The organism is Pseudomonas sp. BN606 (assembly GCF_029873115.1).
Classification (GTDB): domain Bacteria; phylum Pseudomonadota; class Gammaproteobacteria; order Pseudomonadales; family Pseudomonadaceae; genus Metapseudomonas.
On the sequence record NZ_SSOF01000080.1, the window covers coordinates 337,282 to 451,662 of the forward strand.

A 114,381-nucleotide genomic window follows, 5' to 3' on the forward strand; every position below is an offset into this window, starting at 1 on the left:
TTACCAGCACGTCTGCCGGCCTACCCCAGACATCACCATCCTCCAGCCAGCCCTCGGCGAACACGCTTTGGCGCTTCAGGCTGCCATCGGGGTGGAGTTCGACGCGTTTGATCCGATAGCCGATTTTTTCACTGCGGTTCCACGAACCGTGCTCGGCTATGAATAGGTTGTTGCGGTATTCCGCGGGGAATTGGTTGCCGGTGTAGAAACGCAGGCCAAGAGGCGCAACATGCGGCCCCAGCCTGGCGACAGGGGCGACGAATTCGCTGCAAGGGCGTTGGGAGAACTTCGGGTCAGTCACGTTGCCTGCGTGGCAATAAGGAAAACCGAAATGCTGGCCGGGTTTTTCCAGCCGATTCAGCTCGCAATCAGGCATGTCGTCGCCCATCAGGTCGCGACCGTTGTCGCTGAACCAGAGCTCGCCGGTCTGCGGATGCCAGTCGAAGCCCACCGTGTTGCGCACACCTTGCGCCACCAGTTCCATGTCGCTGCCATCGGCGTTCATGCGGTGAATGGCGGCATAGGTATCGGGGTCGTCATCGCACACGTTGCACGGTGCGCCCACCGGCACATACAACTTGCCGTCAGGGCCAAAGGCGATGAACTTCCAGCCGTGGTGGGTTTCCCGGGGCAGGTCCGAATTAACCACCTCGGCGTCGGGTGGCGAATCGAGGCGCGACTCTATGTCGCGCAGGCGCAGGATTCGGCTGACTGCCGAGACGTATAGGTCGCCTCCCTTGTAGGCCACCCCAACGGGTAGCTGTAGGCCGCTGGCGATGATGCGGACCTTTCCGCTGGCAGGTTCCAGTGCATAGACCTTCCCGGCCGCATTGCTACCGACGAACAGGGTGCCGCGCTCACCCCAGGTCATCTCCCGGGCGTTGGGCACCTGGTCGCTCACCAGCGTGATGCGAAAGCCCTCGGGCAGGCGAATGCGCTCCAGCGGCAGTGCGGCATTGGCGAACCCGGGCAACAGCAGCAGGAATGGCAGGAGCAGCCGACACATGGCGGTTTTCTCCGGATAGGCAACCTCATCCAGCCTAGTCGGTCGCCTTGAAAGGCCAAGGTGCTTTCCACTACCGTAACGCCCTTTCCGATAACCCAACGGAGCCGCCATGACCCTGGCAAGCCCGCGTTCGCTTTTCCTGCTCGCCTTCCTCGGTTGCGTCGCTGTAATGGGGGGAGCGCTATATCTTGAGCACGCCCTTGGCCTCGAACCATGCCCGCTGTGCATCGTCCAGCGCGTCTTCATCATCGCCTTCGGTATCGTCTGCCTGATCGCCGCGCTGCATGGCCCAGAGCGTACCGGGCGGCGTATCTACGCCGTGCTGGCTCTGCTGTTCTCGGCTGGTGGCGCTGCTTTCGCCGGTCGCCAGATCTGGTTGCAAAGCGTGCCTGCAGACCAACTGCCCGCATGCCTGCCGAGCTTCGACTACATGATGGAAGCCTGGCCGTTCCTGCAGATCATCAAGACCATGCTCCATGGTACGGCGGATTGTGCTGCGGTGACCTGGACCCTGTTCGGCATGAGCATTCCCGAATGGAGCCTGCTGGCCTTCGTCGGCTGCATCCTGTTCTCGCTTTACCAACTGCTGCGTCGCGCGTGATCGCTCTAGGCGCATGGCTTTGCCATGCGCCTTCCAGGCGTGCTTTTCCGTCCCTTTCCGCACTAATTCGCGCTGCGCCAATCCGCCGCGCCAGCCCCAGAGCTCCGGCCAGACAGGCCGCGGCCTGTCGATTAAACGCTCGTATGAATTTTTTCCCGCGCGCGCCTTGATGGCACTGCCCGGCGGGCATACTCTGGCCCGCACGCGCCGCCGGAATATTGCCGTTTTAGCGGCGTCTTCCCAGAATCTTGCACCGGTCGACAAAAAACCGTCTCGGAGCGGACGTATAACGGCATTACCGAATTAGGGAAGTGAGGTCGTCACCATGCTCGAAAGTTGCCAGAACGCTCAGGAACGTTGGGGTGGCGTGCACCAGCTGATCGACCGCTGGTTGCAGGAGCGCCATGAGCTAGTCCGTGTCTATAGCTCGCTGAGCGAAAAACCCCAGGCTCCCAGCGCCAATGCAGAAGCACTGCAAAGGTTTTGTGAGGTCCTGCTGGACTACGTGTCGGCAGGGCACTTCGAGGTCTACGAGCAATTGCTCAATGAGGCGAAAGCGTTTGGTGACCAACGCGGCCTCGACCTCGCCAAGCAAATCTATCCCCGTATCGAAGCCATCACCGAAGTTGCACTGGCCTTCAACGACCGCTGCGACAACGGTGACTGCCGTGACATCTGCCTGACTTCCGAACTGAAGAATCTCGGGCAACTGCTTCACGAACGCTTCGAGTTGGAAGACTGCCTGATCGAAGTGCTGCACAACGCCCATCAGGGTGAGGCCTCGCAACCGGCCTAATCGCTGTCCTGCCGGCACTGGAATCGGGGTGGCGGATTTTCGCTGAATGCCCCATTCCAGAGCCTTCCTGGCGTTGGTTAGCTGTTGCTGTTGGCAGGGGTCGCCGGCCTCGTGGTTCCAGGTCCGGACCGTACTTGCGAAACCCTGCACCGGCAATCCGTCGCAAGGCCCAGGCGGGCGATATGGCGCGGCCTCTGGCGACTCGCGAAACAGGCGACTAGTATGGGCCAAATAACGCCCGCCAGGAGGCATACCATGTCGGCCAAGAAGAAGCCTGTAAGCACCCCGCTGCACCTGCTGCACCAACTGTCCTTCAGTCTGCTCGAACACCTTGAGAAAGCCTGCGCCCAAGCTTCGGTCGATGCTGAGAAGCTCCTGACCAAATTGGAGAAACAACGCGGCAAGGCTCAAGAGAAACTGCACACCGCGCGCACCAAGCTGCAGGATGCTGCCAAAGCTGGCAAAGCCAAGGCTCAAGCCAAGGCCAAAGCCAATATCGGCGAACTCGAAGCTCTCCTGGACACGCTGAAGAATCGCCAGGCCGAAACCCGCACCTACATCGCCCAGCTCAAGCGTGACTCTCAGGAAAGCCTGAAGCTCGCGCAGGGCGTCGGCAAGGTCCGCGAGGCTGCAGGCAAGGCCTTGGCTACTCGCGAAGCCAAGCCCGCAGCTGTCAAGGCAGCAGCCAAGCCTGTCGCCAAACCGGCTGCCAAGCCCGCAGCAGCCAAGCCCGCCGCGAAGCCGGCCGCCAAGGTTGCCGCTGCTAAGCCCGCCGCCAAACCGGCTGCCAAGCCCGCAGCAGCCAAGCCAGCTGCGAAGCCGGCCGCCAAGGTTGCCGCTGCTAAACCCGCTGCCAAACCGGCTGCCAAGTCCGCAGCAGCCAAGCCTGCCGCGAAGCCGGGCGCCAAGGTTGCCGCTGCTAAACCGGCCGCCAAGCCTGCTGCCAAACCGGCCGCGAAGCCGGCAGTGAAGGCCGCCGCTAAACCAGCAGCCAAACCGACAGCCAAGCCTGCAGCGAAACCCGCCGCAGCCAAGCCGGCCGCTAAAGTCGCTGCTGCGAAACCTGCCGCCAAGCCGACTGCTAAACCCGCTGCCAAACCAGCTGCCAAGCCCGCTGCAGCCAAGTCCGCAGCGAAACCCGCCGCGACCGCTGCCAAGCCTGCTGCCGCTGCGAAGCCAGCTGCGAAACCCGCTGCCAAGCCTGCCGTGAAGAAAGTCGCTCCGGCCAAGCCAGCGGCAGCCAAGCCAGCTGCGAAACCCGCCGCTCCGGCCGCAGCCAAACCTGCAGCTGCTCCGGCCGCCCCGACCGCTCCGGCGGTGCCGGCCGCCGCGCCGGTTGCCAGCGTGGCGCCGACCAGCAGCAACGGCGCCGCTCCGACTTCGCCGTCGAACTAAAGCGCCAGGACCGCGACGCGCAGCTGTTCCAGTGCGTCGCGGTCCGCTCCCTTCCGCTTCGGGCAACAGCCCGAGAGCCAGTTTTCAATCTGTTCCATCTCCCCGGCTGCCCAACCAGCGGTGGCGCTTTCCAGGCGCGCCAGTAGCTCGCGTTCGGCTTCCAGTTCCAGCGACTTGATCTGCTCGCGCAACCCGGTCAGCGCCTGATCGTTCTGTGCCTGTGCACGCCAGTTCTGGCGTAGCGAACGCAGGGGCTTGATCACCTGTTCCTGCCAGGGATCGCAAACCTCGCACAGGGCATCCAGGCGAGTGATGTCGAAGGTGGTACCGCGTTGTCCCAGCCAGCAGGCCGTGAGCAGCAGGCAGACATCCACACCGTCTTCCTGAAGACGCAAGCAGGCTTGCTCGACACCGGGTTCGGTGTAGAGGCGCAGGGCGAAAGTCCACAGGTCTGAACGCATAGAGCTCCTCGGGCGGCACGGCGGCGAAGCTGATAAACTCCGCCGCCATCATGATCCGACTGCAAAATCTCACTCTACAGCGTGGTCCTCAGCGCCTGCTAGAAGGCGCCGAACTGACCCTGCACGCCGGCCAGAAGGTCGGCCTCATCGGCGCCAACGGTGCCGGCAAATCCAGCTTGTTCGCCCTGCTGCGTGGCGAGCTGGGGCCGGATGCGGGCGATTGCCTGCTGCCCGCCGATTGGCGCATCGCCCATATGCGCCAGGAAGTGGACAACCTCGAGCGCCTGGCCGTGGACTACGTCCTCGATGGCGACCAGCACCTGCGCCGGGTTCAGCGTGAACTCGCGGCCGCTGAGGCTGGCCATGACGGCACCGCCATCGCTCGCCTGCACATCGAGCTGGACAGCGCCGATGGTTATACGGCCGACGCCCGAGCACGCAAGCTGCTGGCCGGACTCGGCTTCACCGCGGAGCAGATGGACCGTCGCGTCGGCGACTTTTCCGGCGGCTGGCGGATGCGCCTGAACCTCGCTCAGGCGCTAATGTGCCCCTCCGAATTGCTGCTGCTCGACGAACCCACCAACCACCTCGACCTCGATGCCATCCTCTGGCTCGAAGAGTGGCTCAAGGGCTATCCGGGCACGCTGCTGCTGATTTCCCACGACCGCGATTTCCTCGATGCGGTCGTGGACAACGTTGCGCACCTCGAGCAGCAAAAGCTGACCCTCTATCGTGGTGGTTACTCCGCCTTCGAGCGCACCCGTGCCGAGCGCCTGGCGCAGCAGCAGCAGGCGTACGAGAAGCAGCAGGCCCAGCGTGCGCACATGGAGAAGTACATCGCCCGCTTCAAGGCGCAGGCGACCAAGGCCCGCCAGGCCCAGAGCCGGATCAAGGCCCTGGAGCGCCTGGAGGAACTGGCGCCGGCCCACGTGGATTCGCCGTTCGACTTCAGCTTCCGCGAGGCTGACAAGATTTCCAGCCCGCTGCTGGACCTTTCCGAAGGTCGTCTCGGCTACGGCGAGAAGGCCGTACTGCAGCAGGTGAAGTTGCAGTTGGCACCGGGCGCACGAATCGGCTTGCTGGGCCCCAACGGCGCCGGCAAGTCGACCCTGATCAAGACTCTTTCCGGCGACATCGAGCCGCTTGGTGGCCGCCTCGCCCGGGGTGAAAACCTCGCGATTGGCTATTTCGCCCAGCATCAACTCGATGCACTCGACCCCAAGGCCAGTCCGCTCCTGCATCTGCAGCGCCTTGCCCCGAGCGAACGCGAGCAAACCCTGCGCGACTTCCTCGGTGGTTTCGACTTCCGTGGAGATCGTTGCGACGAGGCGGTGACCAACTTCTCCGGTGGCGAAAAGGCGCGCTTGGCTCTGGCGCTGATCGCTTGGCAGAAGCCCAACCTGTTGCTTCTGGACGAACCGACCAACCACCTCGACCTGGAAATGCGCCTGGCACTGACAATGGCCCTGCAGGATTTCGCTGGCGCCGTACTGGTGGTGTCCCACGACCGTCACCTGCTCAAGAGCACCACCGACGAGTTTCTGCTGGTGGCTGATGGTCGTGTGCAGAGCTTCGATGGCGACCTCGACGACTACGCTCGTTGGCTGGTGGATTTCCGCGCGCGCCAGGCTCCCGCCACCAGCGCGCCGGTGAACCCGGACAAGACTGACAAGCGCGCCCAGCGCCAGGCCGCCGCCGCCTTGCGCCAGCAATTGGCTCCGCACAAGAAGGAAGCCGACAAGCTCGAGAAGGACCTGGGCAAGGTGCACGAGCAATTGGCCCGCGTCGAAGAGCGTCTTGGCGATTCCGCCCTCTACGAAGCGGCGCGAAAGGATGAACTACGCGACCTGCTGGCCGAGCAGGCGCGTCTGAAGGGCCGTGAGGCTGAACTTGAAGAGGCTTGGCTTCTGGCTCTGGAAACCCTGGAGGAGCTGCAGCGGCAACTGGAGGCAGCGGATTGATGGATGACCTGCAACTCCTGACGGCTTGGAGCGAGCCACTGATCCGCGCTGCTCAGGTATTGCTGATCGTACTGCTGGCCTGGCTGGTGCAACGCATCGTCACCCGCGGCATCACCCGTCTCGGACAACGTTATCCACAGCTACCTTCGGAGCTGATGCTGCCCCTGCGCGGGCTATTGCGCTGGATGATCCTCGGCAGCGCCTTCATGTTGGTGCTCGAGCGCTTCGGCGTCTCGGCCGAGGTGCTGTGGACTGCCCTGACCGGTTTTGCCGCTGTAGCTGCGGTCGCGTTCTTCGCGATCTGGAGCGTGCTCTCCAACATGTTCTGCGCGGTGTTGATCTTCTCCCTCGGGCCGTTCCGCATGGGCGACAAGGTCGAGGTGGTGGAAAGCGCGGACAAGCCCGGCGTGAAGGGTAGGGTGATCGCTATCAACCTCTTCTACACCACCCTCGAAGACCTCAGCGAAGAAAACCACGGCGCCCTGGTACAAGTGCCCAACAGCCTATTCTTCCAAAAGGCAGTACGCCGCTGGCGCTGACGGCACTGGGCAGCGGTGGGATGAAGGGGTAGGCTCTGCGGCCTGCCCCTTTTTCGTTTCCGAGGTATCTGCCATGGCGCTCCAGACCTGGCTCGCTTTCCTGGTTGCCTGCTGGGTGATCAGCCTCTCACCGGGTGCCGGTGCCATCGCTTCCATGTCCTCCGGGCTGCAATACGGTTTCCTCCGGGGCTACTGGAACGCGCTTGGCCTGCAGATCGGCCTGGCGCTGCAGATCGCCATCGTTGCTGCCGGCGTCGGCGCGATCCTTGCCACTTCCGCCTTGGCCTTCAGCCTGATCAAGTGGTTCGGTGTGGTTTACCTGGTCTATCTCGCGGTCAAGCAGTGGCGGGCCCTGCCCAGCGACATGTCCAACGATTCCGCGGAACGCCCCATCGGCCGTCCGCTCACCCTGGTGCTGCGTGGCTTCCTGGTGAACTTCAGCAATCCCAAGGCGATCGTCTTCATGCTCGCGGTATTGCCGCAGTTCATCGATCCGCATGCGCCGCTTGTGGAGCAGTACTTGGTGATGGGCGTGACCATGATCACCGTCGACCTGATCGTCATGGCCGGCTATACGGGGCTTGCCGCCCGCGTCCTCCGGCTGCTGCGCTCGCCGCGCCAGCAGCGCTTGATGAATCGCAGCTTCGCCGCCCTGTTCGTCGGCGCGGCAGCGTTGCTGGCGACCGTGCGCCGCGCGCCGGTCTGAAGGTTGCGAACTCCGGCGAGCGGGTGCTTGTCGGAATTCTTCCCGTCGGAATCCTTCCTTTCATCGAACTGCCCCGAGCAATTCCAATTGCATTGAAGGCCAGGAATGACGGGGCCTTCAGCAAATTTTCGCAATCTCTGAACGTGATCGGATGAGCGATTTGGGCTTGAGATCAATTGTTAGGAAGGTAACAATTCGTTTCCCCATTCTCATTTGAGATTGACTCATGTTCCCCATTCCGAGATTGCTCAGGTGGCTTCTCGTGCCGCTGATGGCACTCTGCAGTTTCAGCCTGATGGCCGACCAGGCCGACGGCGCCGCGCAGGCCTTGCACCTGCTCAGTTACATCGGGGCCGACTACCCCGCTACCGTAGTCGACGGCAAAGTCATCGACGCCGGCGAATACCGCGAACAGATTGAATTCCTCGGCGCACTGCAGGGCCTGATCGTTGCCCTGCCAGCCCGTGATGGCCAGAAGGAACTGGAGCAGGGCGTTGCCAATCTGTACCAGGCCGTACAGGACAGGCAGAGCGGTGCCGCGGTTGCCCGCCAGGCGCGCCAGTTGGCCACGCGGCTGGCGGCGACTTATGAGGTCAGCCAGGCCCCGCTCATCACACCTGACCCCGCCCGTGGTGCGCCGCTCTACGCGCAGCACTGCAGCGTCTGCCACGGCGATAACGGTGCCGGCGATGGCCCGGCCGGCATGGGCCTGGAGCCGCCGCCGGCCAACCTGCGCGATCAGGCGCGGATGGACCGGTTGAGTCTCTATGACCTCTTCAACACGCTCGGTCTGGGGGTTGAAGGTACCGACATGCCGGCTTTCGCTGACCAGCTGGACGACCGTCAGCGTTGGGATCTGGCGAGCTACATCGCCAGCTTCAGCGCCGACCCGTCGGTGAAGGGCGAGGCCATCTCCCTTGGCGAGCTGGCCGGCCGCACGCCGGAAGAAGTCGGCGCCAGTCAGGGTGCTGCCATCCAGGCGCTGTTCCGAGCCCAGCGCGCCCAGCCGCCGGTGCAACAGCGCGGGCCAAAGGAGCTGATCGGTCATACCCGTTCCACTCTGGAGCAGAGCCTCAAGGCTTACCGTGATGGTGATGCGGATCAGGCCTACGACCTCTCGGTAGCCGCCTACCTTGAAGGCTTCGAACTGGTGGAAAGCTCCCTCGACAACCTCGACACCGTTCAGCGCAAGACCACCGAACGCGCGCTGATGGCTTACCGCCAGGCGCTGCAGGACCGCCAGTCCATTGGGCAGGCCGCGCAACTGCTGGAAAAGGCCACGGCCGAACTGGACAAGTCCGCCGACCTCCTGGGCAGCGATGGCCTGAGCGGTTCGCTGAGTTTCATTTCCAGCTTGCTGATCCTGCTGCGCGAAGGCCTCGAGGCGATCCTGGTGCTGGCGGCGATCCTCGCGTTCCTGCGCAAGACCGACCAGGAGCATGCGATTCGCAGCGTTCATGTGGGCTGGGGCCTGGCCATCGTCGCCGGCTTCGCCACCTGGGCAGTAGCGGCTTTCCTGATCGATGTCGGCGGCGCCCAGCGCGAATTGATGGAAGGTTTCACGGCGCTGTTCGCCTGCGTGATGGTGCTCTGGCTCGGCGTGTGGATGCATGACCGCCGCCACGCCGCTGCGTGGCAGAGTTACATCAAGGAACACCTGTTGAGCAGCAGCGGCCGCTTCGGTTTTGCGACCCTGGCGTTCTTCTCGGTGTACCGCGAGCTGTTCGAAGTGATCCTCTTCTACGAAACCCTCTGGCTGCAGGCGGGACCTGCCGGCCATGGCATGGTCATCGCGGGTGCGGCGACTGCCCTGGTACTGCTGGTGGGTCTGGCCTGGGTCATCCTGCGCGGCTCGGCGAAGCTGCCGCTGGGGACCTTCTTCATGGCCAACGCCATCCTGCTCTGCGCCCTATCGGTGGTGTTCGCCGGTCATGGCGTGGCCGCCCTGCAGGAAGCCGGAGTCCTGGGTACGCGTCCGGTGCCCTTCTTCGAATTCGACTGGCTGGGCATTCATCCTGATGCCTACACGCTGTCGGCCCAAGGGCTGGCATTGCTGGCCATCGCGGCGCTTTACGGCCGCAGCTGGCTGCGCGAGCGCAGCGCGGCGCAGGCCTGACTGGAGGGCGGGGGGTGTAAACTTCTCGCCCTTTTCTTATCTGCGGAATTTTTCCCATGCGCGTCTGGATCGATGCCGATGCCTGCCCCAAGGCAGCCAAGGACCAGGTAATCAAGTTCGCCCTGAAGCGCAAGTTCGAGGTGGTGCTGGTGGCCGGGCAGAGCCAGGTGAAACCAGCCTTCGCCTGCGTGCGACTGGTGGTGGTCCCCAGCGGCCCGGATGCAGCTGACGACTACCTGGTTGACAACGCCTCCCCCGGTGAACTGGTGATCTGCAGCGACGTGCCACTGGCCGATCGCCTGGTGAAGAAGGGCGTTGCGGCGTTGGACCCGCGCGGTCGCGAGTTCGACGAACGCAACATGGGCGAGCGCCTCGCGGTGCGCAACCTGTTCACCGATCTGCGTGACCAGGGCCAGATGGGCGGGGGCCAGGCAGCCTACGGTGAGAAGGAGCGACAGGCCTTCGCCAATTCCCTGGACCGGCTGCTGACCCGCCTCAGCCGGGGCTGAAGCGAGTCGGACTCAATTCACTGCTTGAGGTTGGGTAGCCATCGCCAGGTTCCTGGGATTGGCCAGCCACAGCTTCAGGTTGTCCAGCGACAGCGGGCGGCTGAACAGATAGCCCTGGATCAGGTCGCAATGGTTCTCGCGCAGAAAACCCAGTTGTTGGGCGGTTTCCACACCTTCGGCGACCACCTTGAGTTGCAGCTTGTGGGCCATGGCGATGATCGCGGCGGTGATCGCCATGTCGTTCTCCTCGGCGGGTATGTCGCGCACGAAGGCGCGATCCACCTTGAGGGTGTCCACCGGTAGGCGGCGCAAGTAGGCCAGTGATGAGTAACCGCTGCCGAAGTCATCGATGGAGATGCTCACGCCCAGCGCGCGAATGGCTTCCAGGATTTCTACCGCGGAGTTGAGATTGCCCATCAGCGCATTCTCCGTGACCTCAAGAGCCAGCGCTCGCGGGTTCAGCCCTGAGCGTTGCAGCTCGATGCCGAGCACCAGCGGTAGGTTGAGGTTGGTGAGGTTAAGCGCTGAGCAATTCACCGCAACGCGCAAGTCCCTATGCCCGGCGTCGTGCAATTCCTTGAGATCGCGGCAGGCGCGGCGGGTCACCCAGGTATCCAGTTCGGCGATGAAACCGTGCTGCTCGGCGATGGTTACGAAGCGCTCAGGGCTGATCATGCCGTGCAGCGGATGGCGCCAGCGCGCCACGGCTTCCAGGCTGACCACGCGGCTGGCATCGCAGGCGACGATGGGCTGGTAGTGAACCTCCAGGGCGTCCTCGTTGAGGGCACGGCGCAAGTCCTGCTCCAGGGTCAGGTTCTCGTGGGCACGCAGTTCGAGATCAGCACTGAAGCGCTGCCAGCGATTGCGGCCATTCTCCTTGCAGTGACCCAGGGCGAGGCCGGCGTTGCGCAGCAGCTCTTCGTGGTTTTCACCGTCCTGTGGATACAGGCTGATACCCAGGCTGGCGGTAACGCGCAGCTGGCCGCTGGGCAGGCTGATGGGTGCACGTATATGGCCCAGCAGGCGGTCGGCCAGCTCACCTGCGCGAGCGCCATCCTGCAGGGGGCTGAGAATGCAGAACTCGTCGCCGGAGTAGCGTGCCAGCAGATCCTGGTCGTGCAAGGCCGTGCGCAGGCGTTGGGCGACCTGTTGCAGCACCTGGTCCCCGGCGCCGTGACCCAGGCTGTCATTGATACGCTTGAAACTATCCAGGCCAATGAACAGGACGGCGAGCGTGCCCTGGCCTGCGTGCTCCGCCAGCAAGCTGCTGGTCATCCGGGTGAAGGCGCGGCCGTTGAACAGGTTGGTTAGTGGGTCGTGGTGGGTGGCGGTATTGAGCTGATCGGCGGCCATGCGCAAACGGCGTCGTTGCTCCCGAAGGCGCTGCTCGGCCCAGACGGCGCCCAGGCCGGCGACTATCACCAGCAGCGCGATGACGCCAATGGCGATGCCGAGCAGGGTCTGGTTGGTATGGCCAGCGGAGTCCAGGGTCAGTTGGATATCGCGCGGGACTGTCAGGGTCAGCGCCGCCATGCCGGTGAAGTGCATGGAGACGATGGCGGCCCCCATCATCGCGCTCGCAGCCAGGCGCAGGCGCCCAAGGCCTTTGTCGTTTCGTTCGCGGAAGTAGAAGGCAAGCAGCAGAGCGGCCAGCGCCGCACCAATGGCTATGGCTAGCGACAGGGAGAAGAGCAGCGGGTCGTAGTAGAGCGATGCCGCGGAGCGGATCGCCGCCATGCCGCTGTAGTGCATGGTGGCAATGCCGATGCCTGCTGTGATCGCTGCCAGCAGGTACTGCCAGGGTCTCAGGCGCTCGCGTCCGATCACTCGCATCACCACATAGGACACCGCGATTGCGATCAGCAGCGAAAGCAGCGTGACACCCGGCGCATAGGAGATGACGAGGGGCGCGCGGAAGGCAAGCATGGCAATGAAGTGCATCGACCATATGCCGCCGCCCAGGGAGAGGGCGCCCACCCAGCGCCAGAGCTCGCGTCCAAACAGGGCACTGCTGTGGCTGACTCGGCGCGCCATGGCCAGGGCGGTGAACGCGGCGGCGCAAGCCACCAGATAGGAGAGCAGTACCAGTGGTGTGGAGTGGCTGCAGTCCAGCAGGGCGATCTGGTCTTCAGGGATGGCGCGGGCGTGGGTCAGGAAGAGCATCGGCGGCGGGGTCCTTCGGGTGCGGACCCGCCATGGGGTGGCACACTGGCATTTTGCCCGCAGTCTAGGCAGTTCCGGCAGCCAAGGCCATGGGCGATGCAGCCGGCCGTCGGACCTGGAGCGATGGTCGAGGGCTCAGCCGCAGAGGTAGGTGCCAGTGCCAACCGCAACCAAAGTGCCGTCGTCGGCGTGCAGTTCCGAACGCACCACGGCAACCTTGTTTCCCGAGCGGAGTAGCACGGCGGTGGCGGTGAAGTGCTGGCCACGACCAGGTCGCAGGTAATCGATGCGCAGGTCGATGGTGCCGAGCTTGGATAGCCGCCCCATGCGCTCCGCTGTGGATAAGTGCTGGTGCCGTTCGAAGGCACCGATCAGCGCCATGGCTCCGCCGACTACATCGAGCAGGCTGGAAATCACTCCACCGTGCAGGATGCCGTGGACGAAATTGCCGATCAGCTCGTCCTTCATCGGCAGGTGCATCACCACCTTCTCGGTGCTCATCTCTCCTAGCTGAATGCCGAGCACGCGGTTGAATGGAATGCGTTCGAAGAAGCCGGCGACGGCTTGCTGGAGTTCGGGGGTGAGGATGAAATCGGTCTGGCTCATGACGCCTCCTGGGAACATTGATTGGCTCGACGCTGCCTCAGGAGTGGTCGGGGTGCCAAGGGGGGCGGCGGGAGTGGCAGGTGGATTGGCCGGATCGACACGGAGCGGGTAGCCGAAGCCACCCGCCCGAGGTATCAGTGGGCCAGTTCCAGTACGCGGTCCACCAGCTTGTAGATACCGCCGGCGGCTTCGCTGATGGATTGGGCGAGCATGTAGGCTGGGGTGGTCACCAGCTTGCGTTTCTGGTCTTCGACGATTTCACCAACCACGCATTCCACATGCTGCGCGCCCATCTCGGCCAGGGCTGCCGCGGTGCCAGCGTCATTGCCGATGGTGCAGCTCACGCCTTCGCCGTAGATCTTCGCCGCCAGGGCTGGGGCGATGCAGATCAGGCCAACTGGCTTGCCGGCTTCGGCGAAACCGCGGGCGGCGGTCAGTACGTCGGGCTGCACGGTGCAGTTGGCGCCGCTGATGGCGAAGTCGGAGAGGTTCTTCGCCGCGCCGAAGCCGCCGGGAATGATCAGGGCGTCGAAGTCGTCGGCTTTCAGTTCGCGCACGTCGCTGATCTCGCCGCGGGCGATACGCGCCGATTCCACCAGCACGTTACGGCTTTCCGGCATCTCTTCGCCGGTAGTGTGGTTGATCACGTGGTGCTGGGCGATGTTCGGCGCGAAGCACTGGACCTTGGCACCGCGCTGGTCCAGGCGCAGCAGGGTGATCACACTCTCGTGGATCTCCGCACCATCGTAAACGCCACAGCCGGACAGGATCACGGCAACTTTCTTGGTCATGGACATCTCCAGGTCATTGGGGGGGTGGTCCCAGGTTCTCGCGCAGGAACGCCAGTGCGCGTCGCTGGGCATCCTGGGCCAGGCCGGGTTGGTAGGTATTCAGGTCGCTGCGCTGATCGAATACATGGTCGGCGTTGCCGTACTGCACCAGTTCCAGGCGCTCGCCATCGAGGCTATCGAGGGCCGAAAGGCATTGCTGGTGGTCGGTGATGTGGTCCTTCGCGCCGAGGAACATCAGCACAGGGGCGCTATGTCCGAGACCGTCGCGCAGGTGGGCGGGGAATCCGCAGTAGGGGTAGTAGGCGATCACGCCGCGCACACCGGCCAGTGCACCTCTGCCGGTGGCGGGGAAACCGTGGCCGGCGCTGCCGTCGTAGGAGAGCGCATCGAGGATGGTCCAGCCTCCGTGTGAGTATCCGAGCAGGGCCAGCTTGCTGCTGTCGATCGCCGGGTTCTGCCGCGCCAACGCCAGCGCAGCGTAGACATCGACGGCGCGTTCGTTGCCCCACAGACGCTTGCCGTCGCAGACCGGGCGCCAGTCCTTGATGCCGCGGGCAGCATGGCTGTCGACGAACATCACGGCGTAGCCGGCGGGGAGCAGCCAGGCTTTCACGTTGCGCATGAACAGCGGGCTCTGGCCGCTGCAGCCGTGAAACACCATTACGGTGGGGAAAGGGCCGTTGCCTTGCGGAGTGAACAGGCTGAGGTGCGGTGCCAGGCGCTGTTCCGCCGCCGACAGGTCGGCGGTCTGCGGCAGCAGGGCATCACGATAGGGATAGAGTCCGAGCAGGGCGGCGCAGGCCAGGAGAAGCAGGGCGATCAGGGCGGGTTTCAGAAGTTTTCGCATGCTGTCGTCATATGCCGCTTGGGTTGGCACGCCATGCCGGGAAGCCGGACGGGCTGTGGGAGTAGCATCCCGGGTACTGGATGAATGTCGTCATTTCGTGGCGGCATTTCGTACAGGCCCTGACGAGCAATCCTAGCAGGCTGGGGAATCGGGCCGCGAGCGCCGCGCCGCCCGCTTCACCGTCTGTGGGTCACCGGACAAGAACTACGATAAGGGTTGTCCCATGAATTACGTGCTTTATGCCGTGCCTTTCTTCTTCCTGCTGATCGGCATCGAACTGATGGTCGACCGTTGGCGTGGGATGCGCACTTACCGTACCGCCGATGCCCTGAACAGCCTGAGCGCTGGCGTGCTGTCCACCACCAGCGGCCTGCTGACCAAGGTTGTGGGGCTGCTGACCTACACCTTCGCCTGGCAACACATGGCCCTGTTCGAGCTGTCGGCGTCGAGCCTCTGGGTGTGGCTGCTGGCCTTCGTTTTCTATGATTTCTGTTACTACTGGAACCACCGACTGGGCCATGAGCGCAACGTCCTCTGGGCCGCCCACTCGGTGCACCACCAGAGTGAGGAGTACAACCTCTCCACCGCCCTGCGGCAGACCAGCACGGGCTTTCTTTTCGGTTGGATTTTCTACCTGCCGATGGCCGCTGCCGGTGTACCTCCGCTGGTGTTCCTCAGCGTCGGTGCGCTGAACCTGCTCTACCAGTTCTGGGTGCACACCCGGCATGTGCCCAAGCTGGGCTGGTTCGAATGGTTCTTCATCACACCGTCCAACCATCGGGTCCACCACGCGCAGAACCCGGTGTACATGGATCGCAATTACGGCGGCGTGTTCATCCTCTGGGATCGCCTGTTCGGTACCTTCCAGGAAGAGCTGGAAGAGGAGCCGGTAATCTTCGGCGTGACCACGCCGCTGGCCAGCTGGAACCCGCTCTGGGCCAACCTGCAGTTCTATGTGCAGCTCTGGCGAGATGCCGCGCGTGCTGAGTCCCGGTGGGACAAGCTGCGTATCTGGTTCATGCGTACCGGCTGGCGCCCGGCGGATGTCGCCGCGCGTTATCCACAGGCCAAGCCGGACCTGTCGCTCTTCGTCAAATTCGAGGTGCCGCTGGGGCTGCCTCAGAAGTGGTACGCCGGCCTTCAGTTCGCACTCTACGTAGTGGCCGGGACCTGGCTGCTGGGGACCGGCAGCGAGGTTTCAGTGGCCGGGCTGCTGCTGGCCTGGGCCTGGATGGCCTTCGGTCTCTACGTCATCGGTAGCTGGCTGGAGAACCGCCCGTGGGCGCGTTGGCTGGAAGTGACGCGATTGGCAGTGAACTGGCCGGTGTTCTCGGCCTTTACGGTGCTGGGATTGCTGCCGATGGGAGCGGCGGGGTGGGGCCTGCTCGCGCTCTACAGCCTGGTCAGTCTGGCCGCGCTGTTCGGCCTGCAGCGCCGCGCGGCGGCACTGGCGGTCTGATCAGCTGTTCTTGCCGTTGTTACGCAGGCGACGCCTCAGCCAGAGGAGGCCGCCGATGGCCACCAGAGCGCCGAGTACCATCAGCTCGTAGCGCTTGAGGTTGCCGAGCATTCCTTCCAGCACGGCGCCGAAGTGGAACGCGGCGAATCCCAGGGCCAGGGCCCAGATCAAGGCACCGATGCCGTTCAGGATCAGGTAACGCAGTGGCGGATAGCCGGACAGGCCGATGGCCACCGGCATCACGGTGCGCAACCCGTAGACGAAGCGGAAGCTCAGGACCCAGATATCCGGGTGACGGCGGATGTGCGCCAGAGCGCGGTCGCCCATGGCTTGCCAACGCGGCTTGCGGGCAAGGATCTGACGACCCTTGTGGCGGCCCAGGTAGTACCAGAGCTGGTCGCCGGCATAGCTGCCGAAGAACGCCGTGGCAACCACGGCGTTGATGTCCATGTAGCCCCGGAAGGCGAGGAAGCCGGCCAGGACCAGGATCGTCTCACCCTCGAAGAACGTGCCGAGGAAGAGGGCGAAATAACCGAAATCCTGGAGAAATTGTTGCAGCATGGTTGGGTTGCGCAGCGAAATGAACGCGCAGCCTAACCGGGATGACGCCCTGGGAAAAGCTCCGACCTCCGGTGAATGCCATCAGATTGACCACGGACAATCCCCGAATGCCGCCACAAGGCCCGTACGCCGGTCGACGTGACCACGGGTCACTGTGCCGCATTGTTACCATTCGGTCATAATCGGCCCTTATATTTGTCACACTGCGTCCGTTCCGGGCCCTGGAGTCTGCTGTGAGCTTTACCCCCGCCAACCGCCTGTTTCCCGCAACCCGCCTGCGCCGCAACCGTCGTGATGATTTTTCCCGCCGCCTGGTGCGCGAGAACGTCCTGACTATCGACGACCTGATCCTGCCGGTATTCGTGCTGGACGGTGAGAACCGCCGCGAAGCCGTGCCGTCGATGCCCGGCGTCGAGCGCCTGTCCATCGACCTGTTGCTCAAGGAAGCCGAGGCCTGGGTCGAGTTGGGGATTCCGGCGCTGGCGCTCTTCCCGGTGACTCCTCTGGAGAAGAAATCCCTCGATGGCGCCGAAGCGTGGAACCCGGGCGGCATTGCCCAGCGCGCCATCCGCGCCCTGCGTGACCGCTTCCCGGAATTGGGCGTGATCAGCGACGTCGCCCTGGACCCCTTCACCACCCACGGCCAGGACGGCATCCTCGACGAGAATGGCTATGTGCAGAACGACATCACTGTCGACGCACTGGTCAAGCAGGCGCTGTCCCACGCCGAGGCCGGCGCCCAGGTGGTGGCACCCTCGGACATGATGGATGGCCGTATCCAGGCAATTCGCGAAGCCCTGGAACTGGCTGATTTCCCCAACGTGCGCATCATGGCCTACTCGGCCAAGTACGCCAGCGCCTACTACGGTCCCTTCCGTGATGCGGTCGGCTCTGCAGCCAACCTTGGCAAGGGCAACAAGGCCAGCTACCAGATGGACCCGGCCAACACCGACGAGGCCCTGCATGAAGTGGCCGCGGACCTGGCCGAAGGCGCCGACATGGTGATGGTCAAGCCGGGCATGCCTTACCTCGACATCGTTCGTCGGGTGAAGGATGAATTCCGCGTGCCGACTTTTGTCTACCAGGTCAGCGGCGAGTACGCCATGCACATGGCAGCCATCCAGAACGGCTGGCTGAGCGAGGCGGTGATCCTCGAATCCCTGGTCGCCTTCAAACGCGCCGGCGCGGATGGCATCCTCACCTATTTCGCCGTACGCGCCGCAGAAATGCTCAAGACGGGAGCCTGATCTCCCCCCAGGAACTGCAGATGAACACCGAAGGACTCAACCCCAGCGCATTGCTCGAACCCCTGAAGGAAGCCACCGAAGTTCCGGTGGTCCCTCCGGCTCCCGAGGCCCCCGCCCCCGCGCCAGTCGCAGAAGCGGTGCCTGCCCCGGCCCCCGCGCCGGCGCCATTGGTGGTGCCGAGCCTGGATGACAGCAGCCTGTACATCCACCGTGAGCTGTCCCAGTTGCAGTTCAACATCCGCGTGCTGGAACAGGCGCTGGATGAGTCCTATCCGTTGCTCGAACGTCTGAAGTTCCTGCTGATTTTTTCCAGCAACCTCGATGAGTTCTTCGAGATTCGCGTCGCCGGCCTGAAGAAGCAGATCACCTTCGCCCGCGAGCAGGCTGGCGCCGACGGACTGCTGCCGCATCAGGCCATGGCGCGTATCAGCGAGCTGGTGCACGAACAGGTGACCCGCCAGTACAGCATCCTCAACGACATCTTGTTGCCGGAGCTGGCCAAGCACCAGGTCAACTTCATCCGTCGCCGTTACTGGACCGCCAAGTTGAAGGCCTGGGTGCGTCGCTACTTCCGTGACGAGATCGCGCCGATCATCACCCCCATCGGCCTGGACCCGACGCACCCCTTCCCGTTGCTGGTTAACAAGAGCCTGAACTTTATCGTCGAGCTGGAGGGGGTGGATGCCTTCGGCCGCGACTCAGGCCTGGCCATTATCCCTGCTCCGCGCTTGCTGCCGCGGGTCATCCGGGTGCCGGAAGACATCGGTGGGCCGGGGGACAACTTCGTATTCCTGTCTTCGATGATCCACGCCCATGCCGATGACCTTTTCCCCGGCATGAAGGTGAAAGGCTGCTACCAGTTCCGGCTGACCCGTAACGCCGACCTCTCGGTGGACACCGAGGACGTCGACGACCTGGCCCGCGCGCTGCGTGGCGAGCTCTTCTCGCGCCGCTACGGTGACGCGGTGCGCCTGGAAGTGGCGGACACCTGCCCGAAAAACCTCTCGGACTACCTGCTCAAGCAGTTCAACCTGGGCGAGAGCGAGCTGTACCAGGTCAATGGCCCGGTGAACCTGACCCGCCTGTTCAGCATCACCGGTCTGGAAAGCCACCCGGAGCTGCAGCACCCGACCTTCACGCCGGTCATCCCCAAGCTGCTGCAGAAGGCCGAGAACCTGTTCAGCGTGGTGGGTAAACAGGACATCCTGCTGTTGCACCCCTTCGAGTCCTTCACCCCGGTGGTGGACTTCCTGCGCCAGGCCGCCAAGGATCCCAACGTCCTGGCGATCAAGCAGACCCTGTACCGCGCCGGTGCCAACTCCGAGATCGTCGACTCCCTGGTGGAGGCGGCGCGCAACGGCAAGGAGGTCACTGTGGTGATCGAACTGCGGGCGCGCTTCGATGAGGAGTCCAACCTGCAACTGGCCAGCCGACTGCAGCAGGCCGGTGCCGTGGTGATCTACGGCGTGGTGGGTTTCAAGACTCACGCCAAGATGATGCTGATCCTGCGGCGCGAGAACGGCGAGCTGCGCCGCTACGCGCACCTGGGTACCGGTAACTACCACGCCGGCAACGCGCGCCTGTACACCGACTACAGCATGCTGACGGCCGATGACGCGCTCTGCGAGGACCTGCACAAGCTGTTCAACCAATTGATCGGCATGGGCAAGACGCTGCGCATGAAGAAGCTGCTGCACGCGCCCTTCACCTTGAAGAAGACCTTGCTCGACATGATCGCCCGCGAGGCGCTGCACGCCAGCGAGGGCAAGCCGGCGCACATCATGGTCAAGGTCAACGCGCTGACCGATCCCAAGGTCATTCGTGCGCTGTACAAGGCCAGCCAGAGCGGTGTGCGAATCGACCTCGTCGTTCGCGGCATGTGCTGCCTGCGCCCGGGAATCCCAGGTGTGTCGCACAACATCCAGGTTCGTTCGATCATCGGTCGCTTCCTTGAGCACAGCCGGATCTACTACTTCCTCAACGGTGGCGACGAGAAGATGTACCTCTCCAGCGCCGACTGGATGGAGCGCAACCTCGACATGCGCGTCGAGACCTGCTTCCCCGTGGAAGGCAAGAAGCTGCTCACCCGCGTGAAGAAAGAGCTCGAGGCCTACATCAGCGACAACACCCAGAGCTGGGTGCTGCAGCCGGATGGCCGCTACCTGCGCAACAGCCCGAGTGGCAACCAGAACTCGCGCAACGCCCAGGCCACCCTGCTGGACAAGCTGACCAACCCGCCAATCAGCGCACGCTGATCGCGCAAATGAAAACGGGGCCCGCGGGCCCCGTTCTCGTTTCTGCGATTCTCGGCTTCAGCTCACCTTGAGCACGAAGTCGATGCGTTTCAGCCACTCGGCTTCCTGCTCGAAGTCCGCCTGGGTCAATGGATTGGCCTCTAGCCAGTCCTTCGGGAACTGCACTTCGAAGTTGTTGCCGGAGGCCCGGAGCTGGACTCTGGGCATGGCCGAGGTGCCACGAATGTGGTGGAAGAGAATGGCAAAGCGCAGCAGCACGCAAAGGCGCAGCAGCTTCACACCTTCCTCGCCGAATTCGGCGAACCTGTCCTTCGGGATATTGCGGCGGTGGCCGCGCACCAGCAGGGCGAGCATCAACTGGTCCTGACGGGAAAAGCCGGGCAGGTCCGAGTGCTCGATCAGATAGGCGCCGTGCTTGTGGTACTGGTAGTGGGCGATGTCCATGCCTATTTCATGAACGCGCGCGCCCCACAGCAGCAAGTCACGATGCCAGTCATCGTCAAGGCCCCAGCTGTCGGCGACCTGCTCCAGGGATGCAAGGGCCTTGGCTTCGACCCGAGCGGCCTGCTCGAGGTCCACATGGCAGCGCTCCATCAGCGCGCTCAAGGTGCGCTCGCGCACGTCCTCGTGGTGGTGGCGGCCCAGCAGGTCGTAGAGCACGCCTTCGCGCAGTGCCCCTTCGGAGTGGTTCATGTGCTTGAGTTCGAGCGCCTCGAAGATGGCCTCGGTGATCGCCAGGCCGGCAGGGAAGATCGGTCTGCGGTCCGGCTTGATGCCGTCGATGTCGAGCTTCTCCACGTCGCCCAGCTTGAACAGCTTGCGCTTGAGCCAGGCCAACCCTTCCGGGTTGATCTCGCCATTACCGAGCCCAGCGGCCTGGATCGCCAGGCCTACTGCGCGGATGGTGCCGGAGGCGCCCACGGCTTCCTGCCAGCCGAGGCGGCGCAGACTGTACTCGATGCCCATCAACTCGAGGCGAGCGGCGGTGTAGGCCTGGGCATAGCGGGCCGGAGTGATCTTGCCGTCGCGGAAATAGCGCTGGGTGTAGCTCACGCAACCCATCTGAAGGCTTTCCCGCAGTTGCGATTCGAAGCGCTGGCCGATGATGAACTCGGTGCTGCCGCCGCCGATGTCAGCCACCAGTCGACGACCGGGGGTGTCCGGCAGGGTGTGGGAGACGCCCAGGTAGATGAGGCGCGCTTCCTCGCGGCCAGAGATGACTTCCACCGGGTGTCCGAGGACTTCTTCAGCGCGGCGGATGAACTCGGCACGGTTGTGCGCTTCGCGTAGGGCGTTGGTGCCGACGATGCGAACCGCGCCTTCCGGCAGCCCGGCGATCATCTGGGCGAAGCGGCGCAGGCAGTCGATGCCGCGCTGCATGGACTCTTCATTTAGGTTGCGGTCTTCGTCCAGGCCTGCCGCCAACTGCACCTTGTCGCCGAGCCGTTCCAGGATTCGGATCTCGCCATGGTCGACCTTCGCCACCACCATGTGGAAGCTGTTCGAGCCGAGGTCAATGGCGGCGATCAGGGACGGGATTTCGGCGGGCTTCTGCGGCATGGTTTCGGGTCTCGAGGCTGAACCGCGCAATCCTGCCACGGTTGTCCGGTCGCGCCAATGCGAATAGCGGTACGTTCGTGCCAGTATTACGCGGACCGCGAACAGTGGTTGGGATGCGGCTTTCTCTGGCGAATAGCTGGCTGTGCACACTATAGGTGGGATATGACAGTCGCGCGTCACCGCGGCCGACGGTCCGCCCGAGCGGCGCGTGGGTCGGATGCCGAATTGACGTTGGCGCCCCCATCCATCAGTTTTGCCCAGCATCGCCATAGCAAAGCTCAATCGCCCTTGGCTTTCGGTCCTGGGAAAGCCGGGATATGATGGCTCCACTTTTTTGCTTCCGAACCACGGAGATCATTCCATGAGCGAATTCATCACCAACGTCACCGATGCCAGCTTCGAGCAGGACGTGCTCAAAGCCGACGGCGCGGTGCTGGTCGACTACTGGGCCGAGTGGTGCGGTCCGTGCAAAATGATTGCTCCGGTCCTCGACGAAATCGCCAAGGACTACCAGGGCAAACTGAAAGTCTGCAAGCTGAACATCGACGAGAACCAGGACACTCCGCCGAAGTACGGCGTGCGTGGCATCCCGACCCTGATGCTGTTCAAGAACGGCAACGTCGAAGCGACCAAGGTTGGCGCCCTGTCCAAGTCCCAACTGGCTGCCTTCCTCGACGCCAACATCTGATGTTGCGCGGCCTTCAGCGCCGCCGGAACAGCTTCAGAAGCGTCCCGAAGAAGCCCCGCGAAATGCGGGGCTTTTTCATTGGAGTGCACTAGACTCCCCGTTGCGCCGGTGTTACATTCGGACCGCTGCTTTTTCTTGCAGCCCTCCACGCCGTCGCCGACGCACTCCTATTCGAATAAGCACAGCGATCCTGTCGCCTTCTCTGCGGCGCGGCCTAAAAAGCTCAAAGCTTTCCCTTCTCCATTCTATCTACGTCATTCCTATGAATCTGACCGAACTCAAGCAAAAGCCGATTGGCGAACTTCTGGAAATGTCCGACGCAATGGGCCTGGAGAACATGGCCCGTTCGCGCAAGCAGGACATCATCTTCGCCCTGCTGAAAAAGCACGCGAAGAGCGGCGAGGAGATCTCCGGTGATGGCGTGCTGGAGATTCTCCAGGACGGCTTCGGCTTCCTGCGCTCCGCCGACTCTTCCTACCTGGCCGGCCCTGACGATATCTACGTCTCGCCCAGCCAGATCCGTCGCTTCAACCTGCGCACGGGCGACACTATCGTCGGCAAGATTCGTCCGCCCAAGGAAGGCGAGCGTTACTTCGCGTTGCTCAAGGTCGACTCCATCAACTACGACCGCCCCGAGAACGCCAAGAACAAGATCCTGTTCGAGAACCTCACGCCCCTGTTCCCCAATGAGCGCCTGAAGATGGAGGCCGGCAACGGCTCCACCGAAGACCTCACCGGCCGTGTGATCGATCTCTGCGCACCGATCGGCAAGGGCCAGCGCGGCCTGATCGTGGCACCGCCGAAAGCAGGCAAGACGATCATGCTGCAGAACATCGCGGCCAACATCACCCGCAACAACCCCGAGTGCCACCTGATCGTCCTACTGATCGACGAGCGCCCGGAAGAAGTGACCGAGATGCAGCGCACCGTGCGCGGTGAAGTGGTCGCCTCCACCTTCGACGAGCCGCCGACCCGCCACGTGCAGGTTGCCGAGATGGTGATCGAGAAGGCCAAGCGCCTGGTCGAGCACAAGAAGGACGTGGTCATCCTGCTGGACTCCATTACCCGTCTGGCGCGTGCCTACAACACCGTGATCCCGAGCTCCGGCAAGGTGCTCACCGGTGGTGTCGACGCCCACGCCCTGGAGAAGCCCAAGCGCTTCTTCGGTGCCGCGCGCAACATCGAGGAAGGCGGCTCGCTGACCATCCTCGCCACCGCGCTGGTAGAAACCGGTTCGAAGATGGATGAAGTCATCTACGAAGAGTTCAAGGGCACCGGCAACATGGAACTGCCGCTGGACCGTCGCATTGCCGAGAAGCGCGTGTTCCCGGCCATCAACATCAACAAGTCCGGTACCCGCCGCGAAGAGCTGCTGACTGCCGAAGACGAGCTGCAGCGCATGTGGATCCTGCGCAAGCTGCTGCACCCGATGGATGAGATCGCCGCCATCGAGTTCCTGCTCGACAAGCTGAAAGACACCAAGACCAACGACGAATTCTTCCTCTCGATGAAGCGCAAGTAAGTCTTGGATGTGCCGCAAAAGCCGGGGAAACCCGGCTTTTGCATTTCTGCACTGGCCCTTTGTTCTTCTGAATAACCCAGTTCGGCGCTAAACTTTGCGCCCCGACCTGCACGCCCCAAGAGGCTCAAGCATGCAGTATCGCGATCTGCGCGACTTTATCAGCGGCCTGGAGCAGCGCGGCGAGCTCAAGCGCATCGCCACTCCAGTGTCACCGGTGCTGGAAATGACCGAAATCTGCGACCGCACCCTGCGCAAGCAGGGCCCGGCGCTGTTGTTCGAAAAGCCCACCGGCTTCGACATTCCGGTGCTCGGCAACCTCTTTGGCACTCCCGGCCGAGTGGCCTTGGGGATGGGCGCCGAGGACGTCGGCGAGCTGCGCGAGATCGGCAAGCTGCTGGCCTTCCTCAAGGAGCCCGAGCCGCCCAAGGGTCTCAAGGACGCCTGGTCCAAGCTGCCGATCTTCAAGAAGGTCATCGCCATGGCGCCCAAGGTGCTGAAGGATGGCCCATGCCAGGAAGTGGTGGAGGAGGGCGACGATGTCGACCTCACCAGGCTGCCGGTGCAAACCTGCTGGCCGGGCGACGTCGCCCCGCTGATTACCTGGGGCCTGACCGTCACCCGCGGCCCGAACAAGGAGCGCCAGAACCTCGGCATCTATCGCCAGCAGGTGATCGGCCGCAACAAGGTCATCATGCGCTGGCTAAGCCACCGCGGCGGCGCGCTGGATTATCGCGAGTGGTGCGCCAAACACCCTGGCCAGCCGTTCCCTGTCGCGGTAGCCCTCGGCGCGGATCCGGCGACCATCCTCGGCGCCGTGACGCCCGTGCCGGACTCCCTTTCCGAATATGCCTTCGCCGGCCTGCTGCGGGACAACCGTACCGAACTGGTGAAATGCCTTGGCAGTGACCTGCAGGTGCCGGCCAGCGCGGAGATTGTTCTTGAGGGGGTGATCCACCCTGGAGAGATGGCTGACGAAGGTCCCTATGGTGACCACACCGGCTACTACAACGAAGTGGATCGCTTCCCGGTGTTCACCGTGGAACGCATCACTCGCCGGCAGAAACCTATCTACCACAGCACCTACACCGGCCGGCCGCCGGATGAGCCGGCCATCCTCGGCGTGGCGCTGAACGAAGTCTTCGTGCCGATCCTGCAGAAACAGTTCCCCGAGATCGTCGATTTCTACCTGCCGCCGGAAGGTTGCTCCTACCGCATGGCGGTGGTGACCATGAAGAAGCAGTATCCCGGCCACGCCAAGCGCGTAATGCTGGGTGTCTGGTCGTTCCTGCGACAGTTCATGTACACCAAGTTCGTCATAGTCACCGATGACGACGTCAATGCGCGGGACTGGAACGACGTGATCTGGGCCATCACCACGCGCATGGACCCCAAGCGCGACACGGTGATGATCGACAACACGCCGATCGACTACCTGGACTTCGCCTCGCCCATCTCAGGCCTCGGCTCGAAGATGGGCCTGGACGCCACTCACAAGTGGCCGGGCGAGACCAACCGCGAATGGGGTCGGGTAATCGTCCAGGACGAAGCGGTCAAGCGCCGCGTCGACGAGCTGTGGTCCTCTCTGGGAATCGACTGATGCGTGTCACTCTGCAACCCTCCGGCGCAATCATCCAGACAGCTCCCAGCGAGCGCATCCTGGATGCGGCGCGTCGGCTCGGCTACGAGTGCCCGCAAAGCTGCCGCAACGGGAACTGTCATGTTTGCGCGGCCCTGCTGGTGGAAGGACGAGTACTCCAGAACGGCGCAGAACTGACGCAGGGCGAGCTGTTCACCTGCCTGGCCGAGCCCCTTGAAGACTGCGTCCTGCACTGGGATGGTGTGCTGGCGCCGGGTGAATTACCGGTGCGAAGCCTGAGTTGCCAGCTCACCGAGTGTTCGTCCGTGGGGGGCGATGTCTGGCGTGTGCGCCTGCGTGCCCCGGCAGGCAAGCCGCCGCGCTATCACGCTGGCCAGTACCTGTTGATCGAACGGGACGACGGCGAGTCCTCAGCCTTTTCCATGGCTTCGGCGCCCAGCGCCGGGCGGGATATCGAACTGCACATTCTCGGTCGTGAGAACAGCGCCAAGGCGCTGCTCGCGCAACTGCAGCGCACTCGTATGGCCAAGGTCCGCATGCCCTTCGGCGATACCCACCTGGCGGAGTTGCCGGAAGGTCCGCTGGTGCTGATTGCCGCAGGCACGGGGATGGGGCAGATACACAGTCTGATCGAACACTGCCGGGCCACCGGTTTCAAGCACCCGGTGCACCTCTACTGGGGCGTGCGCCAGCCGGAGGACTTCTACGAGTTGGTCCATTGGAGCGACTGGCAGGGTCTGGAAAACTTGATCCTGCACAAGGTGGTCAGCGACCCCTGTGATTGGCAGGGACGTCGCGGTCTGCTGCACGAAGTCGTGTGCGAGGACTTCCCTGACCTCAAGCAACTGCACGTCTACGCGAGCGGTTCCCCAGCGATGGTCTACGCCACCTTGGACGCCCTGGTTGCCGCAGGGATGGATGCCCATCAGATGCGCGCGGACGTGTTCGCCTACGCCCCGCGTTCCTGATTCCCGGACATCAAAAAAGACCGCCCTCGGGCGGTCTTTTTCATTCTTGTAGGGTGAAGTGTCAGCGTACCTCGACCACCACCTTGCCCACTGCCTGGCGCGTGGCCAGGGCATTGATGGCGTCGCTAGCGCGCTCCAGCGGGAACGTCTGGGACACCAGCGGCTTGAGTTTGCCTTCGGCATACCAGGCGAACAACTGCTGGAAGTTGGCCAGGTTGTCCTGGGGCTGACGCTGGGCGAACGAGCCCCAGAACACGCCAACCACCGAGGCGCCCTTGAGCAGGGCCAGGTTCACTGGAAGCTCGGGGATGCGGCCGCTGGCAAAACCCACCACCAGCAGGCGACCGTTCCAGTTGATCGAGCGCACGGCAGCATCGAACAGGTCGCCGCCGACCGGATCGTAGATCACGTCGGCGCCCTGGCCGCCTGTCAGCTCCTTGACGCGATCCTTGAGACTTTCTTCGCTGTAGTTGATCAGCGCATCGGCCCCGGCGGCCTTGGCCACTGCCAGTTTTTCCGCACTGCTGGCCGCAGCGATCACTCGTGCTCCCATCGCCTTGCCGATCTCCACCGCCGCCAGGCCTACACCGCCGGAGGCACCCAGCACCAGCAGGGTCTCGCCGGGTTGCAGGTTAGCGCGCTGCTTGAGCGCGTGCATCGACGTGCCGTAGGTCATGCCAAAAGCCGCGGCGGAATTGAAGTCGATACCCTTCGGAATCGGCATTACGTTGTAGGACGGCACGGCCACTTGCTCGGCGAAGCTGCCCCAGCCGGTCAGCGCCATCACGCGATCACCAGGCTTGAGGTGGCTGACCTTCTCACCCACCGCCGCGACCACGCCTGCCGCTTCACCACCCGGAGAGAACGGGAAGGGCGGCTTGAACTGGTACTTGCCTTCGATGATCAGCGTGTCGGGGAAGTTGACCGCCGCCGCATGGACGTCGATCAGGATCTCGTTCTTCTTGGGCTCGGGGCTGGCGACTTCCTCCAGCACCAGAGTATCGGCGGGACCGAAGGCTTTGCACAGGACGGCTTTCATCGCGGAGCTCCTTGGCTTGGGGCTCTGGCCCCGGGCATGTGGCCTTGCAGTGTAGGTTGGGGGGCAGGGCGGTCAATCAGCATGGCCGCGCCTGATAGGCCTGCATAAACGGAGGTCTTGGGGCTTGCCGCCGCTGTGGCTATGCTAGGCGGCATTCGTGCTGAGGATGACCCTGGTGAAAAGACTGACTGCATTGCTGCTGACACTGACCCTTCCCCTGCTGGCAGTGGCCAATGAGAAAGAAGAGCCCAAGGAAGGTGAGGCACCCAAGGTCGCCTATATCGATCTGGTGCCTTCCCTGGTCGGCAACTATGGCCCCGGCCCTCGCCTGAAGTACTACAAAGCCGATGTTTCCCTGCGCGTCTCCGGCCCCGAGGCGCAGGACAAGGTGACTCGTCATGAGCCGCTGATCCGCAATCAGTTGGTGATGCTGTTCTCCCAGCAGACCGACGAGAGCCTGGCCTCCTCCGACTCGAAGGAAAAGCTTCGCCAGGAAGCCCTCAAACAAGTGCAGCAGGTATTGCACAGCGAAGAAGGCGAGCCACTGGTGGACGACCTGCTGTTCAACAATCTGATCATTCAGCCCTGATCTTTCTCCCACAGGCAGGTGCGATTGCGCCCTTCGTGCTTGGCCCGGTAGAGCGCGGCGTCGCTGCGTGATACCAGGCTGTCGGGCTGCTCTTCGCGGGCCGGGTCAGAGACGGCGATGCCGATGCTCAACGTCAGCAGCCCCTCGGGACTGCCGGGGTGCTCGATCTGCAGTTCCGCCACATGTGCCATTACCCGTTCGGCAACATGTCGTGCGCCGTCTTCGGCGGTGTTGGCGAGGATGATGGCGAACTCCTCCCCGCCGTAACGGCAGGCCACGTCACCTTCACGTTGCAGGCTCTGCTGGAGCGCCTGGGCGACCTGGCGCAGCGCATCATCGCCCGCCTGGTGACCAAGTTGGTCGTTGAACGCCTTGAAGTGATCCACATCCAGCATCAGCAATGCCAGCGGCGCACCGAGGCGGCGCAGGCGGCGCCACTCACCGTTCAACTGTCGGTCGAAATAGCGCCGGTTGTATAGCCCGGTCAGGCCATCCAGCTGAGAAAGTCGCTGCAGGCGCGCCTCCAGTTCCAGTCGCTCGCGATTGTCGCGAGAGACGCCGATCAGGTAGTCGCGACCATTCTGACTCACCAGTTGCGCACTGATTTCCGCTGCCTGGAGGCTGTCATCGGCGCGGCGCATCTCGCGCTGGAAAATACCCGAGTTGCCATCCCGGCGAGCCTGGCGCACCAGCTCCAGCCAGGTGTGGAAGCCGGGCATGAGTTGCTCAGGATCTTCCTTGAGTAGCTGGCGAAAGGTTTCGGCGCTGTAGCCGAGGCTCGCGTAGGTGGCGGGGTTCATGTGCAGGATCTCGCGATTGGCGAGATCGAAGATGAACAGGCCGTCATGGCTGGAATCGGTCAGGTCGAGTACCAGTTGCAGGCGTTCGCGGCTGTCACGCAGATCCTGCTCGGCGTGTTCGCGCTGGCTGACTTCTTCGTTCAGGCGCCGATAGCCGATCTGTAGCGCGCTGGCGCGACGGGCATTCTCCAGCGCCAGGGCGAGGGCGGCGACCAGTAACAGGCTGGTGAGCAGGCCGGCGCCGAGGACGACTTGGGGCAGCGGCGAGCTGAGCTGTTCCACCAGTTTGGCGGTCGGGGAGAGCTGCAGGGCGAAGTTGCTGTTGTTGAGCAGGTGCAGCGGAACGCGCTGGCTGAGGCTGTTCAGGGTTTCCGGTCGCTGCTGGAGGTAGATGGCTTGACCGGACTCCAGCAACTGGACGCTGAAGTCGCGATTGTCGAGGCTGCCGAGCAGCGCATCCATCAGCGATTCGACGCGGAATACGCCCTGGAGGAAGCCATCGAAGGTGCGGCTGCCCTGCTCGTTGCTGATAAACAGCGGGGTGTAGAGGATGACGCCACGTCCGCCCTGAACCAGGGCAAAGCTGTTGGACATCTGCGGTTCACCGCTGGCCTTGGCCTGCATGGCGAGATTGAAGTTGGGATGAATGCGCGTCAGGCGGAAACCAATAGCCGCCTCGTTGCCTTTTTCCGGCATGACCCAGCGCATGCGTAGGTCTTCTCCCATCCACTGGATCGACTGGTAGCCAGGAAAGTGCTCCAGGGCAAAACGGACTTCCAACTCCCATTCGTCTCGCGGAAGCCGGCCCTGGTGGTTCCATAGGATGGCAATGCGCCGCAGACCCTCGACCTCGTCAATCAGGTTGTTTTCCAGTTCGGCGGCCAGGGCGCGCGCCTGATAACCGACGCGCTCACGAATGCGCTCCTGATGGGCATCTTCCAGCTTCTTCCAGAGCAGCAGGCTGGTACCGCACAGCGCCAGGAAGAGCAGGGCGAGTGTCGTTCGGACCAGCCAGGCGGGATGAGAATGCGGCATGGGGGTGCCCCAGTGGATTCCTCTCCGTCATAGCACAGGGCCATGCCCGACTCAACGAAGGGCGAGTACTCCAGCCCATTCTTCTTCTGTCACTGGCATCACCGACAGGCGACTGCCCTTCTGTACCAGGGCCATGCCGGACAGCACCGCCTGCTCGCGCAACAGGCCGAGGGGGATGACTCGAGTGAAGGCCTCGACGAACTCCACGTCCAGGGCGCTCCAAGGATTCTTCTCGGCGTTCGCTTTGGGGTCGTGGTAATGGCTTTGTGGGTCCAGGGCGGTGGGGTCCGGGTAGGTCTCCCCGGCGATTCGCGCGATGCCGGCGACGCCCGGTTCGGGGCAGCTGGAGTGATAGAAGAAGAACAGTTCGCCCGGACGCATCGCGCGCATGAAGTTGCGCGCCTGGTAGTTGCGCACGCCATCCCAGCGCGCCTTGCCCAGGCGCTGCAGGTCATGGATGGAAAGTTCGTCCGGTTCGGATTTCATCAGCCAGAAAGGCATGAACTTTGCTCCTGTACGTTCGTCCTTAATTGGGGCATCCAAGCTTGAAGACCGGCCGACGGCCGGTTGGCGTCATAAATTGCGTGTTCGCTCACGTTGCCGGAGAATGCCGCGCTTTAAGCTGCTGCTACCGTTCGGTCCAATCAAAACAACAACTCGCCATCGGTCATCGCGCGAAGTTTGCCTGCAAGGGGGAGGCAATCGATGAAACGCAAGCCAGACATCCTCTGGGTATTGGTCATTATTTTTGGTCTGGGTGTCGTTACCACTGGTTACACGCAAAGCCTGTGGGAACGTCAGAGCAACGCGCCCGTCAACCTGACCCAACAGCCCTGATTCTACTCGGCCGGCATCGCAAGGATCGCGATGCCGCTGCCAGTGCTCTTCAGTACCAGCCCTTGTCCGTTACGGTCGCCTGCAGGACGACGTCCCAGCTGGCGAGTTCCAGCCTGTCCACCTTCTGGCATTCGTGCGCCAGGCCCAGCAGGGTCGGTTTGCGCCATTGGTGACGGCGCGTCAGATAGGCCAGGCTACGGTCGTAGAAGCCGCCGCCCATCCCCAGGCGTCCACCTGATTGATCGAAGCCCACCAGCGGCATCAGGACCAGATCCAGTGCCCAGACCTTGCGCTGCTGCGCCGGATTGGCGCGAGGTTCGAGGATGCGGAAGCGGTTCTTCTTCAGGCGTTCACCCGGCAGCAGACGCTGGAAAACCATTTTCTCCCTGGGCCAGGCATTGAGTACCGGCAGGTAGGCTTGCTTGCCCCGGCGCTGTACTTCGCGCAGTAGCGGACGCGGATCGATCTCGCCATTGGTTGGCAGATAGAGGGCAATGTGCCGGGCGCGCCGGAACAGGGGGGCCTGTGCGAGTTGTCGGTACAGGGCCTTGGCGGCGTGCTTCTGCTGGAGGGGGGTAAGTGCGCGGCGGGCCTGGCGGAGCAGGCGGCGCAAGCTCTGGCGGGAATGGGAACCGGCGCAGATCATGAAGAAAATAGACTCCCCGGTCGTGCCGCTGTCGGGTTAGCCCTTGAACCCGAAAGTTCAAGGTGGAGGCTGCAGGAGGCGTTAAGGCTTTCCGTCAGGCGGACATGCACACCGGCCTCAACTTGCAACCCCCGTGGTTGCATTTATCGGCTCAGGGACATCACCGACTGGCCAACACACCAGGGAGCTGGCGGCGAGTATACCCCAAGAACCGTTCAGGAAACTGCTATGCGTCGGTCCGACAGCGTCAAAAAACGCCAGAAAGCGTCAGTTTGTCGCGGCCGGACGATGCTCAGGCCTGCTGCGCGTCGGGGTCGGCGGCCAGGGCGTGGTCAACGCGCTCAAGCAGGTCGCGGACCCGCTCACGAGTGGACGTGGCCTCCTGGTCCAGACGCTGCTGCTTGTGCAGCAGATCATGGGTGATGTTCAGCGCGGCCATTACGGCGATGCGGTCGGCACCGATGACTTTCCCGCTTGAACGTATCTCGCGCATCTTGCCGTCGAGATAGCGGGCAGCGCTTTCAAGGTTGGCGCGCTCGTCCGCAGGGCAAGCGATGCAGTATTCCTTATCGAGGATTTGGACGGTGACGGTGTTGGACTGGGTCATGAATCCTGCTCCAGGGCTTTCAGGCGCGAAATCATCGCTTCGACCTTGAGCCGGGCCATTTCGTTCTTTTCGATCAGATGAGCGCGTTCTTCGCGCCAGGCCTTCTCGCTGGCAAGCAGGAGCCGGTTCTGGGCCTTGAGCTGCTCTACACGCTGGATCAGCAGTTCCAGCTTGGCTGTCAGTGCATGCAGTTCGGCGTCTTCCATGGGCGTCTACTTGGTGAGGAGTGACCGGGACTATATAGGACTGACACGGGAAAGGGTCAAACCCGCAGGCGACGGTGCAAATTGTCGCATGCCCGTAGATAGGGCCCGGTGGACGGGCGGCCAATGCTGCCTTCGCCGCGCCAGGCTGCTAGGATACGAGGCCGTCATTCTAGTGATTGCGCCCTCTGGCGCCTAGCCACCCTTATGTCCAGTTCGAATTCTCCCTACAACGCTTTCGCCGCGCTCCTCGCCTCCGCTGGCCAGCCGGTTTCCCCCGCCGAATTGCACGGCATGCTCTTGGGGCGCAGTTGCGCCGGTGCCGGTTTCGAGCCGGAACCCTGGCTGGAGGATGCCGCCGAATTACTCGGTAGCGCCCCACAGGACAATCTGCGCCAGGCCCTGATCGGCCTGCAGGAAATGGTCAAGAGCGAACTGACCGGCACGGAGATGGCCGTGGTCCTGCTGCTGCCCAGCGACGATGCGCCGCTGGCCGAGCGGGCCGCTGCCCTCGGCCAGTGGTGCCAGGGCTTCCTGGGTGGGTTCGGCCTCACCGCCCGTGAAGGCGCACTGTCCGGCGAGGCCGTCGAAGTGCTTCAGGACCTCGCCTCGATCGCTCAGGTGCAGAGCGCCCTGGAAGAATCCGACGACGGCGAAAGCGACTATATGGAGGTGATGGAGTACCTGCGCGTCGCGCCCCTGCTGCTCTTCGCCGAATGCGCCAGGCCCGCTGCGCCGGCTGCCAAACCCTCGTTGCATTGACCCGAGTGGCGGGCATTCGCCCGCCCTGAAGGAGCGCGCATGACCCGTATCCCCAAGGCCGAATACGCCCGCCGCCGCAAGGCGCTGATGGCGCAGATGGAAGCCAACAGCATCGCCATCCTGCCCGCCGCGCCCGTGCATATCCGCAACCGCGACGTCGAGCACGTCTATCGCCAGGACAGCGACTTCCAGTACCTCAGCGGTTTTCCCGAGCCGGAAGCGGTGCTGGTGTTGATCCCTGGTCGCGAGCACGGCGAGTACGTGCTGTTCTGCCGCGAGCGCGATCCGGAGCGTGAACTCTGGGACGGCCTGCGTGCCGGTCAGGACGGTGCCACCCGCGATTTCGGCGCCGACGACGCGTTCCCCATCGGCGACATCGACGACATCCTTCCCGGTCTGATTGAAGGGCGCAGTCGCGTCTACTACTCCATCGGCACCAACACCGAGTTCGACCAGCACCTGATGGAGTGGGTCAACACCATCCGCTCCAAGGCCCGTCAGGGCGCTCAGCCGCCGAAGGAATTCGTCGCGCTGGATCATCTGCTGCACGACATGCGCCTGTACAAGTCGGCGGCTGAAGTGAAGGTCATGCGCGAGGCCGCCGAGGTTTCCGCCCGCGCCCACGTGCGCGCCATGCAGGCCTCCCGCGCCGGCCTGTACGAATACCACCTGGAAGCCGAGCTGGAATATGAATTCCGCAGGGGCGGCGCGAAGATGCCGGCCTACGGCTCCATCGTCGCCGCCGGCAAGAACGCCTGCATCCTGCACTACCGGGAGAACGACGCCCTGCTGAAGGACGGCGACCTGGTGCTGATCGACGCCGCCTGCGAGCTCGATTGCTATGCCAGCGACATCACCCGCACCTTCCCCGTCAGTGGCCGCTTCAGCCCTGAGCAGAAGGCCATCTACGAGCTGGTGCTGAAATCCCAGGAAGCCGCCTTCCTCGAAATCGCCCCCGGCAAGCATTGGAACGAAGCCCATGAAGCCACCGTACAGGTCATAACCTCCGGTCTGGTGGAGCTGGGCCTGCTCAAGGGCGACGTCGACGAGCTCATCGCCTCCGAAGCCTACAAGGCCTTTTACATGCACCGTGCCGGTCACTGGCTGGGCATGGACGTGCACGACGTCGGCGAATACAAGGTCGGTGGTGAGTGGCGCGTGCTGGAGCCCGGCATGGCGATGACTGTCGAGCCCGGCATCTACATCGGCGCCGACAACCAGGACGTACCGAAGAAGTGGCGCGGCATCGGCGTGCGCATCGAGGACGACGTCGTGGTGACGAAGACCGGCTGCGAGATTCTCACCGGCGGCGTACCCAAGACCGTGGACGAAATCGAGGCGCTGATGGCCGCTGCACGCAGCCAGGCCGCCTGACATGCATCACTGCCAAGTTGCGATCATTGGCGGCGGCCTGGTCGGCGCGAGCCTCGCCCTGGCGCTGCAGGATGGTGCTCGGGCGCGGGGTTGGAAGATCCTCCTGATCGAACCCTTCGCCCCTGGCAACAGCTTCCAGCCCAGCTACGACGCCCGTTCCTCTGCGCTGTCCTTCGGCAGCCGGCAGATCTACGAGCGCCTCGGACTCTGGCAGGCCATTGCGCAGCGCGCCGAGCCCATCCTGCAGATCCACGTTTCCGATCGCGGACGTTTTGGTGCCGCGCGCCTGGCTGCCCTTGAAGAAGGCGTACCGGCCCTGGGTTACGTCGTGGAGAACGCTTGGCTGGGCCAATGCCTCTGGCAGGCGCTGGACGAGGATGTGGTGACCTGGCATTGCCCGGCTGAAGTGGTCGGCATGAAGGCGCTGGAAGGTGGATACCGCCTGACCCTGAATGACGAAACCCAGATCGATTGCGACCTCGCGGTACTGGCCGATGGCGGTCGCTCCGGGCTGCGTGAGCAACTGGGCATCGGCGTGCGTCGCACTCCCTATCGACAGACTGCTCTGATTGCCAACGTCAGCCCGCTGGAAGCCCATCGTGGCCAGGCGTTCGAGCGTTTCACCGACGAGGGCCCCATGGCCCTGCTGCCGCTACCGGAAAATCGCTGCGCGCTGATCTGGAGCCGCCCGTGCGATGACGCCGAGCGCCTCGCCAGGCTGGATGAGCGGCGCTTCCTCGACGAATTGCAGGACGCCTTCGGCTACCGCCTGGGGGCCTTCCAGCAAGTCGGCGCGCGTCACCTCTATCCGCTGGAACTGATCGAAGCCGAGGAGCAGGTGCGCTCCAGCCTGGTGGTGCTGGGCAACGCTGCCCACAGCCTCCACCCCATCGCCGGCCAGGGTTACAACTTGTCCCTGCGAGACGCCCAGGCATTGGCCGAGGCATTGCTGGCCAGCGGCAAGCCCCTTGGCGATCTGGTCACTCTGAAGAACTACCTGCAGCGCCAGCGCCTGGATCAGAACCTCACGGTGGGTTTCTCCGACCAGGTGACCCGTCTCTTCTCCAACGCCGAACCGCTGCTGACTGCCGGACGCAACCTGGGCCTGCTCGGCCTCGACCTGCTGCCGCCGGCCAAACGCTGGTTTGCCCGCCAGGCCATGGGCCTGGGCACTCGCCCGGACTGACCGGGTGTGCCTTACTCGGATACACAGGGAGCCTCAAGGCCTGATATGGAATTGCGCGCGGATCTGATCATCGTGGGTGCCGGCATGGTCGGCAGTGCCCTGGCCCTGGCGCTGAAGGACAGCGGCCTGGACATCCTGCTGATCGATGGCAGCCCACTCAGCGTCAAACCCTTCGACCCGGCTGCCGCCTTCGAACCGCGCGTCAGCGCCCTGTCCGCCGCCAGCCAGCGCATCCTCCTGCGCCTGGGTGCCTGGCCCGGCGTCCTCTCGCGGCGCAGCAGCCCCTATTCCGAGATGCATGTCTGGGATGGTTCCGGTACCGGGCAGGTCCACTTCTCCGCCTCTAGCGTGCATGCCGAGGTGCTGGGCCACATCGTCGAAAACCGTGTGATTCAGGACGCCCTGATGGAGCCCCTGCACGACAGTGGCATTGGCCTGATGCCCGGCGCGCGCCTGGAACGCCTGCGCCGTTCCGGCGACGACTGGTTGCTGACGCTGGTGGATGGCCGCGAACTGCGCACTCCTCTGGTGGTGGCTGCGGATGGTGCCAATTCCGCAGTGCGCCGTCTCGCTGGCTGCGCGACCCGTGAATGGGATTACCTGCACCATGCGATCGTCACCAGCGTGCGCTGCGCCGAACCGCACCAGCGCACTGCCTGGCAGCGATTCACCGACGACGGCCCGCTGGCCTTCCTTCCCCTCGAGCGTGACGGCGAGCACTGGTGCTCCATCGTCTGGTCGGCGACCCCGGCCGAGGCCGAGCGCTTGATGGCCCTGGACGAGGCCGGCTTCTGCAGTGAACTTGGCCGGGCATTCGAATGGCGTCTGGGCGAGGTACTGGGTGCCGATCCGCGTCTTTGCATCCCGCTGCGCCAGCGCCACGCCAAGCGCTATGTGGAGGAAGGTCTGGCCCTGATCGGCGACGCCGCTCACACCATCCACCCGCTGGCGGGGCAGGGGGTCAATCTCGGCTTCCTCGACGCGGCAGTGCTGGCCGAAGTCCTTCAGCATGCTGCCGGCCGGGGCGAGCGCCTGGCCGACGAGCGCGTGCTGGGTCGTTTCGAGCGTCGGCGCATGCCCCACAACCTGGCCATGATGGCGGCGATGGAGGGCTTCGAGCGCCTATTCCAGGCCGATCCGTTGCCCCTGCGCTGGTTGCGCAACAGCGGCCTGAAATGGGTGGATGGCATGCCCGAAGCCAAGGCGCTCTTCGTACGTCAGGCCCTTGGCCTGTCCGGTGACCTGCCTGACCTGGCGCGCGCCTGAAACCTGTTCTTTTCCAGCTCGCAGAGTCGAGCAGGTTCTGGGGCTTCGTCTTTCGGAGCGCATGAATACATACGCCGACATATAAACCCTTAGAGTTCACAACTGAGGTTGACTATCATTCAGCCTTTGTCGTCATCACAAGAGGCTCCTGCAATGCGGGTAAGTAAGTCCCTTCTCGCGCTTCTCGCGCTGTTCGCCGCCGCTGCTTCGGCCCAGGCCGCCGATGAAGTGGTGGTCTATTCCTCGCGAATCGACGAGCTGATCAAGCCGGTGTTCGATGCCTACACCGCCAAGACCGGTGTGCAGATCAAGTTCATCACCGACAAGGAAGCTCCGCTGATGCAGCGGATCAAGGCCGAGGGTGACAACGGCGTAGCCGACCTGCTGCTCACCGTGGACGCCGGCAACCTCTGGCAGGCCGAGCAGATGGGCATCCTCCAGCCATTCACCTCGCCAACCATAGATGCCAACATTCCGCCCCAGTACCGATCCGGCAGCCATGCCTGGACCGGCCTGTCTCTGCGCGCGCGGACAATCGTCTACTCCACCGAGCGGGTGAAGCCGGAAGAACTATCCACCTACGAGGCGCTGGCCGACAAGAACTGGGAAGGCCGCCTCTGCCTGCGTACCGCGAAGAAGGTCTACAACCAGTCGCTGACCGCCACCCTGATCGAGACCCATGGCGCGGCCAAGACCGAGGAAATCCTCAAGGGTTGGGTGAACAACCTGGCCACCGACGTCTTCGCCGACGATAACGCCGTGATTCAGGCCGTGGATGCCGGCCAGTGCGACGTCGGCATCGTCAACACCTACTACTACGGCCGCCTGCACAAGGCCAACCCGGAACTGCGCGTGAAAATTTTCTGGCCGAACCAGGCTGACCGTGGCGTCCACGTCAACCTTTCCGGCGTCGGCGTGACCAGGCATGCGCCGCATCCGGAGGCCGCCAAGGCCCTGGTGGAATGGATGACCACCGATGAGGCGCAAGCCTTGTTCGCCGGCATCAATCAGGAGTTCCCGGCCAATCCGAAGGTCAAACCGTCCGAGGAAGTCGCCGCCTGGGGCAGCTTCAAGGCTGACACCATCCCGGTGGAAGTCGCCGGCAAGCGGCAGGCCGAGGCCATCAAGATGATGGACCGGGTCGGCTGGAACTGATCCACCGCTCTACCGCTATACTCGACGCCCCGGCCCGCCCGGGGCGTCCTGTTTCGATCCCCGAGAGGTTTGCGTGGCCCATCCCGCCCAGCGTCGCTGGTATCCCATCAGCTTTGCCGTCGCCGTCCTGGTTCTATTGCCCCTGAGCGTCCTGCTGCTGTCCTGGGGAGAGGTGGATGGGGAAATCTGGTCCCACCTGTGGGAAACCCAGATGCCACGTCTGCTGGGTAATACCTTGGTGCTGGTCACCGGCGTGTCGGTGGGCGTGACCGTGATCGGCGTCAGCCTGGCCTGGCTCACCAGCCTTTGCGAATTCCCGGGCCGGCGCTGGCTGGACTGGGCGCTGATGCTGCCCTTCGCCGTTCCGGCCTACGTGCTGGCCTTCGTCTTTATCGGCCTGTTCGACTTCTCCGGCCCGGTACAGACCCTGCTCCGCGAGTGGTTCGGCACTGGCCTGCGGCTACCCCGGGTGCGCTCCACCGGCGGTGTGATCCTGGTACTGGTGCTGGTCTTCTATCCGTACGTCTACCTGCTGGCCCGCGCCGCTTTCCTGGCCCAGGGCAAGGGTTTGATGGAAGCCGCCCGGGTTCTCGGGCAATCACCCTGGCAGGCCTTCTGGCGCGTCGCACTGCCCATGGCGCGACCGGCCATCGGTGCCGGCCTGGCCCTTGCCATCATGGAGACCCTGGCGGACTTCGGCGCCGTGGCCGTCTTCAATTTCGATACTTTCACCACCGCTATCTACAAGACCTGGTACGGCTTTTTCAGCCTTTCCAGTGCCGCCCAGTTGGCCAGCCTGCTGCTACTCGGGGTCTGCCTGGTGCTCTACGGCGAGCGTCGTGCCCGTGGCGCCAGCCGCCCGGCCAGCGAGCGACCGCGAGGCAAGGCGCTGTATCACCTGCACGGGGTAAAGGCCCTGGCGGCGACCTTCTGGTGCTCGCTGGTGTTCGCCTGCGCCTTCGTCATTCCCATGCTGCAGCTCCTGGTGTGGTTCTGGCAGCGTGGCCGCTTCGATCTCGACGAGCGTTATGCCGGGCTGATCCTGCACACCCTCTATCTCGGTGGCATGGCGGCCTTGCTGACCGTGTGCGTGGCGCTGTTGCTGGCTTTTGCCCGACGCCTGGCCCCGACGCGTCCGGTGCGCGCCGCGGTGGGCCTGGCCAACCTCGGCTACGCGCTGCCGGGCTCGGTGCTGGCGGTGTCCATCATGCTGGCCTTCAGTTACCTCGACAGCCACCTGGTAATTCCCCTCTCCGGCTGGCTTGGCGGTGCCGGCAAGCCGTTGCTGATGGGCAGCCTCGGCGCCTTGTTGCTGGCCTACCTGGTGCGCTTCATGGCGGTGGCTTATGGACCGCTGGAAAACGGCCTGGCGCGCATCCGTCCGTCGCTTCCGGAAGCCTCGCGCAGCCTCGGCGTTGGCGGTCCGGCCCTGTTCTTCCGGGTCTATCTGCCGTTGTTACTGCCCGGCACCCTGAGCGCCGCGCTGCTGGTGTTCGTCGACGTGCTCAAGGAAATGCCCGCTACCCTGCTGATGCGCCCCTTCGGCTGGGACACCCTGGCCGTGCGCATTTTCGAAATGACCAGCGAAGGCGAATGGTCCCGCGCCGCGCTGCCGGCCTTGACCCTGGTGCTGGTCGGCCTGATGCCGGTGATCGGCCTGATACGCCGTTCGGCACGACGCTTCGGCCACTGACGCCGGATTCGAAGGCGCGCCGAGGCCCGGGCGAGACAGCTCGCGATGCCAATTGGCCTGCTCGCGGGGCCGGTATCTGCTGACGGGCGGCTGGAGTGTCCACTGCCCCACCTTGCGGCTACAATGCGCGCCATTCGTTGCGGCCCACCCCCGCCGCGGCAGCGGATGAACCCGCTCCCAAGGCCGCCGCATCCTCGCCAAGCCCGGAAGGAGAAACCCATGGGACAGCGCACTCCATTGCACGACCAGCACGTCGCGCTGGGAGCCAAGATGGTCGATTTCGGTGGCTGGGACATGCCACTGCACTACGGCTCCCAGGTCGAGGAGCACCATCAGGTGCGCCGCGATTGCGGCGTATTCGACGTCTCCCACATGACGGTGGTGGATGTCGCCGGCAGCCAGTCCAAGGTCTGGCTCCAGTACCTGCTGGCCAACGATGTGGAGCGCCTGCAAGCCCACGGCAAGGCACTTTACAGCGCCATGCTCGACGAGCAGGGCGGGGTGATCGACGACCTGATCGTCTACGTAACCGACTTCGGCTACCGCCTGGTGGTCAATGCCGCTACCCGTGACAAGGACCTGGCCTGGATGCAGGCCCGCAGCCAGGGCTTCGACATCAACCTGACCGAGCGCGCCGACCTAGCCGTGCTCGCCATCCAGGGCCCCAGTGCTCGTGCCAAGGTGGCAGAGCTGCTGAGCACCGAACGCGCTGCGCTGATCCACGAACTCAAACCTTTCCAGGGCCTGCCCGATGGCGACTGGTTCATCGCCCGTACCGGTTACACCGGCGAAGACGGCCTGGAAATCCTCCTGCCCGCCGACCAGGCCGCTGGCTTCTTCAATGAACTGGTGGGTGCCGGCATCGCCCCCATTGGTCTCGGTGCCCGTGACACCCTGCGTTTGGAGGCTGGCATGAACCTTTATGGCCAGGACATGACCGAGGAGACCTCCCCGCTGGTTTCCAATATGGCCTGGACCATCGCCTGGGAACCCGAGTCCCGCAACTTCATCGGCCGTCAGGCCCTGGAGGCCGAACGCGCCGCCGGCGTGGCGAGCAAGCTGGTCGGACTGGTGCTGGAAGAGCGCGGCGTGCTGCGCGCCCATCAAGTGGTGCGTGTGGAAGGTGTCGGCGAGGGTGAAATCACCAGCGGCAGCTTCTCTCCGACCCTGAACAAGTCCATCGCCATGGCGCGCGTGCCGATGGCCACCGGCGACCGCGCCGAGGTGGAAATCCGCGGCAAGTGGTTCCCTGTTCGCGTCGTTCGACCGAACTTCGTGCGCAATGGCAAAGCCTTGATCTAAATTTTCAGGCGGGCCATCCGCCACAGACTCTGAGGAATTCGATATGAGCAACATCCCCGCTGAACTGCGTTACGCCCCCAGCCACGAGTGGGCCCGTCTGGAAGCCGATGGCACCGTTACCGTGGGCATCAGCGACCATGCCCAGGAAGCCCTGGGTGACGTGGTCTTCGTCGAACTGCCGGAAGTCGGCAAGACCCTGGCCGCTGGTCAGGAAGCGGGCGTGGTGGAGTCGGTGAAGGCCGCTTCCGATATCTACGCGCCGATCAGCGGCGAAGTGATCGCCGTGAACGAAGCCGTGAGCGACGCCCCCGAGAGCGTCAACAGCGATCCGTATGGTTCCTGGTTCTTCAAGCTCAAGCCCAACGACGCGGCCGATCTGGACAAGCTGCTCGACGCAGCCGCCTACAAGGCAGCTGCCGACGCCGATAGCTGATTCACCCGCTATCCTTCAAAAAGCCTCGCTAGTCGAGGCTTTTTGTTTTTTCGATGAGGCCAAACGAGGTTCTGCCCATGTCCCAGATGCCCTCGCTGTCGCAGCTCCAACAGCCCGATGCTTTTCTTCGCCGCCACCTGGGGCCGGACGATGCGGAGCAGCAGGCGATGCTGGAGGCCCTCGGCCTCACCAGCCGCGATGAGCTGATTGTGCAGACGGTGCCGCCGGCGATCCGCCTCAATCGGCCCCTGGAGCTGCCGCCGGCGCTGGACGAACAGCAGGCACTGGCCAGGTTGCGCGGCTATGCCGAGCAGAACCAGCTGTGGACCAACCTCATCGGCATGGGCTACTACGGCACTGTCACCCCCACGGTGATCCTGCGCAATGTGCTGGAAAGCCCCGGCTGGTACACGGCCTACACCCCTTATCAGCCGGAAATAGCCCAGGGCCGGCTGGAAGCGTTGCTGAACTTCCAGCAATTGACGATCGACCTCACCGGGCTCGATCTCGCCAGCGCTTCCCTGCTGGACGAGGCCACTGCCGCCGCCGAAGCCATGGCCCTGGCCAAGCGGGTGGCGAAGTCGAAGAGCAACCTGTTCTTCGTCGACGAAGACAGCCATCCGCAAACCATCTCCGTGGTGCAGACCCGCGCCGATGCCTTCGGCTTCGAGGTGGTGGTGGACCATGTGGATAACCTGGCTCGGCACCAGGTATTTGGCGCGCTGCTGCAATACCCGGACACCCATGGCGAAATCCGTGATCTGCGCCCGCTCATCGAGCACTTGCATGGCCAGCAGGCGCTGGCCTGCGTCGGTACCGACCTGCTCAGCCTGCTGCTGCTCACGCCACCCGGTGAACTGGGCGCCGACGTGGTGTTCGGTTCGGCCCAGCGTTTCGGCGTGCCCATGGGGTACGGCGGGCCGCATGCCGCGTTCTTCGCTACCCGCGACGACTTCAAGCGCGCTATGCCGGGCCGGATCATCGGCGTCTCCAAGGATGCGCGGGGCAACGTCGCCCTGCGCATGGCCCTGCAGACCCGCGAACAGCACATCCGCCGCGAGAAGGCCAATTCCAATATCTGCACGGCCCAGGTGCTGCTGGCCAACATCGCCAGCTGCTACGCCGTCTACCACGGTCCGGAAGGGCTGAAACGCATCGCCCAGCGTGTCCACCGGCTCACCGCGATCCTCGCCGAAGGCCTGGCGCGTCGGGGTATCAAACGTGACAACCAGTACTACTTCGACACCCTTACCCTGGATGTCGGCGGCAGCCAGACCGCCGTCATCGAATCCGCCAAGGCGGCGCGCATCAACCTGCGCATCCTCGGCCGCGGCAAGCTGGGGGTCAGCCTCGATGAAACCTGCACGGCGGAAACCGTGGAGCAGCTGTTCTGCATCTTCCTCGGGGCCGACCACGGCCTGTCCGTCGCCGAGCTGGACGAAGCTGTGCTGGTCCCTGGAATCCCGGCGGAGCTGTCCCGCAGCAGCGACTACCTCGCCCACCCGGTGTTCAACGCACATCACAGCGAAACCGAGATGCTGCGTTACCTGAAGCAGCTGGAGAACAAGGACCTGGCCCTGAACCAGGCGATGATCCCGCTGGGCTCCTGCACCATGAAGCTCAACGCCACCAGCGAGATGATCCCCATCACCTGGCCGGAATTCGCCAACCTGCACCCCTTCGCACCCCGCGAGCAGGCGCTTGGCTACAAGCTGATGATCGACGAGCTGGAGGCCTGGCTCTGCGCCATTACCGGTTTCGATGCCATCTGCATGCAGCCCAACTCGGGCGCCCAGGGCGAGTACGCCGGGCTGCTCGCGATTCGCCGTTACCACGAGAGCCGTGGCGAGGGGCATCGCAACATCTGCCTGATCCCGGCATCCGCCCACGGCACCAACCCCGCGTCGGCGCAGATGACGAGCATGCGGGTGGTGATCGTCGAGTGCGATCCGGAGGGCAACGTCGATCTGGAAGACCTCAAGCGCAAAGCTGGCGAGGCTGGTGGTCAACTGTCCTGCCTGATGGCCACCTATCCCTCGACTCACGGTGTGTACGAGGAGGGCATTCGCGAGATCTGCGAGGTTATCCACAGCCACGGTGGTCAGGTCTACATGGACGGCGCCAACCTCAACGCCCAGGTCGGTCTGGCACGGCCGGCGGACATCGGTGCCGACGTGTCGCACATGAATCTGCACAAGACTTTCTGCATTCCCCACGGCGGCGGTGGACCGGGCATGGGGCCGATCGGCGTCCGCGCACACCTGGCGCCCTTCGTCGCCAACCACCCGGTGATCGAGCTGAAAGGACCGAATCCCGAGAATGGTGCGGTCAGCGCGGCGCCCTGGGGCAGCGCGAGCATCCTGCCGATCAGCTGGATGTACATCGCCATGATGGGCCCGGAGCTGGCCGATGCCACCGAAGTGGCCATTCTCAGTGCCAACTACCTGGCGCGCCAGCTCGGCGATGCCTATCCGGTGCTCTACAGCGGCCGAAATGGCCGGGTGGCCCACGAGTGCATTCTCGACCTGCGTCCGATCAAGGCGGAAACCGGCATCACCGAAGAAGACGTGGCCAAGCGCCTGATGGACTACGGCTTCCACGCACCGACCATGAGCTTCCCGGTGCCCGGCACCCTGATGGTTGAACCCACCGAGAGCGAGAACAAGCACGAACTGGATCGTTTCATCGAGGCGATGCTGAGCATTCGTGCCGAGATCGCCAAGGTGCAGGCGGGAGACTGGCCGGCCGAGGACAATCCGCTCAAGCGCGCGCCGCACACCCTCGCCGACGTGACTGGCCACTGGGAGCGGCCCTACAGCATCGAAGAGGCCGTCACGCCAACCGCTCACACGCGGGCCCACAAGTACTGGCCAACGGTGAACCGGGTGGACAACGTCTTTGGCGACCGCAATCTGTTCTGCGCTTGCGTGCCGGTCGGGGATTATCGGGAGTAGCGGGGAATCGAGTTTTTTAGGAGCGAGCTCTGCTCGCCAAAGGCTTGGTGCAAGCTTCAGATCGCGAATGAATTCGCTCCCACAGGACTGAACCTTGTGGGAGCGAATTCATTCGCGAAACATTACTCCTCGGTAGCGAGGATCGCGTTGGCCAGTTCGCTGTCGCTGGCCTTGATATCCGGGTGTTCGCTGCGGATGCGCTGCAGCGCAGCTTCAAGGTACGGGCCGCGGATTTCGCCGCCACTGGCGACGAAGCTGCTGGCATCGTCGCGTGCTGCGACTATCAGCTTGTCGTCCTTGAAGGTCAGGTAAGTGGAAGCGGTGGTAGCTCCGGACGAGATGACATCGCGCCAGAAGTCACCGTCGGCCATGGCCGAACCAACTGGTAGGGCGACCAGGGCGAAGGCGGCTGCATACAGACGAGTGCGCATGGCGTGTTACTCCGTTCTGGGGTGGACCTGAAGATTCAGATTCGGCCGTCCACCCCGGAGTTCAAACTGTTCGCCAGTCGGTCATGGCTCCTTGCCAGCCTCGTCACTCCCGCCGCAACGCGGGGTCGTCAGGGTTCTGCTGCTCCAGCTCCGCCAGCAACGCCTGGACCTTCTGGATTTGCCCGGCTTCGCGCCAGTAGTTGATCAGCGCCAGACGCGCTTCGCGGTTGGCCGGGTCGCGCTCCAGCAGTTCCTCCAGGCGATGACACGCCACTTCGAGCTGGCCGCTGTCGTGCAGTGCGACGGCGTACACGTAGTCGTACTGGCTGTTCTTCGGCTCCAGCCGGACCGCTTCGGCAAAGGCCTTCAGGGCCGCCTGAAGATCGCCCTTGCGCACCAGCATCAGGCCATTGGCATAGTGCAGCAGCGCCGACTCGGGGTGTTCCTTCAGGCCTTGTTCGAGCAGGGCGCGACCTTCCTCCCAGCGGAAATTGCCATCCAGCCACTGCACCAGGGCGACCAACGCCGGCAGGAAGCTCGGGTCGCGCTGCAGCGCGGTGCGCAGATGCGGCTCCACGGCGCCGGAGCGGCCATTGGCCTGATACAGCATGGCCAGATTGAGATTCGCCTCGGCGCGTTCCTGCAGGCGCAGCTGCACGGCTTCGTACTCTTCAATGGCCTTGCTCCAGCTCGACTCGTAGTTGCCCAGCCCCGTGCTGTGCATGCCCAGCAGGGCGTAGGCGGCGGCGATGCGCACGGCGCGCACCGGGTCGCTCAGCAGCGGCGCCAGCACATTGCGGCGCTGCTCCGGCGGAACAAGGGCCGCCACGGCCTTGATTGCTGCCTCACGCACCTGCGGTGCGGGGTGGGTCAGGTCACGGGCTGCGGCCTTGAGGGCGCGCTCGCTGGGATAGGTGGGCAATTCGGCCAGCAGGGTGGCGCGGCGAATGGCCGGTAACCCCTGTGTTTCCAACTGCTGAAACAGCGCTCGCGAAGCCCCTGGCCTACCGTTGCGGATCAGCCACAGGCTCTCGTCGTAGCGCGGCGCGACGACCTTGCTCTCGCCATACCAGAGGCGGAACTGCTCGGCGACCTGGTCGCCCGGTTGCTCGCGGTGGCAGCCCAGGCAGGCATCCGTGGTGCCCAGGCGCAGGGCGCGGGCGGGGTTGGGCAGGGTGAAGCCGTGGTCATGACGATAGTCGTTGACCATGAAGAACTTGCCCGGCATGTGGCAATCCACGCACTGGGAGCCCGTCTGGCCGGGGTTGTGATGGTGGTGTTCGGGAGACTCGTAGTTCTTCGCCTTCAGGCCCTGGCCGTCGATGCCCTCGATGCCGGCCTTGCCGGAGGGGTTGTGGCACTGCAGGCAGACGCCATTGCCCGAGGCCTTGAGCGAGGTGCTGTGGGGGTTGTGGCAATTGCTGCAGCGCACACCCTTGGCGAACATCTTGCTCTGGGTGAAAGCACCGTACTCGAACACCTCCTCCTTGAACTTGCCGTCGATCTCGTAGAGCTCGCGGGTCAGTGCGCTGGGCAGGTAGTCGTCCATCAGCCTGCGTTCGCTGTGGTAACCATCGTCCAGCGGCGCGCGGCGGGCATGGCAGCGGGCGCAGGTCTCCACTTCCCTGATCTTGTCGCTCGTGGCGAGGTCGTAGGCGAAGCCGGCATTGGCGGCACGGTTCTTCTTAGCGACCCACTCCATGTGCTTCGAAGCAGGGCCATGGCAGGCCTGGCAGCCCACTCCGAGGCTGTTCCAGTGGCTGGTGAAGCGATCCGCGGCGGGGTCGAATGCGCGCTTGAAACCGGTGGTGTGGCACTCCACGCACATGAAGTTGGCGTTCTGCTGGGGATTGCTCCAGTGCAGCGGGTCCTTGAAGTCCACGCCCTGGCCCGGGTAGAGGTGGAACCAGGCGCGTTTTTCCACATCCCAGGCCACGCCCAGGGCCTGGAGGCGGCCACCAGGAACCTCGATCAGGTACTGCTGTAGCGGCGCGACGCCGAAGGCATAGGCGACGCGGAAATCGGCTGGCTTGCCATCGGCTCCGGGAACGTTGATCCAGAAGCCGCCGTCCTTGCGTAAGAAGCGGGTGGTTTCCTTTTCGTCCTTGAAGCTGGCGTCGTTGAAATCGCCAAGCACGCTGCTGTCGGTGGCGGCCTGCATCGCCAGTTGGTGATGGCTGCCTTGCCAGTCTCTGGCCTGCTGGGTGTGGCAGCCGGCACACTGGCCCTCGTCCACCAGGCTGGCGGGCTGGGTGCTGGCTGTGGGAGGCGGTTTCATGCCCGGCAGCCCGCCAGCGCCGCCCGCGATGTACAGCCAGGCTCCCAGGCTGATCAATAGCAGCAGACCCGCCAGGACGGGATAGACAGGGCGCCGTACCGGTTTGGGCGGCGCCTTCTTTTGGTGCTTCGTCATGCAGACATCCGCTGTGCTGGCGAGCGTGTTTCACGGTGGCGTGCAGGTTCCGTGAATGTCCCGGAGCCCGTCAAGGCTACATGTCGTTCCCGGCTCAGCGATAGCGAATGACAATGCCCTTCAGCTTGCGACCCTGGATGGTCTCCACATCCCGCGCCCAGAGCGGTCCGCTGACATAGGCCGCCACCGGCTGGATGCGGTCATAGACCACCACCACGGCCTCGCCGCCTATCTCCGCGGCCTCTTCGCGTAGTTTCTGTTCGATCTCCGTGACCGGGGGCGGCGGCTCGGTGCTGGCGTCGACCACGACTTCGCCGAGGCGGTCATGGGGGCGGGCAGGTTCACGGCGCAGTACTTCCACACCGGCTGGGTCGGTAGGTGCGGCATGGGGCGTGCCGACGTATTCGGTGGTCTGCGCATCGATGTTGGCGCAGGCGGCAAGCAACAGCAGGAAGCCCGCGGCGAGCAGCGGGCGCAGGTGCTGGGTAGATGACATGATGGAACTTCCTTCGCGATCGCCAGGAAGCCTAGCTGGTGATAGGCGGCCTGCCCGCACTGGGCAGGCCGGGAGCATCAGACCGGCTCCACCTTCAGCAGCACGCCGTCCTGGCCGACGACGCGGACCTGGCTGCCGGCGGGCAGGTCGGGGCCGGACACCAGCCAGACGGAATCGCCGGCGCGAATCTTGCCGCGACCGCCGCTGATGGCTTCATGCAAGGCAAATTCGCGGCCCACGAACTCGTAGCCGCGACGGTTCAGACCTGGCTGGTCTGAGACCTTGGCGGCGCTGCGCTGACGACGCCACCAGAACACCGCAGTGAGGATGGAGAGGACGCCGAACAGCAGGAACTGGATGGCCCAGTGCAGTTCCGGGGCGATGAAGGTGATCACTCCGACGCAGGCTGCGGCCACGCCTATCCACAGCAAGTAGCCGCCGGCGCCGAAGACTTCGAGTATCAGCAGCAGGGTGCCGAGGGCCAGCCAGTCCCAGTAGGTCAGGTGCTGGAGGTAATTCCACATCGGTTCAGCCCTTCTTGCCGTCGAAGGTGGCGCGGACGATTTCGCCGATGCCGCCCACGGCGCCGATCACCTGGCTAGCTTCCAGGGGCATCAGTACCACCTTGCTGTTGTTGGCGCTGGCCAGTTTGCCCAGTGCCTCGACGTATTTCTGCGCGACGAAGTAGTTCACCGCCTGCACGTTGCCGTGGGCGATTGCGTCCGATACCACGCGGGTCGCCTCCGCTTCGGCCTGGGCGGCGCGCTCGCGCGCCTCGGCTTCAAGGAAGGCGGCCGTACGCTCACCTTCAGCCTTGAGGATCTGGGCTTGCTTCTCGCCCTCGGCCGTGAGGATTTCCGCCTGGCGCCGGCCTTCGGCTTCCAGCACCTGCGCGCGTTTCAGACGCTCGGCCTTCATCTGGCTGGCCATGGCTTCCACCAGATCGGCCGGCGGGCTGATGTCCTTGATCTCGATACGGGTGACCTTGATGCCCCAGGGCGCCGTGGCCTCATCGACCGTGCGCAGCAGGCGCTCGTTGATCGCGTCACGCTGGCTGAGCATGGCGTCAAGTTCCATGGAGCCGAGCACGGTGCGGATGTTGGTCATCACCAGGTTGCGTATGGCGTGTTCCAGGTCGTTGACCTCGTAGGCCGCCTGGGCGGTGTTGATCACCTGGAAGAAGCACACGGCGTCGATGGTGACGATGGCGTTGTCGGCGCTGATGGCTTCTTGTGGGGGAATGTCCAGCACGCTTTCCATGACGTTGATCTTGCGACCGATGCGGTCCATCACCGGCACGATGATGTTCAGGCCGGGTTTGAGCGTGTTGGTGTAGCGGCCGAAGCGCTCCACGGTCCACTCGAAGCCTTGTGGTACGACCTTGAAGCCCATGAACACGATTGCGATCGCAAGGGCAACGAAGAGGATGACGACACTGCCGATTTCCATGGGAATTGCTCCGTTTGCTGGCTATATGTCCTGGCGGCTGAGGCCCCGCTAGCGCGATTGCGCCGGAGGGATTTCAGCAGCCGGATAGCATTTCATTTCTGCTCGCTTTGTGGCGTGACCCGCAGCACTTCTTCGATGGTCGTCAGGCCCGAGGCGACTTTCTGCGCCCCGGACAGGCGCAGGCTGCGCATGCCTTCCTTGAAAGCGGCTCGACGTAGGGCGATCAAGTCGGTGTCGGCGGTGATCAACGGTTTGACCGCATCGGACAGCAGCATGATCTCGTAGACCCCGGCCCGACCGCGGTAGCCGGTGTCGCGGCATTCCAGGCAACCGACGGCACGGTGCGCTCCCGTGGGCAACGGCGCGCTCCAGGGTTTGGTCAGGCTGCTCCAGTCTTCTTCGCGAAGCTCCATCGGTGCCTTGCAGTGCGGACAGAGGGTCCGTACCAGACGTTGGGCCATGACCCCGAGCAGGGTGGCACGCAGCAGGTAGTAGGGCACGCCCAGTTCCAGCAGGCGGGTAATGGCGCTGGGGGCGTCGTTGGTGTGCAGGGTGGAGAGCACGAGGTGGCCGGTCAATGCGGCCTGGATGGCCATTTCGGCGGTCTCCAGATCGCGGATCTCGCCGACCATGATGATGTCGGGGTCCTGCCGCATCAGCGCGCGCACGCCACTGGCGAAGGTCAGGTCGATGTTGTGCTGCACCTGCATCTGGTTGAAGGCGCCCTCGATCATCTCGATGGGGTCTTCGATGGTGCAGACGTTCACCTCGCTGGTGGCCAGCTGCTTGAGGGTGGTGTAGAGCGTGGTGGTCTTGCCCGAACCGGTGGGGCCGGTGACCAGGATGATGCCGTTGGGCTGGTTGGTCATGCTCTGCCAGCGGCGCAGGTCGTCCTGGGAGAAGCCGAGTTGGTCGAAGCTCTTCAGCAGCACCTCGGGGTCGAAGATCCGCATCACCATCTTCTCGCCGAAGGCCGTTGGCAGCGTGGAGAGGCGCAGCTCCACTTCGCCACCATCCGGGGTCTTGGTCTTGACCCTGCCGTCCTGGGGCTTGCGCTTTTCCGCCACGTTCATGCGTCCGAGGCTCTTGAGGCGGCTGACCACCGCCATGGTGACCTGGGGCGGGAACTGGTAGACGGTGTGCAGCACGCCGTCGATGCGGAAGCGCACACTGCCCTGTTCGCGACGTGGCTCGATGTGGATATCGCTGGCGCGTTGCTGATAGGCGTACTGGAACAGCCAGTCGACGATGTTGACGATGTGTGCATCGTTGGCGTCCGGCTCCTGCTCGCTGGAGCCGAGCTTGAGCAACTGCTCGAAGTTGCCGACACCGCTGATCTTCTGGTCCAGCGCGCTGGCGCCGCTGACCGACTTGGCCAGGCGATAAAACTCCAGGGTGAACTTCTGGATGTCGATCGGGTTGGCCACGACCCGTTTGATCGGGCGCTTGAGCACGTGGGCCAGGTTGCTTTCCCAGCTCTGTACGAAGGGCTGGGCGCTGGCGATTGTCACCGCTTCGCTGTCGGCGGCCACGGCGAGAATCTTGTGGCGCTGGGCGAAGGCGTAGGACATCAACGGGGTGATGGCGGCGACATCGATCTTCAGCGGGTCGATACGCAGGTAGGGCTGGCCGGCATGCTCGGCCAGCCAGTGGCTGAGGGTTTCCAGGTCGAGTTTCTTGCCTGGGCGCTTGAGGTCATCCACCTGCTGGCTGGCCAGGAACTCCAGCGGATGCTGCTGGTTGTTCACCGCGCTTCGGCGAATGGCCAGGCAATGCTCTGCCTGGTCCTGGCTCAGGCGGCCCTGGGATACCAGTTCGCGCATCAGGTCGTTGAGATCCAGCCAACGGTCCTGGGCGGGTGAGGCAAAGGCGGACATGCAAGCTCCTCGGTCACGCTGCTCAGTCTGGAAGAGTAGTCAAACGCTCTTCACGCGGGACGGCAAGCATGCCCGAATTGCCATCATTCGGCTAAGAGCCGCATCAAGTAATGGCGAACGGTTCCAACTCCACCGAGAAGACACTGACCAGCGAGCGCATTTTCTGCGCGATGACCTCGGCCCGGTGCGGGGTCAGTCCGGGCTGGCGCAGCTGGACCAGCAGGTTATCGCCGAGTCGGTTGACCTCCAGCCAGTGCGGTACCAGTTGCAGCTGGGCGAAGAAGGCAAGCAGCCGGCCGAGGATGTCCGCTTCCGCCTCGGCGAGGATGGCGAATTGCATTTCGCGGGCCTGGAGCTGGGCGGTGTGCGGGTGCCAGTGGTCTTCACGGGCGACGGGGGCGGACTGGAGGCTGAGCATGCTGGATTCCTCGGTGGGGACGCCGATAGTTTTCCAGCCTGAAGTGGGTTTTTTCTGCCTGAATCGTGCGGGCGGGCGTCATCTTTGGATAAACTTTCCGGGTAATCAGTTTAATCTGGAAATTTTATGTCCATCACCCTGGATGCCTACGACAAACGCATTCTCGACCTGCTGCAGGAAGATGCGAGCCTGTCCACCGCGGAGATTGCCGAACGGGTTGGGCTGTCCCAATCACCTTGCTGGAGACGCATCCAGCGCCTGAAGGATGAAGGCGTGATTCGCCGCCAGGTCACCCTGCTGGATCGGCGCAAGATCGGTCTCAACGCGCAGATCTTCGCCCAGGTAAAACTCAACGCCCACGGTCGCTCCAACCTCACCGAGTTCGCCGAGGCCATGCGTCAGTTTCCCGAGGTGCTGGAATGCCATGTGCTGATGGGCGCAGTGGACTTCATGCTGCGCATCGTCACCCGCGACATCGAGGCCTACGAGCGCTTCTTCTTCGAGAAGCTATCGCTGGTGCCGGGAATACAGGAGGTGAACTCGATCGTCGCGTTGTCGGAGATCAAATCCACCACCAGCTTGCCGGTGGGGCAGGGGTAAGAAAGCCTGTGGGGGCGATTTCAATCTTCAGGGGCAGCGCAGTCGGCCTATCAGGCTCACGACAATTGGCAGACCTTCGGCCCGCTTGGCGAATGAATTCGCCCCTACAAGGGCATTTTCAGGAGGCCTTGTCGCCGTCCGTAGGCACCGCCTGCTCCTTCGCCAGCTTCCCGGCTTGGTGCGGTGGGGTGAGTCCCATGGACAGATAGATGCTGGTCAGGCCTTCCACGCCCATTTCCGCAGGGCGGAGCCATTCCACCGGGACGTAGATCAGCCCGCCACCCACGGGAATGGGCGCGGTCGGGACCAGAATGGCGCAGTAGGAACGGCCATCCAGTTCGAAGGTTTCCGGGTTGGGGCAAAGGGCCAGGACGGCCGCGCCTTCACCGCCGAAGATGCACCAGACCGGACTCATGGCGGCGATGTCGGCGTTCTTGCTGCGATCGAGCAGGCCGACGAAGCGGTCCGCCAGGCCGTACAGGCTTCCGATCAGCGGTGCGCGGCGCAGCGTCATGTCCAGCAGCCAGGCTAGCGGGCGGCGCAGGCCGAGCTGCACCGCCAGGCCCAGCGGATAGAGACTGCCCAGTAGCACCAGTGTGCCCACCAAGTACGCCAGCACCGGGTTGCTGGCGAACGGTTGGCCAAGGGCGCCGAGGAGCTGGCCGATCACAGTGGATGGCCCAACCAGTCGATTCAGCAGGCTGAACAGCCAGGCCAGCAACGCCAGGGTCAGCACCAGCGGCAACAGGGCCAGCAGGCCGGTGAGCCAGGTGGTGACCACGGAGCGGAAGCTTTGCTTGAGCATGGCGGGTTCCCGGGCTCGCCTTACCTGGTCAGCGCTTTCCAGCCGCGCAGGCTGATCAGGGTCTGTGCCTGCTCGCTACGGGCGGCCAATACCTCGCCGTCCAGGGGCAGGGCGGCCAGTTCGGCGAACTTGGACAGTTCACCGTAGGCGCGGTCGGCTTCCGGCACTTCCAACACCTGGCGTGCCAGGCGCAGCCAGACCAGCAGGCGCTCGATGCGCGGCAGCTGCTCGGACAGGTCCTCGGGCTGGCGCTTGTAACGCTCCAGCTTGAGGGCTTCGGCTTCTTCGGCGAGCAGGCGCGGCAGCCAGTTGCCCAGCGACGCCTTGCCCTGGCGGTTGCCGCGCTCGTTGCGCTCGACGGTCCAGGCGCGAGCCAGCAGCCAGCGCGATGCGTTGAGGGAGAACAGGCCCCAGCGGGTGCCGGCGAGTTCTTCGGCGAACTGCTGCGGCGCAGCGTGACGTACGGCTTCATCCAGCTCACCGGCCTGGACGCGCGGGCGCCAGTCCTTGAGCAGGGCGTCCAGGGCTTCGCGCAGGTCGTGGCTGCTGGCGCGTGGGGCGGCCTGGCCGAGGCTGCCGATCAGGGCGCGCAGGTCGACCAGTTGCTGCAACCAGTCCACCAGCAGCTTCCAGTGGCCATTGAAACGGTACTGCTCGGCCAGACGCTGGCTGCTACCCAGCAGGTGCCAGGCCAGCGCGGCAAAGGCGTCGTCCAGCGACAGTTCGGCGCTAAGTTCCGGAATCGGCAGGCTGAGGTGGTAGCTGTTGGCATCGTGCAGACGGTAGCCGCGCTCGGCCTTGCTGATATCGCAAGGCATCAGTGGCAGGTCGGCGGCCAGTTCGGCGGCCAGTTCCAGCAGCGCCTCGGGCTCGCCTTGGCGCAACTCCAGTTCCAGCTCGCAGATTTCTTCTTCCTGCTTGCCGGCGATGACCTTGCCCAGGTCCAGGGCAGCTTCGATCACCACCTTGGCCTTGCCGCGACCCCAGGCAATTTCGGCCCGGTCGCGATTGAAGTCGGTGGTGAAGATCGGCTTGAGCTGCTTTTTGTCCAGTTCGGCCAGGCTGGCGGGCCAGCACTCGTCGGTGAGTTTCTTCGGGTCCAGCTTGGCCTTGTCCAGGTACCAGTCCCACTCGTTGCGCTCGGACAGCCCGGCCACGCTCTGGCCGCGGGTCTTGAGGGTCTGGATGAACTGTTCGCCGTCACGGCGCAGGCGCAGGGCCACGCGGGCCTGGGCCAGGTCCCGTTCCGGGGTGTCGAAGTACTGGTTGAAAAGCTCGCGGCGTTCCCAGCCGGACTTGTTGCGCTTCTTCAGCAGCGGGTGGTCGCGCAGGGCTTCCAGGGTCTCGCGGCTGGCGCGAAGCTTGATTTCGGTCTCTTTGTTCATCGCCGGGGTCTTTCAGACGCAGCCAGGGGGTGGCTACCAAGGCGGTGAAGTTTACAGGACAGGTCAGCACCTTGCCGCAGCGGTTTCACCGCGCGCGGGCTGGGCCTATGATGATCCCTCGTCCGAGGAGGTCCCCGATGTCCGTTCCAGACCTGAAATCGCAGTTCGCTGCGCTGATCGCCACACCTTCGGTGAGCTGCACCCAGCCCAGTTGGGACCAGTCGAACCAGGCGGTGATCGACTTGCTTGCGAGCTGGCTCGGTGACCTTGGCTTCCGCTGCGAGATCCAGCAGGTGGCGCCGGGCAAGGCCAACTTGCTCGCGACCTACGGAACGGGTCCCGGCGGTCTGGTGCTGGCTGGCCATAGCGACACCGTGCCGTTCGATTCCGCCCTGTGGAAAACCGACCCGCTGAAGCTTAGTGAGGTCAACAATCGCTGGTACGGGCTGGGCAGCTGTGACATGAAGGGCTTCTTCCCCTTGGCCATCGAAGCCGTTCGTGGCCTGCTCGACCAGCACTTCCGCCAACCGCTGATCATCCTCGCGACCTGCGACGAGGAGAGCTCCATGGCCGGTGCCCGTGCGCTGGCGCAGGCCGGGCAATCGCTGGGCCGCGCGGCGGTGATCGGCGAGCCGACAGGCCTCAAGCCGATCCGCCTGCACAAGGGGGTAATGATGGAGCGCATCGATATCCTCGGGCAGAGTGGCCATTCCTCTGACCCCAGCCTCGGTCACAGCGCCCTGGAAGCCATGCATGCGGTGATGAGCGACCTGATCGAGCTGCGTGGCGAATGGCAGCAGGAGTTCCGCAATCCGCAATTCACCGTGCCCCAGCCGACCCTCAACCTCGGCTGCATCCATGGTGGCGACAACCCCAACCGCATCTGCGGCCAGTGCAGCCTGGAGTTCGACCTACGGCCGCTTCCGGGAATGAGCCCGGAAACCCTGCGCGCGGTCATCCGCCAGCGCCTGCGCCCGGTGGCGGAGCATTACCAGGTGAAGATCGACTTCAAGCCGCTGTTCCCGGCGGTACCGCCGTTCGAACAGTCTCCGGAAAGTGATCTGGTGCGCCTGGCCGAACGTCTTACCGGCCATACGGCGCAAGCGGTGGCCTTCGGCACCGAAGCGCCGTATCTTCAGCAGCTCGGTTGCGAGACCCTGGTGCTCGGCCCTGGCGACATCGCCTGTGCCCACCAGCCGGACGAGCACCTCGAACTGTCACGGATCGAGCCTACCGTTGCGCTATTGCGCCAGCTCATCCAGCATTACTGCCTTCAATCCGCCACCACATCCTGACCGGGAGGGTTTCCGTTGATGCTCATGCGACGACGATAACGCGCCGACTCACTGCTCGCCGACCGAGCACCGCCTTCGTCTATTCGCCACCTGTTCAGGCTCACGGAACCATGCCCGATTACGTCAACTGGCTGCGCCACGCTACTCCCTACATCAACGCCCACCGGGACTGCACCTTCGTGGTGATGCTGCCCGGCGAGGGTGTCGCCCACCCGAATTTCGGCAATATCGTCCATGACCTGGTGCTGCTGCACAGCATGGGCGTGCGTCTGGTGCTGGTACACGGCTCGCGGCCGCAGATCGAAACGCGCCTGGCCACTCGTGGCCTGACCCCGCACTTCCACCGCGACCTGCGGATTACGGACGGCCCGACGCTGGAGTGCGTAATCGACGCCGTGGGCCAGTTGCGCATCGCCATCGAGGCGCGCCTGTCCATGGATATTGCCGCCTCGCCCATGCAGGGCTCGCGGTTGCGGGTGAGCACCGGCAACTTCGTCACCGCGCGCCCCATCGGCGTCGTCGACGGCATCGACTATCACCACACCGGTGAAGTGCGCCGGATCGACCGCAAGGGCATCGGCCGCCTGCTGGACGAGCGCACGATCGTGCTGCTGTCGCCGCTTGGCTATTCGCCTACCGGGGAAATCTTCAATCTCGCCTGCGAGGACGTGGCCACCCGCGTGGCGATCGACCTGGGTGCGGACAAGCTGATCCTGTTCGGCGCCGAGCGCGGCCTGATCGACGAGTCCGGAAAGCTGGTGCGCGAATTGCGCCCGCAACAGGTACCGCCGCATCTGACTCGTCTGGGCAACAACTACCAGGCCGAGCTACTGGACGCCGCCGCCCAGGCCTGCCGTGCCGGGGTCAAGCGGAGCCACATGGTCAGCTATGCCGAGGACGGCTCGCTACTGACCGAGCTGTTCACCCGTGACGGCGGCGGCACCCTGGTGGACCAGGAGCAGTTCGAGTCCCTCCGTGAAGCCACCATCGACGATGTCGGCGGCCTGATCGACCTGATCACCCCGTTGGAGGATCAGGGCATCCTGGTGCGCCGTTCGCGCGAGGTGCTGGAGCGGGAGATCGAGCAGTTCACCATCGTCGAGCGCGATGGCCTGATCATCGCCTGCGCGGCGCTCTACCCCATCGCCGATTCCGATACCGGCGAGCTGGCTTGCCTGGCGGTGAATCCGGAGTACCGCCATGGCGGCCGTGGTGACGAGTTGCTGGAACGCATCGAGGAACGGGCTCGCGCCCTCGGCCTGAAGACCCTCTTCGTCCTCACCACACGCACCGCCCATTGGTTCCGCGAGCGTGGCTTCCAGCCCAGTGGCGTGGAACATCTGCCGGCGGCGCGTGCCTCGCTGTACAACTACCAGCGCAATTCCCAGATATTCGAGAAGACGCTCTGACCCGAGCCCCGGCGATTGTGCCGGGGCGCGGCAAGCCGACTCAGGGCAGGATGGCGAATACCCGTGCCGGGAATCCGCTGCCGCGGGCAATCTTAGGGAAGCTGACCACGACCAGGGCGCCTGCCTCAGGTACCTGGTCGAGGTTGGCCAGCAGCTCGATCTGGTAGTGATCCCTTCCTAGGATGTAGGACTCCAGTGAATAGTCGTCCTTGCTGGTCGCCAGGCCCGGATCGGTGTCGGTGGTTTCATGGCCGGACGCTGTGATCTTGCGGGTTTCGTACAGGTAGACCAGCGCCTCCTTGCTCCATCCCGGATAGTGGGCCACGCCTTGGGCATCGGCGTTCTGGATCTTCTCCTGGCTCGGCCAGCGCCTGGACCAGTCGGTGCGCATGGCCACGAACGATCCTTCCGGTACCGCGCCATGCCTGGCTTCCCAGTCCTTCACATCGGCCAGCGTGAGCACGTAGTCGGGATTCTTCGCCACCTTCTCGTGGACATCCAGAACGACCAGGGGCAGCAGTTGCTCTTTCACATCGATCTGGTCGACGCTGCGCAAGCCCTTGTGGAAATGCACCGGTGGGTCGACGTGGGTACCCCACTGGCCGACATGCGTGTAGAGGTCCACCTGGAAACCGTCCTTGTCGACCGTATAGAGCGTCTTGCGCTGGGCATTCTCGAAGCCCTTCCAATGCGGCACCTGCTCGTCGTAAGCGTGGGTCAGGTCGACCCAGGTCCTGGATTTGAGCGTGGCGTAGGTATCCCAGAGGCCCGGCTGTGCAGCCTGGGCAAGCAGCGGCAGCAACACTGGTAGGGCGAGGGCCAGGCGGCCCGGAAAGCGCTTCGACATTTGACCTTCTCCTTGGTGGCGGCGAGCCGGTATGGGTGGCTGCCTATACTGGTCTGGCCCATAACGTGAGGGGAGTCCAGCGGTGTCGTCCAAGCACTTGATCGAATATGAAAATGCCGGTCCGGAAGTCCGCGCCGTGTTCGAGGACATCATGGCCACCCGCAAGGTGGACCAGGTGAACAACTTCTGGAAGGCATTGGCGCGGCACCCGGAAACCCTGCGCCGCACCTGGGAGAGTCTGAAGGAGGTGATGGCACCCGACGGTGCCCTCGATCCCCTGACCAAGGAGCTGATCTATATCGCCGTGAGCGTGACCAACAATTGCGGCTACTGCATAGGCTCGCACACGGCAGCGGCGCGCAAGGCCGGGATGACGGAGGCGATGCTGGGCGAGCTGATGGCGGTAATCGGCATGGCCAATGAGACCAACCGGCTGGCAGTGGGCTACCGGGTGCCGCTGGACGCTGCGTTCGAGGAGTGAGGCGGAACGCTCCGGCATGGAACCGCGAAGGTCCATGCCGGAGACGCTGATCAGTTGCTGATCAAGCCCAGGATGCTCGCCTGGTAGGCGGCGACGAAGGTGTCGAAGTCCACTTCCGGTTCGGCTTCCAGGCGTGCCTGTTCATCCAGCGATTCACGGGCCAGGGCCTCGAATCGGGCCTGGTCCTCGGCGCTCAGAGGCTGGCTGCGGAAGTAGTCGGCGTGCTGGCGGCTATGACGCAGGGCGAACTGGCTGAAGCTTTCGCCGTTGCTGCGAAGTTCCGCCAGTACCCGGGCCGAAGGGGTGAGTTCGGGATCGGCGACCTTGGCGCGCTGGGTGGCCAGGGCTGTGGAGTGATCCTCGGTGTCCAGCGCGCGGTCCAACAGTTCAGCGGTATGAGCGATGCGGTCGAGCAGATCCCCGGCCCACTCCGTGAGACCGACGGCATGGCCGTGGCGTTGCAGCGTCAGACCCGGACGGCGCCCTTCCTTGACCACTCGCTGGAAGTTGTCGGTGGCGCTGCGGCATTCCTCTCCGGCCATCGGCGGGCTGTCCTGCAGGGCGCAGAACAGCAGGAAGGCGTCGAGGAAACGGGCTTCGGTGAGGTCGATGCCCAGCGGCAGGAACGGGTTGATGTCGAGGCAACGCACTTCCACGTATTGCACACCACGGGCCATCAGCGCCTGGATCGGGCGCTCGCCGGTGTAGGTGACGCGCTTGGGGCGGATCGACGAGTAGTACTCGTTCTCGATCTGGATCACGTTGGTATTCAGCTGTACCCATTCGCCATCCTGCTTGGTGCCGATTTCGGCATAGGGCGGGTAGGGCGTGGAGACTGCCTGGCGCAGGCTCGACAGGTAGCTGTCGAGGCTGTTGTAGCAAGGCGTGAGGCCGGCCTGGGCATTGTTCTGGTAGCCCAGGTCGCTCATACGCAGGCTGGTGGCGTACGGCAGGAAGAGCGTATCCGCGTCGAGGCTGTCGAGATCGTGCGGGCGGCCGCGCAGGAAGCTTTTGTCCAGGGCCGGCGCGGCGCCGAACAGATACATCAGCAGCCAGCTGTAGCGGCGGAAGTTTCGGATCATCGCGATGTAGCGCGCCGACTGGTAGTCGCGGTCGCTTTGCGGATCACCTTCGGCCTGCTTGAGCAGCGGCCAGAGCGCCTCGGGCAGGGAGTAGTTGTAGTGGATGCCGGCAATGCACTGCATCGTCTTGCCATAACGCACGGCCAGACCTTTGCGGTAGACGTACTTCAGGCGGCCGATGGGCGAGGTGCCGTAGCGGGCGATCGGAATATCTTCTTCCGACGGCAGCCGGCAAGGCATGGACGGGCTCCAGAGCAGTTCATCGCCGAGCTTGCCGGCGGTGAATCGATGGACCTTCTCCAGGTCAGCCAGGGTCTGCGCCGGATCGGCCTCGGCCGGAGTGATGAACTCCAGCAGGGATTCGGAATAGTCCGTGGTGATCTGCGCATGGGTCAGGGCCGAGCCCAGCGCGGGGGAGTGCGGCGTCAGCGCCAGTTGGCCATTGCCATCGACCCGCAGACACTCGCGCTCGATGCCATGCAGGCAGCGGGTGAGCAGGGGCAGGTTGGCGCGCTCGCCGAGCAAGGCCAGGCGGCGGGAAAGAAGATCGCTCAATTTGGAATCCTTCACGCGTCGGTCGCCCCAATATGGGGGTGGACCAAGCTGTCTACAAGAGTCGGACTTCGCCGCCGGCCGAAATACTTTTCCAGCCGGCGGATCGCGTTGTCGCTTCGTCCAGAATAGAGCTTTGCCACTGCCCCGCTGTTACAGCTGAGCGAAGGTGCCTTGTCCCTTGGCGACCAGCTTGTCGCCCTGCATCACATCGGCCTCCACCACCAGGGTGCGCTTGCCAGCGTGCAGTACCCGTGCCTTGCAAATCACCTCACCCTCCGCCACCGGGCGCAGGTAGTTGATCTTGCATTCGAGCGTGGCGCTGCGCCGGTCGAAGCCGTGGGTGCTGGTGCAGGCCAGCCCCATGGTGATGTCCAGCAGGGAGAAAATCGCCCCGCCGTGCATCACTTGCCCGCGATTTCGCAGGTGCTCGTCCATGGGCAGGCGCGCCTCGGCGACACCATCGCCGAGGCTCAGCGGCTCGATGCCCAGCAACTTGCTGTAGGCGCTGGTGGTTTGCTGGTCGGTGAAGTCCATCGTCACTTCTTCTTGATCTGCTTGGCGTTGGCGAACAGCGAGGCCATGGCGCCGCTAGCCGGCGGAGCGCTGTTACGCGGCGCGCTCTGCTGCTGGCGCGGCTGGCCGCCTTGGCGCCCGCCACCGCGCGGGCCTTCGACTTTCTCGCCAGGGGTGTCGCCCATGCGCATGGACAGGCCCACGCGGTTACGCGGGATGTCCACTTCCATGACCTTCACACGGACGATGTCACCGGCCTTGACCACCTCGTACGGGTCTTTGACGAACTTCTCCGACAGGGCGGAAATGTGTACCAGGCCGTCCTGGTGGACACCGATGTCGACGAAGGCGCCGAAGTTGGTGACGTTGGTCACCACGCCCTCCAGCATCATGCCGGGCTTGAGGTCCTTGAGGCTTTCCACGCCTTCCTGGAACTCGGCGGTCTTGAATTCGGGACGCGGGTCGCGACCGGGCTTGTCCAGTTCCTTGATGATGTCGGTGACGGTGGGCAGGCCGAAGGTCTCGTCGGTGAACTTCGCCGGGTCCAGGCGCTTGAGGAAGCCGGAGTCGCCGAGCAGCGAGCGGATGTCACGGCCGGTGCCTTCCGCGATGCGTTGCACCAGCGGGTAGGTTTCCGGGTGCACGGCGGAAGCGTCCAGCGGGTTGTCGCCATTCATCACGCGGAGGAAGCCGGCGGCCTGCTCGAAGGTCTTCTCGCCAAGACGGCTGACCTTCTTCAGTTCGTCGCGGGTCTTGAACGCGCCGTTGGCGTCACGGTAGCTGACGATGTTCTGCGCCAGGGTGGCGTTGAGGCCGGAGATGCGCGCCAGCAGGGCAGCGGAGGCGGTATTCACATCCACGCCCACGGCGTTCACGCAGTCTTCCACCACGGCGTCCAGGCTGCGCGCCAGCTGCAGCTGGGACACGTCGTGCTGGTACTGGCCGACGCCGATGGATTTCGGGTCGATCTTCACCAGTTCGGCCAGCGGGTCCTGCAGGCGGCGGGCAATGGACACGGCGCCGCGCAGGGAGACGTCCAGGTCGGGGAATTCCTTCGCCGCCAGCTCGGACGCGGAGTACACCGAAGCACCGGCCTCGCTGACCATGATCTTGGTCATCTTCAGGGCCGGGTACTTCTTGATCAGCTCGATGGCCAGCTTGTCGGTTTCGCGGCTGGCGGTGCCGTTGCCGATGGCGATCAGGTCGACGCTGTGCTTGGCGCAGAGCTTGCCGAGGACGGCCAGGGTTTCGTCCCACTTGTTGTGCGGCACGTGCGGATAGACGGTGGCGGTATCCAGCAGTTTGCCGGTGGCGTCGACCACCGCCACTTTGCAACCGGTGCGCAGGCCCGGGTCGAGACCCAGGGTGGCGCGCGGGCCGGCCGGAGCGGCCAGCAGCAGGTCGTGCAGGTTGCGGGCGAAGACGTTGATGGCTTCGCTTTCGGCGGCTTCACGCAGCTCGCCCAGCAGGTCGGTTTCCAGGTGGGTGTAGAGCTTGACCTTCCAGGTCCAGCGCACCACTTCGGACAGCCATTTGTCAGCGGCGCGGCCCTGGTTGGCGATGCCGAAGCGCTCGCCGATCATCACCTCGCAAGGGTGCATGGTGCCGGGCAGTTCTTCGCCGACCTTCAGGGCGATGCTCAGCACTCCCTCGTTGCGGCCACGGAAGATCGCCAGGGCGCGGTGCGAGGGAACGCCCTTGAGGTTCTCGTCATGCTCGAAGTAGTCGCTGAACTTGGCGCCTTCCTGTTCCTTGCCGGCGACAAGGCGGGCGCTGAGGGTGGCGCCGTCCTTCAGGAAGCCGCGCAGGTTGGCCAGCAGCGTGGCGTCTTCGGCGAAGCGCTCCATGAGGATGTACTTGGCGCCCTCGAGCACGGCCTTGATATCGGCGAAGCCCTTCTCCGCGTCGATGAAGCGTTCGGCTTCGACTTCCGGGGCCAGGGTCGGGTCGTTGAACAGCGCATCGGCCAGATCGCCTAGGCCGGCTTCCAGGGCGATCTGGCCCTTGGTGCGGCGTTTCTGCTTATACGGAAGGTACAGGTCTTCCAGGCGGGTCTTGGTGTCTGCGAGCTTGATCTCGCGTTCCAGCTCGGGGGTCAGCTTGCCCTGTTCGGTGATGCTGGCGAGGATCGCGGTGCGGCGGTCTTCCATTTCGCGCAGGTAGCGCAGGCGTTCTTCCAGGTTACGCAACTGGGTGTCGTCGAGGCTGCCGGTGACTTCTTTCCGGTAACGAGCGATGAAAGGCACGGTCGAGCCTTCGTCCAGCAGTTCCACTGCGGCGGCGACCTGTTGCGGGCGCACGCCCAGTTCTTCGGCGATGCGGTTGTTGATGCTGTCCATTGAAAACACCTGCATGGGCGGCAGCCCGGGCCGGGCCACGGAGGCTGCCGCAGAATGACAGACCGGCGAACCAGGGGCTCGCCGGTGATGAAAGGCGCCGCATTATAAACACCGAGTTTCAAAGGGTAGGAAACCGTTCGGGGAAAAATCTGCTAACAATGGGCAAGCCGCCGCGAGCCGCTGGCAAGCGATAATGTGCGGCTTGCCGAACAGGAGAAAACATGAGCAGCAACCCGACCGCTGAAGGCGAAAAGATCCTTATTGTCGATGACGACGCCCGTCTGCGGCGCCTTCTCGAGCGTTTCCTCGACGAGCAGGGCTTTCGCGTGCGCGCCGTGGAGAACGTCGAGCAGATGGATCGCCTGCTGGCTCGCGAACTCTTCAATCTGGTGGTGCTCGACCTGATGCTGCCCGGCGAGGATGGCCTGTCGGCCTGCCGCCGGCTGCGCGCATCGAACAATCAGGTGCCGATCATCATGCTCACCGCCAAGGGCGACGAGACCAGCCGTATCCAGGGCCTGGAACTGGGCGCCGACGACTATCTGGCCAAGCCGTTCAACCCCCGCGAGTTGCTGGCGCGGATCAAGGCCGTGCTGCGTCGCCAGGCACCGCAGGTGCCGGGTGCCCCGGCCAGCGAGGACGAAAGCGTCAGCTTCGGCGAGTACGAGCTGTCCCTGGCTACCCGCGAGTTGAAGAAGGGCGACGACGTGCAGATGCTCACCACCGGTGAGTTCGCCGTACTCAAGGCGCTGGTCCAGCATGCCCGCGAGCCACTGACCCGCGACAAGCTGATGAATCTGGCCCGTGGTCGCGAGTGGGACGCCCTGGAGCGCTCCATCGACGTGCAGATTTCCCGCCTGCGCCGGCTGATCGAGCCAGACCCTTCCAAGCCGCGCTATATCCAGACCGTCTGGGGCGTCGGCTACGTGTTCGTGCCCGATGGCAACAAGTGAACGCGCGGCGGGGGTTCCCGCCGCCGGGCAACCCAGGGGGGTGATGCGCACCCCCTATTGGTTCCCGCAGAGCTTCTTCTCACGCACCCTCTGGCTGGTGCTCATCGTCGTCCTGTTCTCCAAGGCGCTGACCCTGGTTTACCTGATGATGAACGAGGACGTGCTGGTGGATCGTCAGTACAGCCACGGTGCGGCGCTGACCCTGCGCGCCTACTGGGCGGCGAGTGAAGAAGAGCGTCACGACCTGGCCAAGGCAGCTGGCCTCAAGCGGGTCACCCGCGACGCCGTGCCGGCCAGCGAGCAGCACTGGCCCTACAGCGAAATCTTCCAGCGCCAGATGCAGTCCGAGCTCGGTCCGGGTACCGAAGTGCGCCTGCGTGCGCAAAGCCCGCCGGCGCTCTGGGTCCACGCGCCGGAGCTGGGGCCGGACTGGGTGCGCATTCCGCTTTATCCACACCCCCTGCGTGGCCAGCGTATCTGGAGTGTGCTCGGCTGGTTCCTCGGCATCGGCCTGCTGTCCACCGCTGCCGCGTGGATTTTCGTGCGCCAGCTCAACGCGCCGCTAAAGCGCCTCGTCTTCGCCGCCCGCCAGGTTGGCCAGGGTCGCAGTGTGCGCCTGCCGGTAAGCGACACGCCGAGCGAGATGGCCGAGGTGTATCGCGCCTTCAACCAGATGGCTGAAGACGTCGAGCGCGGTGCCCGCGAGCGCGAGCTGATGCTCGCCGGCGTCTCCCACGACCTGCGCACGCCGCTCACGCGCCTGCGCCTGTCGCTGGAGCTGATGAGCAACGACTCCGAGCTGACCGACGACATGGTCCGCGACATCGAGGACATGGACGCCATCCTCGACCAGTTCCTCGCCTTTATCCGCGACGGCCGTGATGAGCGCGTGGAAGAGCTGGACCTTGGCGAGCTGGTGAGTGAGGTGGTGGCGCCCTACAACCAGCAGGAGGAGCAGGTACGCCTGTGCCTGGAACCACTGCCGCCGTTCCCGTTGCGGCGGGTTTCGATCAAGCGGCTGTTGGTGAATCTGATCGAGAATGCGCTGCGATACGGCGGTAACGGTGTCGAAGTTGCAGCTTTTGTGGCGGGTGACAATGCCGCGCCCTACGTCGTGCTGAGTGTGCTGGATCGCGGTCAGGGCATCGATCCCGCTGAGCTGCAGGACATCTTCAACCCCTTCATCCGGGGTGACCGAGCACGTGGCGGCAAGGGCACCGGCCTGGGCCTGGCCATCGTCAAGCGCATCGCCGCGCAGCACGGCGGCAGCGTCGAACTGCGCAACCGCTCTGGTGGTGGCCTGGAAGCACGCGTCTGCCTGCCCCTGGGACTAATGCTCCCCCGCGACGCTGTCTAGGTTCTTACGAAAACGGCCTGCGCTTCGGTCATGCGTTGTCAGGAATCGATGAGAAATGCTCATTGGCAGGCGTCAACTGCGCTTTCTCATCGATTCCTTCCTAGTCTGACCGTCGCTCGGCTCCTTTTCGTACGGAGCGACGTTCCGCTGCGTTCCGCGCCCACTATCTCGCTGAAATCCCTTCGGCCCCGGATTCCTGCCTGCCATCGGCGGTGATGCCACGCGGCCATGTTTTAGGCGTACGCTTGCCCGGCGCTGGGCTATCTTCAGCTTGCGCACCGACATGAGGTCAGTATGCAAGCTGCTCCGTTCCGACTTCCCCAATGGACCTGGTGGTTGCCGCTGCCGCTGCTGCATCTGGCTACCTGGGTGTCCCTGCTGACTCAAGCGTCCAGCGGTCTCGCCGTGTGGTATCTGCCCTTCGCGCTTGGCCTGGTGTTCTGCCTCTGGTGGGGCGCGCGGGTGCTGCCCGCCATTTACCTCAACGCACTGCTCAGCGTGCCGTTGTGGGACCTGAACTTCTACTGGGCACCGCTGTACGCCTTGCCGGAAACCCTCAGCGTGGCCGCCGGCTGGTGGGCGCTCAGGCGCTCGGGATGCCACGCGGACCTGCGCGACTTCCCTGAACTGCTGCGCTTCATGCTCTACGGCGTGCTCCTGCCGGTCAGCCTGCTGGTCTACGGCGAGCAACTGGCCCTGATACTGAGCGGCAACCTTGCCCGCGACAGCTGGGGCAACGCCACGCTGTTGGTCTGGCCTGGCGCCTGCCTGACGACCCTGGCCGTGAGCCTGCCGCTGCTGACTTACCTGACGCCGCTGTTCAGCCGCCGCGGCTGGGTGCCCGAGCCGGTGGAAGCACTGCCCGAAACCCTGCACCATCTGCCGCCATGGCCGCTGTTGTTGGCGTTGGCGTTGCTCATCCCGTGGCTGATTACGGTGGTGCCGCTGATCCTCACCTTGCCGCCCATCGGCATGATGATGCTCGGCCTGGCGCTGGTCTGGGGGTTTCCCGGTGCTCTCTGCGGAGCGGGACTCACCGCCCTGACTGTGCTTGCCCTGCCGGCGCTGCGGAAGCTGGATGGCGGGACAGGCCTGGCCGATCCGCAGTGGGGCGTCGAGCTGTACTTCAGCGTGCTGCTGCTGATGATGTCGGCGCTGCTGGTGGGACGCAGCCTCAGCGACCTGCGCCTGGCCCTCGGCCGGCGCGATGCGATGCAGAAGGAGCTGGCCCTGACCAACCTGGCGCTTCAGGCCAGTCCCCTGGGAGTGACCATCGTCGACGCGCGCCAGCCTGACCAGCCGTTGATCTACTGCAACCCCGCCTTCGAACAGATGAGTGGCTATTCGCGGGAAGAGGCGCTGGGAAACCATTGGCGTTTCCTGCTCCACCATGACCGCAACCAGTCCGAGCTGCCACGTCTCCAGGACGCGCTGCAACGTGGCGAGCAGTGCCATCTGGTGCTGCGCAACTACCGCAAGGACGGCAGCCTGTTCTGGAACGAGATCACCGTCGCGCCCATGCGGGATGACCTGGGCATCAGTCATTTCGTCGCCCTGCAGCACGACGTCAGCAGTCGCGAGATGATTTCCGAAGAGCTCGATACCCGCCGCGACGAACTGCTGCGCCAGACCCACCTGCTGAACCAGACCGAAGCCATCGCCGACATCGGCAGCTGGGTGCTGGAAATCGCCACCCTGAAAATGGCGTGGAGCGAGGGCAGTTTCCGGATCTACGAACTGGACCCTGCTGCAGGCGCTCCCAGCCTCGGTCAGATGCTCAGCTTCTTCGACCCGGCCAGCCGGGCACTGTTGGAAGACACCCTGGAACAGTGCCTGCGCAGTGCCGAACCCTTCGACGTCGAGTTGCGCATCCAGGGCGCCCGTGGCACACCGCGCTGGCTGCGGATCAAGGGACTGGCCGAACACGATGGCGACCAGGTGATCCGCATCTACGGAGCCATGCTCGACCTGACCACCCAGAAACGCTCGGAGCGCCTGCAACATGAGCGCGACAAGCACCTGCACCTGTTCTTCGAAGCGCCGCTGATCGGCATGGCACTGTGTACCCCGGACCAGCGCTGGGAAGAAGTCAACTACAAACTCTGCAGCATTCTCGGCCGCTCCCGTGAGCAATTGCGGGGTGTCGACTGGATGAGTATGACGGTGGCCGAGGATCGGGCCGCCGAAGAGGCACTGCTGGAAGACGTGCGCAAAGGTGAGCGCGACGGCTACGAGTTGGACAAGCGCTTCATGAGAGGCTCCGGCGGTACCGTGCACACGCGGGTCAATGTGCGTGGGGTGCGCGATCTCGACGGCCAGCTCTATGCCCTGCTGGCGCTGGTGGAAGACATCAGTGCCCGCCACGAGGCCGAGGCGCGCTACCGGACCTTGGTGGAACACGCGCCGGAAGCCATCCTGGTGTTCGATCCACAGCTGGGCATCGTTGAAGCCAACGAGAACGCAGCGCGCCTGTTCGGCCTGTCCCGCGAGCAGTTGAACGGCCAGATGCCCACCAGTTTCAGTCCGCAGTTGCAGGCCGATGGACGCTCGTCGCGGGAACTGGGCAATGCGTACACCCGTGCCGCGCTCAAGGGTGACACACCGACCTTTGACTGGCTGATGCGCGATGTGAACGGTCGCGTGCGTCCCTGCGAGGTCCGCCTGGTGCGTCTGCCCGGCGAAGGCCGGCCGCTGATTCGCCTGAGCATCACCGATATCTCCGAACGCCAGCGCTATCAACGCGAGATCGAGCGCCTGGCCTACAGCGACGAACTCACCGGTCTGCCCAACCGGCGGCTGCTGCTTGATCGCCTGCAGCACGCCATGGCCCGCGAGCAGCGCGAGGGCCGCTACGGCGCGCTGTTGTTCATCGACCTGGACCACTTCAAGACGGTCAACGACAGCCTCGGCCACCCCGTGGGCGACGCCCTGCTGAGGGAAGTCACTTCACGCCTGGCGGGTTGCCTGCGCAATGAAGACACCCTGGCGCGCCTAGGCGGTGACGAGTTCGTGGTGCTGCTGGAAGCCTTGGCCGACAGCCCGGAGCAGGCCGGCAAGCTGGCCGCCGAAGTGGGCGACAAGCTGCTGCAAAGCCTGCACGGCAGCTACATGATCGGTGAGTACGAACTGGTGGTCAGCGCCAGTATTGGTATCGCCCTGCACCCCTTCCTTGAACAGATCGCCGCAGACGTCCTCAAGCAGGCGGATACCGCCATGTACCGGGCCAAACAGTCCGGGCGCAACGCGCTGCACTTCTTCGCCCCCGAAATGCAGGCCGCCATCGACCAGCGCCTGCAACTGCAAAGCGAGCTGCGCCAGGCCATCGACCGGGGCCAGCTGAGCCTGGAGTTCCAGCCGCAACTGGCGCTCTCCGATGGCCGGGTGCTGGGCGCCGAAGCCTTGATGCGCTGGCACCATCCCACGCGTGGCGAGGTGCCACCGGCGCAGTTCATCCCGCTGGCGGAAGAGACCGGCCTGATCATCGAATTGTCGGACTGGATGCTCGAACGAGCCTGTTCATGCCTGGCCAACTGGCAGGCAGAGATGCCGTGGCTGGTGCTGGCCATCAACGTCAGTCCCCGCGAGTTGCGCAAACCGGGCTTCGTCGAGCGCATCAATAGCGCGCTCAAGCGCCATGGTGTGTCCGGCACTCGGCTGGAGCTGGAAATCACCGAAGGCAGCCTGCTGGAAGAAGTGGAGCAGTGCATTTCCGCCATGCAGGCACTCAAGGTCCTTGGCGTGCGCTTCGCCATCGACGATTTCGGTACGGGCTATTCATCTCTGGCCTACCTCAAGCGTCTGCCCCTCGACCGGCTGAAGATCGACCGCAGCTTTGTCGATGGACTGGCCAATGACGCGAGCGACCTGGCCCTGGTGGAAACCATCCTGGCCATTGGCCGCAACCTCGGGCTGGAATGCATCGCCGAAGGCATCGAAGGGGAAGAGCAGTTGTCCATGCTGCGCCAGCGTGGCTGCGAGCTCGGCCAGGGCTATCACTTCAGCCGGCCGCTGGACGAGGAAGGTTTCCGCAGCTGGATGCGTGATCGGGAAGGGCAGCAGCTGATGGAAAGCAGCTTGTAAGGAGTCGCGGATTCTCTGTGGGGGCGATTTCAATTGCGATTGAATTCGCGCTCACCCTGACGGGACAGATACTCCGGCGTGGCAAGGTTCGATCTAGTAGCAGGCATCCCTGTCGCAACTCCGCTGCCCACGGTCAACCCCGGCCCGGCCATCCGTGGCCGGTCGTTCGCCGGGGCAACGCATGCGTTGCTTTATCCGGCTTACCCCTTGCCTTTTGTTCTCGTCGAGTTGGGGCAGGCGTTCTTCTCGAGGTACTGAATGATGATGCCGGCCACGTCCTGTTCGGTGGTGGTCTCGATTCCTTCCAGCCCGGGCGAGGAATTCACCTCCATCACCAGTGGTCCGTGATTGGAACGCAGGATATCCACCCCCGCCACCGATAGTCCCATGACCTTGGCGGCCCTGATCGCGGTCATGCGCTCTTCCGGGGTGATCTTGATCAGGCTGGCGCTGCCCCCGCGATGCAGGTTGGAGCGGAACTCGCCGGGTTTGGCCTGGCGCTTCATCGAAGCGATCACCTTGTCGCCCACCACGAAGCAGCGGATGTCTGCGCCACCGGCTTCGCGGATGTACTCCTGCACCATGATGTTCTGCTTCAGGCCCATGAACGCCTCGATCACCGATTCGGCGGCCTTCTCCGTTTCGCACAGGACGACGCCTATGCCCTGGGTGCCTTCCAGTACCTTGATCACCAGCGGAGCGCCGTTGACCATGCGGATCAGGTCGGGGATGTCGTCGGGGGAATGGGCAAAGCCGGTCACCGGCAAGCCGATACCCTTGCGTGACAGCAGTTGCAGCGAACGCAGCTTGTCCCGCGAGCGGGTAATGGCGACCGATTCATTGAGGGGGAATACCCCCATCATTTCGAACTGGCGCAATACGGCGCAGCCATAGAAGGTGACCGAGGCGCCGATACGCGGGATCACCGCGTCGAAGCCTTCCAGCGGCTGGCCGCGATAGTGGATCTGCGGCTTGTGGCTGGCGATGTTCATATAGGCGCGCAGGGTGTCTATCACCACCATTTCATGGCCGCGCTGCTGGCCGGCCTCAACAAGGCGGCGAGTCGAATACAGGCGCGGATTGCGCGATAACACGGCGATTTTCATTGGGCACCCGGAAGGGAAAGAGTCGGTTTTTCCTGTACGTAGGTGAGCGCCGGATTGACCACCAATTGCGCCTGCACCAAGGCCTTGGAGCCCAGCAGTACGCGATAACGCATGGTCTTGCGGCAGGCCAGGGTGAACTCGATGGGCCAGACCCGGTCACCCAGGGCGAGCAGGGTGCGGATGACGTAGCGGGTCTGTGCCTGGCCGTTGGAGCTTTTTATGGTCTTTACCGTGACGACCTGCGCCTCGCAGCGGTGACGCCGTTGCACCAGGGTGCCGAGGTGCGCGGTGAACCTGACCCAGCGCTCGCCGCTCTTCTCGAAGGGGACGATGTCGCTGGCATGCAGCGTGGAGGTGCTGGCCCCGGTATCGATCTTCGCGCGAAGGCCAACCATGCCGAGTTCTGGCAGGGCGATCCATTCGCGGAGTCCGATTACGGAGAGATGGTCGAAAGTCTTCAATGCAGGCTTTCCGGTAAAGTTGGCGCATTCTAGTGGGCCGATGTGACAACTGCATCTGGCCCTGGCTGAGCTTAGACCGGGCTGACGAATGGGTCAGCCCGGGCAGGATGGAATCGAGTCATGCGTGAAAAAGACGACAAAGACGACAAGGTGCGCCTCGACAAATGGCTCTGGGCCGCGCGTTTCTTCAAGACCCGCGCCCTGGCCAAGGAAGCCATCGAGGGTGGCAAGGTCCACCATCATGGCGATCGCTGCAAGCCGTCCAAGGAACCCCGCATCGGTGACGAATATGTGATCCGCGCCGGCTTCGATGAGCGCACAGTCGTTGTCCGCGCACTATCCGCGGTGCGTCGTGGCGCCCCAGAGGCCCAGGCCCTTTACGAGGAAACTGCCGAGAGCCTGGCCAAGCGGGAAGAGGCCGCCGCCATGCGCAAGGCGGGTGCCCTTGGCATCCAGACCGATGGCCGGCCGACCAAGAAACAGCGTAGGCAAATCCACTTCCTGCGTGGCGGCAGCGAATAGGGGCGGTGAAAATCGACCTGGCCGCCGGGCTCCCGAGCGGCCGCTGATCATCGATAGAAAACACCCGCGCGGGCGATAGACAACCGGCCCTTGGTCCGCCGACGGATTTGCGCATAAAATCGCCAGCCTTTCGGCCAAATTGGCCCAAATGCAGCGAGTCCGGCATGTCCGATTTCACCCAACGTTTTCTGTTCGACGACACCGATGTGCGCGGCGAACTGGTTTCCCTCGGCGAGAGCTACGCCCACGTCCTGGCCAAGCATCCCTACCCGGAGCCGGTTGCCCAACTGCTCGGTGAAATGCTCGCCGCCGCTTCCCTGCTGGTCGGCACCCTCAAGTTCGATGGTCTGCTGGTGCTGCAGGCGCGTTCCTCCGGCGCGGTTCCGCTGCTGATGGTCGAATGCTCCAGCGACCGGGAAGTGCGTGGCATTGCCCGTTATCACGCCAGCCAGGTAAACCCGGCCGCCAGCCTGTCCGACCTGATGCCCGAAGGTTCGTTGACCCTGACCGTCGACCCGAAGCAGGGCCAGCGCTACCAGGGCATCGTCGCCCTCGAAGGCGCCAGCCTGGCCGAATGTCTTTCCAGCTATTTCGACAATTCGCAGCAGTTGCCTACCCGGTTCTGGCTCTACGCCGACGGCCGCAATGCCCGGGGCATGCTGCTCCAGGCTCTGCCGGCCGATCGCCTGAAGGATCCCGAGGCTCGTGAGGCCAACTGGCAGCACCTGACCACCCTGGCCGACACGCTGACCGCCGAGGAACTGCTCGGTCTGGACAACGAAACCGTGCTGCATCGGCTCTATCATGAAGAAGCGGTGCGCTTGTTCGATCCCCAGGCCATTCACTTCCGCTGCAGCTGTTCGCGCCAGCGTTCGGCCAATGCACTGGTGAGCCTGGGCAAGGACGACGCCGAAGCCCTGCTGCAGGAAAGCGGTGGCACCGTGGTGATCGACTGCCAGTTCTGCAATCAGCGCTACAGCTTCGACGCGGCGGATATCGCCCAGCTGTTTGCCGGTGGCGGCAGCGCCGCGCCGTCGGAAACGCGCCACTGAAAAGATGTAGCGTGCCCGCAAGGTCGCTGCGTGACCGGGGTGCGATTATCGGTCATGAATATGCCCGTCTGACAGGAGGTTTCTACCCAAAGCGGGCTTTTCTGGCATAATCGCGCGCACTTTTTTCGCTGTAGGGGGTCGCATTACCCACTACAAAACGTTTGGAGGACTCGGCTTTTCGCCGACGGGGAACCACATGACGCAAGCCAATAACGCCGTGTACACCGATATCAGCGCCGCGCAACTGGTCGAAGAGGCCATTCGCCGTGGTGAGGGTGAACTGGCCGCCAACGGTTCGTTGGTAGTGAAAACCGGTCACCGCACCGGTCGTTCTCCGGCAGATCGTTTCATCGTTCAAGAGCCGAGCACCGACGCCAAAATCGCCTGGGGCAACATTAACCGTCCCTTCCCGGCGGACAAATTCGATGCGCTGTGGAGCCGTGTTGAAGCTTATGTGACCGAAGGTGAGCGTTTCGTCTCCCACGTGCACGTCGGGGCCGATCCTGAGCACTACCTGGCCGTCAAGATGACCACCGAGACCGCCTGGCACAACCTGTTCGGCCGTTGCCTGTTCATCAACCCGGAACAGTACAACCCGCAGTCCCGCCAGGAGTGGCAGATCCTCAACGCGCCGAACTTCGTTTGCGAGCCTGAGCGTGATGGCACCAACTCCGATGGTTGCGTGATCCTCAACTTCGCCGCCAAGAAAGTGCTGATCGCCGGCATGCGCTACGCCGGTGAAATGAAGAAGGCCATGTTCTCCGTGCAGAACTTCCTGCTGCCGGAAAAAGACGTGCTGCCGATGCACTGCGCCGCCAACGTTGGCGAAGAAGGCGACACCACCCTGTTCTTCGGTCTGTCCGGCACCGGCAAGACCACCCTGTCCGCCGACGAAAGCCGTTACCTGATCGGTGACGACGAGCACGGTTGGGGCGTGGGCACTGTGTTCAACATCGAAGGCGGCTGCTACGCCAAGTGCATCGACCTTTCCGAGAAGAACGAGCCGGTAATCTGGAAAGCCATCCAGTTCGGCGCGGTGCTGGAAAACGTGGTGCTGAACCCGGAAACCCGCCTGCCCGACTACAGCGATGACAGCCTGACCCAGAACACCCGTGCGGCCTACCCGCTGCAGCTGGTCGAGAAGCGCGTCGAGGCCAACCGCGCCGGCGAGCCGAACGCAGTGATCTTCCTGACCTGCGACCTGACCGGCGTGCTGCCGCCTGTTTCGATCCTGAACAACGAGCAGGCTGCCTACCACTTCCTGTCCGGCTACACCGCGCTGGTCGGCTCCACCGAAATGGGTTCCGGCGGTGGCATCAAGTCCACCTTCTCCACCTGCTTCGGCGCGCCTTTCTTCCCGCGTCCGGCTGGCGAGTACGCTGAGCTGCTGATCAAGCGCATCCAGGGCTTCGGCTCCAAGGTGTATCTGGTCAACACCGGCTGGACCGGTGGTGGCTACGGCGTTGGCAAGCGCTTCAACATCCCGACCACCCGTGGCGTGATCGCAGCTATCCAGAGCGGCGCTCTGATCGGTGCCGAGACCGAACACCTGGACACCATCAACCTGGACGTGCCGAAGGCCGTTCCGGGCGTCGAGACCAACCTGCTCAACCCGCGCAACACCTGGGCTGACAAGGCTGCCTATGACGAAGCTGCCAAGGCCCTGGCCAAGCAGTTCGTCGAGAACTTCAAGAAGTTCGACGTCTCCGACGCCATCAAGAACGCCGGCCCGCAGCTCTAAGCTGCACCGCGTCCTTGTCGAAGAAGCCGCCTCCGGGCGGCTTTTTCATTTGTGGCCTTGTGCCGCCCCGTAGGATGGGTTGAGCGGAACGCCGCCCGACCCAGCCTGCAAAGTCCCGGGGGCCACCAGGCTTCCACTTCAAGGAGTGATGCCATGCCCGCCGCGACCCTTGCCCGTGTCTTTGGCTACGATCATTTCCGCCCTGGCCAGGAATCCGCTATCTCTGCCGTGCTGGCGGGGCGATCGGCCGCTGCCATCTTCCCCACCGGTTCCGGCAAGTCGCTGTGCTACCAGTTGCCGGCGTTGCATCTACCGCACCTGACCCTTGTGGTATCGCCATTGCTGGCGCTGATGCAGGATCAACTGGCGTTCCTCGCCCGCCACGGTATCGCCGCTGCCAGCATCGACTCGGCACAGAGCCGTGAGGAGGCTGCCGAGGTCATGGCGCGGGCCCGTTCCGGTGAGCTGAAAATCCTGATGATTTCCGTGGAGCGACTGAAGAACGAGCGCTTCCGTGGCTTCATTCAGCAGGTACCGATTTCCCTGCTGGTGGTGGACGAGGCCCACTGCATTTCCGAGTGGGGCCACAACTTCCGCCCCGACTACCTCAAGCTGCCCGAGTACCAGCGCCAGTTCGGCATCCCCCAGGTGCTACTGCTCACCGCCACGGCGACGCCGACGGTGATCGCCGATATGCAGCGCAAGTTCGCCATCGCCGATGCCGATGTCATCACCACCGGCTTTTACCGCCCCAACCTGAACCTGCTGGTCGAGCCGGTGGCTCGCGAGCGCAAGCTGGAGCGGCTGGTGGAGTGGCTGGGAGAACGCATAGGGCAGCCGGCGATCGTCTACGTGACCTTGCAGAAGACCGCCGAAGAGGTCGCCGCGCGCCTGAGCGAACGTGACGTCGCCGCCAGCGCCTATCACGCGGGCATGCCCCATGAGGAGCGCGAGGCGCTGCAGCGCCGGTTCATGGCCGGGCAGGTCAATGTGATGGTGGCCACCATCGCGTTCGGCATGGGCATCGACAAGAGCGACATCCGCCAGGTGGTGCACTACGACCTGCCCAAGTCGGTGGAAAACTACAGCCAGGAGATCGGCCGCGCCGGGCGCGACGGCGAGCCGTCGGACTGCCTGGTGCTGGCCAACCGCGACAGCCTCAACGTGCTGGAGAACTTCGTCTATGGCGACACGCCGGAGCTTTCCGGCATCCGCCAGGTACTGGCTGAGCTCAAGGCGGCTGGGCAGGGTGGCGATCGCTGGGAGCTGATGCTGGGTGCGCTCTCCGACCAGAGCAACATTCGCCAGTTGCCGCTCAAGACCTTGCTGGTGCAATTGGAGCTGCGCGGCATCATCGCGCCGCTCTACGCCTACTTCGCCGAGTACCGTTTCAAGCACCTTCTGGAACCCGAGGCCCTGCTGGCGCAATTCGAGGGCGAGCGCCGCCAGTTCGTCGACGCCTTGCTGCGCACCTCTACTCGCGCGCGTACCTGGTGCACCGTGGACTTCGATCGCCTCAACCGCGAACACAGTGCTGAACGGAGCCGCGTGGTGAAGGCCCTGGACTACTTCCAGGAGCGCGGCTGGATCGAGCTGGAAAGCAAGCAGATGACCGAGGTCTACGCACTGAGCACACCCGACTTCGAGCCTGAGGCGTTGGCCGTGGAGCTGCACGATTACTTCCACCAGCAGGAACGCAGCGAGATAACCCGCATCCAGTCGATGCTGGCGCTGTTCGCCAGCGAGACCTGCCTCAGTGCGCGGCTGGCCAACTATTTCGGTGACCATGACGTCCCGGAGCGCTGCGGCCACTGCTCGGTCTGCCAGGGACGCGTGGCATACCTCCCGGCACCGCCAGCACTGTCGCCACTGGCGGAGCGCAACTTCAGCGCCCTGTGTGGCGGCTTCATCCAGCGCTTCGAAGAGCTGAAGGGGGAGCGGCCGGGTGTCGAGTGCCTCACGCGCATGCTTTGTGGTATCACCGCGCCGCTATTCACCCGCCTCAAGGCTCGCAACCTGCCAGGCTTTGCCGCGTTGGAAGCCTACCCCTACGCCGAAGTGCGCGATTGGGTGGGCCGGCACGCGGGGTGAGATCTGGCAAGCATTCGGATTATTCGATCGATAGCTTCGTTAATCAGTGTTGGAAGCGGGTGAGGCGGCTGCTTAGGATAGCGCCACTTTCTAATCAGCCCACTCCCTGGAGTACACCATGCATATCGATGAGGCCATCCGCAGCCGCCGCGCCATCAAGGCCTACGACACAGACCACAGCATCAGCCGCGAAGACAAGGACGAGTTGCTGCAACTGGCCCTGCTCGCACCCACCGCCTTCAACCTGCAGCACGTGCGGCTGGTGGAAGTCAGTGACCCAGCCCTGCGCCAGCGCATTCGCGATGTGGCCTGGGATCAGTCCCAGGTCACCGAAGCCTCGATGCTGGTGATCGTCTGCGCCCGCCTCGATGCCTGGGAGAAGGACGCCGCCCGCGTCTGGGCAGAAGCGCCGCAGCCGGTGCAGGAGTTCATGGCCGGCGCCATCGACAACTACTACCGTGACAAGCCCCGGGTGCAACGCGATGAAGTGATGCGCAGCTGCGGCCTGGTTGCCCAGACCCTGATGCTCGCTGCCCGCGGCAAGGGCCTGGATACCTGCCCCATGGACGGCTTCGACTTCGACGCCGTGGCCGATCTGATTCGCCTGCCGGAGAACCATGCCATTGGCCTGATGGTCGCCGTCGGCAAGCAGGCGGTCGCCGCCAGGCCGCGCATCGGCAAACTGGCCTTCGACGAAGCGGTGATCCGCAACCAGTTCTGACTTGCTTTGGAGCGTTGGGCTTCGCTTCGCTCTGCACCAACCTACGAAACGCCGCCTCTGCCTTTGCAGTGGCGGCGTTTTCATTTCCTCGAGATCAATGCGTAGGGTGCGTTGTGCGCACTGCGGTTCCCGAGCCGGTCTTTCGGTGCGCGCAACGCACCCTGCTCAAGCCCCTCATATTCTGCCGATGCTCATCAAACGCTCGATCAGCCATTGCAGGGCCTCATCCTCCTCGCGCTGGGCCACGCTCAACAGGTCGAGGTGGAAAGGGCCAAGGGCGAAGGGCAGGGGATGTACCTGCAGCGGGAGCAGACTGGCGAAGTGCTGGGCCAAGCGCGCTGGCAACACCACGGTGAGATCGGTGCTGGCGACGATATGCGCCGCCTGCAGGTAGTTGGGTGTCGTGTAGACGATGTCCCGTGCCAGCCCTTGCTCCCCCAGCCATTGATCGACCATGCCTTTGGTCTGGCCACCGTGTACCCAGAGGTGGCGTAGCCTGAGAAAGCCGGACAGGTCGGGCGCTTCCTGCATTTGCGGATGGTCGCGGCGGGCCACCAGACGCAGGGATTCGCTCATCCATCGGCGGCTGGCGAAACGCGAGGGAATGCTTTCGAAGCGGCCCAGTACCAGGTCCAGTTCGCCCTGGTCCAACGCGGCGGCGGGCAGGCTCGGCGAGAGATGGCGAATGGCGATCTTCACTCCCGGTGCTTCTTCCGCCAGTTGCTGCAGCAGGCGCGGCATGCAGATCAGCTCCACGTAGTCCGTCACTGCGATGGTGAAGCGCTGGCGGCTACGCGCCGGGTCGAAACCTTCGCCGATGACCAGGCTTTGTTCGATCTGCTTGAGCGCGGCACGAATCGGGGATTCCAGGGCCAATGCTCGTGGCGTCGGCTGCATCGCCCGGCCCACGCGCACGAGCAAAGGGTCGCCGAGCAGCTCGCGCAGCCGATTGAGCGCATTGCTCACCGCCGGCTGGCTGAGGGAGAGGCGTTCCGCTGCGCGCGAGACGTTGCGTTCGCGCAGCAGGGCGTCCAGTACCCGTAGGAGGTTGAGGTCGAAGTTCGAAATATTCACCAGGGAAATGCCATCTATCACAAGACTAAATTTCAAAAATAGTACCGTCTTCCTTAAGGTGATTGGCGATTTCGTCTCCCCATCAGAACAACAAGAGGGCCAGCGATGACCCAGAACGCATTCAACATCCAGCGGGCCGCCGTGATCGGTGCCGGCACCATGGGCCGAGGTATCGTCATGAGCCTGGCCAGCGCCGGCCTCGAAGTCCTGTGGCTGGACAACAATCCGCAGATGCTGGAGCAGGCTCTTGGCGTGGTGGCGGACACTTACGCCCACAACGTGCGCCAGGGCCGCATCAGTGAGGCCCAGGCCACCGAGCGCATTGCGCACATTCGGGCGGTGGGCAGCTATGACGATCTCGCCGAGGTCGATCTGGTGATCGAAGCGGTATATGAGAACCTCGAACTCAAGCAAACCATCTTCCGCGAGCTGGACGCCCGTCTGAAGCCGGCGGCGATCCTGGCCAGCAACACCTCGGCCCTGGATATCGATGCCATCGCCGCCGTTACCGGGCGCCCGGAGCAGGTCTTGGGTCTGCACTTCTTCAGCCCGGCGCACATCATGAAGTTGCTGGAAATCGTCCGTGGCGCACGCACCGCGCCCGCTGTACTGGACGCTGCACTAGCGTTGGGCCAACGCATGGGTAAGGTCAGCGTGGTGGCAGGCAACTGCAAGGGCTTCATTGGTAACCGCATGCTCCATACCTATGTGCGCGAGGCGCGGATGATGCTGCTGGAAGGCGCCTATCCGCATCAGGTGGACAGTGCGCTACAGGGTTTCGGCTTCGCCATGGGACCGTTCCGCATGTACGACGTGGTGGGCATCGACCTGGAATGGCGCGCCCGCGAGTTGTCCGGAAAGGGTAATGACGACCCCGCGGTACAGGTGGATAACCGCCTCTGCGCGATGGGCCGTTTCGGCCAGAAGGCGCGCATGGGCTACTACCGCTACGCCGAAGGTAGCCGCCAGGCCGAACCCGACCCGGAAGTGGACGCACTGGTGCTGCAAGTATCCGAGCAGCTTGGCTTCGACCGTCGGGAGATCGGCCCCGAGGAAATCCTCGAGCGCAGCCTGCTGGCCCTGGTCAACGAAGGGGCGAAGATCCTCGAAGAAGGTATCGCTAACTCCAGCGCCGATATCGACACCGTTTATCTCAATGGCTACGGCTTCCCGGTGGACAAGGGCGGGCCAATGGCCTGGGCCGACAGCCAGGGCCTGCCGGCCATCCGCAAGCGCCTGCAGGCACTGGCCGAACGCTTTGGCCCCCATTGGCAGCCGACCACGCTGATCCGTCGCCTGGCCGCATCTGACCGTCACTTCGCCGACTACCAACAGGAGGCCTGACCATGGCTTACAAGGCACCCCTGCGCGACATGCGCTTCGTGCTCCACGAACTTTTCGACGTCGCCGGCCACTGCGAGCTGCTGGCCAACGGGTTGGACCGTGAACTGATCGACGGTGTACTGGAGGAAGGTGCGCGTTACGCGAGCGAAGTGGTTTCGCCACTGAACCGCAACAGCGACGAAGAAGGCGTGATCCTGGAACAGGGCGCGGTGACTACGCCCAAGGGCTTCCGCGAGGCCTATCGGCAGTACTGCGACAATGGCTGGGCCAGCATGACCGGTCCGCAGGAGTTCGGCGGCCAGGGTTTCCCGCAGATGGTCGCCTGCAGTTTCCACGAAATGCTGATGGGCGCCAGCCTGTCGTTCCGCGTGTACTCCGGACTCACCGAAGGTGCCGTGCTGGCGCTGTACAAGCACGGCAGCGACACGCTCAAGCAGGCTTACCTGGAAAAGCTGGTGAGCGGTCAATGGGCCGGCACCATGTGCCTCACCGAACCCCAGGCCGGCACCGATCTGGCTCTGCTGCGCACCCGCGCCGAGCCCCAGGCCGATGGCAGCTACAAGGTCAGTGGCAGCAAGATCTTCATCAGCGGTGGCGAGCAGGATCTCTCCGAGAACATCGTCCACCTGGTGCTGGCGCGCCTGCCGGATGCCCCGGTTGGAGTGAAGGGCATCAGCCTGCTGCTGGTTCCCAAGTTCATCGCCAATCCGGATGGTACGCCGGGGGCGAAGAATGCCCTGGGCTGCGGCGCCATCGAACACAAGATGGGCATCAAGGGCGCTGCCACCTGCGTCATGAACTTCGACGGCGCCACTGGCTGGCTGATCGGCGAAGCCAACCAGGGCCTGGCCTGCATGTTCACCATGATGAACGACGCGCGCTTTCAGGTCGGCCTGCAAGGGCTCGGCATCGGTGAGCAGGCCTTCCAGGGTGCCCTTGCCTATGCCCGCGAGCGGCTGCAGTCGCGCGCCTTGAGCGGGCCGGCGGCGCCGGACAAACCGGCGGACCCGATCATCCACCACCCCGATGTCCGGCGCATGCTGCTGACCCAGAAGACCCTGGTGGAAGGTAGTCGCATGCTGGCTGTCTACTGCGCTCGCCAGCTGGACCTGGAGCACGGCCACCCGGATGCCACCCAGCGCAAGGCCGCCGGTCGGCGTGCGGCGCTGCTGATTCCCATCGTCAAGGCCTTCTTCACCGACATGGGCCAGGAAGTGGCCAGCCTCGGGGTACAGGTCTACGGTGGCCACGGCTTCATCCGCGAGTGGGGCATGGAACAGCTGATGCGCGACAGCCGCATCACGCAGCTTTACGAAGGCACCAACGGCATCCAGGCGCTCGACCTGATCCGTCGCAAGCTGATGGGTGATGGCGGGGCCGAGCTGGCCGCCTTGCAGGACGAAATCGCCGCGCTGGCCGATGCCCAGTTGCAGCGTGCCGAGTTGGCCGAACTGGCTGGCGCCGTGCTGGCGCGTCTGCAGGAGTGGCGTGGGCTGAGCGCGACCCTGCTGGATCGGGTGCGGGAGAACCCTGAAGAAATTGGAGCCGCCTCAGTGGACTTCCTGCAGTACTCGGCCTATGTGCTATTGGCGGGCTTCTGGTTGCAGGCCGCAGCGCGGGCCCAGGACATCCTGGATTCCGGCACGTCGGAGGCGGACTTCTACCAGGCCAAGTTGCACAGCGCGCGTTTCTATCTGCGTCGCGTGCTGCCGCGCGCCAGCAGTCATCGTGAAGCCCTGTTGGGCGGAGCAGACTGCCTGATGGCATTGCCCGAGGCTCATTTCGCGTTTTGACGGCGTTTACCGTCGCGGTACGCCTGGACAACAACAAGGGAGGACGCCCGGATGCAGCCCTTCAGCTTTGCCACCACCGCGCAGATTCTTTGCGAATCCGGCTCGGCCGCACGCCTGGCCGAACTCTGCCGCGAGCGCGGTGCCCAGCGCGTTGTGCTGGTGACCGATCCCGGCATCACCCGGCTCGGCCTGCTGGACGATATCCTCCTCGGATTCGCTCTCGAGGGCCTCAGCGTTGCGGTCTACGACCAGGTCCAGGCTGATCCGCCCGAGGCAGTGGTGCTGGAGGCCGTGGAACTGGCGAAGGTCCTTGGCGCCGAGCTGGTGGTGGGCTTTGGCGGTGGTAGCTCGATGGACGTGGCCAAGCTGGTGGCGTTGCTGGCCCACCCTGACTGCCGCCAGGACCTGGCGGACATCTATGGAGTGGGCAACGCGCGCGGTCGGCGCCTGCCGCTGCTGCAGGTACCAACTACCGCTGGCACCGGCTCCGAGGTGACGCCGATCGCCATCGTCACTACTGGCGAGACCACCAAGATGGGTGTTGTCTCACCGCTGCTGCTGCCGGACCTCGCGTTGCTGGATGCAGACCTGACCCTCGGCCTGCCGCCAGCGGTCACCGCGGCAACCGGGATCGACGCCATGGTTCACGCCATCGAGTCTTACACCAGCAAGCTGAAGAAGAACCCGCTGTCCGACCTGCTGGGCCGCGAAGCGTTACGCCTCCTGGCCGGCAACCTCGACGCGGTAGTCCAGGACGGCCGCAACCGCGAAGCACGGCAGGCCATGTTGCTGGGTGCGTGCCTCGCCGGCCAGGCATTCGCCAATGCGCCGGTGGCAGCTGTGCATGCACTGGCCTACCCGCTGGGTGGGCACTTCCATATTCCCCATGGTCTCTCCAACGCCCTGGTGCTGCCCCACGTGCTGAGTTTCAACGCCTCGGCAGCTGCCCCGCTCTACGCAGAGCTGGCGCCGCTGGTGCTTGGCAGCAATCTCAGGCCGGGCAGCGAGGCGCAGCTCACCGAGCAGTTGATCCGCGAACTCGCCGCCTACAGTGAACGCAGCGGGTTGCCCACGCGCTTGCGTGATGCCGGAGTACCCGAGGCGATGCTGCCGCGCCTGGCGAGCGATGCCATGTTGCAACAACGGCTGTTGGTGAATAATCCGCGCGAGGTCAGCGAAGAGCAGGCCCTGGCTATCTACCAGTCGGCCTTCTGACCCTCCTGTAGGAGCCAGCTTGATGGCGAATGCAGCTGTTCGCGAGCAAGCTCGCTCCTGCATGAGTCGATCCAACCGAACCCAGGGAACCCCATGAGCCAACCCCAACACATGCGCGTTGACTACCGCCACTTCCAGCCCATCACCACGCGCTGGCATGACAACGATATCTACGGCCATGTGAACAACGTGGTCTATTACGGATTCTTCGACAGTGCCGTGAACACCTACCTGATCGAGCAAGGCGGGCTGGATATCCACGAAGGTAACGTGGTGGGTTTCGTGGTGAGCTCCTCCTGCGACTACTTCGCCTCCATCGCTTTCCCCGACCGCATCGAGGTCGGACTGCGGGTGGGCAAGCTGGGCAACAGCTCGGTGCAGTACGAGCTGGCGATCTTCAAGCAGGGCGAGATCGACGCCTGCGCGGCCGGACGTTTCGTCCATGTCTTCGTCGATCGTGAGAACAACCGGCCGGTGCCGATTCCCGAGACGCTGCGTGCAGCGTTGGCGGAGTTGGTGGTGGAGGGCTGACGCATTTCTTTCGTAGGGGCGAATTCATTCGCGAAGGGCAGCGTAGCTGTCCCCTTGATAGCGTCAGGGGCAGACCGGCGGTCTGCATGGCAAATGAATTCGCCCCTACAGACAACTTTCACCCAGTCGACCCGAAACGGCTGAAATAGCGACATCTGTCAGCCCGACCGTCCATCCGCTCTACCCATCGTTTGCGTGAATCCGCACAATGCGCGCCAAACCCGAATCGTCCTGACCGGCTGCGAGGTGAAACACCACGCGGCAGGGTTCTTTCTTTTCGCTTGATCTGCAGCATGGAGGGCGGGACGCGATCGGGGTCCAATCTCCATTCCGGGGCCGGCTCGTAGTGCGGCCCGATGTTCAGCGGTACCTGCCATGACTCATGCAAACGGCTCCATCCTGCAACGCTTGAAACGCACCAGCCTGGTGACTCGGATCATCGTCGGCCTGATCGCCGGCATCGCCCTCGCCCTGATCACTCCCCAGTACGCCAGCGCCGTCGGCCTGCTCGGCAAACTCTTCGTCATGGCGCTGAAGGCCGTGGCACCCGTGCTGGTGTTCGTCCTGGTGATCGCTGCCATCGCCAATCACAAGCCGGGCGAGCGTACGCATATCCGCCCGATTCTCGTGCTCTACCTGATCGGTACCTTCTCCGCCGCCGTGGTGGCGGTGATGGCTTCCAGTCTCTTTCCCTCGACCCTCACCCTGGCCACTGGCGCTGCCGACCTGGCGCCGCCCAGCAACATCTCCGAGGTGTTGCTGAGCCTGCTGGGCAGTGCCGTGGCCAACCCGGTGACTGCCCTGACGGAGGCCAACTTCATCGGCATCCTGGTCTGGGCCGTGGGCCTGGGTATTGCCATTCGCCAGGGCAGCGAAACCACCCGCAACGTGTTCAGTGACCTGTCCCATGGTGTGTCGCTGATCGTACGCGTGGTGATCAGCTTCGCCCCGCTGGGCATCTTCGGCCTGGTTGCCTCGACCCTCGCCGAGAACGGCATTGGCGTGCTGGCCGACTACGCCCACCTGCTGGCGGTGCTGCTGGGCTGCATGTTGTTCGTGGCCTTCGTCGTGAACCCGCTGATCGTATTCTCGAAGATTCGCCGCAACCCCTATCCGCTGGTGCTGACCTGCCTGCGTGAAAGCGGCATCACCGCGTTCTTCACCCGCAGTTCGGCAGCCAACATTCCGGTCAACCTGCAGCTGGCGGAGAAGCTTGGCCTGCATGAGGACACCTACTCGGTCTCCATTCCGCTGGGCGCCACCATCAACATGGCCGGCGCAGCCATCACCATCACCGTGCTGACCCTGGCGGCAGTGAAGACGCTGGGGATCGTCGTCGACATTCCCACCGCGATCCTGCTCAGCGTCGTAGCCTCGATCTGCGCCTGTGGCGCTTCCGGTGTGGCGGGGGGCTCGCTGCTGCTGATCCCGCTGGCCTGCAGCCTGTTTGGCATCCCCAGTGAAGTGGCGATGCAAGTCGTGGCCGTTGGCTTCATCATCGGCATCCTCCAGGATGCCGCCGAGACCGCGCTGAACTCCTCCACCGACGTGCTCTTCACCGCAGCTGCCTGCATGGCCAGCGGCGATGTGGACGAAGTGCGTGCCGAGCAGCTCGGCTGATTTCGGCCTGAAATGAAAAAGCCCGGCATAGGCCGGGCTTTTTCATGGGGGCAGCAATCAGTGGCGATGCTTGCGGTGCTTGTGATGGCCGTCGTGATCGTCCTTGGTCAGCTCGGTGGCGATGGCGCCGCCCGCTGCACCGCCCAGGCCTGCGCCGATGGCAGAACCGGTGGAGCCGCCCAGTGCGCGGCCGGCTACCGAGCCACCCGCAGCGCCCAGACCGCCGCCGATTGCGGCTTCGGTCTTCTTGCCGCTCCTGGCGGTCATTGCGCCACCCGCAGCGCCACCCAGACCGGCGCCGATGGCAGCGCCAGTGCTGCCGCCCACGGCATTGCCGACGACGTTACCCAGGACGCCGCCGAGGCCGCCACCGATGGCGTTGTTGGTGGTTTCGCCGGCCACGACGGCTTGGGTTGCCAGCAGGCTGAGGGCGAGGGCGGTTACTGCTTTACGCATGTTGCAGAGTCTCCATTTCAAAAAGAGGGTCCATGGCTCCGCGGGCCTGCCGCAGTGCCCATGACACAAGTCAGATTATGAATTCGGGAGGGGGGCGGCTGTCTCTCGACCAGGCCGCAGGTCTAGAAAAAGCCCGCTTCAAGCGGGCTTTTTCGGTTAGCGGGGTTGATCAATCATCCCAGTCGCCGTGGTGACGGTGCTTGTGCTTGCGATGACCCCAGGCGTGGCCTCTGCCAGGGTGATCGCGGTAGGCGCGACGATAGTGGCGATGGTCATCATCGTAGTCGTCATCGTCGTAGCGGTTCCGGTCACCGAACTCGTTGCCGAGGGCGCCACCGGCGCCACCGCCGAGCGCTGCACCGATCAGGCCGCCAGTGGTGCCGCCCATTTGCCGGCCGACAACCTGACCACCCGCTGCGCCCAAGCCGCCGCCGATGGCAGCTTCGGTACGGTTACGTTTCGGGGCTGCTACTGCACCGCCCGCGGCACCACCTACGCCGGCGCCAATGGCTGCGCCAGTGCTGCCGCCAACAGCGTTGCCGACAACGGACCCCAGGACCCCGCCCAGCGCACCGCCAATACCGGCATCGGTATTACCGCCTGCGAAGACGCTGCCGCTGGCGAGGCCAAGAGACAGAAGAAGGATCGAGGTGTACTTCATGGTGAGGATCGCCTCAGTGGTTTTGGTGAGGCGATATTTACTGTGGGAAATTACTTACGCAAGTGCCAGACGACGAAAAGTATCAACTTTTCATATTTTTTTAATTGTCTGATTTTGCAGCAGAACTTTTTCTGATTCGGGCTGTCTGAGACCTATTCCCGCCCGCATTTTCCGCGTCTTTCAGGTCTTTTCAGATGCTGGCGAAGTGCCCATGAACTTAAAGTTCCGTCGAGCCTTTATATAGGCATTGATTCCGTATTTCAAATTGTTTCTTGAAAGTTAAGTTAGAGAAACAAACTTCCCCTACTTAAGTTTCAAATTGGTATTCGCCGCAGTCCGGCATTCGGACTGCGGCGAATTCGTACGCGCGCAGGGGCGCTATTCGGTAGGCGAAGCCGCATCCCTAGAGGATGCGGTTGTTGTCGCGGGAGGCTTCGAGGCGGATAGCCACGAACTTGGAGGTGGGGGTGTAGCTGCCGTCGCCGTAGCTTTCCAACGGTACCAGCGGGTTGGTTTCCGGGTAATAGGCGGCGGCCTGGCCGGCGGGAATGTCGAATGCCAGCAGGAAGAAACCGGAAACGCGACGTTCCACGCCGTCATCCCACAGCGTCACCATGTCGACTTTCTGGCCGGGCTCGAAGCCTAGGCGGCGGATGTCCGCCTCGTTGGCGAAGACCACCTCGCGCTGGCCGCGTACGCCGCGATAGCGGTCGTCCAGGCCGTAGATGGTGGTGTTGTACTGGTCGTGGGAGCGCAGGGTCTGGAGGATCAGATGCGGCGTCTCGCCCGTGCTGCGGACTTTCTCGTGGAGCAGGTCGGCCGGTAGTGGGTTCGACTTGAAGTTGGCGCGGCCGCTGGCAGTGCTCCACTGCCGGTCGTTTGCGGTATTGCCCAGGTAGAACCCGCCCGGGTGCTGCACGCGTTGGTTGAAGTCCTTGAAGCCGGGAATGGTATCGGCGATGAGATCACGTATGCGGTCGTAGTTGGCGAGCAGGGCGTCCCAGTCCACCGGATGGTTGCCCAGGGTGGCCTTGGCGATGCCGGCGATGATGGCCGGCTCCGATCGCATCTCGCGGGACGACGGCTCCAATTGGCCGTAGGACGCGTGAATCATGCTAAAGGAGTCTTCCACCGTCACGGCTTGCGGGCCTTCCAGTTGGCGGTCGATATCGGTACGGCCGAGGCAGGGCAGGATCAGTGCTTCCTGGCCGACGGTCAGGTGGCTGCGGTTGAGCTTGGTGCTGATCTGTACCGTCAGATCGCAGCGCTGCAAGGCGGCATGGGTGCGTTGGCTGTCCGGCGTGGCCTGGGCGAAGTTGCCGCCCAGGCCGATGAAGACCCTGGCGTCGCCATCGAGCATCGCGTTGATCGCTTCCACGGTGTTGTGGCCGCTCTCCCGAGGAACCTTAAAGCCGAAGCGCGTTTCCAGGGCATCGAGCAGCGCCACTGGAGGCCGATCATTGATACCCATGGTGCGGTCGCCCTGCACGTTGCTGTGGCCACGAACCGGGCAAAGGCCGGCGCCGGGGCGGCCGACGTTGCCGCGCAATAGCTGCAGGTTGACGATTTCATGGATGGTCGGCACCGAATGGCGGTGCTGGGTGATGCCCATTGCCCAGCAGACAATCACGTTGCGGGCATTACGATAGATGCGCGCGGATATCTCGATTTCTTCCAGCGTCAGGCCCGATTGCGCCTCGATGTGCGCCCAGGGCGTGGCATCCACCTCGGCCAGGTAGGCGTCAACGCCGAGGGTGTGCTCTGCGATGAAGGCATGGTCGAACACCGGTGTCTCGCCCTTTGCCTGGGCTTCCCGTTCCCATTGCAGCAGGAACTTTGCGATGCCGCGAATGGCGGCCATGTCGCCGCCCAGCGCCGGGCGGAAGAATGCGGTGTTCAGCGGCCGGGACCCGTTACTGAGCATTTCCAGTGCATGTTGCGGATGCTGGAAGCGCTCAAGGCCGCGTTCCTTGAGCGGATTGAAGCAGACCACCTGGGCGCCCCTTTGCACGGCTTCGCGTAGCGGCTCGAGCATGCGCGGGTGATTGGTGCCGGGGTTCTGGCCGAACACGAAGATGGCGTCGGCGTGTTCGAAGTCGTGGAAGGTCACGCTGCCCTTGCCGACCCCGATGCTCTGGCTCAGCGCGACACCGCTGGCTTCGTGGCACATGTTCGAGCAATCGGGGAAGTTGTTGGTGCCGAAGGCGCGGACGAACAACTGATACAGGTAGGCCGCCTCGTTGCTGGCGCGGCCGGAGGTGTAGAACTCCGCCTGGTTGGGGCTTTCCAGGTTGCGCAGGTGGCGTGCCACCTGGGCGAAGGCGTGTTCCCAGCTGACCGGTACGTAGTGGTCGGTCTGCCTGTCGTAGCGCATGGGCTGGGTCAGGCGGCCCTGGTATTCGAGCCAGTAATCGCTCTGTTCGCGCAACTGGCTGACGCTATAGCGGGCGAAGAAGGCGGCATCGACCCGACGCTTGGTGGCTTCCCAGTTGACCGCCTTGGCGCCGTTCTCGCAGAACTTGATGCGGCCGTCTTCGGGGGAGTCTCCCCAGGCGCAGCCGGGACAATCGAAGCCGCCGTTCTGGTTGGTCTTGAGCAGTGCGCGAAGGTTCTTGAACGGCTGTTTGCTGTCCAGCCAGAAGCGAGTGACGCTTTTCAGCGCACCCCAGCCAGCCGCGGCGCCTTTGTAGGGTTTGTAGCGAGGTTGTACGGGTTGGAGGCTCATTCTTTCGGGGCTTTCGCGTCTGGCGCCGGGCTGTAGACCCGTGGTGCGCTGTGATGGGGCAGATGGATGAGGTTGAGGTGATGCCGACGTGCCCATTCCACTGTCAGGGTGGTGGGGGCGGAGAGGCTGACCAGCGTGGACAGGCCCGCGCGCACCGCCTTGTGGATAAGTTCCAGGCTGCAGCGGCTGGTGACCACGGCGAAACCGCTGCGAGGGTCGAGCCCCTGGCGCAACAGGGCGCCGATCAGTTTGTCGAGGGCGTTGTGGCGGCCAATGTCTTCGCGGCACAGGCGCAATTGGCCATCGGCATCGACGAATAGCGCAGCGTGCAGTGCACCACTGCGTCGGGCCAGTTCCTGGGCGTCGTTGATGCGTTGACGAAGGTCGACGAAGTGTTCCGTCGGCGGCAATGGGGCCGGCGTCAGGGAGCGGAGCTCCGGCAGCGCCTGTTCCAGCGCTTCCACACCACAGAGTCCGCAGCCGGTCGTGCCGGCCAGGTTGCGGCGCTGTTCCTTGAGCGACCAGAAGGCGCGATTGCCAATATCCACCTCGGCGTGCAAGGCAATGCCTTCGCCCTCGAGCTGGATGTCATAGATATCGTCGATTGACTGCACCACCGCGCTGCTCAGGCTGAAACCGGCGACGAAGTCTTCCAGGGCACTGGGGGAAACCATCATGACGGCATAGCTGATGCCGTTATACGAAATCGCCAGGGCGCACTCTTCGGCCAGGGCGGCATCTTCCACGCGCGCATCACCGTCCAGTTCGGCATATTGGTAGCCGGCTGGTTCGGGCGGGTTTTCCACAGCAGTGAGATGGCGCTTGGCGTCTGGGTCTGGCATGGAAATGCCCCCTGCGACGGATTGACTCAGCCATCCTAGGCCCGCCTGGCACGGGCGTCTAATCGCTATTCCCGATTCATTGATCGAGTGCGTCTATCGGATGGTTGAATCCAGCGCCAATAGGGCCTTGGCTTCGGAGAAACAGGCGTCAGCCAGCGCCGAGCGCGGGGCACCACGCCGCAGGATGAGGCCCAGCGACGCCAGGGTGCGGGCATCCTCAATGGGGGTCAGCGTCAGGTGCTCGGTGAAGTCGTCGAGGCCGCTATCGAGCGGCATGATCGCGCAGCACAGGCCGGCGCTGACGGCCTGTAGGAGCTGATGCACGGCGTCTGTTTCCAGTCTCGGCTGGGGCGACAGGCCTCGACTGCGGAAGCCATGGTCAATGGACTGGCGAAAGTGCATACCACCTGATAGCAATCCCAGTGGCAGGTCCACCAGGCTCTCCCAAGGCAGAGCCGGCGTGTCGAAGCTGAAGTGGCGACGGTCATGCAAAAGGCCCATGCGGGCCTGCGCAAGCTCCAGGCTTTCGAAGTGCTCGCGGTCCAGGCGGTCGAGGTAGGACAGACCGAGGTCCAGCTGGTTGCGCGCCAGGCCTTCGAGAATCTGCTCGGAGCTCATGGAGAACAGCTGGAAGCGCAGGCTCGGGTGCGGCACGGAGAAGGCTTCTACCAGACGCATGGGGTCGAAACCGGCCAGCGGCACTACACCGAGACGCAAGGTACCGACGAGCTGGCCGCGACAGGCCGCCGCTTCGGCGTAGAGGCCGTCATGGGCCGCGAGCAGGGTGCGCGCCCAGGCCAGTACGCGCAGGCCCGCGTCGGTGAACCCTTCGAAGCGCTGGCCCCGGACCACCAGCTCCAGGCCGAGCTCTTCTTCCAGGCTGCGCAGGCGCATGGACAGCGTCGGCTGGGTGACATGGCAGCGCGCGGCGGCCTGGCCGAAGTGACGGGTTTCCTCCAGCGCGATGAGGAACTTCAGTTGCTTGATGTCCATGCCGGCTCCTTGGGGTGTCTGGCGATTCTAGCCTGTCGTCGCCGCACGGCGGTGTTGCTGGGACGGGCGTCTAGACTTCCACTTCCCAGGCGCCGGGCGCCTTCTTAGCGGAACGAGAGGATCTGTCATGGGCATCTTCGACTTTGTCAAAGAAGCGGGTGTGAAGCTGTGGGAAACCCTGGTGGGCCAGGAGGCCCAGGCTGCCGAGTCGCTGAAGGAGCATGTGGCCAAGGTGGGCTTGGGCAATCCCGCCATCGAGCTGACGGTAGAAGGTGACAAGGTCATTGCCCGTGGTGAAGTGGCGACCCAGGAAGAGAAGGAGAAAATCCTCCTGGCCCTGGGCAATGTCGAGGGCGTAGCCCAGGTCGAGGACCAGATCAGCGTCACCGCACCTCCTGTGGCACCGGCACGTTTCGTCACCGTGAAGAAGGGCGACACCCTCAGCGCCATTGCCAAGGCCGAGTACGGCAACGCAAATGCCTACATGAAGATCTTCGAGGCTAACAAGCCGATGCTCTCGCACCCGGACAAGATCTATCCGGGGCAGGTGCTGCGCATTCCCGAATGACGATCTGCTGCGCGTCGGAATAACTGCCTTGAGAATGGCTTCGGGCTGCTCATTTACAACTTGTAGACTTCGCTCCCTCAGCCATTCCCGCCTAGTTCTTCTCTAGCTCGCAAGAACGTGGATAGACGATGGTCAGAGACCTTCCACGAGCGTCCGATAGCTCTCCACCGCAGCGAATTCCTCGGTGTCTTTCGGACCCTTGCGACTGTCCGGAGCGCGCACTGCCAGCAGTTGGGCGATGCCGTACTGACGTGCGCTACGCAGGATCGGCAGGCTGTCGTCGATGAACAGGCTGCGCGTCGCATCGAAGCCGAAGTCGTGCTGCAGGGCGTGCCAGAACTGCTGGTCTTCCTTGGGGTAGCCGTAATCATGGGAGCTGATCAGGCGATCGAACCAGGGCGCCAGCTCCACTCGCTCCAGCTTCAGCGACAGCGAATCGCGGTGGGCGTTGGTGATCAACGCTACGCGCTTGCCGGCGCGGCGCAGTGCGGCGAGGAAGAGGTCGGCGTCCGGGCGCAGGGCGATCAAGTGTGCGACTTCTCGTTTGAGGTCGCGGATCGACAGACGCAGCTCGCGACTCCAGAAGTCCGTGCAATACCAATTCAGCTGTCCGGCGTTGTCGCGGAACAGTGGCAGCAACTCGGCGTCGGCCAGCTCACGGCTGATGCCGTGGTGCTCGGCATAGCGCTGCGGCAGGTATTCCATCCAGAAGTGGTTGTCGAAGTGCAGGTCGAGCAGGGTGCCGTCCATGTCGAGCAGGACGGTGTCGATCGCATTCCAGGGCAATTGCGGCATGGGCGGTATCGGTCGTTGGATGTCTGTCGCCCGTGCATCACTGGCCGTCGCGGGCACGCAATCTCCGGCGGGGACAATCGGCAAAGGCGGAGTATGATAACCCGCCGGTCATGCCAAGGAGTCCGTTATGCGTCAGAAGCCCACGGTGCTCGCTCGCGAGATTGTCGCCAGCAGCCGCCTATTCCGTGTCGAGGAGCTGCAGTTGCGCTTCGCCAATGGCGTCGAGCGCACCTACGAACGCCTGGTGGGCAAGGGCTCCGGTTATGGCGCCGTGATGGTGGTGGCCATGGCTGATGCCGAGCACGTGCTGCTGGTGGAGGAATACTGCGCCGGCACCGACGACTATCAGTTGTCCCTGCCCAAAGGATTGATCGAACCGGGCGAGGAGGTACTCGCCGCGGCCAACCGTGAACTCAAGGAAGAAGCCGGGTTCGGCGCGCGCAAGCTGGAACACCTTACCGAGTTGTCCCTGTCACCCGGCTACATGAGCCAGAAGATCCAGGTAGTCCTGGCCCGCGACCTCTATGAGGAAAGCCTGCCCGGCGACGAGCCGGAACCGCTGCGGGTCGATCGCATCAGCCTGCGCGAGCTTTCCAGCCTCGCCCAGCACCAGCAATTCAGCGAGGGTCGCGCCCTGGCTGCGCTCTACCTGACCCGAGACATCCTGACCCAACGTGGGGAGTACCAACCTTGAGCCATCCTTTGCTTCCCGCCGTGATCGAACTGGTACGCCAGGCTGGCGACGCCATCCTGCCGTTCTGGCGCGGCGAACTGGCCGTTACCGAGAAGGACGACGCTTCTCCCGTTACCGCCGCCGATCTCGCCGCTCACAAAGTACTGGATGCCGGTCTCGCGGCACTGGATGCGAGTATTCCGGTGCTCTCGGAAGAGGCGGCGAACATCCCTCTGGCCGAGCGCGCCAGCTGGAAGCGCTGGTGGCTGGTGGACCCGCTGGATGGCACCAAGGAGTTCATCGCCGGCAGCGAAGAGTTCACCGTCAACGTGGCGCTGATTGAAGGCGGCCGGGTGGTATTCGGTGTGGTCGGCATGCCGGTCACCGGACGCTGCTATTACGGTGGTGCCGGCCTCGGTGCCTGGAGCCAGGATGAGGAGTTCGAAGCCGACGAAATCGCTGTACGCATCGCACCGGACGAAGCCTTCACTGTAGTCGCCAGCAAGCGTCATTCGAGCCCGGCGCAGGAGCGTCTGCTGGCTTGGCTGTGCGAGCGCTTCGGTGATTTGCAATTGGCCAGTATCGGCAGTTCGCTGAAGTTCTGCCTGCTGGCCGAAGGGTCGGCGGACTGCTATCCGCGTCTGGCGCCCACTTCCCAGTGGGACACTGCAGCCGCGCAGGGTGTGCTCGAAGGCGCGGGCGGTGAGGTGCTGGATCTCGCTGGCGAGCCTCTTACCTATGAGGCTCGCGAGGGTTTCCTCAATCCATCCTTCCTGGCGCTGCCGGTTGCCGCCGAATGGCGGGCGGAGCTGATTCAACTGGCGCGCGCGCTGGACTGAAAACGCCGAGAACGACAAAGGGCCCCGAGGGGCCCTTTTTCATGCTCGGCTTTTTTGGGGGGACCGCTGCGCGGTTATGTCTGCATGACGCATTGCAAGCACCTGCATCGCCCGTAGGAGCTGGCTTGTCAGCGAATGGCCCCGTTTCGCTGGCAAGCCAGCTCCTACAAGGCTCTTGGCCCGATGGTCAATCTCTAGCAACAGCTAACGCAGACATAGCGAATGAATTCGCCAAGCAGGCCGGGGCCCTGCCTTTGGATCAGTCGAGCATATCGGCGAAGCGCTCGTCCTTCTTGTAGCGCAGGGCCTGGGCGAAGCCGGGCACCTGAATGCCTTCGGGGCTCAGTTCGATCTGCTGTTCGTCGATCAGGTCGTTGCCGAAGTTGTAGATGATGTCGAGCTCGCCCAGGCGTGCGCGGCGATCGTATTCCTCAGCGTTGGCGCGGGTCTGCTCGCGCTTGGCGCTGTAGGCGGAGAAGGCGGCTTCGCCGTGGCGCTTCTTCAGCATCTTCTCGGCCAGACGCGGCGAGATGATCACGCCGGTGGCGTTGTTGCCGCCAAAGCCCTTGGAGTTGATGAAGCAGACGTCCAGCTGGCGATCGCCCAGGACCCGATCGCGGGTCTCGATGGACAGGTGTTGGCGGTGCACGTCGTCGGCCACGCGGTCGATGGTCTTGATGCCCGGCAGGATGCCGTACTTGAAGGTGCCCAGGGCGGCGATCACCTGGTCGCCGCTGGCGGTGGCCAGGGAGTGACCGACGTAGGCCTTCACCGCGGCGACCGGCCATTGCTCGATGCCGAAGGCACCGGCGACGCGGTCCAGCAATTCAGACTCAGTCACGCGGTTGGCCGGGGTGCTGGAACCGTGGGCATGGACGAAGCTGCGCTCGCGCACGCCGTCCGGGCCGATCAGCTGGGTAGCGGCGGCAACGGCCTTGGCCAGGGTCAGGTAGTTGCCCGGGCCGGGGGCAGAAATGGATTTCTTGAAGCCATCGGCGTTGATGAACACATCGGTCACCGCGCCATGGATATCGGCACCCAGCTCCAGGGCCAATTCGTCGTCCATCAGCACCACGTACTGGCTGGATTCGGCCAGGGTGAAGCCGCAGTTCTCGCCGAACGGGCGGCTGGCACGGCGGAAATCCACGTCCTCGCGGCCGCCGACCTGGCGCAGGCCCTCTTCGGTCGCCAGGGCACCCATGGCGCCGTAGCCGTCGATGCATTCCTGGTTGATCGGGGCCTCGGCGTTGCCTACCAGCGCCACACGGGCACGACCGCTGGTGATGAGCTCGATGCCCTTCTGCAGGTTGTAGAGGAACGTGGCGCAGGCACCGGTGACGCTGCCGGTGGTGCCGACGCTGCCCAGTACATAGGCGTTGATGAAGTCGGCGGGCATGGTGTTCAGGCCCAGCGGCAGTTGCTTGGCACTGACGCGGCTGCCCTTGAGGCGAGACTGCATCAGGCCCCCGAAGCCGTTCTCGTCCAGCTGGCTCATGATGCTGCCGGAGAACACCGCGATTTCGTCGGGTTGCACGCGGTCGACGATGCTCTTCCACGGCAGGCCGATGGAGCGGATGGCATCGGTCGCGGCGACCACGGACATCTGCAGGCCGCGCGGATGGAAGCGGGAGTTGTACAGCTCACCTGGTTCGAAACCAGTGGGCAGTTGGCCAGCGGACTTCACCGGCAGCTCGCGGTAGCTGTCCACCTTGAAGTCGCAGGTGCCCTGGAGGGTCACGCGGACTTCACCGCCATCCAGGGTTTCCACTTCCCAGTTGGCCGGCAACGGCTCGGGCAGCTGCTTGCGCGAGCTGATGAAGCTGATCGCCTGGCCATCGCAGGCCGACGCGGTGAGGTTCTTCTGCCAATGGGCGGCGTCCACGTCCAGATGCTGCTTGCCAATGCGGCGCACCAGGGTGGCATCGAGAATTTCGGCGGAGTAACGGCTCTCGATTTCGGCCAGGGTCAGGACCTTGCCGTCGGCATCGTGATACTGGCCATCGGTCACCGCTACCAGCTTCATCATCACGGCAAGGCCGGCCAGGGTTTCCTGGCGGGCCTTGGCCTCCAGGGTTTCGATCACGATGCGGCGGAAACCGTGGTGGAACGAGCTTCGCCCAGCTGCGTTGTAGCCGCCAAAACCCACAATCACTGGAAGTCGGGACATCTCTCGGAAACTCCTCAAAAAGACCATCTCATGCCGGCGGGCGGGCTTGGCCGCGGGGCGCCGCGCGTCGTGGCGGCAATTTGCGGGGTCAAGCGTCACGGGCCAGGTGGCATGAGCCAGGTGGCAGCTCGAATGAACGGGATGTCTACCTGACGCGGGGTGTGACTATCAAGTCACTCCTTTGGTCATTCGGCGGGAGATTGAGAGTGGTGGATGAACGGGGGGAGATCGTTTGTGGGAGCGAATTCATTGGCGAATGAACTCGCTCCCACAAGGAGGGTGACGCTTGCGGATCAGCGGTACTCGATACCGGCCTTGCTGGTGCTGACGCGGGTACCGGATTTGCCTTCGGTGATCGCGACGATGTTTTCCAGGGAGCCGATCACCGCATCCTTGCCGGTAATACGGGCGAATTCCATGGCGGCCTGGACTTTCGGACCCATCGAGCCGGCAGCGAAGCCGAGGCGCTCCAGTTCATCCGGGTGGGCCTGGGCGATGGCCTTCTGGGTGGGTTTGCCCCAGTCGATGTAGGCCGCGTCCACGTCCGTGGCGATGATCAGCACGTCGGCATTGAGCTCCTGGGCCAGCAGCGAGGAGCAGAGGTCCTTGTCGATCACCGCTTCTACACCGGAGAGCTTCTTGCCCGACTCGTCGTACATGGTCGGAATGCCGCCACCACCTGCGCAGATGACGATGGTGCCTTTCTCCAGCAGCCATTTGACCGGACGAATCTCGAAGATGCGCTTCGGACGCGGGCTGGCGACTACGCGGCGGAACTTGTCACCGTCGGGCGCGATGCTCCAGCCTTTCTCCTTGGCCAGGGCTTCCGCCTCTTCCTTGGAGTAGACCGGGCCGATCGGCTTGGTCGGGTTCTGGAAAGCCGGGTCTTTGGCGTCGACTTCGACCTGGGTGAGGATGGTGGCGAACGGCACTTCGAACGGCAGCAGGTTGCCCATTTCCTGTTCGATCATGTAGCCGATCATGCCCTCTGTCTCTGCGCCGAGAACATCCAGCGGGTAGGGCGCGACCTTGTCGTAAGAAGCGCCCTGCAGTGCCAGCAGGCCTACCTGCGGGCCGTTGCCGTGGGCGATCACCAGTTCATTGCCTGGCGCGACCTTGGCGATCTGCTCGGCGGCGATCTTCACGTTGGCGCGCTGGTTGTCGGCAGTCATGGGTTCGCCACGACGCAGCAGGGCGTTACCGCCCAATGCGACGACGATACGCATATTGATTTCCTCCTGGGGATGGAATGCGTCCCGGACCGGCGAACGCGCCGCGGTCCGGGGCGTATCGGGACTTACATGTCGGCGAGGGTCGAAACGAGGATCGCCTTGATGGTGTGCATGCGGTTTTCCGCTTGCTCGAAGGCGATGTTGTACGGCGACTCGAAGACGTCTTCGGTGACTTCAATGCCGTTCTTCAGGTTCGGGTACTTCGCAGCGATTTCCTTGCCGACCTTGGTTTCGCTGTTGTGGAACGCCGGCAGACAGTGCATGAACTTCACGCGCGGATTACCGGCCGCTTTCATCATGTCCATGTTGACCTGGTAGGGCAGCAGTTCCTGGATGCGTTCACCCCAGGCTTCCACCGGCTCGCCCATGGAAACCCACACGTCGGTGTGGATGAAGTCCACGCCCTTGACCGCTGCTTTCGGGTCTTCGGTAATGGTGAGGCGGGCGCCGCTTTCTTCAGCGAATTTCTTGCAGGCGGCGACGTGCTCGTCGGTCGGCCACAGTTCCTTCGGCGCGGCGATGCGCACATCCATGCCGAGCTTGGCGCCGATCAGCAACAGGGAGTTGCCCATGTTGTTGCGGGCGTCGCCCAGGTAGGCGTAGCTGATTTCGTGCAGGGGCTTGTCGCTGTGCTCACGCATGGTCAGTACGTCGGCGAGCATTTGGGTCGGGTGGTATTCGTCCGTCAGGCCGTTGAACACCGGCACGCCGGCGTACTTGGCGAGTTCTTCGACGATTTCCTGCTTGAAGCCCCGGTACTCGATGGCGTCGTACATGCGGCCAAGCACGCGGGCGGTGTCCTTCATGCTTTCCTTGTGGCCGATCTGCGAGGAATTCGGGTCGATGTAGGTGACATTGGCGCCCTGGTCATAGGCGGCAACTTCGAAGGCGCAACGGGTGCGGGTCGAGGTCTTCTCGAAGATCAACGCGATGTTGTTGCCCTTGAGGTGCTGTTGCTCGGTACCGGTGTACTTGGCGCGTTTCAGGTCGCGGGACAGATCAAGCAGGTAACGCAGCTCGCGGGTGCTGTGGTGCATGAGGCTGAGCAGGTTACGGTTGTGCATGTTGAAAGCCATGATTCTTTCTCCTTGTGGGTAACTTGAAACCAGGCTCCGTCAGAACAGCTTTTGGCTGGCGGGGCGGGCGGCTCCGGATTGGGAGCCGCCGGGGGGCGGGAACTCAGTAGTCGATCGGGTCGCGCAGGATCGGGCAGGTCATGCAGTGGCCGCCGCCACGGCCACGGCCCAGTTCACTGGCACTGATGGTGACCACTTCGACACCGGCCTTGCGCAGCAGGGTGTTGGTGTAGGTGTTGCGGTCGTAGCCGACCACCACGCCGGGCTCCAGGCAGACAACGTTGTTGCCGTCGTCCCACTGCTCGCGCTCGGCTTCGAAGGCGTCGCCGCCGGTTTGCACCACACGCAGTTTCTTCAGGTTGAGGGACTCGGCCACCACGGAGATGAAGTCCTTGTCTTCGCGTCGGATGTCGATGCCGTACGGACGGCTTTCATCCGGACGCAGGACGAAGGGCACGATTTCCTTGACCACTTCGGGGAAGACGGTGACCAGGTCGCGGTTGCAGAAGGTGAACACGGTGTCCAGGTGCATGGCGGCGCGGGATTTGGGCAGGCCGGCAACGACGACTTTCTGCGCCGCGCCCTTGCTGAACAGCGATTGGGCCAGTTGGCCGATGGCTTGGCGGGAAGTGCGCTCGCCCATGCCGATCAGTACAACGCCGTTACCGATGGGCATTACGTCACCGCCCTCGAGGGTGGACATCCCGTGGTCCTTGTCGGGGTCGCCGTACCAGACCTCGAACTCGGCCTCGGTGAAGGTCGGGTGGAACTTGTAGATGGCGGTGGTCAGCAGGGTTTCCTGGCGACGGGCCGGCCAGTACATCGGGTTGAGCGTCACACCGCCGTAGATCCAGCAGGTGGTGTCACGGGTGAACTGGGTGTTGGGCAGCGGTGGCAGGATGAAGCTCGAGTGGCCCAGGTAGTCGCGATACATCTTGATGGCGCTGACGCCTTCGCTTTCCGGCAGGTCAGAGCCGGCGACGCCGCCGATGAGGAATTCGGCGATCTTGCGCGGCTCCAGGCCTTCGATCCAGGAGCGCACTTCATTGACCAGGCCGACGCCGACCTGATCGTTGGTGAGCTTGCGATCGAGAATCCACTTCAGGGCTTCCTTGTTCTGCACGATGTCGGTGAGCAGGTTGTGCATTTCCAGTACATCGATGCCGCGCTCACGCATCTTGGTGACGAAGTCGAAGTGGTCGCGCTTGGCCTGGTTTACCCAGATCACGTCATCGAACAGCAGCTCGTCGCAGTTGTTGGGGGTCAGACGCATGTGCGCGAGCCCCGGCGAGCAGACCATTACCTTATGCAATTTGCCGGCTTCCGAATGAACGCCGAGTTTGACTTTGGACATGGCAGGTCTCCTTACGAGTTACAGGGTCAGGAAGCCGTCGTAGAGCCCGTAGGCCGCTACGAGCGCGCCGATTACCACGGCGGCGAAGATCAGCTTCTCGACATTGGTGAATACCGGTTGGCCAACTTCCCGTTTGGCCTTGGCAAAGAGGATCACGCCCGGTGCATAGAGCAGGGCGGAGAGCAGCAGGTACTTCACGCCACCGGCATAAAGCAACCAGACGGCGTAGACCAGGGCGATGGCGCCGATGATTAGGTCCTTGCTCCGGTCCTTGGCATCCTGCTCGTAGGTTTCGCCGCGCAGGGGCAACAGCACCGCATAGGCAGCGGACCAGAGGTAGGGCACCAGGATCATGGAAGTCGCCAGGTAGATCAGCGACAGGTAGGTGCTGGCGCTGAACAGCGTGATGATCAGGAACAGCTGCACCATGGCGTTGGTCAGCCACAGCGCGTTGGCCGGCACCTGGTTGGCGTTCTCCTTGCGGATGAAGGCCGGCATGGTGTGGTCCTTGGCCGCGGCGAAAAGGATCTCGGCGCAGAGCAGCACCCAGGAAAGCAGGGCACCGACCAGGGAGATGACGAGGCCGACGCTGATCAGCACAGCGCCCCAGTGGCCGACCACGTGCTCGAGCACCGCCGCCATGGACGGGTTCTGTAGCTTGGCCAGTTCCGGCTGAGTCATGATGCCGAGCGACAGTACGTTCACCAGTACCAGGAGCAGCAGCACGATGATGAAGCCCAGCACGGTGGCCTTGCCCACGTCGCTGCGCTTCTCGGCGCGTGCGGAGAAAATGCTCGCGCCTTCAATGCCGATGAACACCCAGACGGTGACCAGCATCATGTTGCGAACCTGATTCATCACGCTGCCCAGCTCGATGTTCTTCGAGCCCCAGATGTCAGCGGTGAAAATGTCCAGCTTGAAGGCGAACAGGCAGATGAGGATGAACAGGAACAGCGGCACCACTTTGGCGACGGTAGTCACCATGTTGATGAAGGCTGCTTCCTTGATCCCGCGGAGTACCAGGAAGTGCACGGCCCAAAGGACGATGGAGGCACCGATGATGGCCGCGAGCGTGTTGCCTTCCCCGAAGATCGGGAAGAAGTAGCCCAGGGTGCTGAACAGCAGCACGAAGTAGCCGACGTTGCCCAGCCAGGCGCTGATCCAGTAACCCCAGGCCGAAGAAAAGCCCATGTAGTCGCCGAAGCCCGCCTTGGCGTAGGCATAAACCCCGCCGTCGAGGTTCGGCTTGCGATTGGCCAGGGTCTGGAAGACGAATGCCAGGGTGAGCATGCCCACCGCGGTGATGCCCCAGCCGATGAGAATGGCGCCGACGTCGGCACTGGCTGCCATGTTCTGCGGTAACGAGAAAATACCCCCGCCCACCATTGAACCGACAACCAGGGCCACTAAGGCACCTAGTTTAAGTTTGTCGGACGATTCTGACATTTTGCACCTCCATCCGGAGTAGGAACTGTGCCTATTGAGCGCGTGGTCTGTTGACTGCGTTCTGATCCAGATCAATAGCTAGCTAATGAGTCATGCGGACAATTTCCTTACTGTCGTAGATGGGAGGGAGGTACTGCGAATCGCTGCCCAGAAACGAGCAATCTAGAGGGTTTGGCATGCCATCCTGAGCGATGCCTAATACAAACTAGCCGGTTTTGCCGGGCCTTCAAGTTGCAACTTGCACGAAGTGGATTCCTACAGCTAACCACCATATTTCATGTAGGAAATTACATATTTGTGCATGGTTATTTCGCTATAAGGGGCGATTTTTTAATTAGGAAGTGGTTGAAATTTCGACAGGAGGGAGCACGTTCAAAGTAGGGCCTATTGCCATTAGGCAAGACTCTGTTGGACGAATCCCGGCCTATGAACTAGCGCTGGATTATCAACTCGAAAAACGTGAAAAAGGCCAGTTCGTGAGCTTCGAACTGCATGGGCAAATCGCCGGAAAGCCGGTGCGGGAGCACTTTTCCTTACACGGCGATGTCGCCTACAACTTTCTTCACAGTGCTGGACTGCGCCTGCGCAAATACGGCCTCCGGCCAGGGCTTGCCGCGATGCCCGAACTGCGTGCCGACTTCGAAAAGGCCTATGCCGACCTGCGCGAGCGGCTGGGCGTTGTGCCCGGCCAGTCGGTGGACCTGGAGCGCGTCATGCTCGAGCGCCCATGGGCACCCGGAAATGAAGAAGCCCGGCACATGGCCGGGCTTCGATCACCCTGCGGGTAGCTGGGTGGTGCCCTTGGGCTTGGCCCGTGGGCGTCGAGAGGAGAACCCCTTGGCTGGCTTGTGGCCGGCTTGGGGAGAGGCCAGACCCTGGCGGGCCCATCCTCCTGACCCTGCGCAACGCAGGGATTGCCATTCTTGCGGCAAGCCTTGTGCCACTGTGTGGCGGCCGCTCTATTCCGGGTTCCTTCGTGGCTAAGGCGAGCGATTTGTGAGCGGAATCTTGCCGATCAATCCTGCTCCTCTGCGGGATTCCCGCCACTGAAGCTGAGGCTGTGCTTGCGCAGTTTGTCCGAGAGCGTCTTGCGTGGCAGGCCGAGTGCTTCGGCCACGCTGCGCAGCGAGCCATGGGGGCGGGTCAGTTCCGCAGCGATCAAGGCGCGCTCGAAGGCCTCGACCTGTTCACTGAGGCCACCTTCCACTTTCGGCAGGTCGGCGGGCGTGTTGTCCAGATTCAGGTCCAGACCCAGTGCGAAGCGCTCCGCGGCGTTCTGCAGCTCACGCACGTTGCCCGGCCAGCCGTGGGTCAGCAGCAGGGCGCGCTGGCTGCTGTCGAGGCTGCGCTGGGCCATGCCGTGGCGGTTGCGGGCAGCGTCGGCGAAATGCTGGAACAGTGTCAGGGCGTCCTCACCGCGCTCGCGCAGGGGCGGAATACGCAAGCTGGCAACGTTGAGGCGGTAGTAGAGGTCTGCGCGGAAGCGACCCTGGTCGGCGGCGTGGCGCAGGTCTTCCTTGGTGGCAGCGATCACGCGGATATCCAGAGGGATCAACTGGTTGGCGCCAAGGCGCTCCACCACGCGCTCCTGCAGCAGGCGCAGAAGCTTGACCTGGACGTCCAGGCTCATGCTTTCGATCTCATCGAGGAACACCGTGCCGCCGTTGGCGAATTCGAACTTGCCGATGCGGCGCTTTTGCGCACCGGTGAATGCGCCTTGCTCGTGGCCGAACAGCTCGCTCTCCACCACCGATTCGGCCAAGGCTCCGGCATTGATGGCGACGAAGGGGCCGTCGCGGCGCGCCGACAAATCGTGCAGGGCACGCGCCACCACTTCCTTGCCGGCTCCGGTCTCACCCAGGATGAGCACGTCGGCATTGGTGGCGGCGAGGGCGCCGATCTGCTCGCGCAAACGCTGCATGGCGGGTGATTGCCCCACCAGTCGGCCGCTCAGTTGCTGGCGATCGGACAGGGCCATGCGCAGGCTGCGGTTTTCCAGCACCAGGCGGCGCAGGTCCAGGGCGCGGTGCACGCTGTCCAGCAACTGGTCGCTGGGGAAAGGCTTTTCCAGGAAGTCATAGGCACCTGCTCGCATGGCCTGGACGGCGAGCGGAACATCGCCATGGCCAGTGATCAGCAGTACCGGCAGGTCAGGATCTCGCTCACGCAGTTGCTTCAGCAGCTCGAGGCCGTCGATGCCGGGCATGCGGATATCGGTGACCACCACGCCCGGCCAATCCTTGTCGATCTTCTCTGCCACGCCCTGGGCGTCGCCGAGGGTTTGCACCTTGAGACCGGCCAGGTCGAGGGTCTGGCTGAGGGCCTGGCGCAGGTGCGGGTCGTCGTCGATCAGCAGCACCTGGGTTCGGGCATCAAGGGCGGTGGTCATGCAGAGAGGTCCTCAGGAGGCTGTGGGATGACGCCGGGGGCGGCGTTGCGCATGCGCAGTGTGAGCAGGGCGCCACCGTCGGGGTGGTTGGCGAACAGCAACTCGCCACCGAGGGCGCGCATCAGGCTATCGCAGATGGCCAGCCCCAGGCCAAGGCCCTGAGCGCTGGTCTTGGTGGTGAAGAAGGGCTCGCGGGCATGGCGCAGGGCCTCTTCGGAAAAGCCGGGGCCGTTGTCGCGCAGGTGCAGCTCCACGCCGTCGGCGGTGGTTTCGGCGCTCAGCCAGATGCGGCGAGGCTGGGGCTTTTCCTTGAGCGCATCGAGGGCATTGGCGAGCAGATTGCCGAGCACCTGGCGCAGACGGGTTTCACCGGCCTGGACCCACAGCGGTGCGTCTGGCAGATCGCGGATCAATTCCACATCCATGGCTCGGCGGCGCTGAGCGACTAGGGCCAGGGCATCGTCCAGGGCGGGCTGCAGAGCGACGCTTTCCGGGGCGTGGCGATCGCGGCGGGCGAAGGCGCGCAGGTGCGCGATAATCGAGGCCATGCGGCCGGTCAGCTCGCTGATCTGGCGCAGGTTGCCGCGAGCATCATCGATGCGTTGGTGGTCCAGTAGCACCCCAGCGTTGTCGGCGTAGCTACGGATCGCCGCCAGGGGCTGGTTCAGCTCGTGACTGATGCTCGCCGACATGGTGCCCAGGGCGGACAGCTTGCTCGCCTGCACCAGCTCGTCCTGGGCGCTGACCAGCTCCTGCTGGGCCTGCTCGCGCTCCAGTACCTCGTCCTTCAGGCGGCTGTTCAGCGCCTCGAGGTCCTGGGTGCGTTCCAGCACGCGCATTTCCAGCTCGCGGCGGGCACTGGCGTCGAGGGCTATTCGATCGAGGTAGTGGCGGCGGCGTTGCATCATCAGGCCGAGCAGCAGCAGCAGGGTCAGCAGGGAGGCGCCACCGATGGCGACCGTGATGGTCACCTGGCGGTCGACGAGCTGGCGTGGGGCCAGGATGCTGGCGGTCAGCCCGGTTTCGCGGAGCTCGCGGCTCTGGGTGAGCCAGGCGTTGTCGTCCAGCTTCAGTGGTGGCGGCGCCTGGGTCGGGTAGGGCTGGTTGGCGACTATGGCTGCACGTTCGGCGTTATCCAGCGGGCGGGTGGCATGGAAGCGCCAGTCGCTGCGCGAGGAGATGATCACCACGCCGTTGGCATCAGTCACCATGAGCTGCTCCGGGGTCTTGCCCCAGAGGGTTTCGGCGTCGTCCAGATCCACCTTCACCACGAGAATGCCGATGATCCGCGAGCCATTGCGCACCGGGCTGGCGAAGAAGTAACCGCGCTTACGCGAGGTGGTACCGAGGCCGAAGAAGCGCCCCTGCTTGCCTGCGAGTGCTTCGCGGAAATAGGGGCGGAAGGTGAAGCTGCGGCCGACGAAACTGTCTGACTGATCCCAGTTTGAGGAGCTCAGTGTGAGGCCGGCGGGGCTCATCAGGTAGATCACATCGGCCCCTGTGTCCTTACGGACCTCCGCCAGCACTCGGTTGGCTTCGGCCTGCAGGGTTGCGCTGTCCGGAGCGGCCAGAAGGTCACGCAGCGGCGGCAGGTCGGCCAGGATGGGCGGCAGCACCTCGTATCGGTGCAGGGTGCCCAACAGGTTGGCGACGTACAAATCGAGGGTCTGGCGATTCTGCTCAGCCAGAGAATCACTGTAGTAGCGCTCGCTGAAATGCTGCAGCGGCCAGAACAGTGGCGCCAGCAGCAGCGCCAACAGCACCAGGCTGCGCCAGCGTGGGCGGTGGGGGATTGGGGTGGCAGTCATGCGGTCACTGTGCGCCGGTCGATGAGGCGCATTATGGCATCGACGCCCGGTGCCGGTGATGTGGCAGATACGAGAGGTGGTAAAGCGAGGGGAGGAGCGAACTCCAGGCTCAGTCCTCCCCAAGGAGTCAGCGTGGCTGGCGCAGGCACTCTGCCAAGGCAGTGCGCCAGTCCGGCAGGCTGACCTGCCAGTCCTGCGCCAGCTTGCGGCCGTCCAGACGCGAGTTCAGGGGGCGCTTGGCGGGCGTCGGGTACTCGCTGGAAGGAATGGGCACCAGGCGCGCGCAGGGTTTGCCGGCAGCTTTCAACTGGTCAGCAATCGCGCTGGCGAAGCCGAACCAGGATGTCTCGCCCTGATTGGTCAGGTGGTAGATGCCCCAATTGCGGTTGCCCGCCTGCCACTTGTCAATCAACTGGCTAGTGGCTTGCGCAATGCTGCCAGCCCAGGTCGGCGCCCCCACCTGATCATCCACGACTCGCAGCTCTTCGCGCTCCTGCAGCAGGCGCTGCATGGTGAGCAGGAAGTTGCGCCCATGCAGTGAATACACCCAGCTGGTACGGAGAATCAGGTATTGCCCGCCGACAGCCTGGATCGCCTGCTCGCCAGCGAGCTTGCTCTGGCCGTAGACGCCCAGCGGATGGGGGGCGTCCGCTTCGGTATAGGCCGCGGTGCCGCTGCCATTGAACACGTAGTCGGTGGAGTAGTGGAACAGCGGGATACCGAGCGCCGCAGCTTCCTCTGCCAGCACGCGCGGCGCGGTGGCATTGAGGGCGAAGGCGGCTTCCGGCTCGCTCTCGGCCAGGTCCACGGCTGTATGGGCGGCGGCATTGATCAGCAGGTCGGGCGCTTCGCCACGCACCCGCTGACGGATCTGCTCTGGATCGGCAAGGTCGAGTTGGTCACGACCGAGGGCAGTGACCTCGGCCTTGCCGGCCAGGACGCGTTTCAGCTCGCGAGCGACCTGGCCGCTGCTGCCATTGACGAGGATCTTCATTCGAAAACGTCCGCGTCCTTGAAGCTGGCACCGGCCTGGTCCTTGGCGGAGAGCTGCGGGGCCTCCGCAAACGGCCAGTCGATGGCGAGGTCCGGATCATCCCAGCGAATGCAGCGCTCGTGCTCGGGCGCGTAGTAGTCGGTGGTCTTGTAGAGGAACTCGGCGTACTCGCTCAGTACCAGGAAGCCGTGGGCGAAACCTTCGGGTACCCAGAGCTGGCGCTTGTTCTCGGCGGAGAGGTGGACACCCACCCAGCGGCCGAAGGTAGGCGAGTTGCGGCGAATGTCCACCGCCACGTCGAATACCTCGCCGTGGACCACCCGCACCAACTTGCCCTGCGCCTGCTGCAGTTGATAGTGCAGGCCACGCAGGACACCGCGCTGGGAGCGCGAGTGGTTGTCCTGGACGAACTCGCGCTCGACACCGGCGGCTTCCGCGAAATTGCGGGCGTTGAAGCTTTCGTAGAAGAACCCGCGCTCGTCTCCGAACACCGTGGGTTCGAGGATCAATACGCCAGGGAGTGCAGTGGCTACCACTTTCATTCGACTTCACCTGCCAGCTTGTACAGATACTGGCCGTAGCCCGTTTTTCCGAATGCCTTGGCCTGGCTTATCAACTGGGTCTTGTCGATCCAGCCATTCTGGAAGGCGATCTCTTCCAGGCACGCGACCTTCAGGCCCTGGCGGTGCTCGATGGTTTGCACGTACTGGGCTGCTTCCAGCAGGCTGTCATGGGTGCCGGTATCGAGCCAGGCGAAGCCACGACCCAGGCGCTCGACGCGCAGGTCGCCACGGTGAAGATAGGCATTGTTGACATCGGTGATCTCGAGTTCGCCGCGAGCGGAAGGCTTCACCGCCTTGGCGATTTCAATCACGTCATTGTCGTAGAAGTACAGGCCAGTGACGGCGTAGCTGGAGCGAGGCTTCAGCGGCTTCTCCTCGATGGAGATCACGCGATTGCTGTTGTCGAACTCAACGACACCAAAGCGCTCGGGGTCATTCACCCAGTAGCCGAAGACCGTTGCACCAGACGAATTGCTGGCGGCGCGCTTGAGCTGGTCGGAGAAATGCTGGCCGTGGAAGATGTTGTCGCCAAGGATCAGGCAAACCGAGTCGTCGCCGATGAATTCTTCGCCAATGAGGAAGGCCTGTGCCAGGCCATCGGGGGAGGGCTGGACGGCATAGCTGATGGCGACGCCGAACTGACTCCCGTCTCCCAGCAGATTGCGATACTGCGGCAGGTCGTGGGGTGTGGATATCAGCAGGATCTCGCGAATTCCGGCGAGCATGAGGACCGAAAGCGGATAGTAGACCATCGGTTTGTCGTAGATCGGCAGCAACTGCTTGGACACCCCCAAGGTGATCGGATGCAGTCGGGTACCGGAACCACCGGCGAGAATTATCCCTTTCATGCTGTTGCTCCCAGTCTTTCTCGTTGATAGCTGCCGTCCTGAACGCGTCGGCACCATTGCAGATTGTCCAGATACCACTCAACGGTCTTGTGCAGGCCTGTCTCGAAGGTCTCGGCCGGCACCCAGCCCAGCTCCCGCTCGATCTTGCTGGCGTCGATGGCATAGCGCAGGTCGTGGCCCGGGCGGTCCTTGACGAAGGTGATCAGCTCTTCGAAGCGGGAGATGCCAGACGGCTTCTGCGGCGCGAGTTCGTCCAGGAGGCCGCAGATGGTGCGCACCACATCGAGGTTCTTCTGCTCATTGTGGCCACCGATGTTGTAGGTCTCCCCCACCGTGCCGCGCGTGACCACTTCCACCAATGCGCGGGCATGGTCTTCGACGAACAGCCAGTCACGCACCTGCTGGCCGTCGCCATAGACAGGCAGCGGCTTCCCTTCGAGCGCGTTGAGGATGATCAGCGGGATGAGCTTTTCAGGGAAATGGTAGGGACCATAGTTGTTCGAGCAATTGGTCAGCAGCACGGGCAGGCCATAGGTGCGATTCCAGGCGCGAACCAGGTGGTCGGACGCGGCCTTGCTGGCGGAGTAGGGCGAGCTGGGGGCATAGGGCGTCGTTTCCGTGAACAGATCGTCGACGCCGTGAAGGTCACCGTAGACCTCGTCGGTGGAGATGTGGTGGAAGCGGAAGGCCGCCTTGCGTTGCTCATCCAGTCCCAGCCAGTAGGCCCTTACGCTCTCCAGCAAGCTGTAGGTGCCGACGATGTTGGTCTGAATGAATGCCGCGGGGCCGTCGATGGAGCGGTCCACGTGGGATTCGGCGGCAAGGTGCATCACCGCATCAGGCTGGAAGCTCGCCAAGGCAGCGCCCACGGCCGCACTGTCTGCGATGTCGGCCTGCAGGAAACCATAGCGGGGATTGCTGGCAACCGACTCGATGGATTCCAGATTGCCCGCGTAGGTGAGCTTATCGATGTTGAGCACTTCGTGCTCAGTGCCAGCGATCAGATGGCGGATTAGTGCTGAGCCGATAAATCCGGCTCCTCCAGTAATAATGATTCGCATTTATAACCTGACTCGTACTGATACGGAGACTGGGAAGCCGATGGCGGCAGCCAGTTTCATATTGCTGTTGGGCAGGCGCTGACGCACCGGCAAGAGAAATCGCTCTAATCCTGGGACAGGTCCGGCGGGCGAAGATGGTAGCATAACGGCCGCCTTGAAGACGTTCTGTCGGGACAGGTTGACAGCAAACCGCCATAAAAGGCTTTCTGGTGGTTATTACGTGGTCGGAAATGTGCCATTCGACAGGGCTTCGCAGCGACGCTGTGCGAGCATTTACAAGTAGCAGTTGGGAAATTGAAAAGTACTGATTCGTCTTTTTTGCCTGCGAATATCTAAAGGAATTTACGCCCTGCGTCAATCGAGAGAATTCATGGCTTATGTGTCGAAACATAAATCCACGCAGTGCAAACTTATTTTGTAATGTGAGTCCAGAGCGCTGCTGAAGGTTTTGGTTTTACACTGATAGTTCCTGATCTTGCAGCAGCTTTTATGTGTTTTATTCAGCGAAATACAAGAGCAGAGAAGCGCTAAGGGAATGTGTGGCGCGTTCTTGTTCGACCGTGGCAATCGTCCCATTGTGTGCACAAGATTCGTTCGAAAGCTCCCGCGGGTGCACGTATCTGGCTCTGATTGAGAGTCTCGAGGCAGATTCAGGTTTGGTTATGATTACGTTTTTTGTCTGGGGGGCTGTGACAACCCATGGGCGGTGGATCGTCCCACTCTTTCCTGACGCGTCCGGCATGGATCGTGCTGGGGTTCACGGCTGTGCACTAATAGGAAGGATCTGCGGATGAGTTTTCAACTGAAGCAGTTGGCATGGAATACGGGAATTGATGGAAAAAATGCTACCGTGGCCTATCCGCTTTTGGAGAGCAGGGTGGCGATCCTGCTGTGCACGTACCAAGGCCAGCGATACCTGTCGGAGCAATTGAGTTCGATTGAGCGGCAGAATCACGCGAACTGGATCGTCTGGGCTTCGGATGATGGCTCGCGTGACGATACCCGGGCAATACTCGAGTGTTTCCAGGAGCGATGGGGCAAAAGCCGGGTGTCGATTCAGTCGGGGCCGGCCGGTGGGTTTGCCGCGAACTTCCTGTCGTTGGTATCGAATACCGAAGTCTCTGCCGACTATTATTCGTTTGCCGATCAGGATGATATCTGGGAGCCAGTCAAGGTAGAGCGCGCGGTCGACTGGTTGCGCAGCATTCCAAGCCATATTCCGGCGTTGTATTGCGCGAGAACAACCCTGGTGGATGAAGAGAACCGTGAAATCGGATTCTCTCCCTTCTTTGGCAAGCCTCCTTGTTTTGCCAATGCCTTGGTCCAGAACATAGGTGCGGGCAACACCATGGTGTTCAATGAAGCGGCCCGCAATATCCTTCGTCGTGCCGGCGATATCGATGTGGTTTCTCACGATTGGTGGGTTTATCTGGTCGTCAGCGGGTGTGGCGGTAGGGTTTATTACGACTCCAGTCCTTCGCTCCGCTATAGGCAGCATGGTCGGAATCTGATCGGAAGTAACATGGGTATCTGCGCCCGTGCTGCGCGAGTCCAGATGATGCTTGCGGGTGTCTTCCGTGAATGGAATGACAGAAATGTGCGTGCTCTGGAAAAAGTGCGCGATGAATTGACCCCGGAAAGTAAGAGGGTACTTGATTTGTTTCTAGAGGCAAGGGCCGGAAGTTTCTTGCCGAGAGTCAAAGGGCTCATCAAGTCCGGAGTACACCGTCAGACCTTTATGGGTAACCTGGGTCTGATACTTGCTGCCGTGTTTGGAAAAATATGATTCGGATACCTGAGGCAAGCGCTGTCATCGCTCCTGCAGGTACTGTTGTTTTTGTAGTGGAATTTATTTCATGGGATATGCGTTTGTTATTCCGCCATGCTCCATCGCTTGGCGAATGTGTGGAATGTCACGAGATTCCTGGTGAAAAACAAATGTGCGCGTTGGCGGGCTGGTTAAATTGAAAGTGGCGACTGGTTATATTTCATATCTTGCATCTAATTCCAGATCGATACTTGAAATGGTCTGGAATGAGTTCAATAACAAGTACCTGGCGTCCTACCTTGGATTGTTCTGGGCGTTCGCGCAGCCTGTCTCCCTGATTGTCGTGATATGGCTGGTTTTCGAGTTGGGCCTTCGCCAAACGAATGAGAACGGCCCTCCCTTTCCACTATGGCTCGCCACTGGCTTGCTGCCCTGGCTTTTCCTGGTCGAGTCGATAAACGGCTGTTGCAACTCCATCGTCGGGAAAAGGTTTCTCGTGCGTCGAGTGTCTTTCCGCATAAGTTTATTGCCAATAATCAGCGTGCTCGTGGCGCTTATTGTCCACCTGGTGCTGGTTTCCCTGCTTCTGAGTGTCCTCGCGCTGATGGGGATTGGGCCGAGTATCTATTGGATTCAGATTCCGTACTTCATGCTCTGTGCGCTTGTGCTTGTGCTCGGAGGCGGGTGGTTGATTTCCGCGCTGGTGGTTTTCATTAGCGACATAAAGTACCTCGTTGCCATATGTATCCAGTTTGGCTTCTGGTGCACTCCTATCGTCTGGGGGCTGGACAGGCTACCTGAGAAATATCAGGTCATCGCCTTTGTAAACCCCGCGGCTTATATAGTCGATGGCTACAGAAAGTCGCTGTTCGGACAAGAGTGGTTCTTCTCTTCCGGTTGGACCCATACCCTGGCCTTCTGGGCATGGGCGGTTATTGTCGCGATTGTTGGTGCCACTGTCTTTCGTCGGCTTCGACCACATTTTGCAGATGTAATATGACGAACACTGATGATGTTGTTATATCGATTTGCGGTCTGCGCAAATCGTATAAGGTTTATCGCAAGAACATCGATCGCCTCAAGGAGGCCCTCGATCCGCGCCGTCGTACTTATCACAAGGAGTTTGACGCGCTGAAAGGGGTTGGTCTTTCCATACGGCGAGGAGAGATTGTCGGGATACTTGGAAGCAACGGGAGTGGCAAAAGTACCCTGCTCAAGATCGTGGCCGGCGTGCTTCGACAGTCGGAAGGAAAGGTCAAGGTGAATGGTTCCGTTTCGGCACTGCTGGAGTTGGGCGCGGGCTTCAATCCGGAGCAGAGCGGGCTGGAGAACATCTATCTCGCGGGTGTCTTGCGTGGTGTGCCGCGCAAGGTAATGAGGAAAAAGCTCGATGAGATCGTAGAGTTTGCCGACATTGGCGAGTTCATTCACCAGAAAACCAAATTCTACTCCAGCGGTATGTTCGCCAGGCTCGCCTTTGCCGTATCCATTCATGTGGACCCGGACATCCTGATTATCGATGAGGCACTAAGTGTGGGCGATGCCGCTTTCAAGAGAAAGTGTTTTGCCAAGTTGGAAGATTTTCGCAAGGCAGGAAAAACCATCCTGCTCGTGTCTCACTCCGAGGCAGCGATCACCGAGATGTGCAACAGGGCTGTGCTGATCGATCGCGGGGAAGTGCTGGCGGATGGTCCGGTGAAGGAAACGATCACCAGTTATCTCAAACTGATGAACGCAAAAGGCGAGAAGAGAAAGGAAATCCGCGAGGGGATCGTTGCCGGCCAGCTTCTCTCCCCAGCCGTAGACCAGGCCAAGGGCAGCACCCCCGATGCAGCTCAGCAGCAACGAGCGGCTGACTCGGAGGAGCTCTTTCTGGAGGGGCTCCGCCCTAAGAGCACGGTTGAGTACCCTGCAGAAGGTGCACGATTGCTCAATGTCAGGATTGAAACCCTGGAGGGACGCAGGGTCAATCGACTGGTGCATGGCAAGCGTTACCGATACGTATACGAGATTGAATTCCACTGCTTATCCCAGAATGTGTCGTTTGGGATGATGATCAAAACGACTCAGGGGACTGCCTTGTGCGGAGGGAGTTATCCGCAGAAAGATACCTGGATTCGAGAAGTTGCAGCTGGAGAAGTCAGGGCGGTTACTTGGGAGTTCGACTGCCTGCTAGAGGAAGGAACCTACTTTACGAACTGTGGGGTAATGGCCGATCGGGAAGGGGAGCGGAGCTACCTCCATCGGATACTCGACGCCTATATGTTTCAAGTGGCACCCCGTGCAGATCGGATCACAACGGCTTGGGTGAATCTCGGTCTGACCGCGAGATATGATGAGAAGGTAGTGACATGAGGAAGTGCTTGCTTGTCCTGGGGATGCACCGAAGCGGAACCTCCGCCATGGGCGGGGCGCTGAACTGCGCAGGCGTCTCCATGGGGCGAGAGTTGCTAGGTGCCGCTGCCGATAACAAGAAGGGATACTTTGAAAGTAAAGCGATTCAGGTATTCCACGACAGGCGTCTTCTGCCTCGAATTGGCCGTGATTGGAAGTCCGTGTCACCACTCCCCGCAGCGGGATGGGAATCCAGCGAAGCTGTGGCCGATCTGGTGGCCGAAGCCAAGGAAATCATCCTGGACGAATTTGGCGACTCGGCTCTTTTCGGCATAAAGGATCCCCGGATTTCTCTGCTCGTTCCCTTCTGGATGAAAGTTTTTAATGAACTTGGGATCAGCGTTTGTGTAGTTATCCAGTATCGTCACCCCATCGAAGTTGCGGGGTCCCTGCTGAGCAGGAACAAAACGACTATCGAACAGGGAGTGGCTCTCTGGCTGGAACATGTCATCAATGCGGAGAGATTTACCCGCAATGTTCCCAGGGTATTTACCCACTATCAGGATCTGCTTGATGATCCTGCTGCCATGCTGCAACGGATCGCCAAGGGTCTCGATATCGAATGGCCGAGTCCGGCTGACGAAACTGCGGAAAAGCTGGACAAGTTTCTCGAAAAAAACCTGCGTCACCAGTTGAACGTGGGTGAGCAGAGCATCAGCGAGTTGCCGGAGATAGTTTCCAGGATCTACTCCGCGCACATGCTGGCGATTTCTCAAGGTTGCAACGAAGACAGTGTTCTAGGCACCTTCGACGAGTTGAACCTCGCCTATGAAGGATCACAGAAGTTCTTCAGTGACGCTGCCTTGTTGGCCGGCCTGCGTGAGGCGGAGCTCTTCTTTGATGAAGGAGAAGGGTTCAGCCAGTCGCGGCGAGATAGCCGATACTTTTCAGTGGACTCAAGCGAGAGGGTGTCGCTCGAGTTCGACCTTCCCCGCGACGGAGTCGTCGACGTCAGGCTCGATCCCTGCTCGGAAAGTGTAATTGCCGAGTTGTGCGATGTTGAGCTGCTGTATGACGAACGCCCTGCGGAAAGTATAAAGAAGTATATAAGAACGAACGCAGTGTATCGTTGGGGGGATGTATATTTCTTTGCTGGAGGGGACCCGCAGATCAGATTCAAGGGGCTGGCACAGGAGCACTTCGATGGTGCTTGCAAGGTTCGCGTGAGTTTTGATGTTCTGCAGAGCGGCGACCGTTCCGAGAGAATAATCTCTCCGGTTCATCACCTGTTTTCGGAAGTCAGAAAGCACCAGAAGGAACTCGAAGAAGTACGGGTTGGGCAAGAGCAGCTGAAGTCTGAACGGGACGTTGCGGTCAGCGACAAAGCCCGCGCGGACGTTGAAATCTCCAGGCTCTCCGGCGAGACGACTGCGCTGAAGGGGCGCATCGAGTTGTTCAAGACCAAGCTCGAGCAGGCGCAAGAGCAGAACGCGAATGAGCGCGCGGCCAGTCAGCGGCTGAATGAGCTCGTGCAGGAAAAGGATCGCTCCCTGCAGCTGGCGGTGGATCTGGCGAAAGAACTCGATCTGGCCGCCACCGAAGCACGCGCTGCTGCTGCGGCGAAGGGCGCGGAGGCCGAGCAGGTGAAGGCGAACAGCCAGCTTGAGTTGGCTGCGGCAAACGATCGCATAGCGCAATCCATGCAGGCATTGCGTGAGAGCACGGAGGCCAACGAGCAGCAGAGGATGGAGAATCTCCGTCTGGGTGGCGAGCTTGAGGCCGCTCATCAGCTGCATCAGCAGGTCACCGAGGCCAACCAGAATCTGATCAACGCCAACACGGTGCAACGTGAAGAGCTGAGTGCTTTGAACGAGGCGCGCGTCCGTTTGAGCACTTCGCTTGAGGAGTTGCAAGGTACGCATCAGCAGGGGCTCGATGCCAATGCACGGCTCAAGCAGGCGCTGGCCGCCGCGCAAGGAGAAGCTAAGGGAACCGAGGCTCTGCTGCAGGACTCGCGTCGCGAATCCGAGGGCCGTGCGCAGCAGCTGATTCAATGCAAGGACGAGCTGACGCTCTTGCAGAAGGAGATTGATACGCGCGAGCGAATGTTGCAGGACGCTTCGCTCGAAATACAGCGTACTCGTGCTTCCTTGCATGAAATGACAGAAGAGGCGGATAAGCTGCGTAGCCGATTGGCACGAGTCGGCTTGAGCAGAAGTTGGAGATATACCCGCATCCTGAGAAAAATATTAGGGAAAAAGGGGTGAAGGAATGAGCTACGGTGTGGGCCAAATGCGCGAATATATACGTAAGAAACGAATAGAGAAAAGCGGTCTGTTTGATCAGCATTTCTATGTATCGACATACACTGATGTCGTTGAAAGTGACCTTGATCCCCTCTCCCATTATTACTACATAGGTTGGAAGGAAGGGCGTAGGCCGAACCACTATTTCGACACGAACTGGTATTTGGCAAAGTATCCGGATGTGGTGCGCAC

At 63.2% G+C, this 114,381-nt stretch carries 99 protein-coding genes and 1 other RNA gene (2 of these 100 cut by a window edge); 52 read left to right on the forward strand and 48 right to left on the reverse strand.

All coding sequences use genetic code 11. The features are described 5' to 3' along the window. Positions 1-1,006, reverse strand: partial view of a PQQ-dependent sugar dehydrogenase gene (locus tag E8E75_RS24295; RefSeq protein WP_153919060.1) — the 5' portion only. 74 nt of this gene lie to the left of the window's left edge; 1,006 of the gene's 1,080 nt are visible here — the first part of the coding sequence; it begins with the start codon at positions 1,004-1,006; its stop codon lies off the left edge, out of view. Between the two features lie 109 nt (positions 1,007-1,115). On the opposite strand from E8E75_RS24295, the gene E8E75_RS24300 reads away from it, so the two are divergent. The 3 genes from E8E75_RS24300 to E8E75_RS24310 all read left to right on the forward strand — a co-directional run bounded on the left by E8E75_RS24300 (position 1,116) and on the right by E8E75_RS24310 (position 3,798). Further along, on the forward strand, positions 1,116-1,607 hold the full coding sequence (locus E8E75_RS24300; RefSeq protein WP_120653985.1) for a disulfide bond formation protein B: 492 nt from the start codon (positions 1,116-1,118) through the stop codon (positions 1,605-1,607). Between the two features lie 325 nt (positions 1,608-1,932). Next, positions 1,933-2,403 carry a sigma D regulator gene (rsd, locus tag E8E75_RS24305; RefSeq protein WP_120653986.1) on the forward strand — a complete coding sequence of 157 codons (471 nt, stop codon included), beginning with the start codon at positions 1,933-1,935 and terminating at the stop codon, positions 2,401-2,403. Positions 2,404-2,658: 255 nt separating this feature from the next. Further along, positions 2,659-3,798, forward strand: coding sequence for an AlgP family protein (locus tag E8E75_RS24310; RefSeq protein ID WP_280359865.1), 1,140 nt, complete (start codon positions 2,659-2,661; stop codon positions 3,796-3,798). On the opposite strand, the gene E8E75_RS24315 is transcribed toward E8E75_RS24310, so the two are convergent. Continuing rightward, a complete protein-coding gene (locus E8E75_RS24315; RefSeq protein WP_153919056.1) occupies positions 3,795-4,259 on the reverse strand; it encodes a TIGR02444 family protein in 465 nt (154 codons plus the stop codon). The two genes, E8E75_RS24310 and E8E75_RS24315, sit on opposite strands and share 4 nt — an antisense overlap. A gap of 50 nt (positions 4,260-4,309) precedes the next feature. On the opposite strand from E8E75_RS24315, the gene E8E75_RS24320 reads away from it, so the two are divergent. From E8E75_RS24320 to E8E75_RS24340, 5 genes are all read left to right on the forward strand, one after another. Further along, positions 4,310-6,220: an ATP-binding cassette domain-containing protein gene (locus E8E75_RS24320; RefSeq protein WP_120653989.1), complete on the forward strand. Its 1,911-nt coding sequence runs from the start codon at positions 4,310-4,312 to the stop codon at positions 6,218-6,220. After that, complete coding sequence (locus E8E75_RS24325) at positions 6,220-6,759, forward strand: mechanosensitive ion channel family protein (RefSeq protein ID WP_120653990.1); 540 nt, start codon at positions 6,220-6,222, stop codon at positions 6,757-6,759. The genes E8E75_RS24320 and E8E75_RS24325 overlap by 1 nt, the downstream gene beginning before the upstream one ends. Positions 6,760-6,832: 73 nt before the next feature. Beyond that, on the forward strand, positions 6,833-7,465 hold the full coding sequence (gene rhtB / locus E8E75_RS24330) for a homoserine/homoserine lactone efflux protein (RefSeq protein ID WP_153919053.1): 633 nt from the start codon (positions 6,833-6,835) through the stop codon (positions 7,463-7,465). 226 nt (positions 7,466-7,691) lie between these two features. After that, positions 7,692-9,581, forward strand: coding sequence for a cytochrome c/FTR1 family iron permease (locus tag E8E75_RS24335; RefSeq protein ID WP_280359866.1), 1,890 nt, complete (start codon positions 7,692-7,694; stop codon positions 9,579-9,581). A gap of 56 nt (positions 9,582-9,637) precedes the next feature. Continuing rightward, positions 9,638-10,090 (forward strand): YaiI/YqxD family protein, encoded by a 453-nt coding sequence (locus tag E8E75_RS24340; RefSeq protein WP_153919047.1) that lies wholly within the window; start codon positions 9,638-9,640, stop codon positions 10,088-10,090. Between the two features lie 12 nt (positions 10,091-10,102). Here E8E75_RS24340 and E8E75_RS24345 read toward each other — a convergent pair whose 3' ends face one another. The 4 genes from E8E75_RS24345 to E8E75_RS24360 all read right to left on the reverse strand — a co-directional run bounded on the left by E8E75_RS24345 (position 10,103) and on the right by E8E75_RS24360 (position 14,497). Further along, positions 10,103-12,253: an EAL domain-containing protein gene (locus tag E8E75_RS24345; RefSeq protein ID WP_120653994.1), complete on the reverse strand. Its 2,151-nt coding sequence runs from the start codon at positions 12,251-12,253 to the stop codon at positions 10,103-10,105. A gap of 135 nt (positions 12,254-12,388) precedes the next feature. Beyond that, positions 12,389-12,859 carry a thioesterase family protein gene (locus E8E75_RS24350; protein WP_120653995.1) on the reverse strand — a complete coding sequence of 157 codons (471 nt, stop codon included), beginning with the start codon at positions 12,857-12,859 and terminating at the stop codon, positions 12,389-12,391. A gap of 134 nt (positions 12,860-12,993) precedes the next feature. Beyond that, positions 12,994-13,650 carry an isoprenoid biosynthesis glyoxalase ElbB gene (gene elbB, locus E8E75_RS24355; protein ID WP_153919044.1) on the reverse strand — a complete coding sequence of 219 codons (657 nt, stop codon included), beginning with the start codon at positions 13,648-13,650 and terminating at the stop codon, positions 12,994-12,996. A 13-nt stretch (positions 13,651-13,663) separates the two neighbouring features. Continuing rightward, positions 13,664-14,497 (reverse strand): dienelactone hydrolase family protein, encoded by an 834-nt coding sequence (locus tag E8E75_RS24360; protein WP_120653997.1) that lies wholly within the window; start codon positions 14,495-14,497, stop codon positions 13,664-13,666. Between the two features lie 223 nt (positions 14,498-14,720). On the opposite strand from E8E75_RS24360, the gene E8E75_RS24365 reads away from it, so the two are divergent. Continuing rightward, complete coding sequence (locus E8E75_RS24365; protein ID WP_153919042.1) at positions 14,721-15,956, forward strand: sterol desaturase family protein; 1,236 nt, start codon at positions 14,721-14,723, stop codon at positions 15,954-15,956. Here E8E75_RS24365 and E8E75_RS24370 read toward each other — a convergent pair whose 3' ends face one another. Continuing rightward, positions 15,957-16,517, reverse strand: a complete 561-nt coding sequence (locus tag E8E75_RS24370; protein ID WP_120653999.1) for a DedA family protein — start codon at positions 16,515-16,517, stop codon at positions 15,957-15,959. A gap of 233 nt (positions 16,518-16,750) precedes the next feature. On the opposite strand from E8E75_RS24370, the gene hemB reads away from it, so the two are divergent. After that, on the forward strand, positions 16,751-17,764 hold the full coding sequence (gene hemB, locus E8E75_RS24375; RefSeq protein ID WP_280359867.1) for a porphobilinogen synthase: 1,014 nt from the start codon (positions 16,751-16,753) through the stop codon (positions 17,762-17,764). Between the two features lie 20 nt (positions 17,765-17,784). After that, positions 17,785-20,019, forward strand: a complete 2,235-nt coding sequence (ppk1, locus tag E8E75_RS24380) for a polyphosphate kinase 1 (protein WP_153919036.1) — start codon at positions 17,785-17,787, stop codon at positions 20,017-20,019. Between the two features lie 57 nt (positions 20,020-20,076). On the opposite strand, the gene ppx is transcribed toward ppk1, so the two are convergent. Further along, complete coding sequence (gene ppx, locus E8E75_RS24385; protein ID WP_120654002.1) at positions 20,077-21,579, reverse strand: exopolyphosphatase; 1,503 nt, start codon at positions 21,577-21,579, stop codon at positions 20,077-20,079. 361 nt (positions 21,580-21,940) lie between these two features. Here ppx and trxA point away from each other — a divergent pair, with 361 nt between their 5' ends. From trxA to E8E75_RS24405, 4 genes are all read left to right on the forward strand, one after another. Then, entirely contained in the window at positions 21,941-22,267 is a 327-nt protein-coding gene (gene trxA, locus E8E75_RS24390; RefSeq protein ID WP_003457525.1) for a thioredoxin TrxA, read from the forward strand. 262 nt (positions 22,268-22,529) lie between these two features. Further along, positions 22,530-23,789 carry a transcription termination factor Rho gene (rho, locus tag E8E75_RS24395; protein ID WP_120654003.1) on the forward strand — a complete coding sequence of 420 codons (1,260 nt, stop codon included), beginning with the start codon at positions 22,530-22,532 and terminating at the stop codon, positions 23,787-23,789. 130 nt (positions 23,790-23,919) lie between these two features. Continuing rightward, positions 23,920-25,386 (forward strand): 4-hydroxy-3-polyprenylbenzoate decarboxylase, encoded by a 1,467-nt coding sequence (ubiD, locus tag E8E75_RS24400; RefSeq protein ID WP_153919034.1) that lies wholly within the window; start codon positions 23,920-23,922, stop codon positions 25,384-25,386. Beyond that, entirely contained in the window at positions 25,386-26,354 is a 969-nt protein-coding gene (locus E8E75_RS24405; protein ID WP_120654005.1) for a CDP-6-deoxy-delta-3,4-glucoseen reductase, read from the forward strand. The genes ubiD and E8E75_RS24405 overlap by 1 nt, the downstream gene beginning before the upstream one ends. A 61-nt stretch (positions 26,355-26,415) precedes the next feature. Here the strand turns inward: E8E75_RS24405 and E8E75_RS24410 are convergent, their stop codons facing one another. Then, positions 26,416-27,393: an NADPH:quinone oxidoreductase family protein gene (locus E8E75_RS24410; protein ID WP_120654006.1), complete on the reverse strand. Its 978-nt coding sequence runs from the start codon at positions 27,391-27,393 to the stop codon at positions 26,416-26,418. A gap of 166 nt (positions 27,394-27,559) precedes the next feature. Between E8E75_RS24410 and E8E75_RS24415 the strand changes: the two genes are divergently transcribed. Continuing rightward, positions 27,560-27,982, forward strand: a complete 423-nt coding sequence (locus tag E8E75_RS24415) for a flagellar basal body-associated protein FliL (protein WP_153919431.1) — start codon at positions 27,560-27,562, stop codon at positions 27,980-27,982. Here E8E75_RS24415 and E8E75_RS24420 read toward each other — a convergent pair. Together E8E75_RS24420 and E8E75_RS24425 are read right to left on the reverse strand one after the other, a co-directional pair. Continuing rightward, positions 27,973-29,817 (reverse strand): diguanylate cyclase, encoded by a 1,845-nt coding sequence (locus E8E75_RS24420; protein WP_153919031.1) that lies wholly within the window; start codon positions 29,815-29,817, stop codon positions 27,973-27,975. The genes E8E75_RS24415 and E8E75_RS24420 overlap by 10 nt on opposite strands. Before the next feature lie 51 nt (positions 29,818-29,868). Next, the gene (locus E8E75_RS24425) at positions 29,869-30,318 is read right to left on the reverse strand and encodes an EVE domain-containing protein (RefSeq protein WP_120654008.1); all 450 of its coding nucleotides are present in this window, start codon (positions 30,316-30,318) and stop codon (positions 29,869-29,871) included. A gap of 204 nt (positions 30,319-30,522) precedes the next feature. Here E8E75_RS24425 and E8E75_RS24430 point away from each other — a divergent pair, with 204 nt between their 5' ends. Further along, on the forward strand, positions 30,523-30,654 hold the full coding sequence (locus tag E8E75_RS24430; RefSeq protein ID WP_016495303.1) for a hypothetical protein: 132 nt from the start codon (positions 30,523-30,525) through the stop codon (positions 30,652-30,654). A 49-nt stretch (positions 30,655-30,703) separates the two neighbouring features. Here the strand turns inward: E8E75_RS24430 and E8E75_RS24435 are convergent, their stop codons facing one another. The 4 genes from E8E75_RS24435 to E8E75_RS24450 all read right to left on the reverse strand — a co-directional run bounded on the left by E8E75_RS24435 (position 30,704) and on the right by E8E75_RS24450 (position 32,113). Further along, on the reverse strand, positions 30,704-31,300 hold the full coding sequence (locus tag E8E75_RS24435) for a 5-formyltetrahydrofolate cyclo-ligase (protein WP_153919028.1): 597 nt from the start codon (positions 31,298-31,300) through the stop codon (positions 30,704-30,706). 9 nt (positions 31,301-31,309) lie between these two features. Further along, positions 31,310-31,489: non-coding RNA, 6S RNA (gene ssrS, locus E8E75_RS24440), on the reverse strand. Positions 31,490-31,592: 103 nt separating this feature from the next. Next, positions 31,593-31,907: a cell division protein ZapA gene (locus tag E8E75_RS24445; RefSeq protein WP_077525606.1), complete on the reverse strand. Its 315-nt coding sequence runs from the start codon at positions 31,905-31,907 to the stop codon at positions 31,593-31,595. Further along, positions 31,904-32,113: a TIGR02449 family protein gene (locus E8E75_RS24450; RefSeq protein WP_028626819.1), complete on the reverse strand. Its 210-nt coding sequence runs from the start codon at positions 32,111-32,113 to the stop codon at positions 31,904-31,906. The genes E8E75_RS24445 and E8E75_RS24450 overlap by 4 nt, the downstream gene beginning before the upstream one ends. A 204-nt stretch (positions 32,114-32,317) precedes the next feature. Here E8E75_RS24450 and E8E75_RS24455 point away from each other — a divergent pair, with 204 nt between their 5' ends. From E8E75_RS24455 to gcvP, 9 genes are all read left to right on the forward strand, one after another. Beyond that, entirely contained in the window at positions 32,318-32,872 is a 555-nt protein-coding gene (locus E8E75_RS24455; RefSeq protein ID WP_153919025.1) for a YecA family protein, read from the forward strand. Between the two features lie 39 nt (positions 32,873-32,911). After that, entirely contained in the window at positions 32,912-34,246 is a 1,335-nt protein-coding gene (pepP, locus tag E8E75_RS24460; protein WP_120654011.1) for a Xaa-Pro aminopeptidase, read from the forward strand. Between the two features lies 1 nt (position 34,247). Further along, positions 34,248-35,432, forward strand: a complete 1,185-nt coding sequence (ubiH, locus tag E8E75_RS24465) for a 2-octaprenyl-6-methoxyphenyl hydroxylase (protein WP_153919022.1) — start codon at positions 34,248-34,250, stop codon at positions 35,430-35,432. A gap of 51 nt (positions 35,433-35,483) precedes the next feature. Next, complete coding sequence (locus tag E8E75_RS24470; protein WP_162945909.1) at positions 35,484-36,698, forward strand: 2-octaprenyl-3-methyl-6-methoxy-1,4-benzoquinol hydroxylase; 1,215 nt, start codon at positions 35,484-35,486, stop codon at positions 36,696-36,698. A 153-nt stretch (positions 36,699-36,851) separates the two neighbouring features. Continuing rightward, complete coding sequence (locus E8E75_RS24475) at positions 36,852-37,853, forward strand: extracellular solute-binding protein (RefSeq protein ID WP_120654014.1); 1,002 nt, start codon at positions 36,852-36,854, stop codon at positions 37,851-37,853. A gap of 73 nt (positions 37,854-37,926) precedes the next feature. Next, positions 37,927-39,546, forward strand: a complete 1,620-nt coding sequence (locus tag E8E75_RS24480) for an iron ABC transporter permease (protein WP_120654015.1) — start codon at positions 37,927-37,929, stop codon at positions 39,544-39,546. Between the two features lie 219 nt (positions 39,547-39,765). Then, the gene (gene gcvT, locus E8E75_RS24485) at positions 39,766-40,848 is read left to right on the forward strand and encodes a glycine cleavage system aminomethyltransferase GcvT (protein WP_120654016.1); all 1,083 of its coding nucleotides are present in this window, start codon (positions 39,766-39,768) and stop codon (positions 40,846-40,848) included. 43 nt (positions 40,849-40,891) lie between these two features. Next, on the forward strand, positions 40,892-41,281 hold the full coding sequence (gene gcvH, locus E8E75_RS24490; protein WP_120654017.1) for a glycine cleavage system protein GcvH: 390 nt from the start codon (positions 40,892-40,894) through the stop codon (positions 41,279-41,281). Between the two features lie 77 nt (positions 41,282-41,358). Continuing rightward, positions 41,359-44,235, forward strand: a complete 2,877-nt coding sequence (gcvP, locus tag E8E75_RS24495) for an aminomethyl-transferring glycine dehydrogenase (protein WP_153919020.1) — start codon at positions 41,359-41,361, stop codon at positions 44,233-44,235. A gap of 122 nt (positions 44,236-44,357) precedes the next feature. On the opposite strand, the gene E8E75_RS24500 is transcribed toward gcvP, so the two are convergent. From E8E75_RS24500 to E8E75_RS24530, 7 genes are all read right to left on the reverse strand, one after another. Further along, positions 44,358-44,666, reverse strand: a complete 309-nt coding sequence (locus tag E8E75_RS24500) for a DUF2388 domain-containing protein (RefSeq protein WP_120654019.1) — start codon at positions 44,664-44,666, stop codon at positions 44,358-44,360. A 103-nt stretch (positions 44,667-44,769) separates the two neighbouring features. Further along, complete coding sequence (locus E8E75_RS24505) at positions 44,770-47,079, reverse strand: tetratricopeptide repeat protein (RefSeq protein ID WP_153919017.1); 2,310 nt, start codon at positions 47,077-47,079, stop codon at positions 44,770-44,772. A 94-nt stretch (positions 47,080-47,173) separates the two neighbouring features. Then, entirely contained in the window at positions 47,174-47,575 is a 402-nt protein-coding gene (locus E8E75_RS24510; protein ID WP_120654021.1) for a hypothetical protein, read from the reverse strand. Between the two features lie 77 nt (positions 47,576-47,652). After that, entirely contained in the window at positions 47,653-48,099 is a 447-nt protein-coding gene (locus tag E8E75_RS24515) for an NfeD family protein (RefSeq protein ID WP_120654022.1), read from the reverse strand. Positions 48,100-48,103: 4 nt separating this feature from the next. Next, positions 48,104-49,024, reverse strand: coding sequence for an SPFH domain-containing protein (locus E8E75_RS24520; RefSeq protein WP_120654023.1), 921 nt, complete (start codon positions 49,022-49,024; stop codon positions 48,104-48,106). A gap of 92 nt (positions 49,025-49,116) precedes the next feature. Next, on the reverse strand, positions 49,117-50,901 hold the full coding sequence (locus E8E75_RS24525; RefSeq protein ID WP_153919014.1) for a GspE/PulE family protein: 1,785 nt from the start codon (positions 50,899-50,901) through the stop codon (positions 49,117-49,119). Between the two features lie 103 nt (positions 50,902-51,004). Beyond that, the gene (locus E8E75_RS24530; protein ID WP_120654025.1) at positions 51,005-51,319 is read right to left on the reverse strand and encodes a hypothetical protein; all 315 of its coding nucleotides are present in this window, start codon (positions 51,317-51,319) and stop codon (positions 51,005-51,007) included. A gap of 126 nt (positions 51,320-51,445) precedes the next feature. Between E8E75_RS24530 and E8E75_RS24535 the strand changes: the two genes are divergently transcribed. Continuing rightward, a complete protein-coding gene (locus tag E8E75_RS24535; RefSeq protein WP_120654026.1) occupies positions 51,446-51,919 on the forward strand; it encodes an Lrp/AsnC family transcriptional regulator in 474 nt (157 codons plus the stop codon). A gap of 118 nt (positions 51,920-52,037) precedes the next feature. Here E8E75_RS24535 and E8E75_RS24540 read toward each other — a convergent pair whose 3' ends face one another. Together E8E75_RS24540 and E8E75_RS24545 are read right to left on the reverse strand one after the other, a co-directional pair. Next, complete coding sequence (locus E8E75_RS24540) at positions 52,038-52,724, reverse strand: DUF502 domain-containing protein (RefSeq protein WP_120654027.1); 687 nt, start codon at positions 52,722-52,724, stop codon at positions 52,038-52,040. 20 nt (positions 52,725-52,744) lie between these two features. Beyond that, positions 52,745-54,109 (reverse strand): CYTH domain-containing protein, encoded by a 1,365-nt coding sequence (locus tag E8E75_RS24545; RefSeq protein ID WP_120654028.1) that lies wholly within the window; start codon positions 54,107-54,109, stop codon positions 52,745-52,747. Between the two features lie 137 nt (positions 54,110-54,246). Here E8E75_RS24545 and argE point away from each other — a divergent pair, with 137 nt between their 5' ends. Further along, positions 54,247-55,404 carry an acetylornithine deacetylase gene (gene argE, locus E8E75_RS24550; protein WP_153919011.1) on the forward strand — a complete coding sequence of 386 codons (1,158 nt, stop codon included), beginning with the start codon at positions 54,247-54,249 and terminating at the stop codon, positions 55,402-55,404. Positions 55,405-55,514: 110 nt separating this feature from the next. Next, on the forward strand, positions 55,515-56,813 hold the full coding sequence (gene argA, locus E8E75_RS24555) for an amino-acid N-acetyltransferase (protein WP_120654030.1): 1,299 nt from the start codon (positions 55,515-55,517) through the stop codon (positions 56,811-56,813). 40 nt (positions 56,814-56,853) lie between these two features. On the opposite strand, the gene E8E75_RS24560 is transcribed toward argA, so the two are convergent. Further along, positions 56,854-57,660 carry a cyclase family protein gene (locus tag E8E75_RS24560; RefSeq protein ID WP_120654031.1) on the reverse strand — a complete coding sequence of 269 codons (807 nt, stop codon included), beginning with the start codon at positions 57,658-57,660 and terminating at the stop codon, positions 56,854-56,856. Between the two features lie 82 nt (positions 57,661-57,742). On the opposite strand from E8E75_RS24560, the gene E8E75_RS24565 reads away from it, so the two are divergent. Beyond that, complete coding sequence (locus tag E8E75_RS24565; RefSeq protein WP_280359868.1) at positions 57,743-58,141, forward strand: carboxymuconolactone decarboxylase family protein; 399 nt, start codon at positions 57,743-57,745, stop codon at positions 58,139-58,141. Between the two features lie 50 nt (positions 58,142-58,191). Here E8E75_RS24565 and gshA read toward each other — a convergent pair whose 3' ends face one another. The 3 genes from gshA to E8E75_RS24580 form a co-directional block, all read right to left on the reverse strand. Beyond that, positions 58,192-59,778 (reverse strand): glutamate--cysteine ligase, encoded by a 1,587-nt coding sequence (gshA, locus tag E8E75_RS24570; RefSeq protein WP_120654033.1) that lies wholly within the window; start codon positions 59,776-59,778, stop codon positions 58,192-58,194. Positions 59,779-59,928: 150 nt separating this feature from the next. Further along, on the reverse strand, positions 59,929-60,312 hold the full coding sequence (locus E8E75_RS24575) for a PaaI family thioesterase (RefSeq protein WP_120654034.1): 384 nt from the start codon (positions 60,310-60,312) through the stop codon (positions 59,929-59,931). Between the two features lie 2 nt (positions 60,313-60,314). Continuing rightward, positions 60,315-62,630 carry a Tex family protein gene (locus tag E8E75_RS24580; RefSeq protein WP_153919008.1) on the reverse strand — a complete coding sequence of 772 codons (2,316 nt, stop codon included), beginning with the start codon at positions 62,628-62,630 and terminating at the stop codon, positions 60,315-60,317. A gap of 221 nt (positions 62,631-62,851) precedes the next feature. Here E8E75_RS24580 and ompR point away from each other — a divergent pair, with 221 nt between their 5' ends. The 3 genes from ompR to E8E75_RS24595 all read left to right on the forward strand — a co-directional run bounded on the left by ompR (position 62,852) and on the right by E8E75_RS24595 (position 69,020). Continuing rightward, entirely contained in the window at positions 62,852-63,583 is a 732-nt protein-coding gene (ompR, locus tag E8E75_RS24585; RefSeq protein WP_120654036.1) for a two-component system response regulator OmpR, read from the forward strand. Between the two features lie 43 nt (positions 63,584-63,626). After that, on the forward strand, positions 63,627-64,940 hold the full coding sequence (locus tag E8E75_RS24590; RefSeq protein ID WP_153919005.1) for an ATP-binding protein: 1,314 nt from the start codon (positions 63,627-63,629) through the stop codon (positions 64,938-64,940). Positions 64,941-65,234: 294 nt separating this feature from the next. Then, positions 65,235-69,020, forward strand: a complete 3,786-nt coding sequence (locus tag E8E75_RS24595) for an EAL domain-containing protein (RefSeq protein WP_153919003.1) — start codon at positions 65,235-65,237, stop codon at positions 69,018-69,020. 200 nt (positions 69,021-69,220) lie between these two features. Here the strand turns inward: E8E75_RS24595 and rimK are convergent, their stop codons facing one another. Both rimK and E8E75_RS24605 read right to left on the reverse strand, forming a co-directional pair. Next, positions 69,221-70,126 carry a 30S ribosomal protein S6--L-glutamate ligase gene (gene rimK, locus E8E75_RS24600; protein WP_120654039.1) on the reverse strand — a complete coding sequence of 302 codons (906 nt, stop codon included), beginning with the start codon at positions 70,124-70,126 and terminating at the stop codon, positions 69,221-69,223. After that, a complete protein-coding gene (locus tag E8E75_RS24605) occupies positions 70,123-70,560 on the reverse strand; it encodes an ATP-dependent zinc protease (protein WP_256658068.1) in 438 nt (145 codons plus the stop codon). The genes rimK and E8E75_RS24605 overlap by 4 nt, the downstream gene beginning before the upstream one ends. A 147-nt stretch (positions 70,561-70,707) precedes the next feature. On the opposite strand from E8E75_RS24605, the gene E8E75_RS24610 reads away from it, so the two are divergent. The 5 genes from E8E75_RS24610 (at position 70,708) to E8E75_RS24630 (ending at position 76,714) form a co-directional block, all read left to right on the forward strand. After that, a complete protein-coding gene (locus E8E75_RS24610; RefSeq protein WP_120654040.1) occupies positions 70,708-71,109 on the forward strand; it encodes a S4 domain-containing protein in 402 nt (133 codons plus the stop codon). A 164-nt stretch (positions 71,110-71,273) separates the two neighbouring features. Further along, positions 71,274-72,161: an Hsp33 family molecular chaperone HslO gene (gene hslO / locus E8E75_RS24615; RefSeq protein WP_120654041.1), complete on the forward strand. Its 888-nt coding sequence runs from the start codon at positions 71,274-71,276 to the stop codon at positions 72,159-72,161. A gap of 196 nt (positions 72,162-72,357) precedes the next feature. Further along, positions 72,358-73,902 (forward strand): phosphoenolpyruvate carboxykinase, encoded by a 1,545-nt coding sequence (locus E8E75_RS24620; RefSeq protein WP_120654042.1) that lies wholly within the window; start codon positions 72,358-72,360, stop codon positions 73,900-73,902. A gap of 153 nt (positions 73,903-74,055) precedes the next feature. Continuing rightward, positions 74,056-75,993 carry an ATP-dependent DNA helicase RecQ gene (locus tag E8E75_RS24625; RefSeq protein WP_153918999.1) on the forward strand — a complete coding sequence of 646 codons (1,938 nt, stop codon included), beginning with the start codon at positions 74,056-74,058 and terminating at the stop codon, positions 75,991-75,993. Between the two features lie 118 nt (positions 75,994-76,111). Continuing rightward, on the forward strand, positions 76,112-76,714 hold the full coding sequence (locus E8E75_RS24630) for a nitroreductase family protein (protein WP_120654044.1): 603 nt from the start codon (positions 76,112-76,114) through the stop codon (positions 76,712-76,714). Positions 76,715-76,888: 174 nt separating this feature from the next. Here E8E75_RS24630 and E8E75_RS24635 read toward each other — a convergent pair whose 3' ends face one another. Next, positions 76,889-77,788, reverse strand: coding sequence for a LysR family transcriptional regulator (locus tag E8E75_RS24635; RefSeq protein ID WP_120655325.1), 900 nt, complete (start codon positions 77,786-77,788; stop codon positions 76,889-76,891). Positions 77,789-77,893: 105 nt separating this feature from the next. On the opposite strand from E8E75_RS24635, the gene E8E75_RS24640 reads away from it, so the two are divergent. The 5 genes from E8E75_RS24640 (at position 77,894) to sstT (ending at position 84,291) form a co-directional block, all read left to right on the forward strand. Next, positions 77,894-79,132, forward strand: coding sequence for a 3-hydroxyacyl-CoA dehydrogenase (locus tag E8E75_RS24640; RefSeq protein ID WP_120654045.1), 1,239 nt, complete (start codon positions 77,894-77,896; stop codon positions 79,130-79,132). Between the two features lie 2 nt (positions 79,133-79,134). After that, entirely contained in the window at positions 79,135-80,925 is a 1,791-nt protein-coding gene (locus E8E75_RS24645) for an acyl-CoA dehydrogenase C-terminal domain-containing protein (protein WP_120654046.1), read from the forward strand. Between the two features lie 51 nt (positions 80,926-80,976). Continuing rightward, positions 80,977-82,140 carry an iron-containing alcohol dehydrogenase gene (locus tag E8E75_RS24650; RefSeq protein ID WP_153918993.1) on the forward strand — a complete coding sequence of 388 codons (1,164 nt, stop codon included), beginning with the start codon at positions 80,977-80,979 and terminating at the stop codon, positions 82,138-82,140. 93 nt (positions 82,141-82,233) lie between these two features. Beyond that, positions 82,234-82,671, forward strand: a complete 438-nt coding sequence (locus E8E75_RS24655) for a thioesterase family protein (protein WP_153918990.1) — start codon at positions 82,234-82,236, stop codon at positions 82,669-82,671. Positions 82,672-83,046: 375 nt separating this feature from the next. Beyond that, positions 83,047-84,291 carry a serine/threonine transporter SstT gene (sstT, locus tag E8E75_RS24660; RefSeq protein WP_120654049.1) on the forward strand — a complete coding sequence of 415 codons (1,245 nt, stop codon included), beginning with the start codon at positions 83,047-83,049 and terminating at the stop codon, positions 84,289-84,291. 57 nt (positions 84,292-84,348) lie between these two features. Here sstT and E8E75_RS24665 read toward each other — a convergent pair whose 3' ends face one another. The 5 genes from E8E75_RS24665 to E8E75_RS24685 form a co-directional block, all read right to left on the reverse strand. Beyond that, on the reverse strand, positions 84,349-84,747 hold the full coding sequence (locus E8E75_RS24665) for a glycine zipper domain-containing protein (RefSeq protein ID WP_120654050.1): 399 nt from the start codon (positions 84,745-84,747) through the stop codon (positions 84,349-84,351). A gap of 169 nt (positions 84,748-84,916) precedes the next feature. Next, complete coding sequence (locus E8E75_RS24670; RefSeq protein WP_120654051.1) at positions 84,917-85,408, reverse strand: hypothetical protein; 492 nt, start codon at positions 85,406-85,408, stop codon at positions 84,917-84,919. 403 nt (positions 85,409-85,811) lie between these two features. Next, on the reverse strand, positions 85,812-88,133 hold the full coding sequence (locus tag E8E75_RS24675) for an FdhF/YdeP family oxidoreductase (RefSeq protein ID WP_153918987.1): 2,322 nt from the start codon (positions 88,131-88,133) through the stop codon (positions 85,812-85,814). Beyond that, a complete protein-coding gene (fdhD, locus tag E8E75_RS24680; protein ID WP_153918984.1) occupies positions 88,130-88,975 on the reverse strand; it encodes a formate dehydrogenase accessory sulfurtransferase FdhD in 846 nt (281 codons plus the stop codon). Before fdhD ends, E8E75_RS24675 begins: the two co-directional genes overlap by 4 nt. A 93-nt stretch (positions 88,976-89,068) precedes the next feature. Next, positions 89,069-89,968, reverse strand: a complete 900-nt coding sequence (locus tag E8E75_RS24685; protein WP_153918981.1) for a LysR family transcriptional regulator — start codon at positions 89,966-89,968, stop codon at positions 89,069-89,071. 127 nt (positions 89,969-90,095) lie between these two features. Here E8E75_RS24685 and lysM point away from each other — a divergent pair, with 127 nt between their 5' ends. Then, positions 90,096-90,536 carry a peptidoglycan-binding protein LysM gene (gene lysM, locus E8E75_RS24690; RefSeq protein WP_153918979.1) on the forward strand — a complete coding sequence of 147 codons (441 nt, stop codon included), beginning with the start codon at positions 90,096-90,098 and terminating at the stop codon, positions 90,534-90,536. A gap of 132 nt (positions 90,537-90,668) precedes the next feature. Here lysM and yrfG read toward each other — a convergent pair whose 3' ends face one another. Continuing rightward, entirely contained in the window at positions 90,669-91,331 is a 663-nt protein-coding gene (gene yrfG, locus E8E75_RS24695) for a GMP/IMP nucleotidase (RefSeq protein WP_120654056.1), read from the reverse strand. Between the two features lie 127 nt (positions 91,332-91,458). On the opposite strand from yrfG, the gene nudE reads away from it, so the two are divergent. Beyond that, entirely contained in the window at positions 91,459-92,025 is a 567-nt protein-coding gene (gene nudE, locus E8E75_RS24700; RefSeq protein WP_120654057.1) for an ADP compounds hydrolase NudE, read from the forward strand. Next, on the forward strand, positions 92,022-92,843 hold the full coding sequence (cysQ, locus tag E8E75_RS24705) for a 3'(2'),5'-bisphosphate nucleotidase CysQ (RefSeq protein WP_120654058.1): 822 nt from the start codon (positions 92,022-92,024) through the stop codon (positions 92,841-92,843). The genes nudE and cysQ overlap by 4 nt, the downstream gene beginning before the upstream one ends. A 259-nt stretch (positions 92,844-93,102) precedes the next feature. Here cysQ and E8E75_RS24710 read toward each other — a convergent pair whose 3' ends face one another. The 5 genes from E8E75_RS24710 to arcD all read right to left on the reverse strand — a co-directional run bounded on the left by E8E75_RS24710 (position 93,103) and on the right by arcD (position 100,118). After that, on the reverse strand, positions 93,103-95,010 hold the full coding sequence (locus tag E8E75_RS24710) for a beta-ketoacyl synthase (protein WP_153918975.1): 1,908 nt from the start codon (positions 95,008-95,010) through the stop codon (positions 93,103-93,105). A 293-nt stretch (positions 95,011-95,303) separates the two neighbouring features. Continuing rightward, positions 95,304-96,236: a carbamate kinase gene (gene arcC, locus E8E75_RS24715; protein WP_120654060.1), complete on the reverse strand. Its 933-nt coding sequence runs from the start codon at positions 96,234-96,236 to the stop codon at positions 95,304-95,306. 71 nt (positions 96,237-96,307) lie between these two features. Continuing rightward, positions 96,308-97,318 carry an ornithine carbamoyltransferase gene (locus E8E75_RS24720; RefSeq protein ID WP_120654061.1) on the reverse strand — a complete coding sequence of 337 codons (1,011 nt, stop codon included), beginning with the start codon at positions 97,316-97,318 and terminating at the stop codon, positions 96,308-96,310. A gap of 103 nt (positions 97,319-97,421) precedes the next feature. Next, a complete protein-coding gene (gene arcA, locus E8E75_RS24725; protein WP_153918972.1) occupies positions 97,422-98,672 on the reverse strand; it encodes an arginine deiminase in 1,251 nt (416 codons plus the stop codon). Between the two features lie 18 nt (positions 98,673-98,690). Beyond that, positions 98,691-100,118 (reverse strand): arginine-ornithine antiporter, encoded by a 1,428-nt coding sequence (gene arcD / locus E8E75_RS24730; RefSeq protein WP_120654063.1) that lies wholly within the window; start codon positions 100,116-100,118, stop codon positions 98,691-98,693. A 341-nt stretch (positions 100,119-100,459) separates the two neighbouring features. Here arcD and E8E75_RS24735 point away from each other — a divergent pair, with 341 nt between their 5' ends. Further along, positions 100,460-100,906 (forward strand): DUF5064 family protein, encoded by a 447-nt coding sequence (locus E8E75_RS24735; RefSeq protein WP_120654064.1) that lies wholly within the window; start codon positions 100,460-100,462, stop codon positions 100,904-100,906. Positions 100,907-101,133: 227 nt separating this feature from the next. On the opposite strand, the gene E8E75_RS24740 is transcribed toward E8E75_RS24735, so the two are convergent. The 6 genes from E8E75_RS24740 to rfbB all read right to left on the reverse strand — a co-directional run bounded on the left by E8E75_RS24740 (position 101,134) and on the right by rfbB (position 107,781). After that, positions 101,134-102,507, reverse strand: a complete 1,374-nt coding sequence (locus E8E75_RS24740) for a sigma-54 dependent transcriptional regulator (protein WP_120654065.1) — start codon at positions 102,505-102,507, stop codon at positions 101,134-101,136. Beyond that, on the reverse strand, positions 102,504-104,315 hold the full coding sequence (locus E8E75_RS24745) for an ATP-binding protein (RefSeq protein WP_153918969.1): 1,812 nt from the start codon (positions 104,313-104,315) through the stop codon (positions 102,504-102,506). The genes E8E75_RS24740 and E8E75_RS24745 overlap by 4 nt, the downstream gene beginning before the upstream one ends. A 127-nt stretch (positions 104,316-104,442) precedes the next feature. Then, the gene (gene rfbD, locus E8E75_RS24750) at positions 104,443-105,309 is read right to left on the reverse strand and encodes a dTDP-4-dehydrorhamnose reductase (RefSeq protein WP_120654067.1); all 867 of its coding nucleotides are present in this window, start codon (positions 105,307-105,309) and stop codon (positions 104,443-104,445) included. Beyond that, positions 105,306-105,851 carry a dTDP-4-dehydrorhamnose 3,5-epimerase gene (gene rfbC, locus E8E75_RS24755; protein ID WP_153918967.1) on the reverse strand — a complete coding sequence of 182 codons (546 nt, stop codon included), beginning with the start codon at positions 105,849-105,851 and terminating at the stop codon, positions 105,306-105,308. The genes rfbD and rfbC overlap by 4 nt, the downstream gene beginning before the upstream one ends. Next, positions 105,848-106,720: a glucose-1-phosphate thymidylyltransferase RfbA gene (gene rfbA / locus E8E75_RS24760; protein WP_120654069.1), complete on the reverse strand. Its 873-nt coding sequence runs from the start codon at positions 106,718-106,720 to the stop codon at positions 105,848-105,850. Before rfbA ends, rfbC begins: the two co-directional genes overlap by 4 nt. Further along, positions 106,717-107,781: a dTDP-glucose 4,6-dehydratase gene (gene rfbB, locus E8E75_RS24765; RefSeq protein WP_120654070.1), complete on the reverse strand. Its 1,065-nt coding sequence runs from the start codon at positions 107,779-107,781 to the stop codon at positions 106,717-106,719. Before rfbB ends, rfbA begins: the two co-directional genes overlap by 4 nt. Before the next feature lie 790 nt (positions 107,782-108,571). Here rfbB and E8E75_RS24770 point away from each other — a divergent pair. The 5 genes from E8E75_RS24770 to E8E75_RS24790 form a co-directional block, all read left to right on the forward strand. Beyond that, positions 108,572-109,567, forward strand: coding sequence for a glycosyltransferase family 2 protein (locus E8E75_RS24770; protein ID WP_153918964.1), 996 nt, complete (start codon positions 108,572-108,574; stop codon positions 109,565-109,567). A 238-nt stretch (positions 109,568-109,805) separates the two neighbouring features. Further along, a complete protein-coding gene (locus E8E75_RS24775) occupies positions 109,806-110,549 on the forward strand; it encodes an ABC transporter permease (RefSeq protein WP_120655326.1) in 744 nt (247 codons plus the stop codon). Continuing rightward, complete coding sequence (locus E8E75_RS24780; RefSeq protein ID WP_162945861.1) at positions 110,546-111,904, forward strand: ABC transporter ATP-binding protein; 1,359 nt, start codon at positions 110,546-110,548, stop codon at positions 111,902-111,904. The genes E8E75_RS24775 and E8E75_RS24780 overlap by 4 nt, the downstream gene beginning before the upstream one ends. A gap of 47 nt (positions 111,905-111,951) precedes the next feature. Next, positions 111,952-114,150: a hypothetical protein gene (locus E8E75_RS24785; protein ID WP_153918958.1), complete on the forward strand. Its 2,199-nt coding sequence runs from the start codon at positions 111,952-111,954 to the stop codon at positions 114,148-114,150. Between the two features lie 4 nt (positions 114,151-114,154). Beyond that, positions 114,155-114,381: the beginning of a glycosyltransferase gene (locus E8E75_RS24790; RefSeq protein WP_153918955.1), read on the forward strand. 3,463 nt of this gene lie beyond the right edge of the window; the window shows 227 of its 3,690 coding nt (coding positions 1-227); its start codon is at positions 114,155-114,157; its stop codon lies beyond the right edge, outside the window.

Bases quoted from the DNA above. Each gene is read 5' to 3' on its own strand.
- E8E75_RS24535 (WP_120654026.1), top strand. From the start codon at position 51,446: ATGTCCATCACCCTGGATGCCTACGACAAACGCATTCTCGACCTGCTG.
- rhtB (WP_153919053.1), top strand. From the start codon at position 6,833: ATGGCGCTCCAGACCTGGCTCGCTTTCCTGGTTGCCTGCTGGGTGATC.
- E8E75_RS24675 (WP_153918987.1), bottom strand. From the start codon at position 88,133: ATGAGCCTCCAACCCGTACAACCTCGCTACAAACCCTACAAAGGCGCC.
- E8E75_RS24420 (WP_153919031.1), bottom strand. From the start codon at position 29,817: ATGCCGCATTCTCATCCCGCCTGGCTGGTCCGAACGACACTCGCCCTG.
- E8E75_RS24640 (WP_120654045.1), top strand. From the start codon at position 77,894: ATGACCCAGAACGCATTCAACATCCAGCGGGCCGCCGTGATCGGTGCC.
- yrfG (WP_120654056.1), bottom strand. From the start codon at position 91,331: ATGCCGCAATTGCCCTGGAATGCGATCGACACCGTCCTGCTCGACATG.
- E8E75_RS24320 (WP_120653989.1), top strand. From the start codon at position 4,310: ATGATCCGACTGCAAAATCTCACTCTACAGCGTGGTCCTCAGCGCCTG.
- rsd (WP_120653986.1), top strand. From the start codon at position 1,933: ATGCTCGAAAGTTGCCAGAACGCTCAGGAACGTTGGGGTGGCGTGCAC.
- argE (WP_153919011.1), top strand. From the start codon at position 54,247: ATGTCCGTTCCAGACCTGAAATCGCAGTTCGCTGCGCTGATCGCCACA.
- E8E75_RS24520 (WP_120654023.1), bottom strand. From the start codon at position 49,024: ATGGAAATCGGCAGTGTCGTCATCCTCTTCGTTGCCCTTGCGATCGCA.
- E8E75_RS24525 (WP_153919014.1), bottom strand. From the start codon at position 50,901: ATGTCCGCCTTTGCCTCACCCGCCCAGGACCGTTGGCTGGATCTCAAC.
- rho (WP_120654003.1), top strand. From the start codon at position 22,530: ATGAATCTGACCGAACTCAAGCAAAAGCCGATTGGCGAACTTCTGGAA.
- E8E75_RS24745 (WP_153918969.1), bottom strand. From the start codon at position 104,315: ATGACTGCCACCCCAATCCCCCACCGCCCACGCTGGCGCAGCCTGGTG.
- E8E75_RS24455 (WP_153919025.1), top strand. From the start codon at position 32,318: ATGTCCAGTTCGAATTCTCCCTACAACGCTTTCGCCGCGCTCCTCGCC.
- E8E75_RS24650 (WP_153918993.1), top strand. From the start codon at position 80,977: ATGCAGCCCTTCAGCTTTGCCACCACCGCGCAGATTCTTTGCGAATCC.
- ppk1 (WP_153919036.1), top strand. From the start codon at position 17,785: ATGAACACCGAAGGACTCAACCCCAGCGCATTGCTCGAACCCCTGAAG.
- rimK (WP_120654039.1), bottom strand. From the start codon at position 70,126: ATGAAAATCGCCGTGTTATCGCGCAATCCGCGCCTGTATTCGACTCGC.
- E8E75_RS24560 (WP_120654031.1), bottom strand. From the start codon at position 57,660: ATGTCGAAGCGCTTTCCGGGCCGCCTGGCCCTCGCCCTACCAGTGTTG.
- arcC (WP_120654060.1), bottom strand. From the start codon at position 96,236: ATGCGTATCGTCGTCGCATTGGGCGGTAACGCCCTGCTGCGTCGTGGC.
- E8E75_RS24685 (WP_153918981.1), bottom strand. From the start codon at position 89,968: ATGGACATCAAGCAACTGAAGTTCCTCATCGCGCTGGAGGAAACCCGT.
- E8E75_RS24775 (WP_120655326.1), top strand. From the start codon at position 109,806: ATGGTCTGGAATGAGTTCAATAACAAGTACCTGGCGTCCTACCTTGGA.
- E8E75_RS24710 (WP_153918975.1), bottom strand. From the start codon at position 95,010: ATGTCCCGACTTCCAGTGATTGTGGGTTTTGGCGGCTACAACGCAGCT.
- argA (WP_120654030.1), top strand. From the start codon at position 55,515: ATGCCCGATTACGTCAACTGGCTGCGCCACGCTACTCCCTACATCAAC.
- E8E75_RS24425 (WP_120654008.1), bottom strand. From the start codon at position 30,318: ATGCCTTTCTGGCTGATGAAATCCGAACCGGACGAACTTTCCATCCAT.
- hslO (WP_120654041.1), top strand. From the start codon at position 71,274: ATGTCCGATTTCACCCAACGTTTTCTGTTCGACGACACCGATGTGCGC.
- E8E75_RS24610 (WP_120654040.1), top strand. From the start codon at position 70,708: ATGCGTGAAAAAGACGACAAAGACGACAAGGTGCGCCTCGACAAATGG.
- E8E75_RS24300 (WP_120653985.1), top strand. From the start codon at position 1,116: ATGACCCTGGCAAGCCCGCGTTCGCTTTTCCTGCTCGCCTTCCTCGGT.
- gcvP (WP_153919020.1), top strand. From the start codon at position 41,359: ATGTCCCAGATGCCCTCGCTGTCGCAGCTCCAACAGCCCGATGCTTTT.
- E8E75_RS24340 (WP_153919047.1), top strand. From the start codon at position 9,638: ATGCGCGTCTGGATCGATGCCGATGCCTGCCCCAAGGCAGCCAAGGAC.
- E8E75_RS24670 (WP_120654051.1), bottom strand. From the start codon at position 85,408: ATGAAGTACACCTCGATCCTTCTTCTGTCTCTTGGCCTCGCCAGCGGC.
- arcA (WP_153918972.1), bottom strand. From the start codon at position 98,672: ATGTCCAAAGTCAAACTCGGCGTTCATTCGGAAGCCGGCAAATTGCAT.
- E8E75_RS24645 (WP_120654046.1), top strand. From the start codon at position 79,135: ATGGCTTACAAGGCACCCCTGCGCGACATGCGCTTCGTGCTCCACGAA.
- trxA (WP_003457525.1), top strand. From the start codon at position 21,941: ATGAGCGAATTCATCACCAACGTCACCGATGCCAGCTTCGAGCAGGAC.
- E8E75_RS24655 (WP_153918990.1), top strand. From the start codon at position 82,234: ATGAGCCAACCCCAACACATGCGCGTTGACTACCGCCACTTCCAGCCC.
- E8E75_RS24430 (WP_016495303.1), top strand. From the start codon at position 30,523: ATGAAACGCAAGCCAGACATCCTCTGGGTATTGGTCATTATTTTTGGT.
- E8E75_RS24575 (WP_120654034.1), bottom strand. From the start codon at position 60,312: ATGGACTTCACCGACCAGCAAACCACCAGCGCCTACAGCAAGTTGCTG.
- ubiD (WP_153919034.1), top strand. From the start codon at position 23,920: ATGCAGTATCGCGATCTGCGCGACTTTATCAGCGGCCTGGAGCAGCGC.
- E8E75_RS24360 (WP_120653997.1), bottom strand. From the start codon at position 14,497: ATGCGAAAACTTCTGAAACCCGCCCTGATCGCCCTGCTTCTCCTGGCC.
- E8E75_RS24410 (WP_120654006.1), bottom strand. From the start codon at position 27,393: ATGAAAGCCGTCCTGTGCAAAGCCTTCGGTCCCGCCGATACTCTGGTG.
- E8E75_RS24720 (WP_120654061.1), bottom strand. From the start codon at position 97,318: ATGGCTTTCAACATGCACAACCGTAACCTGCTCAGCCTCATGCACCAC.
- arcD (WP_120654063.1), bottom strand. From the start codon at position 100,118: ATGTCAGAATCGTCCGACAAACTTAAACTAGGTGCCTTAGTGGCCCTG.
- E8E75_RS24445 (WP_077525606.1), bottom strand. From the start codon at position 31,907: ATGACCCAGTCCAACACCGTCACCGTCCAAATCCTCGATAAGGAATAC.
- pepP (WP_120654011.1), top strand. From the start codon at position 32,912: ATGACCCGTATCCCCAAGGCCGAATACGCCCGCCGCCGCAAGGCGCTG.
- elbB (WP_153919044.1), bottom strand. From the start codon at position 13,650: ATGACCAAGAAAGTTGCCGTGATCCTGTCCGGCTGTGGCGTTTACGAT.
- E8E75_RS24530 (WP_120654025.1), bottom strand. From the start codon at position 51,319: ATGCTCAGCCTCCAGTCCGCCCCCGTCGCCCGTGAAGACCACTGGCAC.
- E8E75_RS24505 (WP_153919017.1), bottom strand. From the start codon at position 47,079: ATGACGAAGCACCAAAAGAAGGCGCCGCCCAAACCGGTACGGCGCCCT.
- ompR (WP_120654036.1), top strand. From the start codon at position 62,852: ATGAGCAGCAACCCGACCGCTGAAGGCGAAAAGATCCTTATTGTCGAT.
- nudE (WP_120654057.1), top strand. From the start codon at position 91,459: ATGCGTCAGAAGCCCACGGTGCTCGCTCGCGAGATTGTCGCCAGCAGC.
- fdhD (WP_153918984.1), bottom strand. From the start codon at position 88,975: ATGCCAGACCCAGACGCCAAGCGCCATCTCACTGCTGTGGAAAACCCG.
- E8E75_RS24540 (WP_120654027.1), bottom strand. From the start codon at position 52,724: ATGCTCAAGCAAAGCTTCCGCTCCGTGGTCACCACCTGGCTCACCGGC.
- E8E75_RS24515 (WP_120654022.1), bottom strand. From the start codon at position 48,099: ATGTGGAATTACCTCCAGCACCTGACCTACTGGGACTGGCTGGCCCTC.
- ubiH (WP_153919022.1), top strand. From the start codon at position 34,248: ATGCATCACTGCCAAGTTGCGATCATTGGCGGCGGCCTGGTCGGCGCG.
- gcvT (WP_120654016.1), top strand. From the start codon at position 39,766: ATGGGACAGCGCACTCCATTGCACGACCAGCACGTCGCGCTGGGAGCC.
- E8E75_RS24625 (WP_153918999.1), top strand. From the start codon at position 74,056: ATGCCCGCCGCGACCCTTGCCCGTGTCTTTGGCTACGATCATTTCCGC.
- E8E75_RS24315 (WP_153919056.1), bottom strand. From the start codon at position 4,259: ATGCGTTCAGACCTGTGGACTTTCGCCCTGCGCCTCTACACCGAACCC.
- sstT (WP_120654049.1), top strand. From the start codon at position 83,047: ATGACTCATGCAAACGGCTCCATCCTGCAACGCTTGAAACGCACCAGC.
- E8E75_RS24350 (WP_120653995.1), bottom strand. From the start codon at position 12,859: ATGAGCCAGACCGATTTCATCCTCACCCCCGAACTCCAGCAAGCCGTC.
- E8E75_RS24500 (WP_120654019.1), bottom strand. From the start codon at position 44,666: ATGCGCACTCGTCTGTATGCAGCCGCCTTCGCCCTGGTCGCCCTACCA.
- ppx (WP_120654002.1), bottom strand. From the start codon at position 21,579: ATGCCGCAGAAGCCCGCCGAAATCCCGTCCCTGATCGCCGCCATTGAC.
- E8E75_RS24580 (WP_153919008.1), bottom strand. From the start codon at position 62,630: ATGGACAGCATCAACAACCGCATCGCCGAAGAACTGGGCGTGCGCCCG.
- E8E75_RS24740 (WP_120654065.1), bottom strand. From the start codon at position 102,507: ATGACCACCGCCCTTGATGCCCGAACCCAGGTGCTGCTGATCGACGAC.
- E8E75_RS24785 (WP_153918958.1), top strand. From the start codon at position 111,952: ATGGGCGGGGCGCTGAACTGCGCAGGCGTCTCCATGGGGCGAGAGTTG.
- E8E75_RS24450 (WP_028626819.1), bottom strand. From the start codon at position 32,113: ATGGAAGACGCCGAACTGCATGCACTGACAGCCAAGCTGGAACTGCTG.
- E8E75_RS24435 (WP_153919028.1), bottom strand. From the start codon at position 31,300: ATGATCTGCGCCGGTTCCCATTCCCGCCAGAGCTTGCGCCGCCTGCTC.
- rfbA (WP_120654069.1), bottom strand. From the start codon at position 106,720: ATGAAAGGGATAATTCTCGCCGGTGGTTCCGGTACCCGACTGCATCCG.
- E8E75_RS24595 (WP_153919003.1), top strand. From the start codon at position 65,235: ATGCAAGCTGCTCCGTTCCGACTTCCCCAATGGACCTGGTGGTTGCCG.
- E8E75_RS24365 (WP_153919042.1), top strand. From the start codon at position 14,721: ATGAATTACGTGCTTTATGCCGTGCCTTTCTTCTTCCTGCTGATCGGC.
- E8E75_RS24415 (WP_153919431.1), top strand. From the start codon at position 27,560: ATGACCCTGGTGAAAAGACTGACTGCATTGCTGCTGACACTGACCCTT.
- E8E75_RS24630 (WP_120654044.1), top strand. From the start codon at position 76,112: ATGCATATCGATGAGGCCATCCGCAGCCGCCGCGCCATCAAGGCCTAC.
- E8E75_RS24510 (WP_120654021.1), bottom strand. From the start codon at position 47,575: ATGTCATCTACCCAGCACCTGCGCCCGCTGCTCGCCGCGGGCTTCCTG.
- lysM (WP_153918979.1), top strand. From the start codon at position 90,096: ATGGGCATCTTCGACTTTGTCAAAGAAGCGGGTGTGAAGCTGTGGGAA.
- E8E75_RS24545 (WP_120654028.1), bottom strand. From the start codon at position 54,109: ATGAACAAAGAGACCGAAATCAAGCTTCGCGCCAGCCGCGAGACCCTG.
- rfbC (WP_153918967.1), bottom strand. From the start codon at position 105,851: ATGAAAGTGGTAGCCACTGCACTCCCTGGCGTATTGATCCTCGAACCC.
- E8E75_RS24475 (WP_120654014.1), top strand. From the start codon at position 36,852: ATGCGGGTAAGTAAGTCCCTTCTCGCGCTTCTCGCGCTGTTCGCCGCC.
- E8E75_RS24590 (WP_153919005.1), top strand. From the start codon at position 63,627: ATGCGCACCCCCTATTGGTTCCCGCAGAGCTTCTTCTCACGCACCCTC.
- E8E75_RS24335 (WP_280359866.1), top strand. From the start codon at position 7,692: ATGTTCCCCATTCCGAGATTGCTCAGGTGGCTTCTCGTGCCGCTGATG.
- E8E75_RS24325 (WP_120653990.1), top strand. From the start codon at position 6,220: ATGGATGACCTGCAACTCCTGACGGCTTGGAGCGAGCCACTGATCCGC.
- E8E75_RS24345 (WP_120653994.1), bottom strand. From the start codon at position 12,253: ATGCTCTTCCTGACCCACGCCCGCGCCATCCCTGAAGACCAGATCGCC.
- E8E75_RS24405 (WP_120654005.1), top strand. From the start codon at position 25,386: ATGCGTGTCACTCTGCAACCCTCCGGCGCAATCATCCAGACAGCTCCC.
- E8E75_RS24665 (WP_120654050.1), bottom strand. From the start codon at position 84,747: ATGCGTAAAGCAGTAACCGCCCTCGCCCTCAGCCTGCTGGCAACCCAA.
- gcvH (WP_120654017.1), top strand. From the start codon at position 40,892: ATGAGCAACATCCCCGCTGAACTGCGTTACGCCCCCAGCCACGAGTGG.
- rfbB (WP_120654070.1), bottom strand. From the start codon at position 107,781: ATGCGAATCATTATTACTGGAGGAGCCGGATTTATCGGCTCAGCACTA.
- E8E75_RS24770 (WP_153918964.1), top strand. From the start codon at position 108,572: ATGAGTTTTCAACTGAAGCAGTTGGCATGGAATACGGGAATTGATGGA.
- E8E75_RS24620 (WP_120654042.1), top strand. From the start codon at position 72,358: ATGACGCAAGCCAATAACGCCGTGTACACCGATATCAGCGCCGCGCAA.
- E8E75_RS24370 (WP_120653999.1), bottom strand. From the start codon at position 16,517: ATGCTGCAACAATTTCTCCAGGATTTCGGTTATTTCGCCCTCTTCCTC.
- E8E75_RS24310 (WP_280359865.1), top strand. From the start codon at position 2,659: ATGTCGGCCAAGAAGAAGCCTGTAAGCACCCCGCTGCACCTGCTGCAC.
- E8E75_RS24780 (WP_162945861.1), top strand. From the start codon at position 110,546: ATGACGAACACTGATGATGTTGTTATATCGATTTGCGGTCTGCGCAAA.
- rfbD (WP_120654067.1), bottom strand. From the start codon at position 105,309: ATGAAGATCCTCGTCAATGGCAGCAGCGGCCAGGTCGCTCGCGAGCTG.